This window comes from Aeromonas sp. NJAU223 (assembly GCF_051125555.1).
GTDB lineage: Bacteria > Pseudomonadota > Gammaproteobacteria > Enterobacterales > Aeromonadaceae > Aeromonas > Aeromonas veronii_G.
Window position 1 is genome coordinate 3,135,164 of sequence record NZ_CP144204.1, and the last position, 114,765, is coordinate 3,249,928.

The window sequence follows — 114,765 nt, forward strand, 5'->3', positions numbered from 1 at the left end:
ATCCGGCCCCCTATATTAACAACAATTCTTTTCACATATAGAAAAGAGTACGCAATGTCTTGCAACCGTCGCTGTCGCACGGTCCAGCCAATGGAGAGTAGAAAATGGCATTCGAACTTCCCGCTCTGCCCTATGCAATCAATGCTCTGGAACCGCACATCTCCCAGGAAACCCTGGAATATCACCACGGCAAGCACCACAACACCTACGTGGTCAACCTGAACAACCTGGTACCGGGTACCGAGTTTGAAGGCAAGTCTCTGGAAGAGATCATCAAGACCTCCACCGGTGGTGTCTTCAACAACGCCGCCCAGATCTGGAACCACACCTTCTACTGGCACTGCCTCTCCCCGAACGGCGGTGGCGAGCCCACCGGCGCCCTGGCCGATGCCATCACCAAGGCCTTCGGCTCTTTCGCCGAGTTCAAGGATGCCTTCACCAAGTCTGCCATCGGCAACTTCGGTTCCAGCTGGACTTGGCTGGTGAAAAAAGCCGACGGCTCCCTGGCCATCGTCAACACCTCCAACGCCGGCTGCCCGCTGACCGAAGCCGGGACCACCCCGCTGCTGACCGTCGACCTGTGGGAGCACGCCTACTACATCGATTTCCGCAACCTGCGTCCGAAGTACATGGAAACCTTCTGGACCCTGATCAACTGGGAATTCGTGGCCAAGAACCTGGCGGCCTGATAAGCCCAGCTCTTGCCAAAACGCCCCGCCATCGCGGGGCGTTTTTTTATGGATTCGACTGACAGAAAAGGCGCCCGCAGGCGCCTTTCTCACACAGGATGCACAAGCTTACTGGTCTATCTCGTCGAGATAGTCATCCAGGTTGCTGTCGTCCTCCTGGGGCTTCTGATCCTTGAGCTCAGCCTGGCGACCGCTCACCTTGCCGTCGTTGTACTGCAGATAGAAGTCCTTGGTCAGGGCATAAGGATCCAGGGCATTGTCGATGATCCGCTCCTGATCGATGAGCTTGGATCGGGTACCCAGTCCATCCAGTGCCCAGTGCACCACCTTCAGCGGGAAGGTCAGCAGCGCGTAGGGGAAGTAGATGGTATCGATGGTATCCCCCACCAGCTCGCGCGTGGTGGTCGGGCCGTAGACGGGCACCATGACGTAGGCGCCGTCACCGATGTCGGCCTTGCCGAGCACGGTATCCATCTCCAGGGTATTGCGCGGGAGGCCCGCATGCTTGGCCACGTCGAAGAAGCCGAACAGACCCAGGGTGGTATTGATGGTGAAACGGCCCAGGTTGGTTCCCGCTCCCGGCAGATCCCCCACCAGCAGGTGGTTCACCATGCTGCTCGGCTCGTCGAAGTTGTCCACGAAGTTTTCGATGCTGTCTCTCACCCCCTGCGGCACATAACGGGCATAACCGTGAACCACGGGACGAGCCACATAGGGCTCAAGCATATCGTAGTTGACCGCCCACATGGCCCGGTTGGCCCCCTGGAAGGGGTCACGAGGATCGCTGGCCGTGCTGGTGGCTTCGGGACGATTTGGAGTCTCTTCGAGATCCAGGCTCTCTGGGCCTGACTTGGGAGGGCCACCCGCACAGCCCCCCAACAGCAGTGCCACCACCAATGCTCCTGAACGCAGATACATATGATAATCCTAAACTTTTATGAGCGAACCGTATGAATTATAGGCGGCCCGCCCCATCCAGGGGTCGGGCCAAGAGGGTATTAGAGGGCGTGATCGATGCGGATGTCAATCGGCGCTGACGGAATGGTGGTGGTCGGTACCGTCACGGAGATCCCTTCGAAGGCTCCCTCCTTGTTCATGACGTTGCCGCCACGGGAGAGCCGGGCCTTGAATTGCAGTGCCGGATAGGTGGCCAGCTTGCTGCCTTCCATCATGGCATCATCGTCGCCAAGGGAGAGGGTCAGCGGGAACTGAGGTCCCGGGATGCGTTTGACGGCGATGGGCATGGGCGGGCCATCGGGGATCACCGCGAATACGAACAGGTGGGCATCCTCCGGCATCTGGATGCCGGGGGCCAGGGTGACGTGCAGCGGGTATTCTCCCTCCTTCACCACGGGGACCTGCACCTGGGCACTGCCTTGCTCATGCTGGGCAACCGGCGCCCGAGTGACGGCGATGCCGCGCTGGCGCAGCTGCTGCTCGGCATACTCGATGGAGCGCTCCACCATCACATAGCGGGTCGATCCCTTCTCCAGCAGCGGCAGCATGGCCTGCCAGCGAACGAGGGCGGTCTGGAAGTCCTCTTTTTGCAGCGCCATGAAGGCATAGACGGAGCGCGCCTCGATATTGCCGGGATCCTGGGCGATGGCCGCCTGCAACAGACGATCCGCCTGCGCCTCATCACCCGTCATCATCAGGGCCTGGGCATAGGGCACCGCCACCATGGCCTTCTGTGGCGCAAGCGAATAGGCACGCTCCAGCGCCTCGCGGGCCATCTCGGGATCGTTGCCATCCAGGGTGAGTCGGCCGAGCAGCAACCAGCCTCGATAGTCGTTCGGTTCTTCTTTGAGGCGGGTACGCAGGGCCAGCGTGAAGTCCAGCAGATCCTGCTCGGTCACCTCGGCATCCCGTTCCACCAGAATGCGATTGCTGAGCTCCCCGAGGCGGCTGCTGGCATCCTGCCAGCGCTGCACCTCCTGCCAGGCGCCGAGCTTGAAGTAGAGGCCGACACTCACCACCACCAGTACCAGCACACCGGGGATCCAGATCAGGCTCTTGCCACCACGGGCGGTCTGCTCCACGTCGGGGATGTCGTCCAAGAGGCTGCGCTGCAGCTCCACCAGGGACTCCGACTCCTCCGCCAGCACCCCCTGCTCGCGCTCTTCGCCTATCTCCAGCAGGCGCTGGCGATAGAGTTGCTTGTTGAGGGCCGAGCGGCTGATGCTCTGACGTCCTTCACCGCGCCACAGCGGCAGGATCAGCGCCAGACTGACCAATACCAGCAGGGCCGCGCCCAGTATCCAAAATGCGGTCATTGTTTCTCTTCCTCTTTGAGCAGGGCGGCCAGCCGGGCCTGCTCCTCCGGGCTCAGGGTCTGCTCGGGTCGTTCGGTGGCAGGGGCTCGGCGGCGGCTTCGCACCACCACGGTGGCGGCGCCGATGACGATCACCAGCAAGGGGCCGAGCCAGAGGATCAGGGTCGAGGCCATCAGGGGGGGATCATAGAGGATGAAATTGCCGTAGCGGGCCACCATGTAATCCACCACCTCCTGCTTGTCCTTGCCTTCGCGCACCATCTGATAGGTCTTGTCACGCAAGTCCTTGGCGAGGCCGGCGTTGGAATCGGCGATATCCTGGTTCTGGCACTTGGGACAGCGCAGCTCCTTGGTCAGCTCGCGAAAGGTCTGCTCCTGGGCGTCGTTGTCGAAGGTATAGACGTCGATGGCGGCGCGGGCCTGACCGGCGCCAAACAGTCCCGCCATCAACAGCAGGGATGCAATAAGCGTTTTCATCGGTTGCTCCCTTATTTCATGGCGTCATAGATGGGTTTGAGGGTCGAGGCCCAGACTTCGGGATTGACGTCCCCCACGTGGCGGTAGCGGATGATGCCCTGACTGTCGATGAAGAAGGTCTCGGGGGCGCCATAGACGCCGAGATCCAGCCCCAGCATGCCATCCGGATCATAGAGGTTGATCTGATAGGGGTTGCCGAGCTCCGCCAGCCACTTGATGGCCTTGTCCCGCTCGTCCTTGTAGTTCATGCCGACGATATAGATCCCCTGCCCCGCCAGCTGCTTGAGGTAGGTATGCTCCCCGTAGCAGGTGGGGCACCAGGTGGCCCAGACATTGAGCAGCATGGGGCGCCCCTTGAAGATGCTCCTGTCGTGCTGCTTGTCGAGATCATAGATGTCCTGCAGGGTGAAGACGGGCACCTCCTTATCCACCATCACGGATTCCAACTTGGTGGGATCGGAGTAGAGCCCCTTGAACAGGAAAACGGCGCCGGCCAAAAAGATGATGAAGGGCAGCAGAAACAACCAGGTTTTACGACTCATGCCTTGGATCCCTCTGCACAGCGGCCATGGAAGCGGTGATTGTCATTAAAAAAGGTCGGAAACAAGCCGGTTTTACGGTGCCTCATGACTTGGACTCCTCTTCACGACGACCGAAACGATAGCGCTTGTCCAGCATGGCCAGCACGCCGCCGATGGCCATGAAGACGCCACCGAACCAGATCCAGCGCACGAATGGCTTGTAGTAGATCCGCACCGCCCAGGCGCCGTTGTCGAGCTGCTCGCCGAGCGCTGCATAGAGATCCCGGGTGATGCCCGCATCGATGGCGGCTTCCGTCATCGGCATGCGGCTCACGGTGTACATCCGCTTCTCGGGTTTCAAGGTGGCCACCTGCTTGCCATCCCGGTGCACTTCCAGCCCCCCCTTGAAACCGTCGTAGTTGGGGCCGTTCTTCTCGGCGATGCCGGTGAAGACGAACTCGTAATCGGCAAAGTGCACCCGATCGCCGGCCTGCATGCGCAGGTCCTTCTCGATGCTGTAGTTCTGGGTACAGGCGATGCCGATGATGCTGACCGCGAGCCCCACGTGGCCCAGGATCATGGCCCAGTGGCTGTTGCCCAGCTTGCGCACCCCGGTGGCGAAGCCGTGCTTGTGGGTGGCGCGCACCCAGGTCTCCTGCAGGCTGGTGACGATGATCCAGACCCCGAGACCGATGCCGAGCGCCGCCCAGGGCTTGAACGACTCCGCATACAGATAAGGCAATCCGAAGGCGGCCACCACGCTCAGCACCAGGGCCAGCACCACCTTGCCCTTGAGCTCACCAATCTCCTGACGGCGCCAGCGGAACAGGGGACCGAGGCCGAGCAGCAGGGCGAAGGGGATGATGAGCCAGCTGTAGATATGGTTGAAGAAGGGGGTGCCGATGGAGATGCTGCCAAGCCCCAGCTCCTTGTGCACCAGCGGCAGCAGGGTGCCGAGCAGCACGGTCAAGAGGCCCGCCACCAGCAGGATGTTATTGCCAAGCAGCAGGGTCTCCCGGCTCCACAGCTCATGCTTGCCGTGGCTCTTCACCTGGGAGCCCTTGAAGGCAAACAACAGCAGGGAGCTGCCGATCACCGCCAGCAGGAAGCCCAGAATAAACAGACCGCGGGTCGGATCCGAAGCGAACGCATGCACCGATACCAGCACGCCGGAGCGCACCAGGAAGGTGCCGAGCAGGCTCAAGGAGAAGGCCGAGAGCGCCAGCAATACTGTCCAGGCCTTGAAGGTGGCGCGCTTCTCGCTCACCGCCAGAGAATGCAGCAGGGCCGTGCCCGCCAGCCAGGGCATGAAGGATGCGTTTTCAACCGGATCCCAGAACCACCAGCCGCCCCAGCCGAGTTCGTAATAGGCCCACCAGGAGCCGAGCACGATGCCGAGGGTCAGGAAGACCCAGGCCGCCATGGTCCAGGGACGGGACCAGCGCGCCCAGGTGGCGTCGAGGCGACCCGTCATCAGGGAGGCGATGGCAAAGGCAAACGCCACCGAGAAGCCCACATAACCCATGTAGAGCATGGGCGGGTGGAAGATGAGGCCGGGATCCTGCAGCAGCGGGTTGAGATCGCGCCCGTCCACCGGGAAGTACGGCAAGGTACGGGTGAAGGGGTCGGAGGTGAACAGCACGAAGGCGGTGAAGCCCACCGAGATGAGGCCGAGCACCCCCAGCACCCGCGCCACCGCATCGAGCGGCAGGCGGCGGCTGAACAGGGCCACGGCGGCGGTCCAGCCCCCCAGCGTCAGCACCCAGAGCAGCAGGGAACCTTCATGGGCGCCCCACACCGCCGAGATGCGATAGGCAAGGGGCAGCAGGCTGTTGGAGTTGGTAGCCACGTACTGCACGGTGAAGTCGTTGTCCACGAAGGCCCAGGTCAGGCAGAGGAACGACAGCAGCAGCAGCAGGAACTGGGTATAGGCAAGCGGGCGAGCCGCCGACATCATGCCAAGGCGCCCCCACTGGGCGCCGATCAGCGGATAACTGCCCAGCAGCAAGGCGGTGGCGAAGGCCAGGATCAGCGCGAATTGACCGAGTTCAGGGATCATTGTTTGGCTCCCTTCAACTGCGCGTCGGTGTACTCGGGTTTGAAATGCATGCCATTGGTGGCATCGGCTACCTCTGGCGGCATGTAGTTCTCATCGTGCTTGGCCAGTACCTCGAAGGCGGCGACCGTGGTGGCATCCTTGAGGGTGCCCTGGGCGACGATGCCCTGCCCTTCCCGGAACAGATCCGGCAGTATGCCGTCAAATTCCACCGTCACCAGATGGCCGCCATTGTCGATCAGCTTGAATTCGACCTTGAGGCTCTGGGGATCCCGCACCACGGACCCCGGAACCACCAGACCGCCGATGCGCAGCCGCTGCCCCTCTTCGGGCTTGATCTTGTCCGGCCCCTTGCCTTCCACCAATTCGCTCGGGGTATAGAAGAGATCGATGTTCTGGCTGAGGGCATAGAGTACCAGCCCGGTCACGCTGGCAAGGCCGAGGCTGATCGCCAGTATGATGGTGAGGCGTTTCTTGCGTCTCGGGTTCATAGGGTGTTCTCCATCTGCTGGGCCGCCTTGCGGCGGGCCTCCCGGGCCTGTTTGTTGCGCAGCTCGCCGAGCAGGGCACGGGTTTTCATTCGGGTGGAAATGACGATGCCGACCAGGCAGAGCAGGGTCAGGCCGAAAGAGAGCCAGACGTAGAAGGCGTAGCCCCCCATGGCCAGGAAGTCACTGAACGAGGCAAAGTGCATGCTTACTTCTCCTGCTCGGCAATCTCTTTGACCCAGGGGCGATGCCACTCCCGCATCAAGAGTTCATTGCGAAAACGCATCAGGGTCAGGGCACCGAGGAAGGTGGTGAACGCCAGTATCATGATGAGCAGCGGCCACAGCATCTCGGCGGAGATGGACGGTTTGTCGAACTTGGTGATGGTGGCTCCCTGGTGCAAGGTGTTCCACCACTCCACCGAGTAGTGGATGATGGGCAGGTTGATCACCCCCACCAGCGCCAGGATGCCGGCGGCGCGGCCCGCCACCACCTTGTCGCTGAAGGCGTTGTAGAGCGCGATGACGCCCAGATAGAGAAACAGCAGGATGAGCTCCGAGGTGAGGCGGGCATCCCAGACCCACCAGGTACCCCACATGGGCTTGCCCCAGGCGGCACCGGTAAAGAGCGCGATGAAGGTGAACACGGCCCCCACGGGCGCAATGGCGGCCACCGTCATGTCCGCCATGCGCAGTTGCCACACCAGGCCGATGAAGGCGGCCACCGCCATGGTGGAGTAAGCCCCCATGGAGAGGATGGCGGAGGGCACATGGATGTAGATGATCCGAAAGGAGTCACCCTGCTGGTAATCCGCGGGGGCAAAGGCCAGTCCCCAGGCGGTGCCTATGATGAAGGCGAGCAGACTCGTCACCGCAAACCAGGGCAGCAGGGTCCCGGCCAGCCGGTAGGCCCGCTCGGGTTTGGCATAAGGGTGCAACCATTTCCACATAGCTCACAAAACCTTTCAGTTATTAATTTTATAGTGGCGAGGCCTACCATACCCACTGCCGGGAAACATCATATCCCCCGAAAGCAATAAGCAGCCATCCCCTTGATCTATCTCAATTATACGTTCTCAAAACGGGCCTAAAAGAAGCCTTTTCCAGTAATTAATCAGTTGACGCTGACCCTGAGCGCGGCGGAGATCGCCAGCGGCGTCAGGGTGATGGCCCCCACCAGCATGGCCCCCAGGATCGCGAGCTGGCCCCCATAGGGCAGCCCCATACTGGCCGCATCGATGGCGGAGGTGGCAAAGATCAGCACAGGGATATAGAGCGGCAGCAGCAGCAGGCTGAGCAGCACCCCCCCCTTGCGCAGCCCCGCCGTCAGCGCCACCCCGACAGCCCCCAACAGACTCAGCACCGGAGTACCGAGCGCCAGGGTGAGCACCACGGCCAGATAGGTCTTCATGTCCAGGGAGAGCAGGATGGCGAGCAGCGGAGAGACCAGCAGCAGGGGCAGCCCGGTCAGCAACCAGTGAGCGATTACTTTCGCCAGGGCCAGCAGCCCCAGCGGATGAGGCATCAGCATCATCTGCTCGAGGGCGCCGTCGCTGAAGTCATCCCGAAACAGCCGCTCGAGGGAGAGCATGGCGGCGAGCAGGGCCGCCACCCAGATGATGCCGGGAGCTATGCGGGCCAGCAGCTGGGGCTCGGGCCCGATGCCGAGGGGAAACAGGGTGATGACGATGAGAAAGAACCAGAGCGGATTGAAGATGTCGGCGCGCTGGCGCAGCGCCATCAGCAGTTCCCGCTGGATAAGGGTGAATACGGCGCTGAGCATCCTTCAGTCCTGCAGCAAGGGGGTGAGGGAGAGGGTCTTCAGGCGTCCTTGCATCAGGGTCAGATCCTGATGGGTGGTGAGCACCACCATGCCGCCCCGATCCGCGTGGGTCAGGAACAGGCGTTCAAGCACCTTGACCCCCTGCTTGTCGATGGCGGTGAAGGGCTCATCCAGGATCCAGAGCGCGGGTGCCTCGGACAGCCAGAGCCGGGCCAGGGCCACCCGCCGCTGCTGACCGGCGGAGAGCTGACCGGCGGGATAATCCTCGAACCCGGCGAGACCGACCTGGGCCAGTACCTGCCACAGATCCACGGAACTGGCCTGGGTGCTGTGCAGTTTCTGGTAGAAGGCGAGGTTCTCGAGGGGGGTCAGGGTCGCCTTGACACCGGGCTGATGGCCCAGGTAGAGCAAGCTGGCGTGATATTCATCCCGGCAGCGGCGAATGTTCTCGCCGTTCCAGCACACCTCCCCCGCGAAGGGTTGGGAGAGTCCGGTCAACAGCCGCAACAGGCTGGTCTTGCCGACCCCGTTGGGGCCCTCAATCTGCATCAGATCGCCCGCCGAAACCGCAAAGGAGAGGTGTTCAAACAAGGTGCGATCTTCACGCACGCAGCTCAGATTGTTGGCTTGAAGCAGCATGAGGATTTAATCATCGAGAATGAAGCGGCCTGCATATTAACACAGGTTTGCAGAGCGTCTTTTCAAAGATGCCGATTATCAACAGGATTTGTGGGGAAGATCGCGCCCCGGTGCGGGATTTTATGGCAGGGACAAGGGGGAAGCGGGCGCCTCCCCCTCCGGATTCAGGGGCGACCCTTGCGCAAGGAGATCAGCAGCTCGGCTTCCGCCTGCGGCAACTCGCATTCGCTCATCACCTCGTCGAGATCGGCGCCGAGCTCCACCATCTTGGCGGCGCGGCTGTAGAGGCGGCGCTCCGGATCCTGCAGGGTCAGTTCCTGCTGGCTGTCCTGGATCTTCTGCATGGCCCCTTCCGCCGACTGCAGGCGCTGACCCATGCCGATGGCACCGGTGTGCAGCTCCATCATCTGCTTGCGCAGACTCTCGAGCTGCCCCTTGAGCGCGTCGACCTTGGCCTCGGACTCTTGCCGGGCGCGGCGCAGACCCAATACCCCGTAAAGGGCCAGCACCAGCGCCAGCAAGGACAACCCCAAGGCGGCATATTCAATCATCAAACCATCACCTTTGTAGTGGAGAGCCGCGCCAGGGCGTTGCTCTCGTGGTCTTCATGCCAAGCTCAGAGGGAACCGATATCTTCCCACTCTTCGTCGGAAAGCAGCTTGTTGAGATCCACCAGGATCAGCAACTGGCCGTCACGGTTGCTCACCCCCTGGATGAACTTGGCGCTCTCCTCGGTGCCCACCGCCGGTGCAGCGTCAATTTCGGAGGAACGCAGATAGACGACCTCGGCCACGCTGTCCACCATGATGCCGATCACCTGCTTCTCCGCCTCGATGATGACGATGCGGGAGTTCTCGCTCACGTCCCCGGCCGGCAGGCCGAAGCGGGAACGGGTATCGATGACGGTCACCACGTTGCCACGCAGGTTGATGATGCCGAGCACATAGTCGGGGGCGCCGGGCACGGGGGCGATCTCGGTGTAGCGCAACACTTCCTGCACCTGCATCACGTTGATGCCATAGGTTTCGTTTTCCAGCTGGAAGGTCACCCACTGCAGCACTTCGTCTTCCGCCAGATTCTGGGCAATATTGCGCTTGTCTGTCATGTTCCTGATCCTTTTATGAACCCGTCAACGGGTAAAATTAGCAATAAAATCACGCAAGTGCCGATGTTATCAGCGACCTTCAATGTTCACACCACGACCGAGCAGCACCAGCAGCTCCCTGACGTGGAGCAAGGCACACATCTTCTCCTTGACCATGCCCGCCAGCCAGGGGCGCTTGCCCTCCTGATGGCGCCATTTTACCTGATCCCGGCGCAGCAGCTCCGTGCCCTTGAGCTGATGGCAGGCCAGACCCCAGGGAGACTCTCCCAGCATGATCAGATACTTGTATTCGGGAACCTCCAGCGTCTGCTCCGGCATCACCCAGAGCGCCGTGTCCACCACGTTCATCTTCTGCTCCCGGGACGCCATGATGCCGCGATACCAAGCCGGTTGGCCGAACAGGGAGGTCACCTCCCCCAGCTGATGGATGCCGCCGAGCTCGGTCAGGGGCACCGCGAAGGTGACCCCGGCCACGTCGAAGAAGAGGGCCTGAAACTCGCTGCCGGTATCCAGATTTTCCCATTGAGCGGGGGCCGGCGCCACCTCGGTTGCCAGGGCCACCTCAGGCTCGGTCACCAGTTCGGTGACGGGCTCCACGATGACAGCTGTGATAACGTCTGGCGTGAACGCTGGCTGAACCTCCTCGACGAGCGCCTGTTCGCTGGCTTCCAACTGGAAGGCCTCGACATGAGTCTCCTCATGGCTCAGCACCTCCATCTCGTCCTGCACCTGGCTCACCTGGGCCAGCAGCTCGCTCAGCTGCTCCAACCGGGCATCGGCCTCCCGATAGGGCGCCGCCGCCACCTCATTGTGCACGACGGACTGACGCTGCAGGGCTGGCGCCGGAGCCTCATCGTCCAGATTCTCCCGTAGCAGGGCATCGTCCAGCAGCAGGGAGTGGAAGTAATCATCCATGGCCCGAACCTGGGTGGTCTCTCTCATGCTGTCACCTCATGGTTCCGTTGACGCTCCAGGGCGTCGAGATAGTTGAGCAGGGTCTCATAGGCATAGGTGCCTCGGCTGCCCGGCGCATAGATGGACGGGGGGATGTGCAGCAAACTGGCATCCCGGAATTTGGTGTCGATGGGGATGACGGCATTCCACACCGCCTCGCCATACTGCTCCTTGATGGACTGTAACGTCATCAGGGAGGCGCGGGTGCGCTTGTCGAACATGGTCGGGATCACGGTATAGCGGAACTTGTCCCGCTTGGATCGCTGCATGATCTCGAAGGTCTTCATCATCCGCTCGAGGCCTTTCAGGGCCAAAAACTCGGTCTGTACCGGCACCAGGATGCGATCGCAGGCAGCCAGGGCGTTGACCATCATCACCCCCAGCACCGGCGGGCAGTCGATGAGCACGTAGTCATATTGATCCTGCACCCGCAGCAGCGCCCGCTTGAGCACCAACCCCATCCCCTCCCGGTTGCCCATGACCCTGTCCAGGGTCGCCAGGGTGATGGAGGCCGGCAGCAGGCTGATGTTCTCGAACTTGGTCTTGAGGGTCATGCGATTGACCAGATCACTGCTCGGCTTGGCTGCCTGGAACAGCTCGTACAGAGTCCCCTCCAGCCGGTCCGAATCAAAATCGAGATAGGAGGTCAGGGAGGCGTGAGGATCGGTGTCGATCAGCAGCACGCGCAGGCCCTTCTGAGCCAGAATGCCCGCGAGAGAGACCACTGTGGTGGTTTTACCGACACCACCTTTCTGATTGGCTACCGTCCAAACGATCAATGTATCAATCCTGTCTTGTTGTTATGCGTATGCCGCCACCGGGCAGCGTCACGACTCTGACGTCTTCGCTGTCCACCGCAGCAGGCACCGTCGCGGCCGGAGCTTGTGCCTGGGGCTGGGCGGGAGCAGGTGCGACCCAGGCGAACCTGGATATGGCGACCACCACCTTGCGATTCTGTAGCCGCCCCTGTTCAGTACTGTTATCGGCCACGGGGGAGAATTCCCCATAGGCTTCATAGGCGAGGCGCTGGGGCACTATCCCTTTTGTGATCAGGGCCCCGAGTACGGCCTCGGCCCTCGCCGCAGAGAGCGCCCAATTGGAGCTGAACATCTCGTTGTGAATCGGTTCGTTGTCCGTATAGCCCCGCACCCTGACATAGTTATCGACCGGCTTCAAAATACCTGAAAGCGTATCGAGCACGGGCGCCGCATTGGGACCGAGGAAGGCACTGCCACTGTTGAACAGCAGGCCGGCGCTGAGCTCCACCGTCAGCCAGTTGTCATCCTGGGTGATCTTGACCACCCCCGCCTCCACCAAGGAGCCCATGGTCTGCTGCAACTGCACGTCGATGGCGGCAAGGGAGGCCCCATCCTGCTGGACAGGGGTACCGGTGATGGGGGCAAGGGAGGGGGCCGGAGAGGCCTGGCTCTCCAGCAGGCTGGGGGCTGCCGATACCGCATGATCCAGCAGGGACTTGCCCTGCCCCTCCAGCAGACCGTCGCTGCGCGGGATCTGGTTGAAGGCCTGGGTCATCCCCTCGATGACGGCACGGTATTGCTCCTTGTTGACGATGGCAACGGAGTAGAGCACCACGAAGAGGGCGAAAATGAGGGTCATGTAATCGGCGTAGGAGACCAGCCAGCGGTCGAGATGTTCTCGTCCCTGCAGGTGCAAACGGTAGCGCTTGCGCATGGCTATTCCCCCTTCAATCAGATAACCCGTAACCGCCCTTGCGCTGCCAATCGGTCTCCCTCTGGCCAAGTGCCAAGGATCGACTACTCCCCTTTCAGATAAGCCCGTAACCGCCGTTCAACCTGCAGACCATTCTCCCCGTGGGCGATGGCCAGCAGCCCCTCCAGCGTCATCTCCTGGTAGAGACCGTAATGGTAGTGGAATGCCCTGAGGCGATTGGCAATGGGCAGATAAATGAGGTTTGCAAACCCCACCCCGTAGATGGTTGCGACGAAGGCGATGGCAATTCCAGCCCCGAGCGTACCCGGCTCCTCCAGGTGGAACATGGCCTGGATGAGGCCGATCACCGCCCCGATGATGCCGATGGTCGGGCTGTACCCCCCCATGGCCTCGAACACCCGGGCCGCGTGCTCATTGCGCTCCTGCTCGATGTCGATGTCCGCTTCCAGCAGCCGGCGCAGATCCTCGATGGCTACCCCGTCCACTATCATGGTGAGCCCCTGGCGGGTGAAGGGTTCAAGCTCCTCCTCCGCCTGGTTCTCCAGCGCCAGCAAGCCTTGCTGGCGGGCAAACTGGGCCCAGGTCTGCAGCCGTTCGGCCTGCGCAGGGAGATCCCACTGGGGCGGGAACAGCATCCAGCGGGCCTGCTTCAAGGCCGCCAGCATGTATTTGCGGGGGGTTTGCAGGATCACCGCCCCCCAGGTGCCGCCGACCACGATGACGAAGGCCGGGCCGTCAAGCAGGGTCAGCAGGCTGCCCCCGTGCCACCACTGGGCAATCGCCAGGGCAGCCAGCGCCAGCACCAGGCCGAGCATGCCCATCTAGCGGCCCAACTCGACCAGGATACGCTGGGCGACCCTGTCCAGCGGCAGGGATTCACTGGCGATACCCGCCTTGGCGACCGCCTGGGGCATGCCATAAACGACGCAGGAGGCTTCGTCCTGCGCCCAGATGGTGGCCCCTTGCTCTTTCAGCAGGCGAGCCCCATCCCGACCATCGGCCCCCATGCCGGTCAGCACGATGGCCAGCACCTTGTCCCCGTAGATCTTGGCGGCGGAGGCGAAGGTGATGTCGACACAGGGCTTGTAGTTGACCTTGTCGTTGCCATCCAGGATGCGGATGCGCGAACCTGGGCCACGCCCCTCCAGCAGCATCTGCTTGCCACCGGGAGCCAGATAGGCATGACCGGGTTTAAGCACGTCGCCATCTTCGGCCTCCTTGACGCCGATCTGGCACAGCCCGTTGAGGCGGGCGGCAAAGGCGGCGGTAAAGGTCGCCGGCATATGCTGGATTAACAAAATCGGATGGGGGAAATCCCCCGGCAACTTGGTCAGCACATTTTGCAGCGCCACCGGCCCACCGGTGGAGGTCCCGATGGCCACCAGCTGGTAGCTCTTGCCACTGCGCTTGAAACTGGCGGGGGCACTTGGCGTTCGCACCGGCTCGGCGGGGCGCACGGCCGCACCAGCGGCGGTGGCACTGGCTGCGCCGCCCAGCACGGGGCGTGCCACGGGTTCGGGGGCTCTGGGCCTGGCCGCCATCAGGAAGCGCTTGCGGGCTATCTCCCTGACCCGCTGCTGCAGCAGGCTGACCGCCTCGTCCTTGTCGCGGGCGATGTCTTCAAACTTCTTGGGCAGAAAGTCGAGGGCACCGGCATCCAGCGCATCCAGGGTCGCCTTGGCGCCGTCGTGGGTCAGGGAGGAGAACATCAGGATGGGCGTCGGGCATTTGGCCATGATCTCGCGCACGGCGCTGATGCCATCGAGCACCGGCATCTCGATGTCCATGGTGATGACATCGGGCCGCAACTGCTGCGCCTTGTCTACCGCCTCCCGCCCGTTCTGGGCCGTGTCGATCACCGTCATCAGGGGATCCTGATTGATGATCTCGCTCACCCTGCGGCGGAAGAAACTCGAATCGTCGACCACTAATACCTTGACTGCCATTGTGCTTTTTCTAACTCCTTGGGCCAGACCGATCAGTGACGACGTGCATAGGCCTTGAGCAGGCTGGGCACATCCAGAATGAGGGCAATGCCGCCATCGCTGGTGATGGTGGCCCCCGCCATGCCCGGGGTGCCTTGCAGCAGGTTGTCCAGGGGCTTGATGACCACCTCTTCCTGGCCGATGAGGTTGTCCACCACGAAGCCCACCTGCTGGGTGCCAATCTGGACGATGACCACGTGGCCGGTGTCCTGGCGGGCAGACTTGGCGCCGCGTACCAGCCACTTGTGCAGGTAGAACAGCGGGATGGCCTTGTCGCGCACTATGATGGTGAGCTGACCGTCCACCATGTTGGCCTTCTTCAGATCCAGATGGAAAATCTCGTTCACGCAGCCAAGGGGCAGGGCGAAGGTCTGCTGACCCACTTCCACCATCAGGGTCGGCAAGATGGCCAGGGTGAGGGGCACCTTGATCTCGAGGCGGGTGCCCTTGCCCCAGGTGGAGTCGATATGCACGGAACCGTTCAGGCTGACGATGCTGGTTTTCACCACGTCCATGCCGACACCACGGCCGGAAATATCGGAAATCTCCGATTTTGTAGAGAAACCGGGTGCAAAAATCAGGTTGTAGGCGTCATTATCACTCATGCGCGCCGCACTGTCGGCGTCCAGCACGCCACGACTGATGGCGATGGATTTCAGCTTCTCCGGATCCATGCCGGCGCCATCGTCCTCGATGCAGAGCAGGATGTGATCTCCCTGCTGGGAAGCGCTCAGGGTGATGGTCCCCTGACGGGGCTTGCCCGCCTTCTCCCGCACATCCGGCATCTCGACACCGTGATCGCAGGAGTTGCGCACCAGGTGAACCAGGGGATCGGCCAGGGCCTCCACCAAGTTCTTGTCGAGATCCGTGTCCTCACCGACCATGATGAGTTCAATATCTTTCTTGAGGGTCCGGGCCAGGTCGCGCACCACCCGCGGGAAGCGACCGAACACCTTCTTGATGGGCTGCATGCGGGTCTTCATGACCGCCCCTTGCAGGTCAGCCGTCACCACATCCAGGTTCGCTACCGCCTTGGACATCTCTTCGTCATTGCTGGCGATGCCGAGGCTCACCAGGCGGTTACGCACCAGCACCAGCTCACCCACCATGTTCATGATGACGTCCAGGGTCTTGGTATCCACCCGCACCGTGGTATCGCTCTGTACCGCACTGTTCTCGGCAGGTGCGGCGGGCTTGGCTGCAGCAGAGGCTTGGGGAGCTTTGGCCACCGGCGCTGGCGCAGGCTTGGCGGCGGGAGCCGGTTTGGCTGCCTGGGCGGGAGCCGCGGCGGGCTGTGGGGTTGTCGCTGCAGGAGCAGCCGGAGCAGCCGGAGCAGCCGGAGCAGCCGGAGCAGCCGGAGCAGCCGGAGCAGCCGGAGCAGCCATGCTATGTTGCGGACTCTGGCCACGGCCGTGCAACTCATCGAGCAGGCGCTCGAACTCGTCGTCACCGATGAGGTCGTCCACCTCCTGCTGAACCGATTGCAGCGGGGCGAGATCCGGCTTGCCGCCGTGCTGACCCTGGCCGTGCAGCTGGTCGAGCAGGGCTTCGAATTCGTCGTCGGTGATATCACCAGTGTCACTCAACACCGGAGACGCGGAGATGGTCGGCGCCTTGCCGACACCGTGCAGTTCGTCCAGCAGGCGCTCGAACTCATCGGCGGAGATCTCGTCGATGGAGCCGCCGCCATTGACGGCGGTCGGGGCCTCAGGGGCTGCCATGACGGGTTCCGGTTCGGGCTCGGGCTCAGGTTCGGGTTGTGGCACGGCGGCAGCGCGGGCGGTCAGCAATTGCTCCTGGCCTTCGGGTTTGCACAACTCGTGCAAGTCGTGCAGCAGTTCGGCGGAGGCCGGGCTGGTGGGCTCCCGGTTTTGTACCTGGGCGAACATGACGTTGATGGCATCCAGCGCCTGCAGGATCACATCCATCAGCTCGGCGGTGACGCTTCGCTTGCCATTGCGCAGGATATCGAAGATGTTCTCGGCGCCGTGGCAGACGTCCACCAGTTCGGTCAGGGAGAGGAAACCGGCCCCGCCTTTGACGGTATGGAAGCCGCGGAAAATGGCATTCAACAGATTCTTGTCATCGGGTCGCTTTTCCAGGTCGACCAGTTGTTCAGACAACTGTTCCAATATTTCTGATGCTTCGACCAAAAAGTCTTGCAGTATGTCTTCATCAACTTCGAAGGCCATGCGTCACTCCATTAAAATCCCAGGCTAGACAGCAGATCGTCCACATCATCTTGACCGTTGACCACATCGGACCGCGTCTGGGGGTTCATGATGGGGCCTTCTGCCTCGATGCCACTCACGGGCTGGCTGCGGGTGACCTGTTCACCGGCGGCCTCACCAAACATGGTCAGCATCTCTATCAATTTTGTTTCCACTTCCTGCACCAGCTTGATGACCTTGCGGATCATCTGGCCGGTCAAGTCCTGGAAATCCTGTGCCATCAGAATTTCCGTCAGCAGTTGACGTAACTTATCGGCATCGGACTCCGAAGCCTTAATGAAATCATTCAGTTGATGGCAGAGCGCCTTGAATTGACCCAGTTCCAATTCCCGGCTCATCAAGGCATTCCAATTGGGCATCACCAACTGGATGTTGTCGTTGAGACGATCGGCGATCGGCAGACTGGCCTCCACCGCATCCATGGTGCGGTTGGCCGCCTTGTCCGTCATGTCGATGACATAGCTCAGGCGCTCCCGGGCATCGGGGATCTCGTGGGTGGCGAGATCCGGGATCCGGGGATCCAAGCGAAAGTCCTGCAAAGAGTTGTGCAACTGGCGGGTCAGCTGCCCTACCTTGTCAAACAGGGTCGCCGCATTGGGGGCACACACATCGGCGAGAATGGTATCGGCCTGTTCAAACTCCTCACGCTCCAGATGGGCAACCAGCATCCTTGCCTGCTCGAGCGAGATCATGGCACTCGTTTTGGCCTTCATCCCTGCCACTCCTTAGCCGATTCGTTCGAAGATTTTGTCGAGCTTCTCTTTGAGGGTGGCGGCAGTGAACGGCTTGACGATGTAGCCATTGACCCCGGCCTGAGCGGCTTCGATGATCTGCTCGCGCTTCGCTTCGGCAGTGACCATCAGGACCGGCAGGTGCTTGAGTTTGTCATCCAGGCGAATGGCCTTGAGCAGGTCGATGCCCTGCATGCCCGGCATGTTCCAATCGGTGACTACAAACTGGTAGTCGCCATTCTTGAGCATCGGCAGCGCCGTGTTGCCGTCGTCTGCTTCGTGGGTATTGTTGTATCCCAGGTCACGCAGCAAGTTCTTGATAATCCGGCGCATCGTTGAAAAATCATCGACGATGAGGATTTTCATGTTCTTGTCCAAAATTCCCTCCTAAATAGCCGTCAGGACGGCTCACTTACATGATGCTGAACGTAGCGTTAATGGTGCGGATTATGCCTTAGAGTTGGGTCTCAGTGTAGCCAGTACAACCACTTATAAATTCCAATCTCGCAGGCGCGCCCGCAATCTGTGCATGGCCTGACTGTGGATCTGGCTCACGCGAGACTCGCTCACGCTCAATACTTCACCGATCTCACGCAAGTTCAATTCTTCGTCGTAATACAGCGAAAGCACCAGGGCTTCCCGCTCGGGCAAGCGGGCGATGTGTTCTGCCAGGGCACCCTGGAAGCGCTCGGCCGCCAGATCGTCGTAACCACCGTGGCTGATGTCATCGGGATGGCCTATCACATCCTCGCTGACCCCCAGATCCTCGATGCCGATGATCTTGCCACAGGAGACATCCTGCAGCATGGCGTGGTAATCACCGAGGGAGACCCCCATCTGGGAGGCCACTTCTGTATCCCTGGCATCACGGCCGTGTGCCTGTTCCACGTTTTCGATGGCCTCGGCGATGGCGCGGCTGTTTCGATGCACCGAACGGGGCACCCAGTCGCCACGGCGGATCTCGTCGAGCATGGCACCGCGGATGCGGATGCCGGCGTAGGTCTCAAAGCTGGCGCCCTTGCTGCCGTCAAAGTTTCGGGAAGCTTCGAGCAGCCCAATCATACCTGCCTGGATCAGGTCATCCAGCAAGACACTGCTTGGCAGGCGAGCCAATAGATGCTGGGCAATCCGTTTCACCAGTGGAGCGTGACGCTCCACCAGCACGTAGGAATCCTGATGACGCAAGTATGCTTGGGCTTTATTCACGGGACTCTTCCTGTGCTATGACCGGCTTTTGCAACAAATTCTCGAGGAAAAACTCGAGGTGACCACCCGGCTGGTTCGGAATGGGCCAGCTCGCCGCCTTGTTGGCCAGGGCGCGAAACGCCAGGGCTGCCGGCGACTTGGGGAAGGCCTCGACGATCAGCTTCTGCTTGCGCACGGCGGCGCGCAGGTTGGTGTCGTAAGGCACGCAGGCCACCAGCTCCAGAGAGGTATCGAGGAAGCGATCGGTGACCCGGGTCAGCTTGGCGTAGAGTTCCTGCCCTTCGCGCAAGGAACGCACCATGTTCGCCACCACCTTGAAGCGGAACACCCCGTGATCCTTGGAGAGGATCTTGATGAGCGCATAGGCATCGGTGATGGAAGTGGGCTCGTCGCACACCACCACCATGATGTCCTGGGCGGCGCGGGTGAAGCTCAGCACCATGTCGGAGATCCCCGCCGCCGTGTCCACCAGCAGCACATCCACCTGGGTCTTCATCTCCCCGAAGGCGCGGATGAGTTCGGCGTGCTGTACCGGGGAGAGCTCCACCATGGACTGGGTACCCGAGGTCGCCGGCACTATCATCATGCCGTAGGGCCCCTCGACGATGATGTCGTCGATGGTGCACTCGCCGGCCAGCACGTGGGAGAGGTTGCGATGCACCCGCAGCCCCAACATGACGTCGACGTTGGCCAGACCCAGGTCGGCATCCAGCACCATCACCCGCTTGCCCTGGGCGGCCATGGCTCCCGCCACGTTCAGGGTGACGTTGGTCTTGCCCACGCCCCCCTTGCCTCCGGACACGGCGATCACTTTCACTCTATTGTTTTGACGCATTTTGCGCAGACCACTCGCCTGATCCATATACATGTTACTCATAAAACTCCGAATCCTCGGTCTCGCCAAAGCCCGCCCCCCAGAAATAGGGGTCTTCCGCTTCTCGCTCCAGCGAACCCATGGCGGCGCCGACCAGCAGCGCCGCATTGGCAACTTGAATGTCTTCCGGCACCCGTTGTCCATCGGTGATGTAGCTGATGGGCAGGGCATTTTGAATGCAGACGTTGATCACTTCCCCCAGATTCAGGCTCTCGTCGAGCTTGGTCAGGATGCAGCCGGACAGGGGAATGCGCCGGAAGTGATCCACCGCCTCCTGCATCACCCGGCGCTGGGAGGTGGCCGACATGACCAGATAGCTGCGAATGCGCATCTTGGCATTCTTGACCAGGGTATCGAGCTGCTCGGTCAGACGGACATCCCGCTGCCCCACCCCGGCGGTATCGATAAGCACCAGCCGGCGGTTGCGGAACTGGTAGAGCGCATTGGCCAGCTCTTCGGCATCCCGCACCTGGCGCACCGGGCAGCCCATGATGCGACCATAGGTCTGCAACTGCTCGTGGGCCCCGATCCGATAATTGTCCGTGGTGATGAGCGCCACCTGCTCGGCACCGTACTTCATGGCGAAGCGGGCCGCCAGCTTGGCGATGGTGGTGGTCTTGCCGACCCCGGTCGGGCCGAGCAGAGCCACCGCGCCGCCCTGGCGCAAGATGTCATCTTCGCTGATCTTGAGCTGGGCCGTCAGTACCTCGGCCAGCTGGGCCATGGCCTGATGGATGGGCATGTCTTCCGGAATCAGACCCGCCAGCTGATCGGAGAAGGCGTCATCGAAGCCCATCTTCTTGAGCTCCTTGATGAGCAGGGCCCGCATCGGCTCGCGGCGCTCCACCTCCTGCCACATCAGACCGGAGATCTGGTGCTCCAGCAGCTTGCGGATGCTGGCCATCTCCTTGCGCATCCCTTCCATCTCCTGATCCCGCTGGGGAGCCTGAGCCGGGCGGGACGGGGAAGTGGGACGGGGCCTGGGCTTGGCAGGCTCGGGGGCTGCCCCCCACTGGCCCTGTTCCGCCAGGGTCTTGGGGGCGGCAGTGGCCGACACCAGACCGGCAGACTGATTACTGTTGCCCCTCTCCCCTGCCGGATTGGCGGGGTTGAGCTTCTGCTGGCGCGCCAGCAGGGCGGCCAGGGTATCGGCATAATATTCGTTCTGCTCCTTGGGAGCCTGGCGCGTCATCTGCTTGCCCGCAGACGAGATATTGACGCTCTCATCGTTCAACTGACGGCGAACCGGCGCATCCTTGGGTCCGGGCACCTGGGACTGGTAGTCGACGGCTGCGACTATCTCCACCCCACCGGTGACCTTCTTGTTGGACATGATGACAGCATCCGGCCCGAGAGTCTCCTTGACCTCGGCCAGCGCAGTACGCATGTCTTTGGCAAAAAACCGCTTAATCTTCACCCGTCATCTCCGCTAACTAGCCTTGTCCTACCGCACTGACGATGCGGATCTGCTTGTCGTCAGGCACTTCCTGATAGGACAGCACGCGTAATCCAGGAATGGCATTCTTGACAAACTTCGCCAGGGTATTGCGCAGTATCCCCGATGTCAGAAGCACGGCCGGTTGGCCTTCCAGTTCTTGTCGTTGAGTGGCTTCCACCAGGGAGCGCTGCATCCGCTCCGCCAGTCCCGGCTCTATGCCGGCGCCATCTCCCCCACCTGCTTGCAGGGATTGATGCAATATACGTTCCAATTCTGGCGACAGGGTGATCACCGGCAGCTCCGGTTCGGGGCCTGCGATCTCCTGCACGATGAGTCTGCGCAGGGCGATACGACAGGCGGCTGTCAGCACTTCCGGATCCGGGCTGCGGGGCGCATATTCCACGAGGGTCTGCAGGATAGTGCGCATATCGCGAATTGGCACGCCTTCATTGAGGAGATTTTGCAGCACCTTGACCAAGTTGCCCATGCTGATCACCTCGGGAACCAGACCTTCCACCAGCTTGCTCTGGTGCTTCCCTATCATATCCAGCAGTTGTTGCACTTCGTCATGACCCAGCAGCAGCGCCGCATGGTTGGAGAGGATCTGGCTCATGTGGGTGGCGACCACGGTGGCGGCATCCACCACCGTATAGCCCAGGGTCTGGGCCTGGGAGACCTGCTCCTTGGCGACCCATACCGCCTCCAGCCCGAAGGCGGGATCCTGGGTGGCGATACCCTGGATCTGGCCAAACACCTGACCCGGATTGATGGCCATCTCCTTATCGTGATAGACGGTGGCCTCCCCCGTGCTCACCCCCATCAGGGTGATACGATACTGGTTTGGCGCGAGATCCAGGTTGTCCCGGATATGCACGGCAGGCACCAGGAAGCCGAACTCCTGGGAGAGCTTCTTGCGCACCCCCTTGATCCGATTGAGCAGTTCTCCGCCCTGGCTCTTGTCCACCAGCGGAATAAGCTGGTAACCCACCTCGAGACCGATGACATCCACCGGCATGACGTCATCCCAGCTCAGATCCTTCTGCTCATGAGGCTGATCGGCCGCCTGCGGCAACAACTCGCCACTGGCCGCCTTGGCGGCCCGCAGCTTGTCACGGCGCAGCAGCCACCAGGCACCGACCGCGGCGATGGCACCGAGGCTCAGGAACGCCAGGTGCGGCATGCCGGGCACTATGCCCATCAACAGCAGGATACCGGCGGAGATCACCAGCGCCTTGGGGTTGTCGAACAGCTGACCGAGCACTGCCGTGCCCATGTCCTGATCCGTGTTCTGGCGGGTCACGATGATGGCGGCAGCGATGGAGAGCAGCAGCGAGGGGATCTGCGCCACCAGACCATCACCGATGGCGAGCAGGGTATAGACCTGAGCCGCCTCGCCGAAGGTGAGCTGGTGCTGCATCATGCCGATGATGAAACCACCGATGATGTTGATGAAGAGGATCATGATGCCGGCGATGGCATCCCCCTTCACGAATTTGGAGGCACCGTCCATGGAACCGTAGAAGTCGGCCTCCTGGGTCACATCCTGACGGCGCTTCTTGGCCTCTTCCTGATTGATGAGGCCGGCGTTGAGATCCGCATCGATGGCCATCTGCTTGCCGGGCATGGCATCCAGGGTGAAGCGGGCGCTCACCTCGGAGATCCGGCCCGCACCCTTGGTGACTACCACAAAGTTGATGATCACCAGGATCATGAAGACGATGATACCGACCGCGTAGTTGCCACCGATCACCACGTTGCCGAAGGCCTCGATCACGTGGCCGGCGGCTGCGGTGCCGTTATGACCTTCCAGCAGCACCACCCGGGTGGAGGCCACGTTGAGGGCAAGTCGCAAGAGGGTCGCTATCAGCAAGACGGTGGGGAAAGCGGCAAATTCCAGCGGACGGCGGGTGTAGACGGCCACCAGCAGTACCACGATGGAGAGGGCGATGTTGAAGGAGAACAGGATATCCAGCATCAGGGGCGGAATGGGCAACACCACCATGCCGAGAGAGGCGAGCACCAGCAGCGGGGTCCCTACCCCCTTGCCAAGCATCCACCTGTACTCTTTTAAACGGCCCAATCCTGCCTTGAATCCCATCGCTGTTCTCAGTTATCGACTGCCAGTTTCCGGATTAAAGCAAACATCAAGCCAACAATTCAAACTGTTGATATGAAAGGATTTTATTTTGACGCTGTCAGAAGTTCGACGTTGGTGAATCTTTCATCACCGACATAACGCAAACGGGATCGGCAGCTCCATGGTGATGGGGTCGGTCGGCGACCACGGCGGAACGTCTTGAGCGGAGAGACGTAGGCTAGCACTTAGCCCATGGTGGCAAGGCTACTTGCGAAACTCCGGCGGGATCGGCAACTCAGTGGCGATGGGGGTCGGTCGGCGACCACGGCCACGGCGGAACTTCTTGAGCTGATAGACATAGGCCAGCACCTGGGCCACGGCGGCAAACAGCCCCTCCGGGATCTCCTGCCCTATCTCGGTGGCATGGAAGATGGCACGGGTGAGCGGCGGCGAGGCCATGATGGGGATGTCGTACTCGCGGGCGATCTCCCGTATCTTCATCGCCACCTCGTCCGCCCCCTTGGCCAGCACCTTGGGGGCCGCCCCGGGCTTGCTGGCGTCGTATTTGAGCGCCACCGAGTAGTGGGTCGGGTTGGTGATCACCACGTCGGCCTTGGGCACATCCCCCATCATGCGGCGCATCGCCATCTGCATCTGCAACTGGCGGATCTTGCCCTTGACCTCGGGCTTGCCCTCGCTGTCTTTGAACTCGTCTTTTATCTCCTGCTTGGTCATCTTCAACTGGCGGGTGTGGTTCCAGGTCTGGAAGGGCACATCGATGGCGACGATGGGGATGAGGGCGCAACAGAGGATGATGAGCATCCAGAGCAGCAGATCCAGGGCATCGATGATGCCGCCGGGGAAGCCCTCGAGGGAGAGATTCAACAGATGATTGAACTGACTGGAGAGCATCCACCAGGCGAACAGACTAATGAACAGCACTTTTGCGATGGATTTGAGCAGTTCCACCAGGGATTGCACCCCGAACATCCGTTTCAGGCCATTCAAGGGACTGAGCTTGCTCCATTTGGGTAACATCGCCTCGGAGGAGAAGTTCATCCCGCCGAGCAGGGTATTGCCGACAAAGGCAGCGATGGCCACCAGCAGGAACAGCATGCCCAGCGGCTGCACCAGCTCCCATAGCAGGGTCGGCAGCATGACCCCCATGGCATTGGGATCGAAGGCCTGCTCCCGCTCCAGGGTGAAGCCCATGGTGAGCACCTTGATCATGGCCCCCGCCAGGCTCTCCTTGATCATCAGCAGACCGAAGACGGTGGCCAGCAGGACGCTGGCGGTACCCAGCTCCTTGGAACGTGCAATCTGCCCTTTTTCCCGGGCCTGTTGCAGTCGTTTGCCCGTGGGTTGTTCTGTGCGTTCCTGATCGGTATCAGCCATGCTGACCTCCGAGGCAGGTCGTTCCTGGCGGCATGCCGCCCAGACCAACCATCAGGGCGAAGGATATCACCTCGGTACGCTCAGCCATTCTGGCCCCCGAAGCAGCGCACATCGATCAATTCGCAGCTGGTCTCCTGCACCCGCTCCCAGATGGCCTCGAAGTGCCCCATGAAGCCGCCGATGGTGAGCCAGAGGATGAAGAGACCGGACATCATGCTGACCGCAAAGCCGATGCTGAAGATGTTGAGCTGGGGGGCGGCCCGGGTCATGACCCCGAATGCGAAGTTGATGAGCAGCAGCGCGACAATGGCCGACAACGCCATCACCAGGGAGGCCTGATACATGACCCCGAGGAAGCTCACCAGGCTGCGGATAGCGGGCAGGGAGAGCCCCTGATCCGATACCGGCAGGGTCTCGAAGCTCAGCACCACCATCTTGATCATCAAAAGATGCCCGTCCACCGCCAGAAACACCAGGGTCGCCAGCATCAGGTAGAACTGGCCCACCACTGGGGCGGACTGGCCGTTCATGGGGTCCACCAGGGTGGCGAAGCCCAGACTGGTCTGCATGGCGATCACCTGGCCCGCCATCACGAAGGTCTCCAGCAGGAACTGGGTCATCAGACCGAGCGCCACACCGATGAGCAGTTGCTGTCCCAGCACCAGGAAACTGCCGACGGAGAAAAGCTCCACCTTGGGCATGGGGGGCAACAGGGGGGCGATGATGAAGGTGATGGCAAGCGCCAGCCCCATGCGCACCCGGGCGGGGGCCAGGCGGCTGCCGAACACGGCCATCACCATCAGCAGGCTGCTGATGCGGGCAAGGGGCCAGACGATGGAGGCCAGCCACTCCATGATCACCGCCGTGGTGTAGGTCATGACCGCGTCCCTGCAACGGGCGGGCACGGTGGCCAGTCGCCTGCGCCCACAGGCATTACCCCACCACCTCGGGGATCTGGCTGACCATCAGCTGGAAGAAGTCGATCAGGCTCTGCAAGCCCCAGTGGGCGCCGAGCCCCAGGGCCAGCAGGGTCACTACCAGACGGGGCAGGAAGCTCAGGGTCTGTTCGTTGATGGAGGTCGCCGCCTGGAAGATGGCAACGATGAGGCCCACCATCAGGCTCGGCAGGATCACGGCGCACACCATGATGGTCACCAGCCAGAGCGCCTCGCGAAACACGTCGACAAAGGTTTCAGGACTCATGTGTCGGATCCTTTCGATTGACCGGCTAACCCGCGCCCAGCCCGAAGCTGTTGGCAAGGGACCCCAGGATCAGGTTCCAGCCATCCACCATGACGAACAACATCAGCTTGAAGGGCAGCGACACCAGCATGGGTGACAGCATCATCATCCCCATGGCCATCAGGATGCTCGCCACCACCAGATCGATGACCAGGAAGGGCAGGAACAGCATGAAGCCTATCTGGAATGCGGTCTTGAGCTCGCTGGTGACGAAGGCCGGGATCAGCACCCGCAGGGGCACGTCCGCCGGCTTGTCCACCTGCACGTTGGCTATCTCCATGAAGGTGTTGAGATCCTTGACCCGGGTCTGGGCCAGCATGAACTGGTGAATGGGCAGTTCAGCCTTCTCCAGCGCCTCCTTGGGCCCTATGGTCTCCGCCAGATAGGGCTGCAGCGCCTCCTCGTTGATGCGATCCAGCACCGGGGACATGATGAAGAACGACATGAAGAGGGCGATGCCGATCAGCACCTGGTTGGAGGGGCTCTGCTGCAGACCGATGGCTTGGCGCAAGATGCCGAGCACCACGATGATGCGGGTGAAGGAGGTCATCATGATGACCATGGCCGGCAGGAAGGAGAGCGCGGTCATCAGCGCCAGCACCTGCAGGGTCAGACTGTACTCCTGGGAGCCATCCGCCATGGTCTTGACGGTGAGGGCCGACATGCCGTCCTGGGCCAGGGCCAGGGGGGCAAACAGGCTGAGGAACAGCCAGATCCAGTTAGCTTTTTTCATGCTTGCCCATCAGTTTGCCGAGCTGCTGGGAGAAAGCCTGGGGCTGGCTCTCGTCCAGCGGCTCCTCCAGCCGGTAGAGGAAGTTGACCTGCTGCGGGGTCACCCCGATCAGCAGTTGCTGCTCCCCCACCTTGACCACCATCAGCTTCTCCTTGTAACCGAGCGGCAGGGTGGCGATCACCTTCATCTGGCCTCCCCCCATGACGCTGGTGAGCTTGCTCTTCTTGAGCAAAAAGCCCAGCACCAGGATGAGGCCGATGACCATCAGGCTGGAGAGCAGCCAGGAGGTGATGCTGGGAGGGTTGACCCCCTCCGCCAGCGCCGGAGAGGCGAACAGTATCAGGGCGAGAGCGCGGATCATTTGAGTTTCTTGATCCGTTCAATCTGGCTGATGACATCGGTCAGGCGGATGCCGAACTTGTCGTTCACCACCACCACCTCGCCGTGGGCGATCAGGGTGCCGTTGACCAGCACGTCCAGGGGCTCGCCGGCCACCCGATCCAGTTCCACCACCGAGCCCTGGTTCAGTTGCAGCAAGTTGCGGATGCTGATCTGGCTGCGACCCACCTCCATGGCGATGGTCACCGGGATGTCCAGAATGGTGTCCAGCTTGCGACGCTCCTCGGCACTGATGGGGGCGTCATCCTTGAGCTCTTCCAGAGGGGCCGGCTTGGCCTCGGCCGTCACCTGCTCTTCCAGCGCGGCAGCCCAGGCGTCAGCCATCAGATCCTGCTCGTCATCGGTTCCGCTCATCTCGAATTCCTTATGCTGCTAAATGCTTCTGTTCATGCCCGTGATGACGGGCCGTCAATCAGGGGTGTTTGTCGGCGATGCTGCGCTCGAGCTCTTCCAGCTCGGCTTCGCCATCGATACGCACGCCCCCCCGGGTCACCAGATGCATCTCTGTCTTGACCCCGTCAGGGCGCTTGATTTTGTCGGTGATCTTGAGCGCAACGTTCTCCTTGGTGCGCCCCATCTTGGCATGGAAGGTCGGCAAGTCCTCCACATAGACCAGCAGGTTCTCCGGCATCTCCACCGGGATGATGTCGCCGGGTTTGAGCTCCATCAGATCCCGCAGGGTCAGTTCGGTCTCCAGCAGCTTGGCCTTGAGCTCCACCTTGACGTCCATGATCTCGTCGCGCAGGGCTTTGCTCCAGCGCACGTCCGTGTCCCCCTTGTCACTCTGCACCCCCGCATCCAGCAGCTCACGAATGGGTTCGAGCATGGAGTAGGGCATGGCCACGTGGAAGTCACCGCCACCGCCGTCCAGTTCGATGTGGAAGGAGCTCACCACGATCACCTCGGTGGGGCTGACGATGTTCGCCATGGCCGGGTTCACCTCGGAGTCGAGGTACTCGAAGCCCACATCCATCACCGGGGCCCAGGCATCCTTGTAATCCTCGAACACCAGCTTGAGCAGCATCTGGATGATGCGCCGCTCCGTGGGGGTAAATTCGCGCCCCTCGATCTTGGCGTGGTAGCGACCGTCACCGCCGAAGAAGTTCTCCACCAGGATGAAGACGAGGCGCGCCTCCATGGTGATGAGAGCCGTTCCCTTGAGGGGACGGAAGCGCACCATGTTCAGGCTGGTAGGCACGAACAGGGTGTGCACGTACTCCCCGAATTTCAGCATCTGCACGCCGTTGATGGAGACCTCGGCGGTGCGTCTCATCATGTTGAACAGGCTGATGCGCATGTGACGGGCGAAACGCTCGTTCACCAGCTCCAGGGTCGGCATGCGGCCACGGACGATGCGGTCCTGGGAGGAGAAGTCAAACTGGGCGATCCCGGGATCCCCGGCCGCCCCTAACTCTTCCTCTTCGACATCATCGACACCGTGCAACAGGGCATCAATTTCGTCCTGACTTAACAGATCGCTCACGCTTCACCTTTATCCATGACTGGTCGGCTCGTTACTGCATCACGAAGCCGGTAAACAACACTTGTTCTATGACGGGGGTAGCGACCAGATCGTTGAGCACCCGGCGACACTCCTCCAGTGAATCCTTGCGCAGCTTCTCCTTGCCCTCGAAGGTCATCAGCTGCTCGGCAGTGGCGGCGCTGAAGACCCGCAGCAGGGTCCCCTCGATCAGGGGGATGTTCTGCTTGGCCAGGGTCTCGTCGGCAGCGCCCCGCACCATCAACTGGATCTTGATCTGCACCAGTCGATCCCGCTGGCCACCCGCCACGTTGAACACGAAGGGACGTGGCATGCCCACATAAAGCGAAGGCTGGGGCGCATTGTCGGCGGGCTTGGCCTCGGCGGCATCGGCCGCCGGCTTGTCACCGCCGGAGAGCATGAACCAGGCACCGGCCCCCCCGCCCCCGAGCAGGACAACGGCCAGGGCGATAATCATGATCAGCTTCTTTTTCTTGGCTGCCGCCGGATCCTTCAGCGTCAGTTCGTTATCGTCTGCCATCCCTCGTCCACCCTAGTCTCAAACTTGTTCGGTATCATAAACTTACTTAAGAATGCATCAAGCATAGAAATCAATTCCGGCATCGTTTGCCGATTCCACCAGCAGGCTGAGAGTATGGGCCGTACCCTCGCTCTCTCCCTGACCGCGGCCACCGGCGCCACCGTTCCCCTGCCGGCCCTCGCCCCCGGAGCTCGCCTGCCCCTGGGATTGCTGCTGCGCCAGCTGGGAGTGCTGCTGTGCTTGTTGTTGCGACTGAGGCTGTTGTTGCACCTGGGTCTGCCCAAGCTGGATCCCCTGCCCCGCCAGCATGTCCCGCAGGCGCGGCATGGCCTGCTCCAGCATCTCCCGGGTCTGGCCATGCTGGACCACGAAGTTGACGCTGGCCTGACTGTCCGCCCCCATCTGGATCTGGATCTTCATCTTGCCAAGCCCCAGGGGATCGAGCTGGATCTCCGCCTGCTGCAGCTTGTCCGTCAACATCAGATTCACTTTCTGGTGCAACTGAGTCGGGGTTTCTGGCGTCGCCAGCTTGAGGTGCGGCAGGTTCTGGGCATCCCGTCTGGCGCCGGTTTCGGCAACGGATTTTTGCTCGCCATTCCCCTGGGCGGCCAGCTGCTGGGTGGTGGCACCCGCCTCGGCCTGCTGGGCGGGCTTGGCCTCCAGCCCCGCACTCTTGCCGACCTCGTCCAGGGACCCCTTCAATTCGGTTTTTCTGAGCTCGCTATTGGCCTTGACCACCACGGTCGGGGCACTCTCCATCTGCTGGATGCCGGCGGACAGGGCCGCCAGTGAGGCTTGTGGCCCCTGGGATTCGTGACGAGCCAACACCTGCTGCGGCGCCGCCAGCGCCGGAGTCTGGGGATCGCTCACCTGAGCCGTCCCGGCAGGAGTCACCACTGGAGTCTGACTGCTCACGGCCCCCTCGGCCTTGGCGACGGAAGCCTGGGCAGTGCCGCTCTCTTGCGCCCTGCCCCCTGCGCGGGCCTGACCTGATGCATCATCGGTGTTGACCGTCACGCCACCTGCGCCCTGTGCGCTGGCATCCGCCCCCCTTGGTGAGCGCCCGTCAGCCTTGCCCTCGGCACTGGCTGCGGGCTGATCGGCAGAGACCATAGTGGCACTGGCCACCCCTTCTCCAAAGACCCTGGCCACACCGGCCTGCTTGTCATTGGCGGTCTGCGCGGCGGACAGGTTTTCCCTGTTCGCGCCATCGGTCTCTCCCGTCACCACCTTGGCCAGCTGGGCTGCTCGCTCGGGGCCAGAGAGGGGTTGGGATTCCGGCTTGGATCCACCCTCTTTGGCAGCTATACCCTTGTCGGCCACAGGCCTCTCTGATGCGTTCAGGTCTGCGCCAGTCTCGCGGCTGTCAACCCCGTCCTCCACCGGGGATGCAGCCTGTTTGCCCGGCAGGGCGGCATCGGCGCCGGCCACGCGGCCCAGGGCATCCGGGGACGCCGCGCCATGTGCCGCACTTTTTTCCGCCGCACTGTTCGCGGCATCACCCGTCCCCTTGCCGGATGGCGCCAAGGCCGCTGCTAGCTCCGTGCGCTGGGCCAGGTCGTTTTGGGGCAAAGTCCCTTGCTGCCCGGCACCGGCCACGGCGTCCTTGCCAGGGACTCCGGCGATGGAGGGCGACTCGGGCGGCAAGTCATTGCCGTCCGGATGGGCGGCAGGGAGCGGAGCCTGGGGAGGGGTCGCCACCTGCGCCACCAGGGTGGTGTCCTGGCGCAGCGAGGCTTGCAGCTGCTGCAGGAAATCGTCGGGGGGAAGCTCGGCCTCGTCGGCCTTCTCTACTTGATGAGGTGCATTCTGGCTCGTCTCGCTCGCCGCCAAAGATTTGGCATCCAGCGGAGACTTGAGTGCGCCATCCCCCTGACGGGCGGGATCCTGTTGCCCGAGCTGGCGGGCCATGGCATCGGCGAAGAGGGCCTTGCCCTCTCCCGGCAGTGGCAGATCCCCCTCGCCACCCAGCGCAGGCAACGCCGGGGTGGCGGCACCATCGACCGACTTGGCCTGGGCAGAGGCTGTAATCAACTGGGTCTGTATCATGCTGGGATCCCTGACGACAATCCGGTGATGACCGCGCGGCCTGGGGCTGGGGCGGTCGATGAATCGAGTGATTGACCGAAGAGAAGCAAATTACAGGCCAGAGTGGTGATAGCGTCGCTGGATGGCGTAATCATCCAGCATCTTCTGCTCCTGGCGCTGGGCCTTCAGGCGCAATTTGTCTGCCTGCTTCTCCAGCAACAGCTCGACGGCCTTGCGCCGCTGCTGCGCTTCCAGCCACTGGGTGCGGCACTGGGCCAACGCCTCGCGCACCTGCAGCACCCCCTCGTATTGCTGGGTCGCCGCATTCTCCAGCTTGTTGATGAAGGCGTGATACTGGCTGTTCTGTTGGGGGCTGATCCCCTGCAGGCCGCGATCCGTCCACTGCTGGTGATAGATCTGGCGGTACTGGTTCAACGCATTCTGCTGATCCATGAACAGCTTCAGGTCCTGCTGGGCCTTGGCCAGCGCCATGGCCGCCTGATTTTCGGCCTCCACCAATCGGGTCGCCAACAGCTCCAATCCTTTACTCATCACGGCACTCCAGCGGGGTTATCGGCTCAACGCATCAATGGCATGGCGACCATGTGCAGGGATTGCAGGCCTTCGTCATAGGGAATGACCTCGCGCATCTTCTGTTGCAAGAACTGATCCAGATAGGGTTTCTGGATGATGGCCCGGTCGATGCGGGGATCCGAGCCCTGGCTGTAGGCGCCGATGGTGATGAGATCCCGGTTCTGCTGATAGAGGGAGTAAAACTGCTTGAAGGTGCGCGCCAGCTCCATGTGCTCCGGCGAGGTGACCATGGGCATGACCCGGCTGATGGACTTCTCGATGTCGATGGCCGGGTAGTGGCCCGCATCCGCCAGCTCCCGCGCCAGCACGATGTGACCGTCGAGAATGGCCCGCGCCGCGTCGGCGATGGGATCCTGCAGATCGTCCCCCTCCGTCAGCACGGTGAAGAAGGCCGTGATGGAGCCCTGGCCGTCGCTGCCGTTGCCGGCCCGCTCCACCAGCGCCGGCAATTTGGCAAACACCGAAGGCGGGTAGCCCTTGGTGGCGGGCGGTTCCCCCACCGCCAGGGCGATTTCCCGCTGGGCCTGGGCGTAGCGGGTGAGGGAGTCCATCAAGAGCAGCACGTTGAGCCCCTGATCCCGGAAATACTCGGCGATGGCCAGCGCCGTCTCGCACCCCTTGAGACGCATCAGCGGCGAGGCGTCGGCAGGCGCCGCCACCACCACGGCCCGCTCGCGCCCCTCGGCCCCGAGGATCTCCTCGATGAACTCTTTGACCTCCCGGCCCCGCTCACCGATGAGCCCCACCACCACCACGTCCGCCACCGAGCCGCGGGTCATCATGCCGAGCAGCACGGATTTACCGACGCCGGAGCCGGCGAACAGCCCCATCCGCTGGCCCTGGCCCACGGTGAGCACGGCGTTGATGGCACGCACCCCCACGTCCATCGGCTGATGGATGGGGCGACGGGCGAGCGGATTGATGCGGTGCTGGGCAAACTGCACCGTCTGGGAGGCGAGGATGGGACCGAGCCCGTCCAGGGGCTGACCGATGCCGTCGATGACCCGGCCGAGCAGGTTCATCCCCACCGGAATGCCGTGCTCCTCGGTGATGGGCACTACCCGGGCTCCGGGGATGACCCCCTTGAGCTGCTCGCTCGGCATCAGGAACAGGCGATCCCCGGAGAAGCCCACCACCTCGGCCTCCAGCGCCCCCTCCTGGGTATCGATGCGGCACAGGGCGCCGATGGCGGCGCGACAACCGATGGCCTCCAGGGTCAGCCCCACCACCCGGGTCAGCTTGCCTGCCACCGGCGGCGTGGGGCCGCTCTCGCGCACGCGGTAAGCGTGCAGCCGATTGAGCAAGGACGCGGTCATGAGGCCTCCGAAGGGGTGAAAAGTGCGGGCCGGGGCGAACAGGGCGCCATCCCGGCCCTGATGTTGAATACGGCGGCGCCAGAGGGTGCAGGGCGATGCAGCACCATCAGTCCGCGTTGTCCCGCAGGAAGCTGCGCAGCAGTTGTTCGATGCGCCCCGCCAGGGTCAGATCGATGCTGGAGAGCTCGGTGGCGAGCTGCAGATCCCCCGGGGAGAAGGTGGGTTCGGCCTGCAACCGCCAGTGGCGTCTGGCGCACTCCTCGGCGCCGAAGGCCTCCTCGACCCGGGCTAGATCATCAGGATGCAGCATCAGGGTGACCCCGTGCTCGGCGGCCGGCAGCAGGGAGAGCCCCTGTTTGAGCGCCTCCAGCAGCAGCCGAGGCGAGGTTTGCGCCTCATGGCGGATGAGGGCGCGGGCGAGCTGCTGCACCAGGCTGATGAGCTGCTGCTCCACCGCGGCGTCCAGTTCGCTCAGGGGGTTGGCGAGGCGATCGGCAAGCCCCTGCCAGTGGGCAATCTGTTGCTCCACCTGTTCGCGGCCCATGGCGAGCCCCTCTTCCCTGCCCTGCTCCAGACCCGCCTGATGGCCCTGTTGCAAGCCTTCCAGCTTGCCCTCCTCCAATCCCTTGGCAAAGCCCGCTTCACGCCCCTCGCTCATCCCCTCTTCCCAGGCGGCCTGGCGAATGGCTTCCAGCTCCTCGGCGGTGATGCTGGGAGCGGGCTCCTCCTCCGGCTCGGGATCAGGGGTTTCGACCTCCTGCTCCTGCCGGTACCAGTCCGGGCTGAGCCCCAGAGCATTGCTCTGGATCTCGGACTCGACTTCCATCTCGGGCCAGCCCCAGGCCTGCGCCGGCAACTCGTCCGGCTCGGGCCGGACGTAACCGCGCAGCTTGTTATTCTTGCTGTTCATGCTCTAGTAGCACTCCTCACCAGAAACGGGTGGCATGACAATACAACACCATGGTGAAAGGCCAACATGTTAGAGGAACTCTTCGCCACCACCGGCCCCCAGCATGATCTCGCCCGCATCCGCCAGACGGCGTGCGATGGAGAGGATCTCCTTCTGGGCGGCCTCCACTTCGGAGACCCGGATCGGCCCCATGGCCTCCAGATCGTCCGCCAGCATCTCGGCGGCCCGCTTGGACATGTTCTTGAACACCTTCTCCCGCATCTGATCGTCCGAGCCCTTGAGGGCCCGTTGCAGCAGATCCCCCGGAACTTCCCGCAGCAGGGTCTGGATGCCGCGATCGTCCACGTCGATGAGGTTCTCGAACACGAACATCAGATCCTGGATCTGCTGGCTCATCTCCTCGTCCGAGTCGCGAATGGAGTCCATCAGCTGGCCTTCGATGTTGGTGTCGAGGTAGTTCATGATGTTGGCGGCAGCCTTGAGGCCACCCATCTTGGCGGCCTGAGCCCCGGCCGCACCCGCGAACTGCTTCTCCATGATGTCGTTGAGCTCTTGCAGCGCCGCCGGTTGCACCTCTTCCAGGTTGGCGATACGCATTACCAGATCCAGGCGTACCTGCTCCGGGAACTGGCTCAGGATCTCCGCCGACTGCTCCGGCTCCAGATAAGAAAGCACTATGGTCTGGATCTGCGGGTGTTCGTTCTGGATGATGCTGGCCACCTGGCGCGCGTCCATCCACTTGAGAGAGTCGAGGCCGCGGGCCCCTGATCCCAGGATGATCTGATCCACCAGGTTGCTGGCCTTGTCCTCCCCGAGCGCCGCCACCAGGGCTTTGCGCACGAAGTCTTCGCTGCCGATACCGATATTGGTGTATTTCTGGATGTCGTCGATAAATTGACGATGCACCGCCGCCACCCGATCGTGACTGAAGTCCGACATGGAGGCCATGGACATGCCGAGGCGCTGTACCTGCTTGGGTTCGAGGTGACGGAAGATCTGGGCGGCGTCCTCTTCGTTGAGGCTCAGCATCAGCACGGCCGCCATCTCCATCCCGCTCATCTGATCCAGAAGCAGGCGCTGGCTGTCGGTAATCTCGTTACCGGTGATTTGGTTCTTGTTCTCTTCAGGCATCTCGGTTCGTTACCCATTCTTTAATGACCTGAGCGGCCAGATCCGGTTCATTCGCCACCAGCGCACGCACCGCCTTGAGCAAGTCTTCATCCTTGTGCAGATCCGGCAGTTTCAGGTGACCATCGCGCACCCCGAAGATGGGCTCGGCTTCCGCCTGGGCCGCCAGCAGGCTGAGCTCGTCATCCCCGCCCAGCACTATGCTGTTGTCCAGATCCAGCTCCCCTTCCGGTCTCGCATCCGGGTAGAGCAGGCGTTTGAGCATGGGCCGCACCACGGTGACGATGAGCACTATGATGACCAGCACGGAGGCGGCAATGCGCACCGCGCGCCAGAACCAGGGCTGCTCGTAGAGCGGGATGTCCGCCACGGCCTCGAGTTCGGGACGGTTGAACGGGATGGCGACCACTTCCAGGGTATCCCCCCGGGTCACGTCAAAGCCGAGGCCGCCGCTCAGCAACCGACGCAGGGTGTCGAGCTCGGCCTGGGTGCGGGGCTCGCGGGTGATGGCGCCCTCGGCGCCAGGCGTCGCCTTGTAATCCACCGCCACCGACACCGTCATGCGGCGAATGCCGCCCTGCTGGCGCCGGATATGGCTGATGGTGCTGTCCAGTTCGAAGTTGCGGGTCGCCTCCTTGCGGGAGCGGCCGCTGGCCGCATTGCCACCCTCGGCGGCCGTGGCTTCCTGGGGAATACTGGAGGCGGCAGGGGGTTGGTTGGAGAGCGCGCCGGGCACGCCGCCGTTGCTGCCACCCGAGCTGTTCTCTTCCACCGTCATTTCGGAGCGCACGGCGGGCAAATCCGGATTGAAGGTCTTGCGGGTCTGCTCCTGCTGGGAGAAGTCGAGGGAGAGATCCACCTCGGCGGTGTAGTTGTCCGCCCCGAGCACCGGGATCAGGATGGCGTCAATTTTTTGTTTGTACTCCAGCTCCTGTTTCTGCTGCATCGCAAACTCTTTGCGAGTCTGGGCGGAGAGAGGATCCTGGGAGCCGGAGTTGAGCAGGCGGCCGTTCTGGTCGGTGACCGTGACCCGGGTCGGCTCCAGGCCGTGGACGGCGGAGGCCACCATGTCGACGATGGAGTCCACTTCCCCCTGGCCGAGGGCGCTGCCCCGCAGGCTCAGCACCACGGTGGCACTCGGCTTGCGTTCGTTACGGGCGAACACGTTGTCCTTGGGGATGGCCAGCAGCACCTGGGCCTTGGCCACGTTCTGGAACTGCTCGATGGCGCTCGCCAGCTGGCGCTCGCGGCTGAGCTTGAGACGCTCTCCCTCCATGCGCTGGCTGACGCCGAAGCTGGAGTCCTTGAGCAGGATGGACTCGCCGTCATTGCTCACGTCGCTGCTGCTGGCAAGGCCGGCGCGGGTAAGGCGCAGACGGATATCGGCATAGTTTTCGGCGCTGACCAGCACGCTCTTGCCGTCCACCTGATAGGGGATCTTCTGCTGATCGAGGTAGTCGAGGGTGGAGACCAGCTCCTGGGTATTGAAGGTGCCGAGGGGACGCATCTCCGGCTCCTTGCCCCACAGCAGGATGAAGACGGCGATGGCCAGACAGATGGTCAGCCCCAGGATCAGGGTGATCTGGCGCAGCACATCCGTGTTGGAGAGAAAGCCCAGCGCCGAGCTCTTCTGCTCCTGCTCGTCCAGGGTCGCCGCCCCTTCGTTGTTCATCAGCAGATCGCCGTTTTGATCGTTAGCCACGGTTTATGTCCTTGTTGCTGACATGTTCATGATGCTCAGTCGCCATGGATGTGCTTATACCGGCATGTTCATGATGGTCTTGTAGGCATCGACCATCTTGTTGCGCACCTGGACGGTCGCCTCGAAGGCGATGGAGGATTTCTGGCCGGCGATCATCACCTCGGAGAGATCCACCGACTTGTCGCCCAGATCGAAGCGGGTGCGCAGATCGTTGGCACTGCCCTGCAGCTCGTTGACATTGTCGAGAGCCAGCTTGAGCATCTGACCGAAATCCGAGCTGACCGGGCGACCAGGCTGGGCCAGCGGGGTGGCTCCCGCTTCGACCTTGAGTGCCTGCATCTCTTGCATCAGGCTGCTTGCACTTATTTCCATCTTTCATCCCCAGACAAATCATTGACGCTGACAGGCATAAAGCAATAAGGGTGCCAACCAGAGCGAATAGAGAAGATCAGAAGTGAAAGAGGGGCGTGATCAGGCCGGTGCCACCGGCCGTCACGGATTCAGATCGCGGGCCAGGGCTGTTTGCCCAGCAGCAACCGCAGGTAACTCAGGTGCAGATCGTAGTGTTCGTCGGCGGGCAGCTTGGCCAGCACCTCATCACGCAGGTAGTGCGCCTTGACGCTTGCCTGCTCAGGGGTCACCAAGCCCACGGCCACCAGCTTGGCGATGATGGAGTGGGAGAGGGCCAGGCAGGCCTCATCGGCCTCTCCCCAACCAAACTGGCCCGCATAGGCTTCTGTCGGCAAGACTGGTTCCAGCGGTGCCACCAGATCCCCCCAGACCCAGAACGCCGTGGGGATCCCTTCCTGCAACCGCAGATAGATGCTCTGTTTTTCCCACTCCCGGCTCTGGGCCGCCATCACATCTTGCCCGGGCTCATGCGCCATATCCCTCTCCTTGTCCCACGACTCTCAATCCGCGCCCATGAAAAAGAGGGCCGAAGGCCCTCTTTTTACTGCAAGTCTCGTCAATTAAACAGACTGTATTTCAATCTGATAGAAGAAAAAGAACTTGTCGGACCGAGAGGGATGTGTCACTTGTTCAAATCATCGTCAAGCCAGTACTTGGAGCCGGAAATATTGGCATCCAGCAGCAGCCCTTTCTCGCCAATCTGGTAGATGGCCATGCCACCGTTGTACTTGGCGGTCAGCTCGGCACTCTCCTTGCCCGCCACGGCCCCCACCTCGGAGGTGGCTTCCCAGCCCTTGTTGACGAAGGCATCGAAGTGGGTCTGGTCTTCAAACAGGATCACCTGCTGATAGAACTTGCCGCCGAGCCCGGCCGCGAGGCCCGCCCCGAACATCTTCATATAGGTGTGCTTGCCGTTTTTGCGATTGACCGCAACCCCCGACCCCTGGTTGGTATGGATCATCAGGGAGAACTTGCGCGAATCGAACACCGCGTAGCCATAGGCCTGGTCAAACAGCAGCTTGGCGGAGGGCTGATCGTTGAACAGCCGCACCAGGGCGGTGTCGGCCATGGTATCAAGGGCCGTGCGCGCCTCTTCCGGGGTCTTGGGCTCCAACATGGTGTCGAGCTTCTTGTCCGCCGCATCCAGCCACTCCTTGCCGGTGGCCGCACTCTCTTCGGTCCAGGCACCGGCCTTGTTATAGGCATCGGCTCCCCAGGTAGAGACGGACTCCCAGGTCTCCTTGGAGAAATCGGTGATCCCCTTCCATGCTTCTTTGCTGGTGTCGCTCACCGCGGTGCCGAGATCGGAGGCGGCCTCTTTCAGCTTGGCCCAGTCGGCATGGCTGGGAGTGGATGCCAGCAACAGGGCGGCGGCAATCAGCCAGGGTTTGCTCTTCATGGTCTGCTCCTTCTTCTGCTCGTCAGCGGATCACTACCCTATCAGATTTAATCGTACGCCAATAACAGTCCCGTTCACGACTATGCCTTGCGACTCAACCACCTGCGTCACTCTTTCGCCCATATCGCCGGGTGAGCAAGGCGTTTCCTGCCGCACTCTGCTTGAGGAAGCGAGGCTGCCGTGGTCGGACGATAACTGTCACCCGCAGAGGCGCCCATCCCCCTCGCCCTTGCCGATGCAAAGGGGATGAACCCGTAAATATTGTTCGGCCAGCCCCCCCCGGTTGTATAGTTTTTGGTTAGCCATTCCGGTAAAATCCGCGCCCTTATAATAGAGCCACCTAAGAGTGATTGAGCGATGTCCAACACAAAACAGGCCCCCAAAGTAGGATTCGTCTCCTTGGGTTGCCCCAAAAACCTGGTCGATTCCGAACGCATCCTGACCCAGCTGCGTACCGAAGGGTACGATGTGGTGCCCAGCTATGACGATGCGGAGCTGGTGGTGGTCAACACCTGCGGCTTCATCGACAGCGCAGTACAAGAGTCGCTGGAAGCCATCGGTGAGGCCCTGTCCGAAAACGGCAAGGTGATCGTCACCGGCTGTCTTGGCGCCAAAGAGAACCAGATCCGCGAGATCCACCCCAAGGTGCTCGAAATCACCGGCCCCCACGCCTATGAAGAGGTGCTGGGCCACGTCCACAAGTACGTGGAAAAGCCCACCCACAACCCCTTTACCAGCCTGGTACCGGCCCATGGGGTCAAGCTGACCCCCCGTCACTACGCCTACCTGAAGATTTCCGAAGGCTGCAACCACCGCTGCACCTTCTGCATCATCCCCTCCATGCGCGGGGATCTGGTGAGCCGCCCCATCGGCGAGGTGCTGGCCGAGGCCAAGCGCCTGAAAGAGGCGGGCGTGAAGGAGATCCTGGTGATCTCCCAGGACACCTCCGCCTATGGCGTGGACGTCAAGCACCGTACCGGCTTCTACGACGGCATGCCGGTCAAGACCAGCATGGTGGCCCTGTGCGAAGAACTCGCCAAACTCGGCATGTGGGTACGCCTGCATTATGTCTACCCGTATCCGCACGTGGATGACGTCATCCCGCTGATGCGCGACGGCAAGGTGCTGCCCTATCTCGATATCCCGCTGCAACACGCCAGCCCGCGCATCCTCAAGCTGATGAAGCGTCCCGGCACCGTCGAGCGCACCCTGGAGCGCATCCAGAAGTGGCGCGAGATCTGCCCCGAGATCACCCTGCGCTCCACCTTCATCGTCGGCTTCCCCGGCGAGACCGAAGAAGAGTTCCAGATGCTGCTGGACTTCATCGACAAGGCGGAACTGGATCGGGTCGGTTGCTTCAAATACAGCCCGGTCGAGGGTGCCAAGGCCAACGAGCTGCCGGATCCGGTGCCGGCCGAGGTGCAGGAAGAGCGCTTCCAGCGCTTCATGGAGCTGCAACAGCAGGTCTCCATCCGCAAGCTGGCCCGCAAGGTGGGTCAGGAGATGACCATTCTCATCGACGAAGTGGACGAAGAGGGCGCCACCGGCCGCTCCGCCGCCGATGCCCCCGAGATCGACGGCCTGGTCTACCTGAACGGCGAGACCGGCCTCAAGCCCGGCGACATGGTCAAAGTACGCATCGACGAGGCGGACGAATACGACCTCTGGGCCAGTCTGGTGAACTAAACCCGCCGCTTAGCCCGAAAGCCAGTCAGCCCTGCTGACTGGCTTTTTTATTGCCCGCCGTCAGCCAGCCACCATACGCCCATCGAAATCGTACCGGCCCTCCTTCATCCATTTCGGCACACCACGCTGTTGCGGCTCTCCAGATCTCTGCCTGCGGAAAAGAAAACGCTTTCATTTCTCTTCGTGACCCAGCGCACAAACCCGGGCCGCTTTCCCGACCGCTTGCTTCATGCTCAAAAAAAGACAGATGGCGAACGTAAAAACCAGCACGATCCAGTTCACATAATCACTTTTCACCGACGTCAAAGGGTGACTTGATGCTCTGTGATAATTAACATAAAAGTCTAATAATAAAGGATTTAAAATAGACTTTGACGAGATTGACGAGCGTCATTGGGTTTTTACGATATCGACGAAATGAAGAGTTGTTGTTTTCCTGTTAACTCTGCTTTTCTAAGGGCGTTGGACGACACAACTACAAGGGTGCAAAACCTGACCAACAGAGAGGGCCGGTGTCCAAGCATGCGATGTCGGTGCTCCATTCCAAAACCATGGAAGACCAATAAGAAAGGAAAAAATATGCTTGCCAAAGTATCCAAAATCGCTACCTCAGTCATGCTGGGGACCCTGCTCGCCGGTATGACCGGCACTGCCATGGCCGCCGAGAACAAGACGGTGCTGACCCTGGTTGCCCAGCAGGAAACCGCATGGGTGAAAAACTTCAACCCCTTCCTGCAGGCAGGTCTGCTGCACACCACCCGTCACTTCATCTATGAGCCGCTGGTGATCTTCAACGATATGCAGGGTGGCAAACCCGTCTATCGTCTGGCGACCCACTACGCCTTCAGCGATGACCTGAAGTCCGTCACCTTCGATCTGCGCGAAGGGGTCAAGTGGTCCGATGGTGAAGCCTTCACCGCCGACGACATCCTCTTCTCCTTCAACCTGGTCAAGGCCAACAAGGCGCTGGACGAGCGCTCCATCTGGACTCAGATCAAGGGTGTCGAGAAGCTGGGGGATCACAAGGTCAAGTTCGACCTGGCCGAGGTGAACACCAACGTGGTGAACGACCTGGTGCTGGTGCCCATCGTGCCCGAGCACCAGTGGAAGTCCGTCAAGGATCCGGTTGCCTTCACCAACGACAAGCCGGTCGGTACCGGTCCCTTCACCGAAGTGGACAACTTCTCCGCCCAGCTCTATACCCAGTGCCGCAACCCACACTACTGGGATAACGCCAGCCTCTCCATCGACTGCCTGCGCATGCCGCAGATGGCCACCAACGACCAGGTACTGGCCGCCGTGATGAAGGGTGACGTGGACTGGTTCGGCTCCTTCGTGCCGGATATCGAGCGTCTCTACGTCGGCAACGATCCGAAGAACAACAAGTACTGGTTCCCCGCCTCCGGCACAGTGGCGTTCAACGTCAACTTCCAGAGCAAGAACCCGGGCAACCACGAAGCCTTCAACGACATCAACTTCCGCCGCGCCTTCTCCATGGCCATGGACCGCCAGTCCATGGTGGACATCGCGGGCTACGGCTACCCGACCGTCAACGAGTATCCGTCCGGTCTTGGCAAGGCATTCGCCTCATGGGACAACCCGGAAGTCGAGAAGAAATACGGCAAATACAACAAGTTCGACCTGGAAGGCGCCAAGGCGCTGCTGAAACAGGCGGGCTACAAGGATTGTGACGGCGACAAGTTCTTGGACACCCCGAGCTGCAAGAAGATCGAGTTCAAGGTACTGGTACCGAACGGCTGGACCGACTGGGTCAACACCGTCCAGATCGGGGTCGAAGGCCTGCAGGCCCTGGGTCTGAACGCCAAGACCTCCACCCCGGAAGCCACCGTCTGGACCGAGAACCTGATCACCGGTGACTTCGACGTCGCCCTGCAGGGTTACTTCGCCGGTGCCAACCCGCACAAGTACTTCGAGACCGCCTTCCACTCCCGCAACATGGGTGAACGTGGCAACCGCTTCGCGGCGCCCCGTTACAAGGATCCGGCGCTCGACAAACTGATCGATGACTTCACTCAGACCGCCGACGCGGCCAAGCAGAAAGAGATCATGTTTGCCATCCAGGAGCGTGTCGGGGCCAACCAGACCATCATCCCGGTGTTCAACAACCCGACCTGGTACGAGTACAGCACCAAGCGCTTCAATGGCTGGTTCAGTGCCGACAACCCGGTCGCCAAGCCGCAGGTTCACCCGGATACCCCGGAGCGTCTGCTGCACGTGTTGTCACTCAAGCCAAACAGCTAATCACCTCGGCCCCCTGCGGGGGGCCTTCTTCCCCGCCCTCACTTCATCCCCCGGATCTCACGGGGTTGGGGTAGCTTTGCCCGGCGCGGGGCAGGCTTGCAGTAAAAGGTATCACCATGGGATTTATACTCAGACGTTTCTCCTTCTATCTGGTCGCTTTTCTGGTGGCCGCCACCATCAACTTCCTGTTACCCAGAGCCATGCCAGGGGATCCCGTCTCCGTCATGTTCGCCCGGGCCGGCGCCATGATGGAGCCCGCCGCCCTGGAAGCCCTCAAAGCCACCTTCGGCTTCGTTGACGGTCCTATCGGCACCCAATTCCTCACCTATGTGAAGAGCGTCTTCACCTGGGATCTCGGCACTTCGGTGCGTTACTACCCGCAGCCGGTCGCCGACGTGCTCGGCCGCGCCATCGGCTGGACCCTGTTCCTGGTGGGCACCTCCACCATCCTGAGCTTCTCCATCGGCTCCATCGTCGGCATCTTCGCCGCCTGGTACCGGGGGGGGCGCATGGACAGCATCCTCTCCCCGCTCACCCTGGTGATGCAGGCCATCCCGCCGGTGGTGGTCTCCCTGCTCGCCCTCTTCCTGTTCGGGGTAAGCCTCAACTGGCTTCCGATTGGCTACGCCTACAGCCCGGAGATCAAGGCCGATTTCGGCTGGGAACACATCAAGAGCATCATGCTGCACGCCATCATGCCGGTGGGCACCCTGGCCATGGTGCAGGTGGGGGGCTTCCTCATCACCATGCGCAACAACATGATCAACCTGCTGGGTGAGGACTACATCACCATGGCCAAGGCCAAGGGGCTCTCCAGCAACCGGGTGATCTTCAACTACGGCGCCCGCAATGCCGTGCTGCCGAGCGTCACCGCCCTCTCCATGGCGCTGGGTTTCGTCATCGGCGGCTCCCTCATCACCGAAGTCATCTTCAACTACCCGGGCCTGGGCCTGACCCTGTATCAGGGCATCCTCGCCCGTGACTACCCGCTCATTCAGGGCCAACTGCTCATCATGACCATCACCATGCTCAGCTTCAACTTCCTGGCGGACGTGCTCTATGTCTTCCTGGATCCCCGTCTGCGTACAGGAGGCAAATAAGATGCGTATGCCGACCATTCTCAAGATCCTGCTGGGCAACAAGAAGGCGGCCTTCGGCCTCGCCATCGTCGTCACCTTCGTGCTGATGGCGCTGTTTGCCCCGCTCCTGACCAGCAACGAGCCCACCAAGCGGGTCGCCCGCCCGCACCAGCCTCCCAGCGTGGAGCTGGTGATGGGCTCCAACCGCATGGGGCATGATCTCTGGTCCCAGTTCACCCATGGCGCCCGTATCTCCCTGCTGGTGGGCTTCGGGGCGGGTCTCCTGGTCTGCGCCCTCGCCATCACGGTGGGCATCACCGCCGGCTACTTCGGCGGTATCGTGGACGAGTGCCTCACCTTCCTGATGAACGTGGTGCTGGTGATCCCGAACCTTCCTCTCTTGCTAGTGCTCGCTAGCTTCATCGGAGAGGCGTCACCGACGGTGATTGCCCTCATCATAGGCTTTACCTCCTGGGCCTATGGCGCCCGGGTCATCCGCGCCCAGACCCTGGCCCTGCGGGAGAAGGAGTTCGTCATCGCCGCCGAGGTGCTGGGTGAACCGGCCTGGCGCATCATCCTGGTGGAGATACTGCCGAACCTTATCTCCATCATCGGGGTGAGCTTCATCGGCTCCATCATCTACGCCATCGTCACCGAGGCAACTCTGGAGTTCCTGGGTCTTGGCGACCCGACCGTGGTGAGCTGGGGCATCATGCTCTACAACGCCCAGACCTCGAGCGCCATCCTGGTGGGCGCCTGGTGGGAGATCCTGGCCCCCTGCTTCGCCATCGCGACCCTGGGCGCCGGCCTTGCCATGCTCAACTTCGCCATCGACGAGATAGCCAACCCCCAGCTGCGTTCCCACAAGGGTCTGAATCGCTGGAAGAAACTCGCCGCCCCCGCCCCAGTCACCGCTATGGCCGCACAGGAGAAGACAGCATGACCTCGCAACAACCCCTGCTGTCGGTGCGCCAGCTCTGCGTCGACTACATCACCGAGAACGGCGACGTGCGCGCCGTCAACTCGGTCAGCTTTGACATCATGCCGGGAGAGGTATTCGGCCTCGCCGGTGAATCCGGTTGCGGCAAGTCCACGGTCGCCTTCTCGGTGGCCAGGCTGCACAAGCCACCCGCCTACATCAGCGGCGGCGAGATCCTGTTCAAGGGAGAGAACATCCTCCACTTCGACGACGAGCGGCTGCGCAGCTACCGCTGGCGCCAGGCCAGCGTGGTGTTCCAGTCCGCCATGAACGCGCTCAACCCCGTGCTGCGCATGGAAGAGCAGTTCTGTGACGTGCTGCTGGCCCACAATCCCGGCCTGACCCGCTATGAGGCGATCAAGCGCGCCAAGGAGCTGCTGGAGATCGTCGACATCCACCCGAGTCGGCTCAAGGACTACCCGCACCAGTTCTCCGGCGGCATGCGCCAGCGGCTGGTGATCGCCATCGCCATGGCGCTGAACCCCGAGCTGCTGATCATGGATGAACCCACCACGGCGCTGGACGTGGTGGTGCAGCGGGAGATCCTGCAGAAGGTCTATGCGCTCAAGGAGAAATTCAACTTCTCCATCCTGTTCATCACCCATGACCTCTCCCTCATGGTCGAGTTCTGCGATCGCATCGGCATCATGTACGCCGGCGAGCTCATCGAGATTGCCCCCTCCAAGGCGATCCTGACCGCGCCGCTGCACCCCTATACCAAGGGGCTCGGCAACTCCTTCCCGCCCCTGCACGGCCCGAAAACCGTGCTGGAGGGGATCCCAGGCACCCCGCTCAATCTGCTGGAGGTGCCGGTCGGCTGCCGCTTCCAGGCCCGCTGCAGCCGGGTACATGATCGCTGCCGTCAGGAATACACCAAGCTGGCCGAGATCCGGCCGGGACAACAGACCGCCTGCCACCTCTACGGCGTGGCGGAGCAACAACCGGATCTTCCGATCTACCTGGACAAGGCCGCTGGCTGTTAAGGATGTCTGTCATGCAAATCGCCAAAACCGACGCCCCCATCATCGAAGTCCAGCACCTCTACAAGGACTTCCCCGTCAACTCCAACGCCATCAAGAGTGGCAAGATGCGGGCCCTGTCCGACATCACCTTCAACCTGCACCGGGGCCGCGCCCTGGCGGTGGTGGGTGAATCCGGCTCCGGCAAGAGCACCATCGCCAAGATCATCGCCAAGATGTACAAGCTCTCCAGCGGCCGCATCCTCTACCGCGGCCGGGATCTGGAGGAGTTCGACAAGGGCACCGCCCTGCTCGACTACCGCCAGAGCGTGCAGATGGTATGGCAAGACCCGTTCGGTTCGCTGAACCCGACCCACACCATCTACCACCACATCGCCCGCCCCCTGCTGCTGCACAGCAAGGTGCTCGACAAGAAAGATCTGCCGGACATGGTCTACGCCCTGCTGGAGAAGGTGGGACTGACCCCGGCCAAGGCCACCGCCGCCAAGTATCCGCACCAGCTCTCCGGCGGCCAGCGCCAGCGGGTCAACATCGCCCGCAACCTGGCGGTGGAGGCGGAAGTGGTGCTGGCGGACGAGCCCACCTCCATGCTCGACGTCTCCATTCGCATCGGCATCCTCAACCTGATGGAGCAGATGAAGAACGAACTCGGCGTCTCCATGCTCTACATCACCCACGACATCGCCACCGCCCGCTATGTGGCCGAAGATCTCGCGGTGATGTACGTGGGTCACATGGTGGAGTGGGGCGAGGTGGACGAGATCCTGCACCACCCCCAGCACCCCTATACCCAGCTGCTCATCTCGGCGGTGCCGGATCCGGAGAAGAGCATCCACACCGAGCTGGAGGGGGGCCGCAAGGGAGAGATCCCGCTCTGGACCCCGCACTCTCGTGGTTGCCCCTTCGCCGGTCGCTGCCACCAGGCCATGGCCCGCTGCAAGGAGAGCCTGCCGCCGGTGACCAAGCTCGCCGACAACCACTTCGTGCGCTGCTACCTGTACGACTGAGCCAGCCTCTCGCTTCACTGCGGGCCTGCGGGCCCGCCAACCGCCTCGCCTGCTGCGGCAGGCCAGGGGAGTCACTCTTCGATGGAACTCTTGATCAATCAGGTGGGTTACGACTGCGATGGCCACAAGGTGGCCCTGCTGCAAGGCACCTTTGAACAGCCCCTCAGTGGCCGGGTGCGGCTGCTGCGTCTGGACGATGGCCAGATCCTGTTCGACACCGAGCTGCAGGCCGCCGGTCAGGTTCCCGGCTGGCAGGGTCGCCACTTCTGGCGCGCCGACTTCAGCGCCTTTAAAGAGCCCGGCCACTATCGGCTGGAAGCCGTCACCCAGCGTGAGGGAGAGGCGACCCCCTCCGTCACCCGCTCCCCCCGCTTTGCCATCGGCCCTGGCTTGCTGAGTCGCACCTGCCTGTCCGATGTCATTCACTATTTCAAGGGGCAACGCGCGAGCGGAGCCTTCGATCGGGCCGATCGCCAGGCCCGCCAGTTTGGCACCGATCAGCGCCGGGATGTGCGCGGCGGCTGGTTCGATGCCAGCGGCGACATGAGCAAGTACTTGAGCCACCTCTCGTACGCCAACTACCTCAATCCCCAGCAGACCCCCCTGGTGGTCTGGGCCCTGCTCAAGTGCCGGGATCTGCTCGGCACACGCACCGACATCGACGGCCTGAACCTGTGCAAACGGCTCGCCGACGAGGCCCTGCACGGGGCGGACTTCCTCTGCCGGATGCAGGACGAGAGCGGTTTCTTCTACATGACCCTGTTCGACAAGTGGAGCAAGGATCCCGAGCAGCGGGAGCTGTGCACCTACGCCACCCAGCAGGGGCTCAAGTCCGCCGACTGGCAGGCGGGATTCCGGCAAGGGGGGGGCATGGCCATCGCCGCCCTGGCCCGTGCCGCGCGGGAGTCCGCGGTCGGTGATTTCGATGCCAGCCACTACGCCGAAGCCGCCCGCCGCGGCTATCTGCACCTGCGTGAGCACAACCTCGCCTATCTGGACGACGGTCGCGAAAACATCATCGACGACTACTGCGCCTTGCTCGCCGCCGTGGAGCTGACCCGCACCCTGGGCCAGGAGTGGCTCGGCGAGGCCAGAGACAGGGCTGCCCGGCTCTGTGCCCGTCAGCATCCCCATCCGGAGCTCGGCCATTACTGGGCCGCCGATGACGACGGGACACGCCCCTACTATCACGCCGCCGAGGCGGGCCTGCCGGTGCTGGCCCTGCTGGAATACCTGGCCCTGGAGCCGGATCCAGCACGCAAACTCAAGGTGCAGGCCGTGGTGCAACAGGCGCTGGCGGCCGAGCTGGCGCTGGTTGCCCAGGCGGGCAACCCCTTCGCCCTCGCCCGCCAGTATGTGAAGGGAGTGGGCGAGGAGCCCCGCATTAGCTTCTTCATGCCCCACCACAACGAATCCGGTTACTGGTGGCAGGGAGAGAACGCCAGACTGGCCTCCCTCGCCGCCATGACATTTTCCGCTGCATCTGTGCTGCCACAGCAGCGCAAACCACTACAGGCCTTCGGCCAGCGCCAGCTCGACTGGATCCTGGGGCAAAACCCCTTCAACGCCTGCATGCTGGCGGGGCACGGCATCAACAACCCGAGCTACACCGCCGGCTACCCCAATGCGCCGGGCGGGATCTGCAACGGCATCACCGCCGGTTTCGATGACGAGGCGGACATCGCCTTCATCCCGGATGCCTACAAGGAGCGGCTGGATCAGAACTGGCGCTGGGGGGAGCAGTGGATCCCCCACGCAGCCTGGTTTGCCCTGGCCATCAGCTGGCAGGATGCCCTGGGAGGTACCCATGACTGAATACTGGGTCGGCGTGGATGGCGGCGGCACCCATACCCGGGCCCGCATCCGCGACAGAGCGGGGAAGCTGCTGGGTGAAGGGCGAGCCGCGGGCTCCAATCTGGAGCTCGGCATTCCCTTGGCCCACCGCCATGTATTGACCGCCATCGATCTGGCCCGCACCGAGGCGGGTCTTGGCAAGGGGGCGGAACCGCAGATGAGCGTCGGGCTGGCGCTCGCCTCCGCCGAGCTGGCGGATTGCTACCACGCCCTCCTGGCCATGCCCTTCCCCTATGCCAGCGTGCGGCTCACCTCCGATGCCTTCGGGGCCTGCCTCGGCGCCTTCGGTGGCCGGGAAGGGGCCATCCTCATCGCCGGCACCGGCTCTGCCGGGCTCATCTACCGGGAGGGGCGACTGCGCACCTGTTCGGGGCGGGGCTTCCCCATCTCGGATCTCGGCAGCGGTGCCTGGCTCGGGCTGCGCGCCCTGCAACAGGCCCTGCTCTGCCATGACGGCATCCAGCCCCCCAGCCTGCTCGCCGAGCGTCTGCTGGCTCACTTCAAGCAGGATCAGGCCGAGGTGGTGCGCTGGGCGAGTCGCGCCATCCCGGCGGACTATGGCCGCTTCACCCCCTGGGTGTTCGATGCCGCCAGCGACGGCGATGCCCTCGCCTGTCAGCTGCTGGATGAAACCTGCGCCCAGTTGCAGAGCCTGCTGGAGGGCATGCAGCAGCTCGGGGCCCACCGGATTGCCCTGCTCGGTGGCGTCGGCACGCGTCTGGCTCCCCGTCTTGCCCATCTCAACCTGGTTCCCCCCATGGCCGATGCCCTTGAGGGTGCCATCTTGTTCGCTCAATCAGAGGAATACCCATGTCTGCACCCCTGATCCATACCCAAGTTGACCGACGTGACGGTGATGATGTCTGGTTCCATTTCACCCTGAGCCAGTTGCCGGACAGCCCCTGGAAGCTGCACTTCTGCCTGCCGCGGCAGATCGACGCCAGCTCCGTCGAAGGAGGCACCCTGGAGCGCCAGAGCGGCAGCTACAAGGTGCTCGTCCCCCAGGATGGCGGCAGCGAACTGCGTTTTTGCTGTCGCAGCACCCCCATCAAGCGTAATTCCGATCTGCCTCAGGGCTTCTTCCTGAGCCTCGGCGACACGGGATCCGGCCCCCAGCTGCTGCCGGTGACCCTGGCAAGCCAGGCCCTCGGCCTGCCGCCCCTGCCTGCCACCGCCCCCGAGCTGCCCGAGGTGGAAGCCGCCAACGGCATCGTGCCCCAACCCGCCCACCTGCGGCTGCCCGAGGGCAACTTCCGGCTGGCGGAGCGGGCCCATGTCAGCGGCCCCCTGCCCCTTGGCCCCCTGCTTGCCCATTTCAACGAGCTGACCGGGCTGGCCCTCAGCCAGGATCACGATGCCGAGATCCACCTCGTCGAGGCCCCCCTCGCCCCGGAGGCCTACCAGCTCTCCATCAGCCCCCGTGAGGTGGTGATCCAGGCGGCGGGAGAAGCGGGCTGGCGCCACGGGCTGGTCAGTCTTGCCCAGTGGGCGCTGCAGCACGGGGAGAGCCTGCCCTGCCTCGAGCTTCGCGATGAGCCCCGCTTCGGTTTTCGCGGCATCTTCCTCGACTGCTCCCGCCACTTCCACTCCATTGCCACCATCAAGCGGCTGCTCAAGCAGATGAGCCTCTTCAAGTTCAACCGCTTCCACTGGCACCTGACCGATGACGAGGGCTGGCGCCTCGAGATCAAGGCCTTCCCGCAACTGACCGAAGTGGCGGCCTGGCGTGGTCACGGCCTGGCGGTGGCTCCCCAGCTGAGCGGCGGGCCGGATCCTTACGGCGGCTACTACACCCAGAGCGAGGTGCGCGAACTGGTGGCCTATGCCACCGGGCTTGGCATCACCATCATCCCGGAGATAGACATTCCCGGTCACTGCCACGCCGCCATCAAGGCCCTGCCCGCGCTGCTGCGGGAAGAGGCGGACAGCTCCCGCTACCTGTCGGTGCAGTTCTTCGATGACAACGTGCTCAACCCCGCCCTGCCCGGTACCTACGAGTTCCTCGACAAGGTGATGGAAGAGGTCTGTGCCCTCTTCCCCGGAGAGCAGATCCACATGGGGGGAGACGAGGTGCCCCACGGCGTCTGGACCGACAGCCCGGCCTGTCGGCAGCTGATGCAGCAAGAGGGGTATCAGGATTGTCGTGAACTGCAGGGCCATGTGCTGCGCCACTGCCAGCAATACCTGGCCGCCAGGGGCAAGAAGATGCTGGGGTGGGAGGAGATATTGCACGGGGACAAAGTAAGCCGGGATGCCACCGTCTTCGCCTGGACCAGCTTCCAGGCGGGGCTGGATGCCGCCAGCCAGGGCTACCCCGTGGTGATGGCCCCCGCCCAGCAGCTCTATCTGGATCAGGCCTATAACCATGATTATCAGGAGCCAGGCCTCTACTGGGCCGGCCCCGTCAGCCTGGAGCAGGTCTACGCCTGCGACCCGGCCCCCATCGATTTCCATGCCAACGATAACATCCTCGGGGTGCTGAGCCCCTTATGGTCCGAGCAGATCATCTCGCGGGATCGGCTCGACTATATGTTGTTCCCACGCCTGCTGGCCACGGCCGAGGTGGCCTGGAGTGCCCCTGCCCACAAGTCATGGGAGCACTTCGTCGCCCGTCTGCCCGGCCAGTTGCAAATCCTTAGTCAGTTGCAGGTGCGTTACCGGGTGCCACAGAGGTAGTGTTATCTTTCTCTTTTCGGCGACCTTTTGGTCGCCGTTTTTTTACCTGGCTAACAAAATTACAACTAAGCCCTACTTTTTATCCTCCTTTATAGGCAGAATATGCCCCCGATGAAGCCTGGCGACGACGCCTGTTTCGCAGCCAAACGTCCGGCCTACTGATAATAACTAAGCACAAAAATCGGAGTTTATTGCATGGCTCGCACTGAGGTTCCAATAGTAGACAGCGAAGTGGAGTTTCCTGCCGACGTACAACTCGTCTCCACCACTGACTTGCGCGGCGTCATCACCTACGCCAATCCCGCCTTCTGCCGTATCGCCGGCTATCAGGTCGATGAACTCGTCGGCCAGAACCACAACCTGGTGCGCCACCCCGACATGCCCAAGGTGGCCTTCGCCGATCTCTGGGATCGCCTCAAGGAGGGCAACCCCTGGCGCGGGGTGGTCAAGAACCGCTGCAAGGATGGCCGCTACTACTGGGTCGACGCCTATGTCACCCCCATCTACGAACAGGGCCAGATCAGCGGCTACCAATCCGTGCGCTGCAAACCCGAGCCTCAGCTCAAGCAGGTGGCAAGCCAGGCCTATCAGGCTCTGCTCAAGGCCGAGCGGGGAGAGAGCCTCCCCCTGCCCTCCCTGCGCCGTTTCAGGCCCATGCTGCTCGCCGGGCTGCTGCTGGGGTTGCTGGGCTGGGCTGGTTCGACCCAGGGCATGATGACGGCGCTGTTGATGCTGCTGCCCCTGCTCCTCGTCACCGCCACTTACTGGCGCGAGATCATCGCGCTGCCGCGCTACCTCAAACAGCTCGGCCAGCAATATGACAGCCTGACCCGGCTGGTCTACTCCGGCGATGCCCCGGGGGCCATCGCCGACTTCCACCTGAAGATGCTGCAGGCCCGCATCCGTACCGTGCTGGGACGGGTCAACGACGCCACTCACCCGCTGCAGACCCTGGCCACCGACCTCAAGGATTCCTCCCATCAGGCCTTCCTCGACATCAACGAGCAGGATGCCCAGACCCAGCAGATGGCGGCGGCCATGACCCAGATGGCCAGCACCGCCAACGAAATTGCCCGCAACATCCAGGACACCAACAGCCAGGTGACCGATGCCCGCAGCAGTTGCGAGCACACGGTGAGGCAGTTGGATCAGACCGAGCGGCAGATGGAACAACTGGCCCATCAGGCGGAGCAGGCCTTCCACTCGGCGGTGGAACTCGCCAGCGAATCCGAGCGAATTGGCAGCGTCATGGGGGAAATTCAGGGCATCGCCGAGCAGACCAACCTGCTGGCCCTCAACGCCGCCATCGAGGCCGCTCGCGCCGGCGAACAGGGCCGCGGCTTCGCCGTGGTAGCGGACGAGGTACGCACCCTCTCCACCCGCACCCACAAGGCCACCGAGCAGATCCAAGGTAGCATCCATCAGATCCAGCAGACCCTGGGACGCTGGCAGGGCATGATGCAGGACAACCTGGCCCATACCCGGGAGTGCGCCGAGATGACCCGCCAGGGCTCAGGCAACCTGCACCTGGTGCTGGGAGAGATTGAACAGGTCACCGAGTTCTCCACCCAGATTGCGGCGGCGGCAGAACAGCAGCAGGCGGTGGTGGAGGAGATCAGCCGCAACATTCACCAGATCTCCCAGTATTCCCGCGCCAACAGCCAGAAGATGCAGGCGGTGGATGACTCCAGCCAGGCGCTGCTCCAGCGCGCCCGCGAACTGCGGGGATTGAGCCAAACCTTCGGCTAGCCCTTGCCCTGCAAACAAAGGAGGCGCCACAATGGCGCCTCCCCTCTTTCAAGCGATGACAACTCCATGATGGATCCCCCCAGCCCCTCCCTTGGCAAGGTCGCCCGTATCGAGGCGATCCTGGCCCTGATCCCTGCCGGTCGCGTGGTGAGCTATGGACAGGTAGCCGATCTCGCCGGGCTGCCGGGACGCGCCCGCCTGGTGGGCAAGGTGCTGAGAGAGACCGACAAGACCTTGCCCTGGCACCGGGTGCTGGGGGCAGGAGGAACCATCTCGCTGCCGAAGGGGTCGGCGGGATTCGATGAACAGACGGGGCGATTGCAGGAGGAGGGGGTAGTGGTCGTCGGGGGGCGGGTCAGGATGCGGGAGTGGCAGTGGCAGCCCGACCTGGCCGAGCTGCTCTTTCTCATCCCCTTCTAGGGATCCCGTTCATTCACTGGTGAGGGGGCCCAGGATCTCGTCGCTGCGCACCTGCACCGGGATGGTTTCATCTTCCCGCTGCAGCAGCACCAGCAGACTCTGTCTGTCCACTTCCAGCACGTAGGCCGTTCCTTCACGGGTCAGGCAGGTCATGCCCGGCCGGATTTCATGTATCTCCATGACAACCTCCGTGTCTTGCGCTGCCATCCATGCAGCCAATTCAGTATATCCCCTTCTCCCAATAAAAAGGCCCCTGCAAGGGGCCTCTTTCATCAATGTGTGAACCTCGGCGGTCAGGATTTCTTCGCCTTTGCCAGGCTCTCCTGCCATTTACCGTTGTCGTAATGGGCCGTCCAGCCCGTCGCCTTGCCGTTGACCTCGGTCATCACGTACTGCTCCTTGCTCTTGCGGCTGAAGCGCACCACGGAGGCGTTACCGTCAGGATCTGACGCCGGCGCATCCGCCAGGTACTGGTGCTTGGGCGAGAGGCGGTCACGGAAGCGCTTGAGCTCCTCAACCAGAGGCGCACGAGTCTCACGGGATTTCGGGAAGTTGCTGGCGGCGAGGAACAGGCCGGCGGCGCCGTCCCGCAGCACGAAGTGTGCGTCGGACTGGGTGCATTTCAGCTCGGGCAGCGGCACCGGATCTTCCTTCGGCGGCGCGATGTCACCGTTTTTCAGGATCTTGCGGGTGTTCTTGCAGCTCTCGTTGGTGCAGCCCATGTACTTGCCGAAACGGCCGTTCTTGAGCTGCATCTCGGCTCCGCAGCGGTCACACTCGATGCTCGGCCCTTCGTAGCCCTTGAGCTTGAACTGACCCTGCTCAATCTCGTAGCCGTCGCAATCCGGGTTGCGGCCGCAGACGTGCAGCTTGCGGCTGTCATCGATGATGTAGGCATCCATGGCGGTACCACAGAGGTTGCAGCGATGCTTGGCCCGCAGCGCTTCGGTCTCTGCCTCGTCACCGTCGTCGGTGGCGGAGACGAACTCGTCGGCACTGACCAGGTTGATGGTCTTCTTGCAGCGCTCCTTGGGGGGCAGCGCATAGCCGGAACAGCCGAGGAAGACGCCGGTGGTGGCGGTGCGGATCCCCATCTTGCGGCCGCAGTCCGGGCAGTCGATGTCGGTCAGCACCATCTGGTTGGCGCGCATGCCGCCTTCCTCGTGGGGCTTGTCGGCCTGCTCCAGCTCCTGGGTGAACTCGGCGTAGAAGGCGTCGAGCACCTTCTTCCACTCCAGACTCCCCTCGGCGATGCCATCGAGCTTGTCTTCCATCTTGGCGGTGAACTCGTAGTTCATCAGCTCGACGAAGTTCTCCACCAGACGGTCGGTGACGATCTCCCCCATCTTCTCGGCAAAGAAGCGGCGGCTCTCGACCCGCACATAGCCGCGATCGACGATGGTGGAGATGATGGAGGCATAGGTGGAAGGACGACCGATGCCGCGCTTCTCCAGCTCGCGCACCAGGGCCGCTTCGGTGAAGCGGGCGGGCGGCTTGGTGAAGTGCTGACGAGGATCCAGCTTGACCAGTTTGAGGATCTCGCCGACGGTGACCGCCGGCAGCTGGCTGTCTTCTCCCTTGCGCCCCATGGGCGGCAGGGCCTTGGTCCAACCGGCGAAACGCAGGGTACGGCCACGGGCCTTGAGCTCGAATTCACCGGCCTTGACGGTCAGGGTGGAGGAGTCGTACTGCGCCGGGGTCATCTGGCAGGCGACAAACTGACGCCAGATGAGGTCATAGAGCCGCATCGCATCCGGCTCCATGCCTTCGAGCATCTCGGCGGTCACCTGCACACTGGAGGGACGAATGGCTTCGTGCGCTTCCTGGGCGTTGGCCTTGGCGCCGTAGAGGTTCGGCTCGCTCGGCAGATAGGCCGTGCCATACTGCTCGCCGATGTATTCCCGCACCGCCTCCACCGCCTCTTTGCTGAGGTTGGTGGAGTCGGTACGCATATAGGTGATGTAACCCGCTTCATAGAGGCGCTGGGCCATCATCATAGTCTTCTTCACCCCGAAGCTCAGACGGGTGGAGGCCGCCTGCTGCAGGGTGGAGGTGATGAAGGGGGCGGAAGGCTTGGAGCCGGTCGGTTTGTCTTCCCGGTTCACCACCTTGTAGTCGACCCCTTCCAGGGCGGCGACAGCGGCGAAGGTCTCGGCCTGGGTGACCGGCTTGAAGTCGGTACCGTTGCGGCTGACCACTTCCATGCGAAGGGCGCTCTTGTCGCCGGTCAGCAGATCCGCGTTGAGATCCCAGAACTCCACCGGCACGAAGGCCTTGATCTCGCGCTCTTTATCCACGATGAGGCGCACCGCGACGGACTGTACCCGGCCGGCGGAGAGACCGCGAGCCAGCTTCTTCCAGAGCAGCGGGGAAACCATATAACCCACCACCCGGTCGAGGAAACGACGGGCCTGCTGGGCGTTGACGCGATGGATGTTCAGCTCGGACGGCTGGGCGAACGCTTCCTGGATGGCGGTCTTGGTGATCTCGTTGAACACCACCCGCTTGTAGCGGTTGTCGTCACCGCCGATGATCTCCCGCAGGTGCCAGGCGATCGCTTCCCCTTCTCTATCCAAGTCGGTTGCGAGGTAGATGGTGTCAGCCTTGGCGGCCAGACTTTGCAACTCGCTGACCACTTTTTCCTTGCCGGGCAAAATCTGGTAGTTGGCCTGCCAGCCTGCGGTCGGATTGATCCCCATCCGTGCGAACAGGGCGTTGCGATCCTTGGCCGCCTTCTCGGATTCGCTGAGCTTGATGCCGCGAATGACAGGTTTTTTGGGTTCGGTGCTGGCGCTGCCGCTGGTCGGCAGATCGCGCACATGGCCTACGCTGGATTTGACCACGTAGTCCTTGCCCAAATATTTGTTGATGGTCTTGGCCTTGGCCGGAGACTCCACGATGACCAGTGATTTGCCCATGCTGTAACTATTATCCTCATTGCACCCGACGGGGTTGGCGTGCGGTTTTGTGGGGCTGTATAAGAGATTTGACGGGAAAAAGCAATCTTGGCGACAAATTTGCTTGACCCATACGCCCCCTACCGACTCTTTATTTATTAATGCGAAGCCGACGCGAGGGAATCAACCGCTTTTTTGTTTTTATGCCATATACCCCCCTTTTTTAGATTGGAAATGACATATCCAGCCGTCCTTGTTACATAAAAAACCACTAGAGTTATCAGCTTGTTACAAAGGATGAAATCTCTTTATAATGGCCACTCGCCGCAGCTTTGTGCGCGGAAGGACTCGCAACCCATATAAAAATCGAAAGGATGTCATCATGAAGCACTTCGAGGTCAACTTCGACGGCCTGGTCGGCCCCACCCACAACTATGCCGGCCTCTCCTATGGCAACGTGGCCTCCCAGAGCAATGCATCGGCGGCATCCAATCCGAAGGAGGCCGCCAAGCAGGGATTGCACAAGATGAAGGCGCTGACCGAGCTCGGCATGGTGCAGGGGGTATTGGCTCCCCAGGAGCGACCCGATCTCGCCACCCTGCGTCGCCTCGGCTTCACCGGATCAGATGCCAGCGTCTTGGCCCAGGCGGCGAAACAGGCCCCCGCCGTGCTGGCCGCCTGCTATTCCGCCTCCAGCATGTGGACCGCCAACGCTGCCACCGTCTCGCCGAGTGCCGATACCCAGGACGGCCGCATCCACTTCACCCCTGCCAACCTGACCAACAAGTTCCACCGCTCCCTCGAACCCGAGGTGACGGGGCGCATCCTGCGCGCCGTGTTCAACAACGATCGCCACTTCTATCACCACGCCCATCTGCCGGAGAACGATCACTTCGGTGACGAAGGGGCCGCCAACCACACCCGACTGTGCCGCGCCTATGGCGAGGCCGGGGTCGAGCTGTTCGTCTATGGCCGCAGCGCCTTCGACGTCTCCCAGCCCGCCCCCAAACGCTACCCGGCCCGCCAGACCCTGGAGGCGAGCCAGGCCATCGCCCGCCTGCACGGCCTTGGCGAGGAAAGCGCCGTCTTCATCCAGCAGAACCCGGACGTCATCGATCAGGGGGTGTTTCACAACGACGTGATCGCGGTGGGCAACCAGAACGTGCTGTTCTACCACCAGCAGGCCTTCCTCAATACCGCCTCGGCCCTGGCCGAGGTACGCGCCAAGTTCGGTGACGGCGATCTGCACTTCATCGAGGTGCCCACCAACGAGGTGTCGGTGCAGGATGCGGTGAAATCCTACCTGTTCAATACCCAGATCCTGACCCTGCCGTCCGGCGAGATGGCGATCATCGCCCCGACTGAATGCCAGGGCAACCCGGCCGTGTCCGCCTATCTGGCCAAGCTGGTGACGCTGGGTACCCCGATCAAGGGGGTGCACTTCATGGATGTGAAGCAGAGCATGCGAAACGGCGGTGGCCCCGCCTGCCTGCGGCTGCGAGTCGCCATGAACGACACCGAGCTCGCGGCGGTGAACCCGGCCTGTCTCATCGACGACAACCAGTTCACCCGTCTGGATAACTGGGTGGAGCGCCACTACCGCGACAGCCTGGCCCTGGACGACTTGCGGGATCCGGCCCTGGTGCTGGAGAGCCGCACCGCCCTGGACGAGCTGACCCAGATCCTGAAACTGGGATCCGTCTACCCCTTCCAGCGCTGAGGCGAAGACAACAAAAAGCCGGGCAAATGCCCGGCTTTTTCATTTGGTGCTACGTTGCCACGACTCAGCGCCAGGGGCTCTGTTGCCACAGGCGACCGATCGCCCCCTCCAGCGCCTGGGCGCCCTGCTGGCCCAGCTTCTGGGTCAGGCTCTTGGGCTTGCGATAACTGATGCCGATCACCTTGTGATGGCTGGCCTGGGCCAGCAGGTAGTCATCACTGGTACTGAGCGCATCCACCAGCCCGAGCTGCTTGGCCTCGCTCGCCAGCCAGTGTTCTCCCGTGGTCACCGCATCGATATCGAGGGCCGGTCTGTGCTCGGCCACGAACGCCTTGAAACGCTCATGGATGGCGCCCAGCTCCTCGCGAAACTTCTCCCTCCCCAGATCGTCATTCTCGCCAAACATGGTGATGGTGCGCTTGTACTGACCTGCGGTGTGCATCTCGAACTCGATGTCGTGCTTTTTGAGCAGCTTGTTGAAGTTCGGCATCTGGGCAATCACCCCGATGGAGCCGACGATGGCAAACGGCGCCGCCAGGATCTTGTCCGCCACGCAGGCCATCATGTAGCCTCCGCTCGCCGCCACCTTGTCGATGGCCACCGTGAGCTTGATGTCTCTGTCCCGCAGGCGTTGCAACTGGGAGGCCGCGAGGCCATAGCCGTGCACCACGCCACCACCGGACTCGAGGCGCAGCAGCACCTCGTCACCGGGCTTGGCGACGCCTATCACGGCGCTCACCTCTTCCCGCAGGGAGGCGACCTCCTTGGCATCCATGCTGCCGTGAAAATCGATGACGAACAGCCGGCTGCGCTCATCGTCGGCCTTGGCGCGCGCCTTCTGTTCGGCCTTGCGCGCCTTCTCCAGCTGCTTGCGCTGCCCCTTGTCGGCCAGGGCCGACTGCAACTGGTAGCGACCCTGTTCCAGTTCACTGGAGAGATCGGTCACCACCAGCTCCCCCTTGCGCGCCTTGGGCTGGCGGCTGCTCACCACCATCAGGATGACGGCAGCAATGGCCAGCAGCAAGGTGAGAGTCTTGGCCAGAAACAGGCCGTATTCGGTCAAAAATGTCACTCGATACTCCGCTCTATGTTCGGTTTTTTCACATAGTAAGGAGTTTGGCTACGGGGTGCAAAAACTCTGCGTGCACTCGCCAATTTGCTGATAAATCGACACAATCCCGCGGCTCGTTTCACATTTTTTCCCCTCTCGCACTGGTCAAGGGCGGGGCCGGATCAGTACACTGCCCTCCATTGCCGCCATGAGGCCGCCCACATTGTTAACAGGAGTCCACATGCTCGACTATCAGGCCCCCCGGGCACTGCTCAAGGACAAGGTCATTCTGGTGACGGGTGCCGGTGACGGCATCGGCCGGGAAGCGGCCCTCACCTACGCGGCCCACGGCGCCACCGTGATCCTGCTCGGGCGCACCAGCGCCAAGCTGGAGGCCGTCTACGACCAGATTGAAGCGGCCGGCCACCCCCTGCCCGCCATCGTGCCGGTGGATCTCAAAGGCGCCACCAAGAGCCACTACCTCGGTATGGCCGAGACCTTCGCCCAGCAATTCGGCCGTCTCGACGGCGTGCTGTTCAACGCCGGCTTGCTCGGCACCTTGTCGCCCTTCGAGCAGATCCCCGAGCAGGAGTGGGACGAGGTGATGCAGGTCAACGTCAAGTCCGAGTTCCTGCTGACCCAGGCCCTGCTGCCCCTCATTCGCCAGACCGCGAAGACGCACGGCGATGCCTCCATCGTCTACACCTCGTCCAGCGTGGGTCGCAAGGGTCGTGCCTACTGGGGCACCTATGCCATCTCCAAGTTTGCCATCGAGGGGATGATGGAGGTGCTGGCGGACGAGCTGGAAAATACTGCGGTACGGGTCAACACCCTGAACCCGGGCGGTACCCGCACCAAGATGCGGGCCAGCGCCTTCCCGGCAGAAGATCCCCAGGTGCTGAAGACGCCGGCCGATCTGATGCCGCTCTATCTCTATCTGATGGGCAGCGACAGCCGGGGCAAGACCGGGCAGACCTTTGTGGCCCAACCCAAATAAATCAACAAACTAGGCAAATGGGGTTACAGTCAATGAGGGCAACAACGGACTCTGTTGCCCCCATCTTCCCCTGACAGGTTGAACTATGTTTCGTCCCAAGAGCACGTTTGAGCAATGGCGGATTTTTCAGGCCGTGGTGGACTGCGGCGGTTATGCTCAGGCCGCCGAGGCACTGAACAAGAGCCAATCATCCCTCAATCATGCGGTGGCCAAGCTGCAGCAGAGTCTGGGGGTGGCCCTGCTGGAAGTGCGGGGGCGCAAGGCCGTCCTGACGCCGTCCGGGGAGATCTTCCTCAAGCGGGCCCGTCAGCTCAGCCAGCAGGTGGAAGAGCTGGAAAATCTGGCCAACAACCTGGAGCGGCAATGGGAGCCGCAGATCAACCTCTATGTCTCGGCCCTGCAGCCCAGAGAGCGCCTCTACCGCGCTCTGGCCAGCTTCTCACCCCGCAGCCGCGGTTGCCGCATCAACCTTCACGAGCGCATCCACTGCCATTTCAACGCCTTGCAGGTCGGGGATCTGATGCTCTCCGAGCATCTGCCTCAGGATCGCACCGGCTTGCCCCTGGACGAGGTTTGCCTGCTGCCCCTGTGCGCGGCCGGCCATCCCCTCGCCAGCCATGAGGTGCCCGTCACCGCCGAACAGCTCGGCAACCACCACCAGATCAGCCTGCACCCGCCGATCCACCGCTCGGTGGACTGGAACGATGCGGACGACACCGGCTGGAAGGCGACCCACTACCACGAGGTGCTCAGCATGCTGCGCCTCGGTCTTGGTTACGCCTGGGTGCCGCGCCACCTGGTGCGCGGTGAACTCGCCGACGGCAGCCTGGTCCAGCTCAATCTGGAAGATGGCAGCGAGCGCTACCTTTATACCTACCTGCTCACCCCCTCGGTGGACGCGCTGGGGCCGGCGGCCGAATTGCTGCTGCGCTGCCTGCGCAACGAATATCAGCAAGGCGAGCGCGGCAAGTAAGCCTTAGACGTTCGGCACCCGCCAGCAGGCGGCCAGCGCCGCCAGTGCCAGGGCCGTGGCCACCATGAAGACCCCGTGGAAACTCCAGATCTCCGCCACAGTCCCGGCGATGGCTCCCGCCATGATGGATCCGGTGCGGATGCTGTTGGCAAACAGGGTGGTCGCCACCCCGGCCCGGCCCGGCATCAGATCCTGGAAATAGGACATGCCGATCCCGGCCACGATGCCGATGAAGATGGCGTTGAGCAGTTGCAGGGCGATCAGCGCCGTCTGGCTCGACAACGTCACCAGCCCCACGTAGAAGCCCACCCCCGCCAACACCGCCACCAGCATCATGGGGCGCTTGCCAAAACGGCGGGTGTAGTAGCCCGCCAGCAGCATGAAGGGGATCTCCAGCGCCGCTGCCGTCCCCATCAGGATGCCCGCCAGTTTCTCCTCCAGCCCCAGTTCGCGGGTGATGTAGAGGGGCATGTTGATGAGATACATGCTGTTGCAGGTCCACATCAGGGTGGAGGCGATGAAGAGCGCCCTCACCGAAGGCATTCGCCAGCTGCTGACTCGCTCCTGCTCTCCTCCCGGCTTGGGGAGCGGCAGGGAGGGCAGCCAGCGCCAGACCACGAAGGCGCAGAGCAGGTAGGCAAAGGCAGAGGCCAGGTACATCACCTCGAAGCCATAACCGATGGCCAGCGCGAAGGCCGCCGGCGGGCCGATGACCCAGGCCAGGGAGAACTGGGCTCGCAGCACGGAGCTGAACATGTCGGCCCGCTTGTTGCGGCTGTCCGCATACTCCCGCGCCAGGGCGAACAGCTGCGGGCTGGCGGTGGCCGTCAGGCTCGCCAGCACTACCCCCAGGCTCACCAGCAGCCAGTATTGCCGGTTCCAGGCGAACAACAGGGAGAGCACGATGCCAGCGAAGCAGCAACGCAGGATCAGCTGCTTGCGATCTCCCTTGTTGTCGGATCGATGACCGAGCCACTGGCTGATGAGAATGCCGATGACGGCGTTGATCGTATAGAAGAGCCCCACCAGGAAGGGGCGTACCTGCACCTCCTCGGCGAGAAACAGACTCAAAGTGGGCACCTGCAGGGCCACCGCGACCCCGGTTATGAAGGTTACCGCCAGGAAAGAGAGGGAGACGGGATCCGGCCTCTGGCGGACAGCTGTCAGCAAACGCATGAGAGATACCATTGATATGGAAGAGAAAACGTCGCCAGAGAACGGCGGGAGCATAGAATAACGGCAGCTATCTTATGCCATTATCAACAGGCATCTCAAGGCTTGCGAGGCCGGGCCCGAGCCCGTACATTGAAAGCCCATTGGCCAGCACAAGGATTTCACATGTTTGATTTTGATCGGGAGATAGATCGCCGCCACACCATGAGCGCGAAATGGGACAAATACAAAACCCAGGATGTCTTGCCCATGTGGGTGGCCGATACCGACTTCGCCTCTCCCCCCGCCGTCATCGAGGCACTCACCCAGCGGGTTGCGCACGGTATCTTCGGCTACTCTCGGCCCTCTCCCCGTCTGATTGAACTCATCCAGGATCGACTGCAGACTCGCTATGATTGGACCATCGAGTCCGAATGGATCGTCTTCCTGCCGGGCGTGGTGCCGGGCCTGAACCTGGCCTGCAAGGCCTGGAGCCAGCACGGCCGTGGCATCATCACCCCCAAGCCCGTCTATTACCCCTTCCTGCAGGCCCCCGGCTTCAACGATCGCCCCCTGCTCACCGTCCCCATGGTGGAAGAGGCCGGCCGCTGGGTGCTGGATCTGGAGGAACTGGAGCGCCAGGCCCCGAGCGCAGACCTGCTGCTGCTCTGCAACCCCCACAATCCGGGGGGAACCGTCTTCACCCGTGAGGAGCTGCTGGCCATCGATGTCATCGCCGAACGCCACAGCCTGGTGATCTGTTCGGACGAGATCCACTGCGATCTGCTGCTGGACAAGAGTGCTCGCCACATTCCCTATGGCGCCCTCAGCCCGCAGGCTGCCGAACGCAGTGCCGTCATGATGGCGCCGAGCAAGACCTTCAATATCGCCGGGCTCTGCTGCTCCTTCGCGGTGATCCCGAATGCCAGGCTGCGGCTCAAGCTGCAACAGGCCATGCGCGGCATCAGTGCCGACGTCAACTTGCTGGGATTCGTGGCGGCGGAGGCGGCCTACGAGGGGGGAGAGCCCTGGCTCGTGGAACAACTCGACTATCTGAGGGCCAATCTGGCGTTGATAGAAGAGGCTGTGGCCCGCTGGCCCGGCGTCACCTTGGCTCGCCATCAGGCGACCTACCTCGCCTGGCTCGACGTGAGCGGCCTCGGTCTGGATGATCCCATCGCCTTCTTCGAGCAGGCAGGTGTCGGCCTCTCACCGGGTACCCAGTTCGGGGACAGTCATTTCGTGCGCCTCAACTTTGGTTGCACCCGGGCGACCCTCGTCGAGGCGCTGGCCCGCATGGAAAAAGCCATACTCCGACACAACCGCTGATGGGACAGGCGCCGATACCGGCGCCCGACCTCCATGGCGAAAGCCATTTTTCCCCATATCTGGTATAGATAAGGTGTGACTCATGACGGGATGGGCTGGGCTCATCCCTTGTTATCCGCCATTGATCCGGTTTCCTATGCACCCACGACTCCCGCGCCGACTCCTGACACTGCCCCGACTCGCCCTGCCCTGGCTGGCGGCCATGCTGGCATTGCCGCTCGCCGCCTCCCCCGCCTATCTCACCATAGGCACAGGGACGCTCAATGGGGTCTACTACCCCACGGGAGGTGCCATCTGTCGCCTGCTCAATGCCGACAGCGCCACCCACGGGGTCCATTGCAGCGTGCAGAGCACCTCGGGCTCCCTGGCCAATCTGGCCGCCCTGGCCAAGGGAGAGGTCCAGCTCGCGCTGGTGCAGTCGGATGTGCTCTATCACGCGGTGCACAGCACAGGCCCCTTCGCGGGCAAGGCACCTGACGAGACCCTGCGCAGCCTGTTCCGGCTGCATCAGGAGCCCCTGACCCTGCTGGCCAGTGCCACCAGCAACATCAACACCCTGGCCGATATCGAGGGCAAACGGGTCGATCTGGGGGCCCCCGACTCCGGGGACAGGGTCACCAGCCAGGCACTGCTGGAAGCCATGGGCTGGCAGGAGAGCAGCTTCGCGCCGCCCCCCGCCGCCGCGCCGGGCAACAGGCTGGAAGGGCTGTGCAACGGCACCCTGGATGCCGCCCTGCTGGTCGCCGGCCACCCCAATCAGGGGATAGGGGATCTGACCGGGCGCTGCAAGGCTCGCCTCATTCCCATCGAAGGGGAACAGATAGACAACCTGCTCAAGCAGCATCCCTATTACCAGCGTGGCCGCATCGGTGCCAACCTCTATCCGGGGCAGATGGGCAGCGTCAGCACCTTCACCGTGACCGCCGAACTGGTGGCCGAGGCCAGCCTCCCCGACGAGACGGTGCGCACGGTACGAGACGTGCTCAGCAATCAATTGCAGCAGTTCACCCGCTTGCACCCGGCCCTGACCACCCTGACGCCGGAATCCATGCAGGCGGGGGCCATCATCCCGCTCCACCCGGGCATGCAGGATGCCCCGTCGACCCCGACCCTGGCTCCCGAGTCCCTGGCCCCATCGGACACGGCGACCACTGGTGAAGCCCAGACTCCCTCACCGGAAGGGTCGCCCGCCATCGCCCATGAGCAAGCCGGTGGTGCCACCCTGCCCACGGTATCGGGGGCGACAGGCACAGATCCGGATGCCGCCAAGGTGCTGGAAGGGGCCGCCGTGAGCCAGGGTGCCCCCCTGGCCGATGGTGGCCTGACTGCTCCCCCTGCGACCGAGGGGACAGAGCAAGCAACCGCGCCGGCTCCCTCATCTGCCGAGCCCGCCTCCCCGGCTCAGCCCCCCGCACTTGACGCCCCTGCCAGTGGCGCCGTCACCACCAGCCCGGCGCCGGCAACCCCCGCCCAGTGAGCAGACAAATAAGACGCGAAGGCCACCCTCAGGTGGCCTTTTTCATGACGACGCCCTGCCCTCCCGGTCTCACTCCCGGGGAGACGGCCCCAGCGCTGGTCCCTGAATTGCCTCTTCGACCCAGTGCAACAGTTGCTTGATGGCCCGGGAGAGCACCTGATTCTGGCGCACCACATACCCCAGGCTGGTGCCGGGGAAGTCGGTCAGCCGGGTGACGGGGGCGCTCAGCTTGAGGCGCGGGTGGAGGGAGAAGTCCGGCACTATGGCCACCCCGAAGCCCGCCTCCGCCCAGTCGAGCTGGGCATCCACGCTGCCCACCTCCATGATGCGGCAACTCGGCAGCCCCAGCAGGGGCAGGGAAGGGTCGATCAGCGCCCGGGTACGGGTGTCGTGGCCCAGCAAGATGAGGGTGGGTTCGTCCTGCGGATCGCTCTCACCGGCCTGGCTACGGGCCTGCCAGCGTGCCAACCCGTCCCCCAGGGCGCACCAGGTCACCTGTTGCAGCTCGGTATAGGACAGCGGCTCGCTGCGCTTTTGCGCCATCACGAAGCCAAGATCCGCCCGCCCCGTCTTGACCAGCTCGGCAGCCTGATCCGAGGTGGTGTTGAACAGGGTGAGATCGATGCCCGGGAAGGTCTGCTTGAAGCGCTGGAACGGCTGGATCAGCAAGAGCCGTGACAGAATGTCGCTGGCGGCGATGGCCAGGGTGCCCTGGCTGTGCTGGTTCAGGGCATTGAGATCGGACTGGCAGAGCTGCAACTCGTTGATGGCGCGCTCGGCGCTTTGCAGCAATCGCTCCCCCGCCTGGGTGAGGCGAAAGGGGCTGCGCTCGATGAGCTTGACCCGGGTCGCCTGCTCCAGGTTCTTGAGGTGCAGGCTGACATTGGGCTGGGTCATGTGCAATTCGGTGGCGGTCTGGCCGAAGTGCTGCAGACGGGCCAGGGTGACGAAGGTATTCAACCAGTGGATATCCAGCATGGGTCGCTCTCGTTTGCCGTTGACGCACGAGGTGCGTCCTGACGGGCATTGCCGATAAAGTGACCTGGATTATATGCCTTCCTTATTGGAACTATAAAGATAATTAATTTTTCTAATCCACCCCGGCCTCCTAGGATGAACGCCTAACGTCTTAGGAGAATGAGTCATGTCGTCTATCGTAGTCGTAGGTGCTAACTGGGGTGATGAAGGCAAGGGCCGCATCGTCGATTATCTGGCCGGTGAATCCGCCGCCAGCATCCGCTTCCAGGGCGGCAACAACGCCGGCCACACCGTGGTCAACGATCTCGGCACCTTCAAGCTGCACCAGCTGCCGAGCGGCGTCTTCAACCCGGATTGCCTGGTTGTCCTCGGCCCTGGCATGGTCATCAGCCCCGAGCCCCTCACCAAGGAACTGGCCGAAGTGAAGGCCGCCGGCGTGACTCCCAAGCTCGCCATCTCCGACAGAGCCACCTTCTGCCTGCCGATCCACGCCCTGGAAGACACTTTGGAAGAAGTACGTCTGGGTGACGGTGCCTATGGCTCCACCCGTCAGGGCATTGCCCCGGCTTACGGTGATCGGGTCATGAAAAAGGCGATTCTGGTCGGCTGGCTGAAACAGCCGGACGTACTGGTCGAGCGCATCCAGTTCTTCCTCGACTGGAAACTGCCGCAGCTCAAAGCCCTCTACCCGAGCTTCGAGTTCAAGCAGACCGCCCAGGAGATGGCCGACTGGCTGCTGGAAGTGTCCGCCTCCTGGCGCGATGCCATCTGCAACGTCAGCGAGCCGCTCAAGGCGATCCAGGCCCAGAACGGCACCCTGCTGTTCGAAGCCCAGCTGGGCGCCGGCCGTGACCTCATCTACGGCGAATACCCCTGGGTGACCTCCTCCCACGTTTCCGGCGCCTACGCCGGTATCGGTGGCGGTCTGCCGGCCCTGCGCCCCGAGCGCGTCATCGCCGTGGCCAAGGCGTTCAGCACCTCGGTCGGTACCGGCACCCTGATCACCGCCATGGAGAATCAGGAAGAGTTCCGCAAGTTTGCCAACGAGTTCGGCGCCACCACCGGCCGTCCCCGTGACATCGGCTACTTCGATGCGGTCGCCACCAAGCAGGGTCTGGAGATCCAGGCGGCCAACGAGATCGCCCTGACCAAGCTGGACTGCCTCTCCGGCATGCCGGATCTGAAGATCTGCGTCGCCTACGAAGGTGCCCACACCGAGAACCCGATCTGGCCACAGACTGCCGGTCTCAAGCCGGTGTACGAGTCCATGGAAGCCTGGAGCGAAGACATCTCCCACATCCGCAAGTTCGAAGACCTGCCCAAGGCAGCCCAGCACTATGTGCTGCGTATCGAAGCTCTGCTGGGTGTTCCTGTGCCCATGGTCTCCGTAGGCCCGGGTCGCGATCAGATGATCCTGCGCTAAGCAGCACGATCGTCTCGCAGCAAGATATCAAAGCCGGCCTCCTCGAGGCCGGTTTTTTTTATGGCTTCAGTCCCTCTCCGGGACGTTTTCCGCTTTCCCCTCACCCCCGCTTCACCCTGCCGTTTTGCCCCTCTCCCTACCCATGTCGGCCTGCTCATCCTCTCTTGGCTACACGCCGAGAGTAAAACAGTTACTAAAATAACTATTCTGTAACAGCATGTAACCAGGTGATCCACCTCACACAGTCCCGCTTGAGAAGTGTGACGCAGCGCCAAAACTTCCCGACTCTTTGCCCTAAAATGACCAACGCAAACGATTTCACTAAAAATAAGATAAAAAAACACCTTCTTTAACCTACAAAAACGTAATTGGAGTGCTTCGATGTTTCGTAAAAGTTTACTTTCCATCGCCCTCGGCGTCGCCCTGTTTGGCCTCACCGCCTGCAACGGCAATGATTCCAGTGCCCCGACCACAGCCACCCCGACCCTGGCCAGCCAGTATCAGGATGTGATCGACCGCAGCGGCACCCCGCTCCAGTTCCGCGACTTCGACAGCTACGCCAATCTCAAGTACAACCCGCTGCTGGATCTGGGGGCCTGGCACGGCTTCCTGCTGCCCGCTAGCGAAAACGAATGGGGCGGCTTCACCGGCCCCATGGTGATCGCCGAGGAGTACAGCCTGTTCTTCGCAAGCGAATTGGACAAGCTGACCTTGAGCGATGAGGACGGCCGCCAATATCCGCTCACCGCCGCCAGCAAGCACGACATCCACGCCATCCCGGGAGCACTCATCCAGCGCTTCGAGTTCGAACCCTTCACCCTGGAGCTGGAGCTGCGCTACGGCGATGCCCGCACGGCGCTGGTTCGCACCCGCCTCATCAACAACCAGGACGCGCCGCTGACCCTCAACCTCAGCTGGCAGGGTGAACTGCTCCAGCAGTGGGATGCCAAGAAAACGGTGGCCGAGCAGTACCCGGACTGGACTCGCACCATCAGCCAGAACGAACAGGGGGTCGAGTTCCAGTTCGGCGAGCTGCGCAGCACCTGGAACATGATGCAAAGCGGCAGCGCCCGTTATCGCATCGATCGCACCCTGCCGACCCGCACCACCCTGGATGAGAAGGCACTTGGCTATGTGAGCGAGGCCAGCCTCACCCTGGCCGCCAAGGGCCAGCAGGATCTCTTCACCCTGCAGAGCTATGTGCACTCGAGCGATGAGGCAAGCCGCTTCGAGCAGAGCCGCCAGGCCCTGCTAGCCAACCCCACCCGCTATTTCGACGACTCCATCCACCGCTGGGAAGGGTATCTGGCGCGCGGCCTCTCCAATCAGGGGATCAGTGAGTCCGAGCGTCGCATCGCGGTCAAGGCGATGGAGACCCTCAACGGCAACTGGCGCTCCTCGGCCGGGGCCATCCTGCACGACGGGGTGACGCCGTCCAACACCGCCCGCTGGTTTGACGGCATCTGGGCCTGGGACAGCTGGAAACAGGTCTACGCCATGGCCCACTTCAACCCTGAGGTGGCCAAGAACAACGTGCGGGCTATGTATGACTACCAAATTCAGCCCGATGATCCGGTACGTCCCCAGGACGCCGGCATGGTGATCGACGCCGTCTTCTACAACAAGCTCGCCGATCGGGGCGGTGACGGCGGCAACTGGAACGAGCGGGACACCAAGCCGCCCCTCTCCGCCTGGGCCATCTGGGAGGTTTACAGCGCGACCCAGGACAAGGCCTTCATCGCCGAGATGTACCCGAAGATCCAGGCCTACCACGACTGGTGGTATCGGGCGCGGGACAACAACCACAACGGCATCATCGAATACGGCGCCACCCGCCACGTCGAGCACAACGACGAGTTCGGCAATATCACCTTCAAGGTGCAGTACACCAGCGTGCCAGCCGGGATTGACCTGTCGAGCTGCACTGCCGAGGGAGATGGCTGGTACGCCTGCGCCGGCATGCCGCTCTACCAGCAGGTATTGAGCGTCGGCGGTTACAGCGACATGGACATCGGCGCCCAGCACGGGGCCGGCTGGGAATCCGGCATGGACAACGCTGCCCGCTTCGGCTTCATCGAGCAAGATCAGTTGCAGCGCTACGCCGACAAGACCTATGGCGGGGATCTGGCCAAGGCTCGCCAGGACTGGAACGTCGCCTTTTTCGAGAACCACGAGGATGACGGCAGCCTCATCGGCTTCTCCATCGATCAGGAGTCGGTGGAGCTCAACGCCTTCCTCGCCAAGGAGAAGCGCATCCTGGCGGACATGGCGGACCTGCTCGGCAAGCCGGACGAGGCGAGCCGCTACCGCGAAGGCGCCACCCAGCTCGCCGGTTACATCAATACCTGCCTGTTCGATGAGGCCTCCGGCTTCTATTACGATCGCCAGATCCATCAAGGGGACGTGGCGGACGCCAACGGCTGCGTCGGCAAGCTGCTGACTGCCCGCGGCCGTGGCCCGGAAGGCTGGAGCCCGCTCTGGGCCGAGGTGGCGGATAAAGAAAAAGCGACGCGGGTGCGCGAAGTGATGCTGAGCAGCGGCGAGTTCAACACCAAGGTGCCGCTCGGCACGGCGGCGCTGACCAACCCGGCCTATGACCCCAACATCTACTGGCGTGGCCGGGTCTGGCTGGATCAGTTCTACTTCGGGGTGAAGGGGCTGGAGAACTACGGCTATCGCAGCGATGCCCAGGCGCTGGTCAACAAGCTGTTTGCCAATGCCGAGGGGCTGGCGGGCAGCGGCCCCATCCGCGAGAACTACAACCCGGAAACCGGCGCCATGCAGGGTGCCAGCAACTTCAGCTGGAGCTCGGCCCACCTCTACATGCTCTATCGCAACTTCCTGAAAAAAGAGGGCTGATCCCAAGCGATCATCAGCCAACAAAAAGGCCTCCGGATGGAGGCCTTTTTTATCAGCAGGGTCGCTCTTACTTGACGGTGACTCGGGCAAACTTGCGCTTGCCGACCTGATAGACGGCGGTGCCAGCACCGATCAGCGCCTTGCCATCGTCCAGCTTGTCGCCGTCAACTTTAACCGCGCCCTGCTTGATCATGCGCAGCGCCTCCGAGGTGGTCTCCACCAGACCGGCCTCTTTGAGCAGGTTGGCGATGGGCAGGCCTTCCCCTTCCAGGGCCAGCTCGACCTCCGGCATCTCGTCCGGGATAGCGTTCTTGGAGAAGCGCTGGGTGAAGTCTTCGTGGGCCGCTTCGGCCGCCGCGGCGTCGTGATAGCGGGTGATGATCTCCTTGGCCAGCCAGATCTTCACGTCGCGCGGGTTCAGGGTACCGGCGGCAATGCCGGCTTTGAAACCGTCGATCTCGGTGAGGGGGCGGAAGGAGAGCAGCTCGTAGTAGTTCCACATCAGATCGTCGGTGATGGACATGATCTTGCCGAACATCTCACCCGGGGCATCGTGCACGCCGATGTAGTTGGCGGCGGACTTGGACATCTTCTTGACGCCGTCCAGGCCCACCAGCAGCGGCATCATCAGCACGCACTGGGTGGCCATGCCGGCGTCTTTTTGCAGCTCGCGGCCCATCAGCAGGTTGAACTTCTGATCGGTACCGCCGAGCTCCACGTCCGCTTTCAGCGCGACCGAGTCATAGCCTTGCAGCAGCGGGTAGAGGAATTCGTGAATGGCGATGGACTGGCCGCCGGAATAGCGCTTCTTGAAGTCGTCGCGCTCCATCATGCGGGCCACGGTCTGCTTGGCCGCCAGCTTGATCATGCCGGTCGCGCCGAGCTCGCTCAGCCAGGTGGAGTTGTACTCGATGCGGGTCTTGGCGGGATCCAGGATCTTGAACGCCTGCTCCGCATAGGTGAGGGCGTTATGCTTGATGGCCTCTTCGGAGAGCGGCGGACGGGTGGCGTTCTTGCCAGAAGGGTCCCCCACCATGGCGGTGAAGTCGCCGATCAGCAGGATGATCTCGTGCCCCAGATCCTGGAAGGTCTTCAACTTGTTGAGGATCACGGTGTGGCCGAGGTGAATGTCGGGAGCCGTCGGATCCATCCCCAGCTTGATGCGCAGCGGACGCCCTTCCTTCAACTTGGCGACCAGTTCTTCTTCCACCAGAATTTCTTCCGCTCCGCGCTTGATCTCGGCTAGCGCCACCTCGAGCTGGGACATTTTTTGACTCTCCAATCACGATTCCACAGGGCCAGACATATTACTGGAATGGCGGGCCAATTGGAAAGGCTGTAAAATCTGCCACTCTTTCTCCTCTCGACCTGCTGCCTCGATGATTATTTGGAACGCCTTCAACTCTCTTCCTACCTGGCACCGCAAGATGGTGCTGATCCTGAGCATCATGGTGATGATGCTGGCAGCCTGGCCAAGCGAACAGGCGGTGGCGACCCGGGTCGATGAGGCGCCCGCCCTCGACACCGCAGCCCTCAGCGAGGGGGAAGCCCAGCCCCAGGCATTGGCACTGCAGCCCCCCAAGCCGAGCTATGTCACCCGCCAGGTCAAGGTGCGCCGGGGTGACAACATGGGGGTGATCTTCCAGCGCCTCGGCCTGAGCACCACGGATCTGCATCTCATCGATCAGCTCGATGAGGCCAACACCCTGCGCATGCTGCAACCGGGTCAGGAACTCACCTTCAAGCTCACCCGCAGCGGCGAGCTGCACAGCCTCTATTACCCCCACAGCCTGGAGCAAGCCCTCAAGGTGAGCCGCAAGGCCGAAGGTTTCGTGGCAAGGCCGGTCAAACTCGAACTCGACACCCGCGAGCAGATAGCCAGCGGCGAAATCCGCTCCAGCTTCTGGGGCGCCGCCGCCGAAGCCGGCATGACCGAGGATCAGATCATGGATCTCGCCGCCATCTTCGGCTGGGACATCGACTTCGCCCAGGACTTGCAGCCGGGGGACAGCTTTCGGGTGGTCTATCAGGACAAGTATCAAGATGACGAGCGGGTCGCCTCCGGTGATATCCTGGCCGCCGAGTTCATCAACCAGGGGGCCATCTACCGCGCCATCTTGAACGAGGATGGCAACTACTACACCCCGGAAGGCAAGGCGATGCGCAAGAGCTTCCTGCGCGCGCCGGTCAACTTCAAATACATCAGCTCCAACTTCAATCCGCGTCGCCTGCATCCGGTCACCGGCAAGGTACGCCCCCACAATGGCATCGACTATGTGGCGCCGGTGGGCACCCCCATCATGGCGGCGGGCAGCGGCAGCGTGGTGGCGGCCGGTTACAACCAGTTCAACGGCAACTATGTCTTCATCAAGCACGCCGGCAACTATGTGACCAAGTACCTGCACCTCTCCAAGCGCACGGTGAACAAGGGCCAGCGGGTCAAGCAGGGACAGACCATCGGTCTTCTGGGCGGCACCGGTCGGGTCACGGGCCCGCACCTGCACTATGAATTCGTGGTGGGGGGCGTGCACAAGAATCCCCGTACCCTGACCCTGCCTCAGGCAGAGACCCTCAGCGGCCGGGCACTGGCCAACTTCAAGGCCGAGAGTCGGCCCCAGCTCGCCAAACTCGACGGTGGCGAGCTGCAGCTGGCGCAGCACAAGCAGGACAATGACGACATCTAGCCCTGATGGCGGGCCAAGGAGCGTGGAATGAGTGAGCGTTATATCGGATTGATGTCGGGCACCAGCCTGGATGGCATCGATGCGGTGCTGATCGAAGCGAATGGCGACAGGCTGCGAGTCGAGTCGGCCCTCTGCCACCCCTGGCCCGCCGACACCGCCCGCGAGCTGCATGCCCTCTGTACTCCGGGTGAGCAGGAGATCGATCGCATGGGAGTGGCGGACAACCTGGTGGCGCGGGAGTTTGCCGCTGCCACCCAGGCGCTGCTCACCAAGGCCGGGCTCAGCCCCGCCGACATTCGCGCCATCGGCTCCCACGGCCAGACCATCCGCCATCGCCCCCAGCTCGGCTTTACCCTGCAAATCGGCAACGCGGCCCTGTTGGCGGCCCTCACCGACATCGACGTCATCAGTGATTTTCGCACCGCCGACATGGCCCTCGGCGGCCAGGGCGCGCCCCTGGTGCCCGCCTTCCATCAGGCGCTCTTCGCCAGTCCGGGGGCCCAGCGGGTGGTGCTGAACCTCGGCGGCATCGCCAATATCTCGGTACTGCCGGGCGCAGCTGACGGCGCTGGGGTCTACGGCTTCGATACCGGCCCCGCCAACACCCTGCTCGATGGTTGGTATCGCCGCCATCACCCCCAAGGTGGCGACTACGACGCAGGCGGCCAATGGGGCGCCAGCGGTACCCTGCTCCCGACCTTGCTCGCGCAGTTGCTGAGCCACCCCTACTTCGCCGCCCCCTGGCCCAAGAGCACGGGGCGGGAGATGTTCACCCTCGAGTGGCTGGACGGCACGCTGGCGGGTCAGAACCATGCCCCTGCCGATGTGCAGCGCACCCTGCAGGCATTGACCAGCCACAGCGTCGCTCACCAGTTGCCTGCGCTGGACAAGGCACATGGTCAGGCCGAGCTCTTCGTCTGCGGCGGCGGCGCCCACAACGACCCGCTGCTGGCCGAACTCGCCGCGCTCCTGCCCCAGTGGCGCATTGCCAGCACGACAACGCTCGGGCTCGCCCCCGACTGGGTGGAAGGAGCCGCCTTCGCCTGGCTGGCAAAGCGCTTCATTCACCGCGAGCCGGGCAATCTGCCCGCGGTCACCGGCGCCAGCCGTCCCACTGTATTGGGCGCCCTCTATCCCGCCTGAGACGAGTCACCGAATCCCATCTCTTCGAATAGAGCAAGCCCGATCAGGTGCACCTGATCGGGCTTGTTTGTATGCCTGGCGCCAGATGGAGCAGACCCATTCATGCCAGTGACACTGCGGGTGGGGGCCTCCATAGAGGCCGCATCGCGGCCTGAGCTCAGCAAACTGGACCAGAGCACTACAGGGAGGCGTCCGGGCCACGCTCCACAAAGGTGGACAAGACGATGTAGCTTCGGGTGCCATCAACACCCTCGATGTCCTGGATCTTGCCCAGCAGTTCTTCCAGCCCCTCGGTTTCACGCACCCGCACCTTGAGCATCACTCCACTATCGCCAGCGACCGTGTGCATCTCTTCAATTTCGGGCAGGCTCCCCAGGCTCAGCAGCCGCTTGGTACTGACCACGTTCTTGGTGTTGACCAGCACAAAGGCCAGGAGGGTTCGCCCAACCTTGCATCCGTCGATCTTCGCTACTGTTGCTTTGATGACGCCATCCCGTTTCAGACGCTTGACCCTGTCATGGACGGCCGGCGCAGACAAATGCAGCTCTTCACCCAGATCGACATAACTGCGAGCGCTGTCCACCGACAGCAGGCCTAATAACTTTCGGTCCACCTCATCCAATTTCGCAGGCAAGTGCCTTATCTGCTTAATGGCGTTCGTTTCTTCATTTTTGTTAGGCATTTCAGATTTATTTCCTAATTAAATTAACCATAACATGCGCCACTCAGACATTTTTAGCCATAGGAAAGTTTATGCCTCTCGCACTTTGGGCCCTCGTCGTCGGAGCCTTCGGTATTGGTACCACTGAATTCGTCATTGCCGGTTTGCTGCCCGCCATCGCGGTCGACTTTGACGTCACCATTCCTGTTGCCGCCAATCTGGCGACCAGCTACGCCCTGGGGGTCTTTGTTGGGGCCCCCTTGCTCATTATCGCCGGGAGAAGAACGTCAAAGAAGAACATGCTGGCCTTCCTGGCCCTGCTCTTCGTCATTGGCAACCTGGTCACGGCCATAGCCCCCACCTTTCAGGTCGCCATCATCGGGCGCCTCATTACCTCCTTGACCCATGGGGCATTCTTCGGGATAGGTTCGGTGCTTGCCTCAGAAATGGTGCCGAAAGAAAAACGCGTAAGGGCAATAGCCTTCATGTTCTCGGGCTTGACGGTCGCGAATCTGGTAGGGGTTCCTGCAGGCACCTGGCTTAGTCAACTGTTCTCATGGCAGGTAACCTTCTACACCATCACCGCAATCGGGGTGATAACCTTCATCGCCGTTCTGGCACTGATCCCTGGTACACCCAAGCCAGAAGCCCGGAGCATCACTCATGAATTCGCCGCCTTTGGCAACGCCAAGGTCTTGCTGGCCATGGGTATCACCATTCTCGGACCTGCCGCCTTCTTCACCTCGATCACCTATATAGCGCCGATGATGACCGAGACTGCCGGTTTCTCGGAAGAGGCCCTGACCTGGCTGCTGATGGTATTTGGCTTTGGTCTCTTCGTGGGCAACTGGTTGGGTGGACGATATGCCGATCGTGCGCTGATGCCGATGCTCTATGCCACCTTGCTGGCCCAGGCCATCGTGCTCTTCGTTTTCCATTTTGTTGCAACCAGTCAGATCGCATCCATCATCTGTATCTTCCTGATGGCGGCCTTTGGCTTTGCCACCGTCTCTCCTATCCAAAAGCTGGTGATGGACAAGGCCAAGGCCGCAGGCGCCCCGACCCTGGCTTCTGCCGTCAATATCGGATTGTTCAACCTGGGCAATGCACTGGGAGCCTGGCTGGGTGGCATGGTGATCGCATTCGGTCTTGGCTTCACTGCGCCCAACTGGGCGGGGGGGGCCCTGTCGATGGGAGCCTTGGTGCTCGCCATCATCTCCAGCCTGCTGGACAAGCGAGCGGCCCCGGCGTTGCAACCGCAGGGAGCAAGCACCTCATAGAGTCCCCCCTATATGGCCCAGAACAGCCACTCTCCGTATGAGGGCCTCCCCTAGAAGGCCCACCTCAGGAAGCGGCTCACCTGGCGCTTGACCGGCGCGCAGAGCGGGGGCTTCGGGGGCACCAGGTTGATCTCGGTGCGGCCGACCCTGGCCTCACCCCGCTGCAGGATCTGCAGATAATGGGGATGATGGCGCTGGATAAACAGGGACACCTGATAGGCCCAGGGCTTGGGCACCCCCCAGAGGGTGCTGGCCAGGGCGCCGACGATGCAGAAGAAGGCGGGCTCGCGCAGCCCCATCTTGATGCCGTTCTCCAGCGCGTCTTTGAGGGAGCCCGAGTGGGCGATGCAGGTCATGATGTTGACCATGAAATCCACGTAGTCCTCTTCCCCCCCGTTGCCGACCCGGGCCACCAGCTCGGGCTCGGGTCCAAAGCCAAACTGGTGGCCGATGTTCTCCAGCACGGCGTTGCGCTGGCGAATGACCTTGGCATAGAACATCAGCATGGCGGTGCAGTCGAGCACCTGGCACAGCACATCGTGGTGAGGGTGGGTTTTGGTGGGACGCGGGGTCGTCAGCAGGGCAATCTCCTCCGAGATGGCGAGCAGGCCGATGGGCACCGCCGTGCTGATGAAGGAGAGATCGATGGCGACCTCCAGATCCTGGCTGCCCTCCATCTGGGCGATGACCACATGTTCGGCAAACAGACGGCGCTGACGCTCGATAAAGGCGCCATAGACCAGGGATCTGTACTTCTTCTGGGGATAGGGGGTATCGAGCAGGGTCTCCATGGTCATGATGGCGGCACCGGCACGGCCACGCAGCTGGTAATCCGGCGCCAGGGGGAAATGTTTGCCAAGACGGGGGGGCGGCCTGAGGGTACAGGTTCGACAGTACATATCACCCAATATATAACCCAGCATAAATCCTCCACAGTCAGCTCATGATGATCACGGGCGCCGCTGCTGGAGAGTCTCTACCTGTGCGTCCAGTCGCCTCGTCGGGGGTGCTAGCGGCACAGCTAATATTATGATTAATAACAAGTTCAAAAAGCGACCCCCCTCCCATTTGAGTCACTTATTAACTTTTTAGTCAAAAAGTGTGAGCTGGATGGCCTGTCGAGCGCGTCCCGGCAGCGGATCCGTTGACACCCCACGGGCTAGGGATCTTCGTCCGGATGCCACCCTGGATGAGCGTCAGCGCCTCAGCAGGCGAGCGAGGAAATAGGCCACCACGAGCAGGGGCCAGAGGGAGAGCCACTGCCCCGGCAGCAGCCACAGCAGGGATAGCGAGGCTATCGTGCCGGCCAACAGCCCTGCCAGCGCCCCGCGGAGATGGCCGAGGGGGGCTCCCAGCCGAAAGTGACGGTCAAGACGGGAGAGCGTCAACAAACCAAGGCAACCGAGCAGCAAGGCGGCGCCCAGCAGCAGGGAAATGGTACCCCCCTCGCGGCCCATGCCAAGCAGGGCCGCCAAACCCATCAGCAGAAAAATGGGGCTCATCAGGGCGGTGGGCAACAACACCGACCACCAGACGAGGCCATAGAGGAGGGAGCGATTCATATCAATTTTTTGAACCCCATCCGCGATAAACACTGCCTTTTATCACCATGGCAGACGACATGGCGTGCATCACCGTCACTGTTCGATGGTTAATGCCATAAACAGGCTGTTGGGATCTGGCTGGTAATCCCCGAAGGGCTCGCAGTCCACAAAGCCGTGCTTGCGATAGAGGCCATGGGCCGGGGTGAAGAAGGCCATGGAGCCGGTTTCCAGCTTCAGCGTGCGATAGCCCCTGCCCCGCGCGATGGCAATCAGGTGCTGCAAGATGGCCGAACCCACTCCCCTGCCCCTGGCTGCGCCGTGCACCCGCATGGATTTGATCTCCCCGCCGTCGGCGTCAAGCTCCTTGATGGCGCCGCAGCCTACCAGGGTCTGCTCGTCATAGGCGGACCAGAAGGTGATGGCCGGCGCCCTGAGCCCGTCGAGATCCAGCGCATGCTTGCTCTCTGGCGGCGAGACGGCGCGCATGTCATCCAGATGGGCCTGCAAAAAAGCGGCTATCTCGGGACCGTCGAGCCTGTCGATGACGATTTCCATGAAATGAACTCCTTGATAAGGGGATGGCAAACACTCGGGTGGCCGATGTCAGCCTCACCGGAGCAGCCTCTATTGATACGCCATGGCAGACGCCAGATCCAGTTGCCCTCTTGCCAAAAAGTGACAACCCCGGACATGTATCGTCGGCATTCGTATCTCGTGGTCATATCCGGCCAGCGGGCCGGAAAATATATTCCATATTGGGCGATGAATATCGGGCATTGGCGCACCATCCATCAATATCTCATGCAGAAGCGGTGAATCCTATTTCAGGGCATGGCGTGATAACGGCGGCGCCGTGACTGGCTAGCATATTTCGCCTCGCCGAGATAGCCCCCATCAGATGTGTAAAATGCATAGTCATGCACCATATATTCTATTATCTGCAAGGACATGAATATTTTTAACCTGTTATTCACAGAAACCGGCCGCCAAGACAGCATGAAACCCCAGTCCATACTGGCCCGCATCGTCGAACATGCTAATTGAAGCGAGTTTCACCCTCTTTTATCGTGCATCAATGCGCAATCTGGCGATATTTCAGAGCGTTGAGCCATCTCATAGAATTGAGATCCCGGTTTGCATCGCGGCCAGACGCACTCCTAGAATCCCCCCGTCTGAAATAATCCAAACCAACCCTCTCTTATCCAATCCCTCTGCCTGGTGGATTGCCGCAATAACCGAGGAAAGGTTGTCGTTGATGGTTGTTCATCGAAACGGGCTCGCCGATATATTGGGCGACCCAGGATGGCCGCCGCCCGGCAATCCCTGGTCAGGATCCTACCTATCTCAATAATGAATATTTAGAAGAGGAACATCCTATGAGTGGCATCATTATCAAGGCGGCAAGAAATACCGAACACGCTCCCCAGCAACTGGGCCCCTACACCCAGACCGTGGCCTTCTCCCACTACAACAATATTTCGGCGCAACTGCCCGTCGATCCCCAAACCGGCAAGATGATCGGTGGCGATATCAAGGATCAGGCCAGACAGTGCCTCACCAATATCAAGGCCATCGTCGAGAGCATCGGCCATGTGATGGACGACACGGTGAAAGTCACCCTCTTCCTCAAAGACATGACGGCTCTGGACGCGGTGAACGGCGTCTATCGCGAATTCTTCCCAGGCTATGTACCGACCCGCACCGTGCTCGCCGTGGCCGCCCTGCCGATGAATGCCCTGGTGCAGATGGACGCCATCATCTCCAACGGCGAAGGCACCTTCCCGCAAGATCCCTGCCCCCTGGTCAAACTCGCCCGCAACAGCGACAAGGCACCGCAGTGTGCCCTCTCCACCCAGACCGTGGCCTTCTCCCACTACAACAACATCGGCGCCCAGCTGCCCATCGACATGGCATCGGGCAAGCTGGTCGAGGGTGGCATCATGGCGCAGGCGGCCCAGTGCCTGGCCCATATCAAGGCCGTGCTTGAAGGCATCGATGTGCCGTTCGACGACATCGTCAAGGTCACCGTCTACCTGCAGAGCCTCGCGGATCTCGACGCCGTCGACGAGGTCTACCGCACCTTCTTCCCGGACTCCGCCATCGCCCGCGCCGTCGCCTACCTGCCGGCCCGCAGCGTGATCGCCGCCTCCGCCCTGCCCATGGGCGCCCTGGTGCAGATGGATGCGGTCATCTCCCACGGTGACGGCACCCCGCCACAGCTGGTGGAAGACAGACACAACCTGGTGATCCGCGCCCGCAACAGCGACAAGGCGCCGCGCAGCCCGCTGCACACTCAGACCGTCGCCTTCTCCCACTACAACCATATCGCGGGCCAGCTGCCACTCGACATGACCACCGGCAAGGTGCTGACCGGCTGCGTCCGTGAGCAGACCGCCCAGTGTCTCGGCCATATCAAGGCGATTGTGGAGAGCATCGGCCACGTGATGGACGATATCGTCAAGGTCAATATCCAGCTGAAGCACATCGAGGATCTGGAGGCGGTCAACGCCATCTATAGCCAGTACTTCCCGAGCTACCATCCCGCCCGTACCGTGATCGGCGTAAGCGAGCTGCCCGCTGGCGCCCTGGTGCAGATGGATGCCGTGATGTCCAATGCGGAAAGCACCCCGCCGCAGGTGTAAGACTTTGCTTTAACGATAAAAATACACCGGCTTAGGCCGGTGTATTTTTACTGAAACATAAAATATGTCTAAAATAGGCGAATACTTTATCTTCGTAAAAACTCAACATTAAAGATGTAATAACTATACCACCAAGTCACACTTTATATCATTTACCATGCGCGTATAAAAATGATCGTGCGCTGATTTTGAAATATCACACCCCATTGCTCTTCTACCAAGATTTTTAGCTGCAACCAAAGTTGAACCAGAACCAAAAAATGGATCTACGATCAAGTCGCCATGGCTAGAACTCTGTGATATAAGAACCTCTAATAATGGAACGGGTTTTTCAGTGGGATAGCCACGATGAACACGCTTACACTCCAAAACATCAGGTATACCTAGATCATTTAATTTTTTCTTTCCTTTCTCAAAGAAAAGGATGAATTCATACTTAGCTCTATAATGATAGCCCATCCCAATTGCCATTTTATTCCAGACAATAGGCTTCCAAAACTTAAAACCCACTTTCTCTGCAATAGGCTTCACATAAAACATTGTTTCTTGATCACAAAACAAATAGAAATGTGAATTTTTTTTTAATACTCGATAAAGCTCTAGGAATAAGCTTTCGAAACGTTCATTGGGGAAAATATCAAACCATTGATTATTTGAACCATCACTTACTTTAAGTCGTGTTGTCGTCCCAATTTTACGGTGTTTTTCAAGGGATTCATATGGAGGATCAGTTATAACAAGGTCAACGCTTGCATCTGCAAGCGTTGACAACCAACTTACGGCATCATTACAAAATAGATTCATTTTCCCTACTTAAAAATAACTACAAAGTTTACCATTCAAGTGTACCGTTGATGGTTCACCAGGTTCTAATGTTCGACAATCAACACAGTAACTCTGGTCTCCCTGAGGATTTCCAGGTGTTACACGAGCGGGTGTTTGGCCGAAAGCTTCCGGATGACGATGAAATACATGCTCATGACCATTCGTAGCAGAGCAACGAGGGCATGATTTGTACTCACGGCCCGCTTCATCATATTTATGCAAAACTCCAACATTTAAGCGCTGACCACAACATTGGCAAGGCATCTAAATACTCCTTATCTCTGGTTTTGAAAAGTCAGAGGCTATTAACACTCTGATGGCTGTGACAAAAATATCGCCTTCAAACCAAATACCACCAAAGGAGTACTTCATGAAGCCTTTTTAGCTAATTTTGAGATCTTTATCATCATACAAACGCAGAAATACTATGAATTTATACAGTATGAGCTGCATAAAGAAAGCGCCTCCCGAGGGAGGCGCTTTTCAGCTCAATACAAAGCAATCAGCGATTACAGGGATTCAGCTGTCGCAACCACGTTTTCCACGGTAAAGCCGAATTCCTTGAACAGCAGCTCGGCCGGTGCGGACTCACCGAAGGTGTGCATGCCGATGATCTTGCCGTTCAGGCCCACGTACTTGTACCAGTAGTCGGCGATGCCCGCTTCGATGGCGACGCGCTTGGTCACGGAGGACGGTAGCACGGATTCCTTGTACTCGGCGGATTGGGCGTCGAACACGTCGGTGGCCGGCAGGGAGACCACGCGCACGGCACGGCCCTTGGCGGTCAGCTCAACGTAGGCGGCCACGGCCAGCTCCACTTCGGAACCGGTGGCGATCAGGATGATCTCCGGGGTACCGGCACAATCCTTCAGCACATAACCACCCTTGGCGACGTCGGCCAGCTGCTGGGCAGTACGGTCCATCTGGGCCAGGTTCTGACGGGAGAAGATCAGGGAAGTCGGGCCGTCGGTGCGCTCGATGGCGTGCTTCCAGGCGATGGCGGATTCCACCTGATCGCACGGACGCCAGGTGCTCATGTTCGGGGTCAGACGCAGGGAGGCGATCTGCTCGACCGGCTGGTGAGTCGGGCCATCTTCACCCAGACCGATGGAGTCGTGGGTGTAAACGAAGATGGCGCGCTGCTTCATCAGGGCGGCCATGCGCAGGGCGTTGCGGGCGTATTCCATGAACATCAGGAAGGTCGCGCCGTAAGGAATGAAGCCACCGTGCAGGGCGATGCCGTTCATGATGGCGGACATGCCGAACTCGCGCACACCGTAGTGGATGTAGTTGCCGGAGGCGTCGTCATTGGTCAGGGACTTGGAACCGGACCACATGGTCAGGTTGGACGGCGCCAGATCCGCGGAACCACCCATGAACTCGGGCAGCAGCTTGCCGAAGGCTTCCAGGGCATTCTGGGAGGCCTTACGGGTGGCGATCTTGGCCGGGTTGGCTTGCAGGGCTTCGATGATCTTGGCGGATTCTGCAGCCCAGTTGGCCGGCAGCTCGCCAGTGGTGCGACGCTTGAACTCGGCAGCCAGGGTCGGGTGCGCGGCTTCATAGGCGGCAAACTTGGCAGCCCAGTCGGCTTCCAGCTTGGTGCCCTTCTCCTGAGCGTTCCACTCGGCGGCGATGTCAGACGGGATGACGAACGGCGCGTGATCCCACTTCAGGAAGGCACGGGCGGCGGCGATCTCGTCGTTGCCGAGCGGTGAACCGTGGCAATCGTGGGAGCCGGACTTGTTCGGGGAACCGTAACCGATGATGGTGCGGCAGCAGATCAGGGTCGGCTTGCCGGTCTCGGCCTTGGCGGCTTCGATGGCAGCATTGATGGCTTCCGGGCTGTGACCGTCAACGGCCGGGATGACATGCCAGCCGTAGGCTTCGAAGCGCTTGGGGGTGTCATCGGTGAACCAGCCTTCGACGTGACCGTCGATGGAGATGCCGTTGTCATCCCAGAAGGCGATGAGCTTGCCGAGCTGCAGGGTGCCGGCCAGGGAGCATGCCTCGTGGGAGATGCCTTCCATCAGGCAGCCGTCGCCCATGAAGGCGTAGGTGTAGTGGTCGACGATGTCGTGACCCGGCTGGTTGAACTGCTCGGCCATGGCCTTCTCGGCGATCGCCATGCCCACGGCATTGGTGATGCCCTGACCCAGCGGGCCAGTGGTGGTTTCAATGCCAGGCGCATAACCGTACTCCGGGTGACCCGGGGTGCGAGAGTGCAGTTGACGGAAGTTCTTCAGGTCATCGATGGAGAGATCGTAACCGGAGAGGTGCAGCAGGGAGTACAGCAGCATGGAACCGTGGCCGTTGGAGAGAATGAAACGGTCGCGATCGGCCCACTTGGGGTTGTTCGGGTTGTGCTTGAGGTGGCCGCGCCACAGCACTTCGGCGATGTCTGCCATTCCCATGGGGGCGCCCGGGTGACCGGAGTTGGCTTTTTGAACGGCATCCATACTCAATGCACGAATGGCATTGGCAAGCTCTTTACGAGAAGGCATCTGTATCTCCTGCGATTGCTTCATTTGATGGCCAAGAATAAGGCGCGTTATTGTCCCAGCAGGGCGCGCGGCGTGCAAATGTTATCTGGGCGAATAAAGCCGCTTTGGGAGCACAATCGCTTTTCTTGGCCAGGCAAACGATTCAATCCGACACTCCCCTCCCCCCGAATGGGGTAGATGCCGACTCGGGCGGCGCCAAACCAAAATAGTGCTGGCAATCACCCATGGGGCTAATTAAAATAGACGTCCAGATGTAGATACCTCTACAGATTACCTGTCATTTTCCGGTTATGGCCGCGGCGATAACCCCATACGATTGAGAACCAAACATGGCAAAGCTGTTTACTTCCGAGTCGGTCTCCGAAGGCCATCCCGATAAAATCGCCGACCAGATCTCCGATGCGGTCCTGGACGCCATCCTGGTACAGGACACCAAGGCGCGCGTCGCCTGTGAGACCCTGGTCAAGACCGGCATGGTGATGGTGGCCGGTGAAGTGACCACCTCTGCCTGGGTCGACATCGAGCAGATCGTGCGCGACACCGTGCGCGAGATTGGTTACACCCACTCCGACATGGGCTTCGACGCCGACTCCTGCGCCGTGCTGAACGCCATCGGCAAGCAGTCTCCGGACATCAACCAGGGGGTTGACCGTACCGATCCGTACGAGCAGGGCGCCGGTGACCAGGGCCTGATGTTCGGTTACGCCACCAACGAAACCGACGTGCTGATGCCCGCCCCCATCACCTACTCCCACCTGCTGGTCAAGCGCCAGGCCGAAGTACGCAAGAACGGCACCCTGCCGTGGCTGCGTCCGGATGCCAAGAGCCAGCTGACCTTCGCCTACGACGACGCAGGCAAGATCCTGGGTGTGGATGCGGTGGTACTCTCCACCCAGCATTGCGACTCCATCAGCCACACCGATCTGGTGGAAGCGGTGCGCGAAGAGATCATCAAGCCGGTGCTGCCGACCGAGTGGATCACCAAGGACACCAAGTTCTTCATCAACCCGACCGGCCGCTTCGTCATCGGCGGCCCCATGGGTGACTGCGGTCTGACCGGTCGCAAGATCATCGTCGACACCTACGGCGGCATGGCCCGTCACGGTGGTGGCGCCTTCTCCGGCAAAGACCCCTCCAAGGTTGACCGCTCTGCCGCCTACGCTGCCCGCTACGTGGCCAAGAACATCGTCGCCGCCGGCCTCGCGGATCGCTGCGAAGTGCAGGTCTCCTACGCCATCGGCGTGGCCGAGCCGACCTCCATCAGCGTCGAAACCTTCGGCACCGGCAAGGTCGCCGAGGAGCTGCTGGTGAAGCTGGTACGCGAGCACTTCGAGCTGCGCCCCTACGGCCTCATCGAGATGCTGGATCTCAAGCGTCCCATCTACCAGGCAACCGCCGCCTATGGTCACTTCGGCCGCGACGAGTTCCCCTGGGAGAAGACCGACAAGGCCGCCCTGCTGCGCGACGTCGCCGGTCTGTAATGTCCCAAGGCATGAGCCTGTGATAAAAGGGGAGCCTGGCTCCCCTTTTGCTTATCCGCCGACCGACAGGATTGCCCATGACGGCCCTCCCCTCCCCCACAGCCCTGCTCGCCGAGCGGGTCGACGCCTGCTTCACGCAGGCCGAGGCACGCCTCGGCCGTGCCTTCCCACGCCCGCGCATCCACTGCAATATGCGGGGCCGGGCGGCGGGGTCGGCACGGCTGCAGACCTGGGAGTTGCGCTTCAACCCTGCCCTCTATCAGGCCAACCAGCAGGCCTTCATGGACGAGGTGGTGCCCCACGAGGTGGCGCACCTGCTGGTCTATGCCCTCTGGGGAGAAGGGCGCGGCAAGAGCCGGGTGCTGCCCCACGGCCGCCAGTGGCAGTCGGTGATGCGGGAGGTGTTTAACCTCGAACCCAGAACCACCCACAGCTTCGATCTCACGGTGCTGAACCAGAATACCCAGCCCTATGCCTGCGCCTGCCAGCAGCATCAGCTCTCCATTCGCCGTCACAACAAGGTGATGCGCGGGGAGGCCCGTTACCACTGCCGCCGCTGTCGCCAGCCGCTGATGCATCAACCGGGTACGGATTGAGTCAACCCGTGGCGCATCTCTGTGATAGGGTGCCCGGCGTCGCTTCATCGTTTCATTTTCAAGGATCCCCATGTCTCGCCCCCAGTTTGCTTTTCATCTGCCCCTGCTCTCCCTCGGCCTCACCCTGCTGATCAGCGCTCCGCTCCAGGCCCAGGAAGCCCAGACCTTCCGCGCCGCCAAGCAGGATCTCGTCAAGCTCTACCAGAGCCATCCCAGCACCTTCTATTGCGGTTGCAACATCAAGTTCAACGGCAAGAAGATGGCGCCGGACTGGGAGAGCTGTGGCTACCTGCCCCGCAAGCAGGCCAATCGCGCCGCCCGCATCGAGTGGGAGCACGTGGTGCCCGCCTGGGAGTTCGGTCATCAGTTGCAGTGCTGGCAGGACGGCGGGCGCAAGAACTGCGGCAAGAGCGATGAGTTCAACAGGATGGAGGGCGACATGCACAACCTCTTCCCCGCCATCGGCGAGGTGAACGGCGACAGAGCCAACTACGGCTTCTCCGACTGGAACGGCAAGCCGAACCAGTACGGCAAGTGCCAGATGCTGGTGGACTTCAAGACCCGCCAGGTGCAGCCGCCCAAGGGGCCGGTGCGCGGCCAGATCGCTCGCGCCTACCTCTACATGGGGGAGCAGTACGGGCTGCGTCTGGCGGCGCAGCAGCGTAAACTGTTCGAAGCCTGGGACAGACAATATCCGGCGGATCGCTGGGAGTGCGAGCGCAACCGCCGCATCGGCAAGCTGCAGGGCAATACCAATCCCTTTATTGAAAAGCAGTGCCAATGACCCCATCTAGCGGGGAGGGCCGGGCCCTCCCTCGTCAGCCGTGGTGCCCTCCGGGCGCGACCGGCTGCCAGCGGGCTCACGGCGCCATCTACAACCCTGTTTCATGCTGCCGGATGATGATTTTTCGATTCACCTGAACCATGAAATGGCTGTTTGACAGCAGACTGAACCATTCAAGCGTCAGCCAAGAGACAAATAGACAGCATGCGCATTCCACGTATCTATGAGCCGGCCTCCCTGCAGGTCGGTCAGACCCTGGCCCTGTCGGAAGACGGCGCCAACCACATCGGCCGGGTGCTGCGCATGCAGCCGGGCCAGCCCCTCGAGCTGTTCAATGGTGACGGCCACCAATACCCCGCCACCATCGCCAGCGTCGGCAAGAAATCGGTGGAAGTCCACATCGACAGTTGCGAGGCCCAGTCGGTGGAGTCGCCCCTCGCCATTCATCTGGGCCAGGTCATCAGCCGTGGCGACAAGATGGACTTCACCATCCAGAAATCCGTGGAGCTCGGCGTCACCTGCATCACCCCGCTCTTCTCCGAGCGCTGCGGCGTCAAGCTGCCGGCGGATCGGCTGGAGAAGAAGCGCGAGCAGTGGCAGAAGGTGGTGATCAGCGCCTGCGAGCAGTGCGGCCGCAATACCGTGCCCGAGGTGCGCATGCCCATGGAGCTGGACGCCTGGCTGGCGGAAGAGACGAAAGAGCTCAAGCTCAACCTGCACCCGCGCGCCGAATACAGCATCAACACCTTGCCGGTACCCGAACATGGCGTGCGCCTGCTGATCGGCCCGGAAGGGGGCTTGTCTAGCGATGAGATCGCCCGTACCGTGCAGGAAGAGTTCAAGGAGATGTTGCTGGGGCCACGGGTGCTGCGCACCGAAACAGCCGCCCTGACCGCCATCACGGCGCTGCAGTGCCGCTTTGGCGATCTCGCCTAATGCCATCGGGCAGCGTCGATAAGCCGCGTGGCGGCATCATCGAACGCTTGCAGCCTCAAACGGCCGATTACGCTTCGCTAATCGCCCCTACAACCCAATCGAGCCACAGAAGGAATTTCGGATGAGCATCAAACTCGGCATCGTGATGGACCCCATCTCGGCCATCAACATCAAGAAAGACTCCAGCTTCGCCATGCTCGAAGAGGCACAAAAACGCGGCTACGAGCTCTTCTATCTGGAGATGTCGGATCTCTACATGGAGGCGGGCCGCGCCTTCGGCACCATGCGTCCCCTCAAGGTGCAGTACGACTACGCCAACTGGTTCGAACTGGGCGAGGTGGTGGATCAGCCCCTCTCCACCCTGGATGTGATCCTGATGCGCAAGGATCCGCCGTTCGACACCGAGTTCATCTACGCCACCTATATGCTGGAGCGGGCCGAGGACGAGGGTACCCTCATCGTCAACAAGCCCCAGAGCCTGCGTGACGCCAACGAGAAGCTCTACACCGCCTGGTTTGCCGAGCACACCCCCACCACCCTCGTGACCCGTCGCGCCGACAAGCTGCGTGCCTTCCACGCGAAGCACAAGGACGTGATCTTGAAGCCCCTTGACGGCATGGGCGGCGCCTCCATCTTCCGCATGAAGGAAGATGATGCCAACGTCGGCGTCATCATCGAAACGCTCACCGAGCACGGCAGCCAGTACTGCATGGCCCAGACCTATCTGCCCGCCATCAAGGACGGCGACAAGCGGGTGCTGGTGGTGGACGGGGAACCCGTGCCCTATTGCCTGGCCCGTATCCCGGCGCAAGGGGAGACCCGTGGCAACCTGGCGGCCGGTGGTCGCGGCGAGGCGCGCCCCTTGAGCGAAGCGGACTGGGCCATCGCCCGCGCCGTCGGGCCCACCCTGAAAGAGAAGGGCCTCATCTTCGTCGGTCTGGATATCATCGGCGATCGGCTGACCGAGATTAACGTCACCAGCCCGACCTGCATCCGCGAAATTGAGGCGGCCTTCGACGTCTCCATCACCGGCATGCTGATGGACGCCATCGAGCGTCGCCTCGGCAAGTAAGGGATCTCCCGCCTAACAGGGGCCCGCGCGGCCCCTGTGTTCATTGCGCCAGGACACAGGCTTTCGGCCACGCTGGCCCTTGCCGTGAAAAAGCGGTTTTGCCCACCGCCCCTAACTGCCATAATCACCCCAAATACCTTTGCACTATTTGATATCTATGCAAACACTGCAAAATCACTACCTGCTCGCCATGCCGAGCCTGACGGATGCCTACTTCGAACGTTCTCTCGTCTACCTGTGCGAGCACAGCAGCGAGGGGGCCATGGGGCTGGTGGTCAATATTCCGGTCGACATGTCCCTGGATACCATGCTGACCAAGCTCAAGCTCAATCCCCCCGACACCACCCAGATGAAGCAGCCGGTGCTGCAGGGGGGGCCGGTTCACGCGGATCGAGGCTTCGTGCTGCACAGCTTCCGCCCCGGTTTCAGCTCCACCCTGCAGGTGAGCGACGAGATGATGGTCACCACCTCCAAGGACATCCTGGAGACGCTCGGTACCGACGAGGCCCCCAGCCACTGGCTGGTAGCCCTGGGTTACGCCGGCTGGAGCGCAGGTCAGCTCGAACAGGAGCTGGTGGATGGCGCCTGGCTGGTGATCCCCCCCAACGCGGATCTGGTGTTCAACACCCCCATCCACCAGCGCTGGCAACAAGCCGCCGCCAGCATCGGCATCAATCCGTTGCACCTCTCCAGCCAGGTGGGACACAGCTAAGCCCCCGGGCCGTCCTGACTTCCCTCTGCTTTCAGGGAAGTCAGAACGCCTATTCATGTACCCCAGTTTCGAGGACTCTCATGTCATCACGCAGCATCATGGGCTTTGACTACGGCACCAAGAGTATCGGTGTCGCCATCGGTCAGGAGCTGACCGGCACCGCGCAGCCCCTTCGTTCCCTCAAGGCCAACGACGGCATCCCCAACTGGGATGACATCGAGAAGCTGCTCAAGGAGTGGCAGCCAGACCTGCTGGTGGTGGGTCTGCCGCTCAACATGGATGGAACCGAGCAGGAGATCACGGTGCGCGCCCGCAAATTCGGCAATCGCCTGCACGGCCGCTTCGGCAAGCCGGTGGAGTTCAAGGACGAGCGCCTCACCACCACCGACGCCCGTGCTCGCCTGTTCGAGCGCGGCGGCTACAAGGCGCTGGACAAGGGCAGCGTGGACGGGGTCTCCGCCCAGCTCATCCTGGAAGCCTGGATGGAAGAACAATACTGACCACACCGGGAGCCAAGGCTCCCGGTGTTACATCCTGTCGCACTCCTCCCGCCATGTACGATTCTGTCGCCCGTATCCCGGTTTGGCATTTCCCCTTCCTTTATCATGGATAAACTATAAAACAGCGTTTCTAATTTATAGGCCTATCCAGATATGAACCAATTTGTCCTGGCCGATGCCAGCCGCTGCATCGGCTGCCACGCCTGTGAAGTGGCCTGCGTGATGGCGCACAATGGGGAGCAGCACGTCGCCGCTGCCGCCGACTTTCACCCTCGCCTTCAGGTGATCCGCCATCAGGCGCTGCGCACCGCCGCCCTCTGCCGTCACTGTGACGAGGCTCCCTGCGCCGCCTCTTGCCCCAGCGGGGCCATCATTCAACGCAACGGGGGCGTCCAAGTGCTCCTCGAGCGCTGCATCGGCTGCAAGAGCTGTGTGCTCGCCTGCCCGTTTGGCGCCATGCGAATGGCCCCCCAGGCTGGCAGCCAACGCCATGTGGCCCACAAATGCGACCTGTGCGAGGGGCGTGAACAGGGTCCGGCCTGCGTGGCGGCCTGCCCGAGCGAGGCCCTGCAACTGATGGACGACGCGGCGCTCGCACGGCTGCGTCGGCAACGTCAGCAATGCAGCGCCACTGGGGAAAGACCCCCCCCCTTTAACCACAAGCGCGACCAGCTGGCGCGTACCGCCCCTCGCTGCGATCCCGCCAAGATCCCCCTCAATCTACGTAAAACCACCTTCACCGAGCTCTATCCCACCTACACGGCCGAGCAGGCCAGCCAGCAGGGGCAGCGCTGCCTCGGCTGCGGCGACCACAGCATCTGCGAATGGCGTTGTCCCCTGCACAACCGGATCCCCCACTGGATTGAGCTGGCTCGCGAGGGGCGCATCCTGGAGGCAGTGGAGCTCTCCCACCAGACCAACAGCCTGCCCGAGATCACCGGCCGCATCTGCCCCCAGGATCGCCTGTGCGAAGGGGCCTGCACCCTCAAGGAGGAGTCGGGATCCATGACGGTCGGGGCGCTCGAGCGCTACATCACCGAACAGGCGCTGGCGCTCGGCTGGCGACCGGATCTCTCCTATCTGCAACCGACCGGCAAGCGGGTGGCCATCATAGGGGCTGGGCCTGCCGGGCTGGGGTGCGCCGACATCCTGGTGCGCAACGGCATCTCGCCCGTGGTGTTTGATCGCCATCCGGAGATAGGCGGCCTGCTCACCTTCGGCATCCCGGCGTTCAAACTCGACAAGGAGGTGCTGAGCCGCCGCCGCAAGCTACTGACGGAGATGGGAGTCGAGTTTCGGCTGGGCGTCGAGGTGGGTCACGATCACCTCGCCCGGTTGCTGCGCGAATTCGATGCGGTCTTCGTCGGCGTGGGCACCTACAGCGCCATGAAAGGCAACCTTCCCAACGAAGAGGCGCCGGGCGTCCATGCCGCCCTGCCCTACCTGATGGCCAGCACCCGTCATCTGATGCAGTTGCCCCAGCCCCAAGACGAACCCTATCTCGATCTCGCAGGCCAACAGGTGGTGGTACTGGGAGGCGGCGACACCGCCATGGATTGCGTGCGCACGGCGCTGCGTCAGGGGGCGACCCGCGTCACCTGCGCCTATCGCCGGGATGAAGCCAACATGCCGGGTTCGCGCAAGGAGGTGAAAAACGCCAGGGAAGAGGGGGCCGAATTCGAGTTCAATGTGCAGCCTGTTGCCATTGAAACCGATGAACAGGGTGCCGTCTGTGGTATCCGCATGCAGCGCACCCGCATGGGAGACCCCGATGCTGCCGGCCGCCGCCGTCCCGTGGTGATCGAGGGCTCAGAGTTCCTGATGCCAGCCGATGCGGTGCTGATCGCCTTTGGCTTCAACCCTCATCCATTGCCCTGGCTCGAAGCCCAGAGGGTGCGTCTCGATCGCTGGGGCAGGATCGCCACCTCCCAGGCAGCCCCCTTCGCCTTCCAGACCAGCAACCCGCAGATCTTCGCCGGGGGCGACGCCGTCCGGGGTGCCGACCTGGTGGTGACCGCCATGGCCGAGGGGCGCCAGGCCGCCGCCGGCATCATGCAATACCTGGGGGCCAGGCCACAACGCCCCGAGGTCACGGCAACCGGCCTCAGCCGTCAGGCCTCTCACATAGGCACAACGTCGGCCAGTCCGACCTGAACCACAACGCAGCAACGCAATTGAAGCTGAAAAACAAAGGGGGAGCCGGTGGCTCCCCCTTTGCGATGCCGGCGCCACGACCCGCACGGCGGTCACGGGCTCGAGGTGCCCCGTTGACACGCGGGACCTTGCCGTGGGCGCCAGCGTGTTCACTTCGCTCGCCCAAGGGGACCTGTCTGCGCGTTCTACTTGTCCAGCTGTTGCAGTATCCGGTAAGCGGTCTGGATGCGCACCTCGTTGGGGTAGTTACGATTGGCCAGCATGACGATGCCTATCCCCCTGGCAGGCACGAAGGCCACGTAGGCACCGAAGCCGTTGGTGGAACCCGTCTTGTTGAAGAGGGTACTCGCCTTCGCCGGAGCGGGCTTGAGCACAGGGGTCACCGGCTGGGGCTTTAACACCATGTCGTTGCTGTTGCCAGCCAGCAGGGTCTCCAGGCTCAGCGGGTAGTCATACATCTCCCAGCCCAGCCCCTGGGTCATGGGCCCCACCGAATAGAGGCCGGTGTGAGTCAGGGAAATGGCGGCCTGCAACCGCTCGCCCGGCTGCCCGGCCTCGTTCGTCCCGGCCCTGCTTTCCTCGGCCATATTCGCCTCGACGAAGCGGAGCAGATCCCGCGCCGAGGTCTTGATGCCGTAAGCCTCGGCGGCCAGCATGCCGGGATTGACCCGGATGGCCTTGTCAGCCTTGTCATAGCCGAAGGCATAGTGCGCCATGGCCGCCTCGGGTACCCTGAGATAGGTGTGGCTGAGACCAAGCTGGGGCAACAGGGTCTGCTCCATCAGTTGCTCGAAGGCGCTCCCCTGGCTGCGAGCCGCCAGATGGCCGAACAGGCCGATGCTGGGATTGGAATATTGGCGATGGGTACCGGCCGGATAGGCGGGCGACCACTGTCGATAGTAAGCCTGCATGCTGGCATCTGAGTTCACCTCATCCGGGAATTGCAAGGGCAGACCGCCGGCGCTGTAGGTGGCAAGCTGCCCCATGGTCACCCGATCAAAGGCGCTGCCCTTGAGGGCAGGATCGAGCGTGCTCACCGGGTCATTCAGTCCAAAATGGCCACCGACGACCCCATAGGCCCCCAGCGTCGCGGTGAGCGTCTTGCTGACCGATCCTATCTCGAACAGGGTCTGCTCATCGACCGGAATACCCGCCTCCTTGTTGGCGAGGCCATAGTGGAAGAGATGGGTTTGACCGTCCTTGAGCAGGGCTACCGCCATCCCCGGGATCCGATACTGTGAAAGCACCGGCGCTATGGCCTCGTCCACCGAGGCCTTGAGTGCCTCCTGCCCGGTACCAGCCTGAGCCAGACCGGCCCACAGCAAGCTGGTCAGGGCCAGCCAGTTCATCCCCAGTCGTTGTTCCATGCGCTTCTCCTCTCTATCGGTTTGGATTGCCGCCTCGACGGCAGGCAGTGACACCATCCTAAACCGGTTGCGTGTGCTCACTGTGAAGTCTGGGGAACCTGATGATCGGGGCCGCCATCGGCCAGCCAGCGTAAAAAAAGGGGAGCCAATGCTCCCCTTGTTCATTCTGCCTTTGAACGGCGCGGCACTCAGGCCTGCTTGTTCTTGGGAGGATTGTCCCAGATCCCCTCTTCCAGCTGGCTGCGCAGCTCGGGGTACTTGTTGGCATCGAAGGTCGGCAACCGGCCCAGCTTGAGCTGATCGTTGTAATCCTTGGCCAGCTTGATGGCGACCCCGGAGAGCAGCAGTATGGCCACCAGGTTGACGATGGCCATCATCCCCATGGAAACGTCCGCCAGCGCCCACACGGTCGGCAGCTCGCCCACGGAACCGAACATCACCATGCCCAGCACGAACATGCGGAACAGCATCAGGCCGCCCTTGTGGTTGTGCTCGAGGAACACCAGATTGGTCTCGGCGTAGGAGTAGTTCGCGACGATGGAGGTGAAGGCGAAGAAGAAGATGGCCGCGGCGATGAAGATGTTGCCACCGCCCCCGATCTGGGAGGAGAGCGCACGCTGGGTCAGCTCGACCCCGGTCACCCCGGAGCCCGGTTCAAACTGGCCGGACATCAGGATGATGGCTGCGGTACAGGTACAGATGACGATGGTATCGAGGAAGACCCCCAGCATCTGCACATAGCCCTGGGAGGCCGGGTGCGGCGGATAGGGAGTGGCGGTAGCGGCAGCGTTCGGCGCCGAGCCCATGCCCGCCTCGTTAGAGAAGAGACCGCGCTTGATGCCGTTGATCATCGCCTGGGAGATCGCATACCCCATGGCGCCAGACCCCGCCTGCTCGATGCCAAATGCCGACTTGATGATGAGGGCGAACACATGGGGCAGCTCGGTGATGTTCATCACCACCACGAACAGCGCCATCAGGATGTAGGCCATCGCCATGAAGGGCACCACCAGCTCGGCGAAGCGGGCGATGCCGCGAATGCCGCCGAAGATGATGAGACCGGAGAGGACCACCAGGGTCAGACCGCTCACCCAGTCGGGAATGCCGAAGGCCACGTTCATGGCCAGGCTGATGGAATTGGCCTGCACTGCGTTGAACACCAGACCGAACGCCAGCAACAGACAGAGGGAGAAGACCACCCCCATCCAGCGCATGCCAAGGCCGCGCTCCATGTAGTAAGCCGGGCCGCCACGGTAGTTGCCGTCCTCATCCTTGACCTTGTAGAGCTGGGCCAGGGTGCTCTCGACAAAGGCCGTTGCCATGCCGATGAAGGCGATCAGCCACATCCAGAAGATGGCGCCAGGGCCACCCAGATAGATGGCGACGGCCACACCGGCCAGGTTGCCGGTGCCGACCCGTGCCGCCAGGCTGGTGCACAGGGCTTGGAAGGAGGAGATGCCGGCCTTGTCGGATTTACGGCTGTTGCGCAGTACCGAGAACATGTGGCCGAAGTGGCGAACCTGGATAAACCCCAGGCGGAAAGTGAAAAAGATCCCGACCCCGATGAGCAGGTAGATGAGCACGGCTCCCCACATCAGGTCGTTAATCATTGCGATCAAGGTGTCCATAATTCTCTCGTTGTTGTTATCACATCCATGGTCAGTCTGCGCTGACCGCTCTCTGTCTATGTTGGAATTAGCTTTTCGCTAAAGGGGCGGAATCTAGCATAGGGAGACGGTTCGGAATAGTGATTCAGTTCACTACAAAGACAAAAAACGAACGATTTGACCCAATAAAGCTTCATTTAGCACGCAAATTTTCAACAAATTTTGGTGTGCAATTCATCCATCGACAAGTTAGCGCCAAAAGGATACCTGTCGCAATTCCCCCTTGGGGAGAGACGCACTGAGCTGAGCTGCGGTGGGCGGGAGACAAGCGTTTACCTGCAGGGAGGCGGGCCAAACCGGCTGTAACGCAAAACGTTTTACACGTAATAAAATTTCAAGTGGTTGATGAAAGTATTTATGTGACCGACTTAACAGATTTGATAATCAACCAAAAAATTTGTATTTATTCAGCCTGCAACCCGCCAGGATGAAATTCGTTAAAACCACCATTAATCAGATGGTTAGCACTCATCTTCGACCTCGCTTGCCACAACTGCGCGAGAAGCATACACCCCCCCCTATTGCAGGATGCGCCACATCCGTATTAATTAGGCAGGCAATGGCGATGGGCCCTGTCCATCGTGCTTTTCTGAGCCTGAGCCGTCGATATCCTGTAATTTAATTTCAGAGCTGCCGTCTCACGCCCGCCACCCCGGGATCGCTCCCGCATAAAGAGATGATATTTGCTATGGCCGATAAATTGACCCAGCTGAAAGCCCTGACCACGGTAGTTGCCGACACCGGCGACATCGAAGCCATCAAGCGCTACCAGCCCATCGATGCCACCACCAACCCCTCCCTGGTGTTGAAGGCATCCGAGATCCCCGAGTATGCGGCACTGATCGACGACGCCATCAGCTGGGCCAAATCCCAGAGCCAGGACAAGGCACAGCAAATCATCGACGCGGGCGACAAGCTGGCGGTCAACATCGGTCTGGAAGTGCTAAAAATCGTACCGGGTCGCATCTCCACCGAAGTGGATGCCCGTCTCTCCTTCGATACCCAGGCCAGCATCGCCAAGGCCCGCAAGCTGATCCGCCTCTACAACGAAGCCGGCATCAGCAATGATCGCATCCTGATCAAGCTGGCCTCCACCTGGGAAGGGATCCGCGCCGCCGAGGTGCTGGAGAAGGAAGGCATCCAATGCAACCTGACCCTGCTGTTCTCCTTCGCCCAGGCCCGTGCCTGTGCCGAAGCCGGCGCCTTCCTGATCTCCCCCTTCGTCGGTCGCATCCTCGACTGGTACAAGGCCAAGCACAACCGTGACTACACCGCGAGCGAAGATCCGGGCGTGGTTTCCGTCACCGCCATCTACGACTACTACAAACAGCACGACTACCCGACCGTGGTGATGGGTGCGAGCTTCCGCAACACCGGCGAGATCCTAGAGCTGGCTGGTTGCGATCGCCTGACCATTGGCCCGGCCCTGCTGGAAGAGCTGAGCAAGGCCGAAGGCACCGTGGTTCGCAAGCTGAACTACACCGGTGAGCGCAAGGCCAAACCGACCCCCATGACCGAAGCCGAATTCCGCTGGGAGCTGAACCAGGACGCCATGGCGGTCGAGAAGCTGGGTGAAGGCATCCGCATGTTCGCCGTCGATCAGGGCAAGCTGGAAACCATGCTGGCCGGTCGTCTGTAAGGAGGAGCGCGTCCCCCGCTCGTCGCCAGGTCGCTGTTTTCACACCGAAAAACAGGAGCGATCCCCTCGACGACTGACGCCGCATCCCCCCGAAAAAAACCGGGCTCCCGCAAGGGCTGCCCGGTTTTTTTATGGGCCTTATTCAGTTGTCACAAGGTCGTCACAAAAACGTTTTATTTTCAATGTCACCGTGTTATACGGATGGTGACAACCATAAAACCAAGGAGGGAGCCATGGACATGTTCAACTTCGATTTTGACGAGGTCGTTGAGCTGGGTTCACGTAGCCGCGGGACATCGGGAAAAAAACGCAAATGGCGCGAGATCGAGGCGCTCAAAGACAAGCACCGCCTGCAAAAGGAGTTGCAGTCCATCGATATCGCCTATGAAGGTTCGGACGATCTGGAGCTCTGAGCCACGCGCAGCCAGCGAGACCCCATAACAAAACGCCCCGCAACAGTCGGGGCGTTGTCGTTTCTGTCGGGGCTCAGGATGAGAGCGGCTGGGAGAGCTGCTTGGCCAGGGCCTGGAAGTGCTGGCTCACTTCGGCCCCGAACAGGGGGTCATGGTCCGCTTTGTTGTGCCAAAGCTGCTCCAGGTGGCGCCAGTCATCCTCGGTCAGGGAGCTGCGCAGGTGAGGGAAGATAACCCCCTCCTCATAGTTCATGTGCGCCTCCTGCTGATCGATGAACTGCTCCAGGCGGGTAGTAAACTGATCCAGCGGGATGACCGCATCCATCAGGATCATCTCCACCATCTCTTTTAGCTCGGTGCCCGCCTCCATCAGCCTGGCGTGCTCCTCATGCAGGCGGTTCGCCACCTCCCCCTCCACCACCCTGTACTTCAGGTAGTAGTCGTAAATCATGTCCTCCTTGGGGTGATGGACCTTGTCAGACACCTCTCGCAGATAGTCCACCACATCCCGGATCAGGAAGTAGCTGACGGGCTGCTCGCCGCGAATGGCGACAAGCTTGTACTTGAGCAGCTGCAGCAGCTTGGCGATGTTGAGGTGATCCTTGTGCAAACTGGATAACATGGGCACTCCTTGCGCTCGGTAGATGAAGGTTCTTGCTCGAGTATACGGTCATTTATTGCGCCAACTTTGCACTCAATCAAATCTGGCGCAGACAATTCCCCTCGTTGACCCGACCTCACACCAGGCATCTAGCCACCCAGTCAGCCAAGCCGCCGGCCATCGTCACAGACCCGTGGCCATCCTCAACCGGCGCTGGGCGCCGAGCAGACCGAGAGCCAGTCGATGGGCGCCTTGCCCTGCGCATCCAGCAGGCGGTTGGTCTCGGAGAAGTGGCCGCAGCCGATGAAACCGCGATGGGCGGAGAGCGGGCTCGGGTGCGGCGCACTCAGCACGTGGTGGCGCTGCCTGTCGATGAAACGCCCCTTCTTCTGGGCATGGGCTCCCCACAGCAGGAAGACCACCCCCTGGCAGCTGGCGTTGACCTGCTCGATGACTCTGTCGGTGAAGGTCTCCCAGCCCAGATGTGCATGGGAGTGGGCCATGCCGGCCTGCACCGTCAGCACGGTGTTGAGCAGCAGGACGCCCTGTGTGGCCCAGGACTCCAGGAAGCCGTGGTTGGGCGTGACAAATCCTGGCAGATCCCGCTGCATCTCCTTGTAGATGTTGACCAGAGAGGGGGGCGTGCGCACCCCGGGCAGCACGGAGAAGCAGAGGCCGTGGGCCTGGTTCGGACCGTGATAGGGATCCTGACCCAAAATCACCACCTTGACCTGGTCCAGCTCGGTCAGCTTGAAGGCGTTGAATACCTCGGTGGCGGGGGGATAGATCACCTTGCCCGCCTCCCGCTCACTCCTGACGCTCGCCAGGGTCGCCTTGAAATAGTCCTGCTCCTTCTCGGATCCAATCACATCAGTCCAGGTCTGCACGCCATTCTCCTCTTCAATACCCCAAATACCCGGTCCAGGGCGCCCCGTGCACACACGCAGGCCCCGGACGCAAACGAGGGGCCCAGAATAGGGGGCAAGGAGTGCGGACGCAACCGTGGCCGGACAACACAGGCCCCGCCCAGACAGGGATCCGCCTCTCTATTCCTCCCAGAATCCATCCAATTAAACGATAGACAAGAAGAGATACCATCTTTTATATCGATAGATTTTGGCCCGAATAGGCCCTGTCATCCCTGCGCCCTGACCACCTTGGCCACGTGTTTGCCCGATGGGGCGCCATCCCGGCAACAAAAAACCCGAAAAGATGTAGTTAAATTACTATATTTGAGAAATATAAAATGCATAATCCATATATCTTACGAAATCATAAAAATGATAGATTTTTGATTAAACTCAATTATTTAATATCATTCACACGGCGCTATTCACGTATTTTTTGATTTAGATCAATTTTCGTATTATTACCTCCGTGGTATACATGACCCCAACGAAGTAAAGGTGTAAGGCAAGCCCCCTTTAAATCATCCCGCTGCCGAGGTGGTTTAAAAACATCAGGGGTATCTCCTTACCATTGAAACCCCTTCCTATGAGGAGTCATACCATGATCAAGGGCATCCAAATCACCCAGTCCGCCAACGCCGCTCTGCTGAACTCTTTCTGGCTGCTGGACGAAGAGAAGCAACAAGCCCGTTGCATCTGCGCCAAGGGCGACAGCTTCACCGCCGACCAGGAAGTGTCCCTGTCTGACCTGGGTCAATTCGAATACCGTGAACTGCCGGTGCAGACCGAACCCGTGGTGGAAGGTGGCCAGCACCTGAACGTCAACGTGCTGCGCCGCGAGACCCTGGAAGATGCCATCGCCAACCCGGAAAAATACCCGCAGCTGACCATCCGCGTCTCCGGCTATGCAGTGCGCTTCAACGCCCTGACCCCGGAACAGCAGCGTGACGTGGTCACCCGTACCTTCACCCAGAGCCTGTGATAGCCTCTGCGGTCAAGTGACCATGAAAAACGGCCCATCAGGGCCGTTTTTTTTATGGGCGATCCACACCCGTTTCGATGACGCCCCTCGTCGCCCCTAGGCTTGCCGATCGAGCGTTGGGGCAGCGGCCGATACGGCAGCAGGGTTGGCCAGCGCCGCCTGCATCTGCCCCTCGTCCAGCTGATCGCAATAGCGAGCCACCACCAGGGTCGCCACCCCGTTGCCGATGAGGTTGGTCAGGGCCCGCGCCTCCGACATGAAGCGATCTATCCCGAGGATCAGCGCCAGCCCGGCCAGCGGCAGATGCCCCACCGCCGAGATGGTCGCCGCCAGCACGATGAAGCCGCTGCCGGTGACCCCGGCCGCCCCCTTGGAGGAGATGAGCAGCACCACCAGCAGGGTGATCTGGTGGAACAGATCCAGCGGGGTATTGGTCGCCTGGGCGATGAACACCGCCGCCATGGTCAGGTAGATGGAGGTGCCGTCCAGGTTGAAGGAGTAACCGGTCGGGATCACCAGGCCCACCACCGACTTCTTGCAGCCAAGCGCCTCCATCTTCACCAGCATGCGTGGCAGCACGGATTCCGACGAGGAGGTGCCGAGCACGATCAGCAACTCTTCCCGGATATAGGTGATAAAACGCAAGATGCTGAAACCATTGGCTTTGGCAATACTGCCGAGCACCAGGAAAATAAACAGCAAACAGGTTAGATAGAAACTCGCTATCAATTGTCCCAATTGAACCAGAGAGCCGATGCCATATTTCCCTATGGTAAATGCCATGGCGCCAAATGCTCCCACCGGTGCCAATTTCATGATCATGTTGATGATCCCGAAAATAACCTGGGAGAAACTATCCACCATATTGAAAATCAGTTTTCCCTTCTCGCCGATATGGTGCAAAGAGAAGCCAAACAGCACCGCAAATAACAGCACCTGCAGGATATTGCCGCTGGCGAAGGCACCGATCACGCTGGCGGGGATCACATCCAGCAGGAAGGGAATGATGCCCTGCGACTTCGCCTGCTCCGCATAGGCCGAGATGGCGCTGGCATCCAAGGACGTCGGATCCACGTTCATGCCGGCCCCGGGCTGCAGCAGATTCACCACGCACAGGCCGATGACCAGCGCCAGGGTGCTCACCACCTCGAAGTAGACCAGGGCGATGGCCCCGGTCTTGCCTACCGCCTTCATGCTCTCCATGCCGGCGATCCCGGTCACCACGGTGCAGAAAATCACCGGGGCGATGATCATCTTGATTAATTTTACGAAGCCATCGCCAAGGGGTTTCATATCGGCGCCCAGGCTCGGGTAGAAGTGTCCCAGCAATACTCCGACGGTGATGGCCAATATCACCTGAAAGTAGAGGCTGCTTAATATTTTCTTGTGCATGCTCAACGTCCTGTTAATTAATTGACACGGGCGATGGCAAAAAACGCGTGCAAGGATCCGGGGCGAGGTAATAATACCTCTCGCCCGTTTCATGCCATTTCGCCATTCCAACGGCGGCACTTTCACACGTTATAAGAAGCAGTTTCGGGACATCAATCACACAATATATTTAACATCATTAACACCACAGAAACACCCAAGTGTCTGGTCAATGATTTATTTAAGACCTTAATGAGGATGTTTTGATGTGACGCGGATATAAAAATGCCCCGCATGGCGGGGCATTGGTCGGCAAGGTATGAGCGTCAGGCTGAGGTATCCAGCGACTCGAAACCCTTGACCAGATCGTCGATGGCCTTCATCTGCTTGAGGAAGCCTTCCAGCTTGTCCAGCGGCAGGGCGCTCGGGCCATCGCAGCGGGCGGTTTTCGGATCCGGGTGGGATTCGATGAACAGGCCAGCCAGGCCGACTGCCATGCCGGCACGGGCCAGCTCGGTCACCTGATCACGACGGCCACCGGAAGCGGCACCCAGCGGATCCCGGCACTGCAGGGAGTGGGTCACATCGAAGATGACGGGGTAGCCACCCGTGGTCTTCTTCATCACCCCGAGGCCCAGCATGTCCACCACAAGGTTGTCGTAGCCGAAGTTGGCGCCGCGCTCGCACAGGATCAGGCGATCGTTGCCGCACTCCTCGAACTTGTCGGTGATGTTCTTCATCTGGCTCGGGCTCAGGAACTGCGGCTTCTTGATGTTGATGACGTTGCCGGTGCGGGCCATGGCCTCCACCAGATCGGTCTGGCGCGCCAGGAAGGCGGGCAGCTGGATAACGTCCACCACCTCGGCGACCGGCTTGGCCTGATGCACTTCGTGCAGATCCGAGATGACCGGCATGCCGAAGGTGGCTTTCAGCTCCTGGAAGATCTTCATCCCCTCCTCCAGACCCGGGCCGCGGTAGGAGTGGATGGAGGAGCGGTTCGCCTTGTCCCAGCTCGCCTTGAACACGAAGGGAATGCCCAGCTTGGTGGTCACCTCGACATACTTCTCGCACACGGCCATCGCCATGTCGCGGGACTCCAGCACATTCATGCCGCCAAACAGCACGAACGGCTTGTCATTGGCCACGTCGATGTCGTTGACCTTGATATTTTTCTGTTCCATCTCAGGCTTCCTTAGGTGAAGAGGCATGGTGTATGAGTGCTTCTGTTTCAGTTGCCAAGCGCGCTCAATGGAGGGGCTTGGGGCTCAGATCCAGGGCGGCCAGCTGTGTCTTCAACACGTCGGCCACGGGATCGTCCGGGCATTGTTCAATAAAGTATTCGAAATCGTCGGCGGCGAAACGGGGGCAGTCGAGCTGCTCGTAGATGAAGCCCCGATCCCGCGTCTCCAGCGGATCACCCGGCTTCATGCGCAGCAACAGCTCGCTGCAGCGCAGCGCCTCCGTCATCCGCTCCTCCCGCAGCAAGGCCCCCTTGCTGACGTTGAGCAACCGCTCGATGATCTCCCACTGGCCGGAGGGTTGCAGCAGATCGTCGCTCAGGGTCGCGAGGTTGCCGAGGGCGCCGCGCAGCAGCAGCTCGATGCGATGCAGGCTCAGCTCATCGCCATTGAAGGGGTCCACATAGACCTCCCCCTCGCTGCCGGCGAAACTCACCAGGAAGTGGCCGGGGAAGCAGATCCCCTCCACATCCAGACCAATCTTGCGGCCCAGCTGGATGATGAGGATGCCCAGGCTCACCGGGATGCCCTTGCGCCGCGCCAGCACCTTGGCGAGATCGCAGTTTTCGCTCGAGAAATAGTCCTGCCAATCCCCCTGAAAGCCCAGGGTCTGGTAAAAACCGGCCAGCAGCTGGCGGCGCACCTCGTCGCAGTCCCCCGGGGCTATCGCCTCGTCGAGCCAGGCGTCGAGCCAGGCCAGCTGTGCCTCACCGTCCCGACGGCCGCCCTGGATCTCGTCGCTGACGCACAGCGCCAGCTCGGCCAGATCATGAGCCTCGAAGTCGGTCCATTCATCCACACGCATCATCTTCGTCATTCCTAGCCGAACAGGCTGGCCTGTTTCAGGACAGCGAGCTTGGCGATAAAGAAGATCCACCCCAGGGCCCCCAGAAAGGCGAACCAGCGGATGGCGTTGCTGCGTGCCAGACGCAGCGCCATCATGGCCAGGAACGCCACCACCAGGACTGAGGTCAGCTTCTCGCTGAGCCAGGGGGTACCATTGTTGAGGGGATTGAGATCCAGCACCATGCACAACAGCACGCCAGAGAGCACCACCAGGCCGTTCAACCAGCCCGCAAGCTTCATGACCTGACCGCTGTAGGCACGGCCAGAGCCGGTCTGCACCCAGTAAAACCGCAGTATAAACATCAGCACCGCCGCCGCGATCAGCACCAGATGCAGATGTTTGAGCGCAAAATACATCACTTTTCCTTACCAATGTGTGAGTCGGGTGCCCCTTCACCGGGCCACTGCCCCAGGCTCACCCTGTCGTTATCCCCGTAATCCCGCACCGTGGCTACCTGCTGGTAGCCCTGTTGCAGCAGGAGTTGACGCACCGCGTTCCCCTGCTCCCAGCCGTGCTCCAGCAAGAGCCAGCCAGCGGGCAGCAGATGGGCCCTTGCCTGCGCCACGATGAGGCGAATATCCGCCAACCCCTGCTCGTCCGCCACCAGGGCGGAGCGGGGTTCGAAGCGTACGTCCCCTTCATCGAGATGGGGATCTGCCCCATCGATATAGGGGGGGTTGGAGACGATCATGGCAAAGTGCGGCGCCTCTTGCAGCGGCTCGAACCAGCTGCCGTCCCGCACCTGGATAGGCAGCCCCAGGGCCGCGCTGTTGTGGCGGGCCAGGGCCGCCGCCTCCGGCATCCTGTCCACCGCCCAGACATCGGCATCGGGCCGCTCTGACTTGAGCGCCAGGGCGATGGCGCCGGTGCCGGTGCCGAGATCCAGCACGGCGCAGGGGCCTGCCGGCAGGCGGGCCAGCGCCTGCTCCACCAGCACCTCGGTGTCCGGGCGCGGGATCAGGGTCGCCGGGCTCACTTTCAGCGGCAGGGACCAGAACTCCCGCTCGCCGACGAGATGGGCGATGGGTTCCCCGGCCAGGCGCCGTTCCAGCCAGCCTTGCAGGGTTGCCTGCTGATCGGCATCAAGCTCACGCTCCGGCCAGGTCATCAGGTAGCTGCGCCGGCACCCCAGCAGGTGGCAGAGCAGCGCATCGGCATCGGCGCGGGGGGATTCGCCCCCGGCCAATACCGTCATGATGTGGGTTCTCGCCTGCTGAATTTGCATCAGCTGTTGTCTGCCAGAGAGGCAAGCTGATCCGCTTGGTATTCCTGCACCAGTGGGGTGATGACACAATCCAGATCCCCCTCCAGGATCTCCCCAAGCCGGTACAAGGTCAGATTGATGCGGTGTTCGGAGAGACGTCCCTGGGGGTAGTTGTAGGTACGGATGCGCTCGGAGCGATCGCCGGAGCCCACCAGGTTGCGACGGGTGCTCTGCTCGGCGGCGCGGTGGCGCTCATCCTCGGCCGCCTGCAGACGGGCAGAGAGCACCGACATCGCCTTGGCGCGGTTCTTGTGCTGGGAGCGCTCGTCCTGGCACTCCACCACCAGCCCGGTGGGCAGGTGGGTGATGCGGATGGCGGAGTCGGTCTTGTTGACGTGCTGGCCACCGGCCCCGGAGGCGCGGAAGGTGTCGATCTTCAGCTCGGACGGATTGATTTCGATCTGCTCGGCTTCCGGCACTTCCGGCAGCACGGCGACAGTACAGGCGGAGGTGTGCACCCGGCCCTGGGATTCGGTTTCCGGCACCCGCTGCACCCGGTGACCGCCGGACTCGAACTTGAGGCGACCGTAGACGCGCTCGCCATCCACCTTGGCGATCACCTCCTTGTAGCCGCCGTGCTCGCCGTCGTTGCAGCTGACGATGGAGACGCGCCAGCCCTGGCGTTCGGCGTAGCGGGAATACATGCGGAACAAGTCCCCCGCGAAGATGGCCGCCTCGTCGCCACCGGCGCCGGCCCGGATCTCCAGATAACAGTTGTTGTCATCCTTGGGATCCTTGGGCAACAGCATCACCTGCAGTGCCTGCTCCTGCTCCTCGAAGGCGGCCTTGGCGAGCGGCAGCTCCTCCTGGGCCATCTCCCGCAGATCGGCGTCATCCTCCTCCAGCATCAGCTTGGTGGTCTCCAGATCCTCTTCGGCCTGGCGGAAGCGCTGGAAGGCGTGAACGATGTCTTCGAGCTGGGCATATTCCCGGGTCAGGGCACGGTATCTGTCCTGATCCGAGGCCACGCCGGGTTCGCCGAGCAGGGCCTGTACTTCTTCGTGGCGCTCGATGAGGCCTTCCAGCTTTCTGATCAATGACGGATTCATAAATCTCGGTTTCTCGATGGAGGACGGGACGGCCGGCTGGCCAGCCCGCAACTATGACTCTTGTGACAATCCCAGCACCTGACGCAGCTGGGACAGCTTGTGGACATCCCCCTGGGCGGCTGCCTGGCGCAGGGCCTGGGTCGGGGCGTGGATCAACTTGTTGGTGAGGCGGTGCGCCATGGCCTTGAGGGCCTGCTCGGCATTTTCACCTTGCTGCAGCGCCAGCAGGGCCCGTTGCAGCTCCTCGTCGGCCACCTGTTGGGACTGGTGGCGATAATCGCGGATGAGATCCACCGAGTGCAGGCTGCGATACCAGCCCATGAAGTCGTCACGCTCTTCCTGCACGATGAGCTCGGCCTCGGCGGCGGCCCGTTTGCGGGTCTCGAGGTTCTGCTCGATGATCCCCTGCAGGTCGTCCACCGTGTAGAGATAGGCATCCGGCAGCTCGTCCACTTCCGCCTCGATATCCCGCGGCACGGCGATATCCACCAGGAACATGGGCTTGAAGCGGCGCGCCTTGAGGGCCCGCTCCACCATGCCCTTGCCGATGATGGGCAAGGGGCTGGCAGTGGAGCTGATGACGATGTCCGCCTCGTGCAGGTAGTCCGGGATCTCCTCCAGGGTCATCACCTGGGCACCGAACTCCTCAGCCAGCAGCTGGGCCCGCTGCAGGGTGCGGTTCGCCACCATCATCTGGGTGACGTTCTGCTCGCGCAGATGGCGGGCCACCAGTTCAATGGTCTCCCCCGCCCCCACCAGCAGCACCTTGGTCTGGGAAAGATCGGAGAAGATGCGCCGTCCCAGACTCACGGCGGCGAAGGCCACCGACACGGCGCTGGCGCCGATCTCGGTATCGGTGCGTACCCGTTTGGCCACGGAGAAGGATTTCTGGAACAGTCGCTCCAGCGAACCTTTAACCGCCTCGGCTTGCTGGGCATGGGCGTAGGACTGCTTGATCTGCCCCAGGATCTGGGGTTCCCCCAGCACCAGGGAGTCGAGGCCGCAGGCGACCCGCATCAGGTGACGTACCGCCTCCTCATCCTGGTGGCGGTAGATGGCGGAGACTACCTCGGCCGCATCCAGCTGGTGGAAGCGCTGCAACCAGTGCAGCACCTGCTCCCCCTCTCCCTGCTCCAGGCTGCAATAGAGCTCGGTGCGATTGCAGGTGGAGACGATCACCGCCTCGCTGACGCCGGGTTGATCCACCAGCTCACGCAGGGCGCGATCGATGCAGTCCGGGCCAAAGGCGACCCGCTCCCGCAAGGCGACACTGGCGGTGTTGTGGTTGATTCCGAGGGCAAGCAGACTCATGAGTGGGTGGCGATCATTTCGTGCACAGGGTGTAAAGGCCGTCAATTGTACGAGAAAGGGTAAGTCTTTAAAAGCGATACGGCCGCCCCTTATACTGTGGCAAATTCCTTGTCCGGAGCCTGACCTTGTTCTTGCGCATCTTCTCTCTCGCCTGCCTGCTGGTGCTGGCTGGCTGTACCACCACCTCCCCCCAGCGGGATCAGGTCAACTGGCAGCAGGAGCGGGCCCGCCTCGAGCGCCTCGATCACTGGCAGCTGTCTGGCAAGATGGCCATCATCACCCCCCAGCAGAAAGGCAGCGCCCGCCTCAACTGGCAGCAGAATGGGGACGACTATCGCCTCAATCTCAGCAGCATTATCGGCACCCATATCCTGGAGCTCTCCCGCACCCGGGGCGAGGTGACCCTCATCGACAACGACGGCAAGACTCATCGCAGCGAGGATGCCGAGGCGCTTGTCTACCAGCTCACCGGCTGGAACATCCCGGTGAAAGGGCTGCCCGAATGGATCAAGGGGCTGCCCGGTCAGGCCGAGTTTGAACTCAACCCCGACGCCAGCCTGGCCTCGGTGCGGGACGGCCAGTGGCAGATCGTCTACGGCGACTATCGGGATCAGGCCGGCTATCGCCTGCCCCACCTGCTGACCATGACCGGTCAGGGCAGCCGCCTCAAGCTGCAGATCAACCAATGGAATCTGGTGCCATGATGGAGCAACCATCCCGACACCAGGCCATCCGCTGGCCCGCTCCCGCCAAGCTGAATCTCTTCCTGCACGTCAATGGTCGCCGCGCTGACGGTTATCACGAGCTGCAGACCCTGTTTATCTTCCTCAGTCACGGCGACTGGCTTACGTTCGAGCCCCTCGAGGGCACCAGTCTGCTCACCCTGAGCCCCGCCATCCCGGGGGTGCCCGATGAGCAGAACCTCATCATCCGTGCCGCCCGCCTGCTGCAGGCGCGGTTGCAAAGTCCGCAAGGGGCCCATATCCGGCTGGAGAAGGTGCTGCCCATGGGGGGCGGCATCGGCGGCGGCTCGTCGGATGCGGCCACCACCCTGGCGGCCCTGAATCATCTCTGGCAGGCTGGTTTGAGCGAAGATGAACTGGCGGAGCTTGGCGTGCAGCTCGGTGCCGACGTACCGGTGTTCGTGCGTGGACGAGCGGCCTTCGCGGAGGGGGTGGGTGAGCGACTGCAACCGGTCGAGGTGCCGAGCGCCTGGTATCTGGTGCTCAAACCCGATTGCCATGTGGCGACGGCCGCCGTGTTCCAGGATCCGGACCTGCCGAGAAATACCCCCAAGATGGCATTGCACAACCTGCTGGACGGGGAGTGGAAAAACGATTGCGAGTCACTGGTGAAAAAGCGCCACCCCGAGGTTGCCAATGCGCTCGGCTGGTTGCTAGAATACGCGCCGTCAAGAATGACGGGCACTGGAGCCTGCGTCTTTGCTCAATTTGAAGACGAAAAGGCTGCTCGGAAGGTGTTGGCAAAGGTGCCGGAAGGCTGGGATGGGTTTGTCGCCAAGGGCGAGAACATATCACCACTCTTCGCCACTTTGCAACAAGTCAGTGATTGGGGTATCGCCAAGCGGTAAGGCAGCGGGTTTTGATCTCGCCATCCCTAGGTTCGAATCCTAGTACCCCAGCCATTCTCTTGGTGAATGAGACAGGCAATCGATGACGGTCCGGGAAGTGTGAAGAGTGCATTCTCGTCAAACGCCCCGTTTTCGCCTCGATGACCTCCCATCACCGATAGCTGACTGCAATCCCGACCGCTGACAACCTGTGGTGACCTCGCCCGTCATCGCTATGAATCGTTTGCCAAAGAACGATATGGGTCCAAACAGACCCTCCACAAACTGGATGCAACCCCGAGGTTTCAAACCGTGCCTGACATGAAGCTGTTTGCTGGTAACGCAACGCCGGAACTAGCCCAGAAGATCGCAGATCGCCTGTTTATCAAACTCGGCAACGCTGCCGTAGGTCGCTTTAGCGACGGTGAGATCAGCGTACAGATCAACGAGAATGTACGTGGTGGCGATATCTTCATCATTCAATCCACCTGTGCCCCGACCAATGACAATCTGATGGAATTGATCGTCATGGTGGATGCACTGCGTCGTGCTTCAGCTGGCCGTATCACTGCCGTTATCCCCTACTTTGGTTATGCCCGTCAGGACCGCCGCGTCCGTTCCGCCCGTGTACCCATCACCGCCAAGGTTGTCGCCGACTTCCTCTCCAGCGTGGGTGTGGACCGTGTGCTGACCGTTGACCTGCATGCCGAGCAGATCCAGGGCTTCTTCGATGTCCCGGTAGACAACGTGTTCGGCAGCCCCGTGCTGCTCGAAGACATGATGTCCAAGAATCTCGAATCCCCCGTGGTTGTATCGCCGGACATCGGCGGCGTGGTGCGTGCCCGTGCCATCGCCAAGCTGCTGGATGACACCGACATCGCCATCATCGACAAGCGTCGTCCCCGCCCGAACGTCTCCCAGGTCATGCACCTGATCGGTGACGTGGCCGGTCGCGACTGCATCATCGTCGATGACATGATCGATACCGGTGGCACCCTGTGCAAGGCGGCCGAAGCGCTGAAAGAGCGTGGCGCCAAGCGTGTGTTCGCCTATGCGACCCACCCGGTCTTCTCCGGCTCCGCCGTGGAAAACATCAAGAATTCGGTCATCGATGAGCTGATCATCACCGACTCCATCCCGCTCACCGCCGAGATGAAAGCCGTCGGCAAGGTCAAGCAACTGACCCTGTCCACCGTGCTGGCCGAAGCCATTCGCCGTATCAGCAACGAGGAGTCCATCTCTGCCATGTTTGAGCATTGATAGACCCCGTTGTGACAAAAACCGCCAACTGGCGGTTTTTGTCTTTTTAGCTCCCCGGTATTGCCCTGCCCCGCAGGTTAAGGATTGTCCATGAAGTGCCCCCGTCTCCTGTTCGTTTTCCCGCTCTGCGCCCTGCTCTCCGCCTGCCTGTCCGACAAGGAGAGCACGCTCTTCTCTCTCACCCTGGCGCACATGAACGACACCCACTCCCAGTTCGATCCGGTCAATGCCGAGTTCAAGGGGGCCATCTTCGGCAAGTCAGCCGAGGAGGCCACCCTCTATACCCGCATCGGCGGCTACCCGCGCCTGCTCACCATGGCCAAGGCCTACCAGGCCGAGGCACTGGCCAAGAATGAACCCCTGTTGCTGCTGCACGGCGGCGACGCCTGGCAGGGCAGCGGCTACTTCAAACTCAACGAGGGGATGGCGAACGCCGAGCTGCTGAGCCAGTTCGGCCTCGATGCCATGGCCCTTGGCAACCACGAGTTCGATCTCGACAACCAGAAGCTGGCCCGCTTCATTCAGGGGGTCAACTTCCCGGTGCTGGCCGCCAACCTGGATGCCAGCGATGACGAGGATCTCGCCCGGGCCGACAACCTCAAGCCCTTCGTGGTCTATGCCTTTGAAGGCCATCAGAAGAGCCCGGTCCCGGATCTCGACCACCTGCCCCAGGGCAAGCAGCTGGTCGCCGTCATGGGGCTGGTACTGGAAGACATGGCCAACATCTCCCCCAACGTCGGCAATCTCCATTTTCGCAAGGAGGTCGAGGCGGCTCAGGCCACGGTGGATCTGCTGCAAGCCAGGGGGATCCACCAGATCGTCGCCCTGACCCACATCGGCAATGCCCGGGATCTGGCGCTCGCCGCCGAGGTGAACGGGTTGGACGCCATCGTCGGCGGCCACTCCCACAGTCTGCTCGGCGACTTCACCAACATCGGCTGGGGCAACACCGGGGAATACGCGGCCCTGGTCACCAACCCGGACGGGGTCGGCCTCACCTGCGTGGTGCAGGCAGGCTCCTACGCCCAGGCCATCGGTCTGGCCCGCATCAGCTTCGACGGTCAGGGCCGGGTGATCGGCTGCCAGGGTCAGAACCAGCTGCTGGCGAGTCGCGACTTCTTCGCAGATCCCGCTCGCCAACAGCCACTCGACAAGAAGCGCGGCCAGCAGGCGAGCAAGTTTATCGACGCCCAGCCCAACCTGGTGGCGGTGGACGAGGATCCGCGCCTGCGCGGCCTCATCGACAGCCACTTCAAACCGGCCCTGGACAAGGCGTTTGGCCCCGTCATCGCCACCCTGCCGGCGGCGCTGCAAAATGCCCGTCGCCCCGGTGACAACGGCAGCGATCGCCACGGCTCGGACGTCGCCTCCCTGGTGGCCGAGGGGCAATACTATTGGGCCAACACCCCGGCGGTGCAGGCCCTGACCGGCGGCCCGGTGGATTTCGCCCTGCTGGCGGTGGGGGGCGTGCGCGCCGACCTGCCCGCCGGTGAGCTGCGGCAAGGGGATCCCGCCCTCACCCTGCTGCCGTTCAAGAACCCCCTCAGTGTGCTGACCCTCTCTGGCGCCGACGTGCGGGCCCTCTTGACCGAGACCATCACCGCCACCCTGGCCCCCAGCGCCCACGCCGGCAAGTTCCCCTATGGCGGGCACCTGCGCTACACCTTCACCGAAACGGTGGCGGGCAAACAAGGCAATCTGACCCAGCTGCAATGGCAGGGCGTCGATGGCCAGTGGCAGGATGTCGTGGATAGCCAGCGCTACAAGGTGGTGACCAATGCCTACAGCGCCAATGGCAACGACGGCTGGCAGGCCCTGGCTCGCGCCCAGGCGCAGCAGGCCGAGCGGGTGGACATTGCCTGGGTCGATGGCAAGCTCACCGCCTTCCCCGTGCAGCGCGTGGAGCAAACGGGCTCCCAGCTCAGTGCCCGCTACGGCGAGGGGCAGGATTTGGATTGCAAGGCCAGCAACGTGGATTGCGGCACGGATGCGGCCTCCTTCGTGCAATACGTGAAGGCGCAGCGGCCGACCCTGACGGCGCTCGGCGAGGAGACGGTCACCCTGCTGCGAGCCCGGTGATGTCTCAAAGGCGCCAAGCGACACGGGCCCGGCAGGGCCCGTTTGCCAGCAGCTTCGTCCTAAATCCCCCGCAAGTCCGCACTTTGGTTGAGTGATCGCCACTCGGCGGCTAGAATATTGCGTCCCATTGCCCTGGGCCATCGGTTGATGGTGACCAGCAGTGCAACCAGCGAGTGAAGACATCAAGCGTGACGCATCAAATCAAACTGATTGTCGGGCTGGGTAACCCCGGCCCCGAATACGCCAAGACCCGCCACAATGCGGGGGCCTGGTATGTGGAGCAGCTGGCCCGCTGGCACAACGTCAGCCTGCGTGAAGAGCCCAAGTTCTTCGGCCACACCGCCCGCATCCTGGTGGAAGGGCAGGATGTGCGCCTGCTCATCCCGAACACCTACATGAACCTCTCCGGCAAGGCCGTGGCGGCGCTGGCGCGCTTCTACCAGATAGCCCCGGAGGAGATCCTGGTGGCCCACGATGAACTGGACCTGCCCCCGGGCATCGCCAAGTTCAAGCAAGGGGGCGGTCATGGCGGCCACAATGGCCTCAAGGACATCATCGCCAGGATGGGCAACAACAATAATTTCTTCCGCCTGCGTCTGGGGATAGGTCATCCCGGCGCCAAGGAGCTGGTGGCCGGCTTCGTGCTGACCAAGGCCCCCAGCAGTGAACAGAACCTGATCGAGGCCGCACTGGACGAGTCCCTGCGTGCCACCGACATCCTGTTCAAACAAGACATGACCAAGGCCATGAACCGCTTGCACAGCTTCAAGGCCGAGAAAGTCTGAATACGGACACCAGGCAAGTGCCAGGGTCACACAATATGACAGGGCTGCCTAAGAATCTGTTCACTCTCTGTAACGAGAGGTTGTCAGCAAGGTGAAGCGCAGCACAGGAACCGGAGCGTATAGATATACGTGAGGATTCCGAGCAGCACATGAGCCTTGATCACGGCCTCGCAGTAAGAGCGTGAGCAGGTTCTGCGGCCCTCACACAGCATCCATCACGTAAGGTAACAATCCATGGGTTTTAAATGCGGTATCGTGGGCCTGCCCAATGTAGGCAAATCCACCCTGTTCAATGCGCTGACCAAGGCCGGCATCGAAGCCGCCAACTTCCCGTTCTGCACCATTGAACCGAACACGGGTGTGGTCCCCATGCCGGATCCCCGTCTCGACGCCCTGGCGGCCATCATCAACCCCCAGCGCGTGGTGCCGACCACCATGGAATTCGTGGACATCGCCGGCCTGGTGGCGGGCGCCTCCAAGGGTGAGGGTCTGGGCAACCAGTTCCTGGCCAACATCCGCGAAACCGAGGCCATCGGCCACGTGGTGCGCTGCTTCGAAGACGAGAACATCATCCACGTCGCGGGCAAGGTCTCCCCGGCCGATGACATCGAGGTGATCAATACCGAGCTGGCCCTGTCCGACCTGGACGCCTGCGAGCGCGCCATCCACCGTCAGTCCAAGCGTGCCAAGGGCGGCGACAAGGATGCCAAGCTGGAAGTGGAAACCCTTGAAAAGATCAAGATGGCCCTGGAAAACGGCCAGATGATCCGCGGCATGAAGCTGGACAAGGAAGAGCTGGCCGCCGTTGCCCACCTCAACTTCCTGACCTTGAAGCCCACCATGTACATCGCCAACGTGGCGGAAGACGGCTTCGAGAACAACCCCTTCCTGGACAAGGTGCGTGAAATCGCCGCCGCCGAGAACGCCGTGGTGGTCGTGGTCTGCTGCGCCATCGAGGCGGATATCGCCGAGCTGGACGATGCCGACCGCGCCGAATTCATGGCGGATCTGGGCATCGAAGAGCCGGGTCTGAACCGGGTGATCCGCTCCGGTTACGAGCTGCTGAACCTGCAGACCTACTTCACCGCCGGGGTGAAGGAAGTGCGCGCCTGGACCATTCCGGTCGGTGCCACCGCCCCCCAGGCCGCCGGCAAGATCCACACCGACTTCGAGAAGGGCTTCATCCGTGCCCAGACCATCGCCTTCGACGACTTCATCACCTACAAGGGTGAGCAAGGCGCCAAGGAAGCGGGCAAGATGCGCGCCGAAGGGAAGGACTACATCGTCAAGGATGGCGACATCATGAACTTCCTGTTCAACGTCTGACGACAGCGCCATCCCAAGGGGCATCGCCAGGCTGGCCTGCCCCTTCGAGCGGCAAAAAGCCCGTCCATCTCTGGACGGGCTTTTTTTATGGCAGGATAAAACGCTGCCACATTGGCCATTCATACGCTTTGAAATGATGTAATCTGAATTTTTTCAACATGATTGAAAATAAAAATAGCACAATAGCAGTTCAATATGCTGAAAAAATGACAGGGCGTTCATCCTCCCGCCCTCAAGGTCGCATCCAGGCGCTGCCAAATTGCACGTAGACGGCGCCCCCCTCCCGGCTCCAGGCCAGATCCAGCCCCATGTGCAGACCATATTTTCGCGCAATCTCGTAGCGCACGCCGACGCCCCCCGCCGCCACGCTGCGCTCGTCGAACAGGGCGCTGCCTGAGTCGCCAAACCCCTTCCCCACCCCGCCAAAGCCCACCAGGCTGTAGCGATCCCAGATGGGCCACAGCAGCTCGGCTTCCACCTGTGCCACCCGCTGCCCCTGATAGCGCATGGCCGGCACCCCGCGCAGGGAGACATAAGGGGACATATAGAAGGGGGTATCACCGGCATTGCCACTCAGGGAGCCATTGATCCCGAGACTGGCGTTGTGCGCCAGAGGGAGGTATTGAATGGCGGTCAGGCCATAGCGGGTAAAGTCGATGTCACTGCCAAGGCCGGGGGCGAAGCGGGTGGCGCTGGCCTCCAGATAGCTGCCCGCTCTCGGGGTGAACATGTTGTCCCGGCTGTCGTGGGTGAAACTGGCCCCGAGGCCGCTGATGCGCTGCTCACGATCGTTTTGCAACCACGCCATGGGTGAGTCGAAGGTGGCCCGGGTATTGGCGAACAGGTAATTCATCCCCAGCCAGTTGTCGCTCTCCCCCAGTCGATAGCGCCCCCGCACCATGCCGCCGGTGAGATCCAGGGTATAGGCGTAGGATCTGGGCGTCCTGTCTCCTCGCCCACCCCCGTAGTAGTCGAGGTTCAGGCTGGTCTTGATGGCGCCCACGTGGGTATTCAGGCGATTGTCCAGCCAGTAGCGCAGGTCGCCGCCGAAATAGCCGCGGGTTCCCTGATCGGTGCCCAGCCCCCCGACCAGGGTGATATTCGGGCGATTGAAGCCGCTGCCCGGGGCGGGTTTGTCGATGAAGGCCAGGGCCCCCACCGCCCCCAGCCCCAGGGCCGGTTCGGTGATGGGGATCACCACCGGCATGAAGCCATAGGCCTGATCGATGAAGCGGCTCACATCCAGCTTGCCATCGTCGCCACGGATCAGCGACGGCGCATCGGCACTGGCCGTCTCCGCTCCCGCCTCCTTCTGTTCCGCTGTCGGCTCCTTGCCCGCGTCGTCCACGGCCCGGGGCTCGGGCACACGCCCGGCGGCCAGAGATGACCCTGGCGCCAGCAGCATCAGCAGGCTGGCGCACAGGAGGCTCACGCACAGAAGAGTGACGCCATATCCCGGCCGCAAAGCACGACCCTTCGCAGGCAGCAGAGAGTCAGACCTCTTCAATCCAGGGGCGCAGTCGTACAAGC

The 114,765-nt window shown here is 61.8% G+C and carries 105 protein-coding genes and 1 tRNA gene; 41 read left to right on the forward strand and 65 right to left on the reverse strand.

From position 1 onward, the window contains the following. Positions 1-104: 104 nt before the first annotated feature. The gene (gene sodB, locus VZC39_RS14160; RefSeq protein ID WP_349918814.1) at positions 105-689 is read left to right on the forward strand and encodes a superoxide dismutase [Fe]; all 585 of its coding nucleotides are present in this window, start codon (positions 105-107) and stop codon (positions 687-689) included. A 108-nt stretch (positions 690-797) separates the two neighbouring features. Here the strand turns inward: sodB and VZC39_RS14165 are convergent, their stop codons facing one another. The 41 genes from VZC39_RS14165 to befA form a co-directional block, all read right to left on the reverse strand. Further along, positions 798-1,607 carry an MlaA family lipoprotein gene (locus tag VZC39_RS14165; RefSeq protein WP_349918816.1) on the reverse strand — a complete coding sequence of 270 codons (810 nt, stop codon included), beginning with the start codon at positions 1,605-1,607 and terminating at the stop codon, positions 798-800. A gap of 80 nt (positions 1,608-1,687) precedes the next feature. Then, positions 1,688-2,962 (reverse strand): c-type cytochrome biogenesis protein CcmI, encoded by a 1,275-nt coding sequence (ccmI, locus tag VZC39_RS14170; RefSeq protein WP_349918818.1) that lies wholly within the window; start codon positions 2,960-2,962, stop codon positions 1,688-1,690. After that, entirely contained in the window at positions 2,959-3,438 is a 480-nt protein-coding gene (locus VZC39_RS14175) for a cytochrome c-type biogenesis protein (RefSeq protein WP_349918820.1), read from the reverse strand. Before VZC39_RS14175 ends, ccmI begins: the two co-directional genes overlap by 4 nt. 11 nt (positions 3,439-3,449) lie before the next feature. Then, positions 3,450-3,980, reverse strand: coding sequence for a DsbE family thiol:disulfide interchange protein (locus VZC39_RS14180; protein WP_349918821.1), 531 nt, complete (start codon positions 3,978-3,980; stop codon positions 3,450-3,452). 82 nt (positions 3,981-4,062) lie between these two features. Next, positions 4,063-6,018, reverse strand: coding sequence for a heme lyase CcmF/NrfE family subunit (locus tag VZC39_RS14185; protein WP_434663393.1), 1,956 nt, complete (start codon positions 6,016-6,018; stop codon positions 4,063-4,065). Next, on the reverse strand, positions 6,015-6,506 hold the full coding sequence (ccmE, locus tag VZC39_RS14190) for a cytochrome c maturation protein CcmE (protein ID WP_434663396.1): 492 nt from the start codon (positions 6,504-6,506) through the stop codon (positions 6,015-6,017). The genes VZC39_RS14185 and ccmE overlap by 4 nt, the downstream gene beginning before the upstream one ends. Further along, positions 6,503-6,709 (reverse strand): heme exporter protein CcmD, encoded by a 207-nt coding sequence (gene ccmD / locus VZC39_RS14195; RefSeq protein WP_011705300.1) that lies wholly within the window; start codon positions 6,707-6,709, stop codon positions 6,503-6,505. Before ccmD ends, ccmE begins: the two co-directional genes overlap by 4 nt. Positions 6,710-6,711: 2 nt before the next feature. Further along, a complete protein-coding gene (locus tag VZC39_RS14200; RefSeq protein ID WP_349918825.1) occupies positions 6,712-7,452 on the reverse strand; it encodes a heme ABC transporter permease in 741 nt (246 codons plus the stop codon). A gap of 164 nt (positions 7,453-7,616) precedes the next feature. Next, positions 7,617-8,285 (reverse strand): heme exporter protein CcmB, encoded by a 669-nt coding sequence (gene ccmB, locus VZC39_RS14205; protein ID WP_349918826.1) that lies wholly within the window; start codon positions 8,283-8,285, stop codon positions 7,617-7,619. A gap of 3 nt (positions 8,286-8,288) precedes the next feature. Further along, complete coding sequence (gene ccmA, locus VZC39_RS14210; protein WP_434663401.1) at positions 8,289-8,924, reverse strand: cytochrome c biogenesis heme-transporting ATPase CcmA; 636 nt, start codon at positions 8,922-8,924, stop codon at positions 8,289-8,291. 164 nt (positions 8,925-9,088) lie between these two features. Then, positions 9,089-9,475: a DUF2802 domain-containing protein gene (locus tag VZC39_RS14215; RefSeq protein WP_434663404.1), complete on the reverse strand. Its 387-nt coding sequence runs from the start codon at positions 9,473-9,475 to the stop codon at positions 9,089-9,091. Positions 9,476-9,540: 65 nt separating this feature from the next. Further along, positions 9,541-10,029, reverse strand: coding sequence for a chemotaxis protein CheW (locus tag VZC39_RS14220; protein ID WP_349918831.1), 489 nt, complete (start codon positions 10,027-10,029; stop codon positions 9,541-9,543). Between the two features lie 69 nt (positions 10,030-10,098). Beyond that, positions 10,099-10,971: a chemotaxis protein CheW gene (locus VZC39_RS14225; RefSeq protein WP_434663408.1), complete on the reverse strand. Its 873-nt coding sequence runs from the start codon at positions 10,969-10,971 to the stop codon at positions 10,099-10,101. After that, positions 10,968-11,762, reverse strand: coding sequence for a ParA family protein (locus VZC39_RS14230; RefSeq protein ID WP_349918835.1), 795 nt, complete (start codon positions 11,760-11,762; stop codon positions 10,968-10,970). The genes VZC39_RS14225 and VZC39_RS14230 overlap by 4 nt, the downstream gene beginning before the upstream one ends. Before the next feature lie 4 nt (positions 11,763-11,766). Then, positions 11,767-12,675, reverse strand: a complete 909-nt coding sequence (locus VZC39_RS14235) for an OmpA family protein (RefSeq protein WP_434663413.1) — start codon at positions 12,673-12,675, stop codon at positions 11,767-11,769. Between the two features lie 83 nt (positions 12,676-12,758). After that, entirely contained in the window at positions 12,759-13,496 is a 738-nt protein-coding gene (locus tag VZC39_RS14240) for a flagellar motor protein (protein WP_349918837.1), read from the reverse strand. Continuing rightward, on the reverse strand, positions 13,497-14,621 hold the full coding sequence (locus tag VZC39_RS14245) for a protein-glutamate methylesterase/protein-glutamine glutaminase (protein ID WP_349918838.1): 1,125 nt from the start codon (positions 14,619-14,621) through the stop codon (positions 13,497-13,499). Positions 14,622-14,653: 32 nt separating this feature from the next. After that, a complete protein-coding gene (locus VZC39_RS14250; protein ID WP_434663418.1) occupies positions 14,654-16,852 on the reverse strand; it encodes a chemotaxis protein CheA in 2,199 nt (732 codons plus the stop codon). A gap of 11 nt (positions 16,853-16,863) precedes the next feature. Beyond that, positions 16,864-17,604, reverse strand: a complete 741-nt coding sequence (locus tag VZC39_RS14255; protein ID WP_349918841.1) for a protein phosphatase CheZ — start codon at positions 17,602-17,604, stop codon at positions 16,864-16,866. 12 nt (positions 17,605-17,616) lie between these two features. Next, positions 17,617-17,988 carry a chemotaxis response regulator CheY gene (gene cheY / locus VZC39_RS14260; protein ID WP_425266319.1) on the reverse strand — a complete coding sequence of 124 codons (372 nt, stop codon included), beginning with the start codon at positions 17,986-17,988 and terminating at the stop codon, positions 17,617-17,619. A 123-nt stretch (positions 17,989-18,111) separates the two neighbouring features. After that, positions 18,112-18,828, reverse strand: coding sequence for an RNA polymerase sigma factor FliA (locus VZC39_RS14265; protein ID WP_349918843.1), 717 nt, complete (start codon positions 18,826-18,828; stop codon positions 18,112-18,114). Further along, on the reverse strand, positions 18,821-19,696 hold the full coding sequence (locus VZC39_RS14270) for a MinD/ParA family protein (RefSeq protein ID WP_349922509.1): 876 nt from the start codon (positions 19,694-19,696) through the stop codon (positions 18,821-18,823). The genes VZC39_RS14265 and VZC39_RS14270 overlap by 8 nt, the downstream gene beginning before the upstream one ends. 1 nt (position 19,697) lies before the next feature. Beyond that, positions 19,698-21,119 carry a flagellar biosynthesis protein FlhF gene (gene flhF, locus VZC39_RS14275; RefSeq protein ID WP_349918844.1) on the reverse strand — a complete coding sequence of 474 codons (1,422 nt, stop codon included), beginning with the start codon at positions 21,117-21,119 and terminating at the stop codon, positions 19,698-19,700. Between the two features lie 16 nt (positions 21,120-21,135). Next, the gene (gene flhA / locus VZC39_RS14280) at positions 21,136-23,238 is read right to left on the reverse strand and encodes a flagellar biosynthesis protein FlhA (protein WP_434663423.1); all 2,103 of its coding nucleotides are present in this window, start codon (positions 23,236-23,238) and stop codon (positions 21,136-21,138) included. 243 nt (positions 23,239-23,481) lie between these two features. Beyond that, positions 23,482-24,612 carry a flagellar biosynthesis protein FlhB gene (gene flhB, locus VZC39_RS14285; protein ID WP_434663426.1) on the reverse strand — a complete coding sequence of 377 codons (1,131 nt, stop codon included), beginning with the start codon at positions 24,610-24,612 and terminating at the stop codon, positions 23,482-23,484. Between the two features lie 80 nt (positions 24,613-24,692). Then, positions 24,693-25,490, reverse strand: a complete 798-nt coding sequence (fliR, locus tag VZC39_RS14290; protein ID WP_349918848.1) for a flagellar biosynthetic protein FliR — start codon at positions 25,488-25,490, stop codon at positions 24,693-24,695. Positions 25,491-25,545: 55 nt separating this feature from the next. Continuing rightward, entirely contained in the window at positions 25,546-25,815 is a 270-nt protein-coding gene (fliQ, locus tag VZC39_RS14295; protein WP_349918849.1) for a flagellar biosynthesis protein FliQ, read from the reverse strand. A 25-nt stretch (positions 25,816-25,840) separates the two neighbouring features. Then, positions 25,841-26,587 carry a flagellar type III secretion system pore protein FliP gene (fliP, locus tag VZC39_RS14300; RefSeq protein WP_434663430.1) on the reverse strand — a complete coding sequence of 249 codons (747 nt, stop codon included), beginning with the start codon at positions 26,585-26,587 and terminating at the stop codon, positions 25,841-25,843. Beyond that, positions 26,574-26,948 carry a flagellar biosynthetic protein FliO gene (fliO, locus tag VZC39_RS14305; protein ID WP_434663432.1) on the reverse strand — a complete coding sequence of 125 codons (375 nt, stop codon included), beginning with the start codon at positions 26,946-26,948 and terminating at the stop codon, positions 26,574-26,576. Before fliO ends, fliP begins: the two co-directional genes overlap by 14 nt. Beyond that, positions 26,945-27,340, reverse strand: a complete 396-nt coding sequence (gene fliN / locus VZC39_RS14310) for a flagellar motor switch protein FliN (RefSeq protein ID WP_025326247.1) — start codon at positions 27,338-27,340, stop codon at positions 26,945-26,947. Before fliN ends, fliO begins: the two co-directional genes overlap by 4 nt. A 58-nt stretch (positions 27,341-27,398) precedes the next feature. Further along, on the reverse strand, positions 27,399-28,469 hold the full coding sequence (fliM, locus tag VZC39_RS14315; RefSeq protein WP_349918854.1) for a flagellar motor switch protein FliM: 1,071 nt from the start codon (positions 28,467-28,469) through the stop codon (positions 27,399-27,401). Positions 28,470-28,500: 31 nt separating this feature from the next. After that, complete coding sequence (gene fliL / locus VZC39_RS14320; protein ID WP_434663436.1) at positions 28,501-29,007, reverse strand: flagellar basal body-associated protein FliL; 507 nt, start codon at positions 29,005-29,007, stop codon at positions 28,501-28,503. Between the two features lie 57 nt (positions 29,008-29,064). After that, positions 29,065-31,056 carry a flagellar hook-length control protein FliK gene (locus VZC39_RS14325; protein ID WP_434663439.1) on the reverse strand — a complete coding sequence of 664 codons (1,992 nt, stop codon included), beginning with the start codon at positions 31,054-31,056 and terminating at the stop codon, positions 29,065-29,067. Positions 31,057-31,146: 90 nt separating this feature from the next. Further along, the gene (gene fliJ, locus VZC39_RS14330) at positions 31,147-31,587 is read right to left on the reverse strand and encodes a flagellar export protein FliJ (protein WP_434663442.1); all 441 of its coding nucleotides are present in this window, start codon (positions 31,585-31,587) and stop codon (positions 31,147-31,149) included. A 26-nt stretch (positions 31,588-31,613) separates the two neighbouring features. Continuing rightward, on the reverse strand, positions 31,614-32,945 hold the full coding sequence (fliI, locus tag VZC39_RS14335) for a flagellar protein export ATPase FliI (RefSeq protein ID WP_434663445.1): 1,332 nt from the start codon (positions 32,943-32,945) through the stop codon (positions 31,614-31,616). 106 nt (positions 32,946-33,051) lie between these two features. Continuing rightward, positions 33,052-33,855, reverse strand: a complete 804-nt coding sequence (gene fliH / locus VZC39_RS14340; RefSeq protein WP_349918864.1) for a flagellar assembly protein FliH — start codon at positions 33,853-33,855, stop codon at positions 33,052-33,054. 69 nt (positions 33,856-33,924) lie between these two features. After that, positions 33,925-34,986 (reverse strand): flagellar motor switch protein FliG, encoded by a 1,062-nt coding sequence (fliG, locus tag VZC39_RS14345; RefSeq protein ID WP_349918865.1) that lies wholly within the window; start codon positions 34,984-34,986, stop codon positions 33,925-33,927. Next, on the reverse strand, positions 34,979-36,685 hold the full coding sequence (fliF, locus tag VZC39_RS14350; RefSeq protein ID WP_349918867.1) for a flagellar basal-body MS-ring/collar protein FliF: 1,707 nt from the start codon (positions 36,683-36,685) through the stop codon (positions 34,979-34,981). The genes fliG and fliF overlap by 8 nt, the downstream gene beginning before the upstream one ends. Positions 36,686-36,739: 54 nt before the next feature. Continuing rightward, on the reverse strand, positions 36,740-37,057 hold the full coding sequence (gene fliE / locus VZC39_RS14355) for a flagellar hook-basal body complex protein FliE (protein ID WP_349918868.1): 318 nt from the start codon (positions 37,055-37,057) through the stop codon (positions 36,740-36,742). A gap of 128 nt (positions 37,058-37,185) precedes the next feature. After that, positions 37,186-37,572, reverse strand: coding sequence for a hypothetical protein (locus VZC39_RS14360; protein ID WP_434663451.1), 387 nt, complete (start codon positions 37,570-37,572; stop codon positions 37,186-37,188). 146 nt (positions 37,573-37,718) lie between these two features. Then, positions 37,719-38,495 (reverse strand): beta cell expansion factor BefA, encoded by a 777-nt coding sequence (befA, locus tag VZC39_RS14365; RefSeq protein ID WP_349918871.1) that lies wholly within the window; start codon positions 38,493-38,495, stop codon positions 37,719-37,721. 357 nt (positions 38,496-38,852) lie between these two features. Between befA and rimO the strand changes: the two genes are divergently transcribed. From rimO to VZC39_RS14420, 11 genes are all read left to right on the forward strand, one after another. Then, the gene (rimO, locus tag VZC39_RS14370) at positions 38,853-40,181 is read left to right on the forward strand and encodes a 30S ribosomal protein S12 methylthiotransferase RimO (RefSeq protein WP_349918873.1); all 1,329 of its coding nucleotides are present in this window, start codon (positions 38,853-38,855) and stop codon (positions 40,179-40,181) included. 579 nt (positions 40,182-40,760) lie between these two features. After that, the gene (locus tag VZC39_RS14375) at positions 40,761-42,443 is read left to right on the forward strand and encodes an ABC transporter substrate-binding protein (protein ID WP_349918876.1); all 1,683 of its coding nucleotides are present in this window, start codon (positions 40,761-40,763) and stop codon (positions 42,441-42,443) included. Positions 42,444-42,559: 116 nt separating this feature from the next. After that, positions 42,560-43,543 (forward strand): ABC transporter permease, encoded by a 984-nt coding sequence (locus VZC39_RS14380; RefSeq protein ID WP_349918878.1) that lies wholly within the window; start codon positions 42,560-42,562, stop codon positions 43,541-43,543. A gap of 1 nt (position 43,544) precedes the next feature. Continuing rightward, entirely contained in the window at positions 43,545-44,465 is a 921-nt protein-coding gene (locus tag VZC39_RS14385) for an ABC transporter permease (protein ID WP_349918879.1), read from the forward strand. Further along, positions 44,462-45,484, forward strand: coding sequence for an ABC transporter ATP-binding protein (locus VZC39_RS14390; RefSeq protein ID WP_349918881.1), 1,023 nt, complete (start codon positions 44,462-44,464; stop codon positions 45,482-45,484). Before VZC39_RS14385 ends, VZC39_RS14390 begins: the two co-directional genes overlap by 4 nt. 11 nt (positions 45,485-45,495) lie before the next feature. Further along, the gene (locus VZC39_RS14395; protein ID WP_349918883.1) at positions 45,496-46,488 is read left to right on the forward strand and encodes an ABC transporter ATP-binding protein; all 993 of its coding nucleotides are present in this window, start codon (positions 45,496-45,498) and stop codon (positions 46,486-46,488) included. 81 nt (positions 46,489-46,569) lie between these two features. Continuing rightward, the gene (locus tag VZC39_RS14400; RefSeq protein WP_434663460.1) at positions 46,570-48,303 is read left to right on the forward strand and encodes a glycoside hydrolase family 9 protein; all 1,734 of its coding nucleotides are present in this window, start codon (positions 46,570-46,572) and stop codon (positions 48,301-48,303) included. Further along, positions 48,296-49,168, forward strand: coding sequence for a BadF/BadG/BcrA/BcrD ATPase family protein (locus tag VZC39_RS14405; protein ID WP_434663463.1), 873 nt, complete (start codon positions 48,296-48,298; stop codon positions 49,166-49,168). Before VZC39_RS14400 ends, VZC39_RS14405 begins: the two co-directional genes overlap by 8 nt. Continuing rightward, positions 49,153-51,018 carry a beta-N-acetylhexosaminidase gene (locus tag VZC39_RS14410; protein ID WP_434663465.1) on the forward strand — a complete coding sequence of 622 codons (1,866 nt, stop codon included), beginning with the start codon at positions 49,153-49,155 and terminating at the stop codon, positions 51,016-51,018. The genes VZC39_RS14405 and VZC39_RS14410 overlap by 16 nt, the downstream gene beginning before the upstream one ends. Before the next feature lie 195 nt (positions 51,019-51,213). After that, positions 51,214-52,767, forward strand: a complete 1,554-nt coding sequence (locus tag VZC39_RS14415) for a methyl-accepting chemotaxis protein (protein WP_434663468.1) — start codon at positions 51,214-51,216, stop codon at positions 52,765-52,767. A gap of 66 nt (positions 52,768-52,833) precedes the next feature. Continuing rightward, positions 52,834-53,187, forward strand: a complete 354-nt coding sequence (locus tag VZC39_RS14420; protein ID WP_349918893.1) for an MGMT family protein — start codon at positions 52,834-52,836, stop codon at positions 53,185-53,187. Positions 53,188-53,196: 9 nt separating this feature from the next. Here the strand turns inward: VZC39_RS14420 and VZC39_RS14425 are convergent, their stop codons facing one another. Next, positions 53,197-53,367, reverse strand: a complete 171-nt coding sequence (locus tag VZC39_RS14425; RefSeq protein WP_349918895.1) for a hypothetical protein — start codon at positions 53,365-53,367, stop codon at positions 53,197-53,199. A gap of 113 nt (positions 53,368-53,480) precedes the next feature. Then, complete coding sequence (gene topA / locus VZC39_RS14430; RefSeq protein WP_434663473.1) at positions 53,481-56,105, reverse strand: type I DNA topoisomerase; 2,625 nt, start codon at positions 56,103-56,105, stop codon at positions 53,481-53,483. Positions 56,106-56,466: 361 nt separating this feature from the next. Here topA and astB point away from each other — a divergent pair, with 361 nt between their 5' ends. Continuing rightward, positions 56,467-57,804 (forward strand): N-succinylarginine dihydrolase, encoded by a 1,338-nt coding sequence (astB, locus tag VZC39_RS14435; RefSeq protein WP_349918898.1) that lies wholly within the window; start codon positions 56,467-56,469, stop codon positions 57,802-57,804. 64 nt (positions 57,805-57,868) lie between these two features. Here astB and sohB read toward each other — a convergent pair whose 3' ends face one another. Next, positions 57,869-58,876, reverse strand: a complete 1,008-nt coding sequence (gene sohB, locus VZC39_RS14440; RefSeq protein WP_434663476.1) for a protease SohB — start codon at positions 58,874-58,876, stop codon at positions 57,869-57,871. A gap of 220 nt (positions 58,877-59,096) precedes the next feature. On the opposite strand from sohB, the gene VZC39_RS14445 reads away from it, so the two are divergent. Together VZC39_RS14445 and VZC39_RS14450 are read left to right on the forward strand one after the other, a co-directional pair. Beyond that, a complete protein-coding gene (locus tag VZC39_RS14445; RefSeq protein WP_434663478.1) occupies positions 59,097-59,852 on the forward strand; it encodes a YciK family oxidoreductase in 756 nt (251 codons plus the stop codon). A gap of 85 nt (positions 59,853-59,937) precedes the next feature. Further along, on the forward strand, positions 59,938-60,825 hold the full coding sequence (locus tag VZC39_RS14450; RefSeq protein ID WP_434663481.1) for a LysR family transcriptional regulator: 888 nt from the start codon (positions 59,938-59,940) through the stop codon (positions 60,823-60,825). A gap of 3 nt (positions 60,826-60,828) precedes the next feature. On the opposite strand, the gene VZC39_RS14455 is transcribed toward VZC39_RS14450, so the two are convergent. Continuing rightward, positions 60,829-62,001 carry an MFS transporter gene (locus tag VZC39_RS14455; protein ID WP_349918904.1) on the reverse strand — a complete coding sequence of 391 codons (1,173 nt, stop codon included), beginning with the start codon at positions 61,999-62,001 and terminating at the stop codon, positions 60,829-60,831. Between the two features lie 162 nt (positions 62,002-62,163). Between VZC39_RS14455 and VZC39_RS14460 the strand changes: the two genes are divergently transcribed. Together VZC39_RS14460 and VZC39_RS14465 are read left to right on the forward strand one after the other, a co-directional pair. Next, positions 62,164-63,306, forward strand: a complete 1,143-nt coding sequence (locus tag VZC39_RS14460; protein WP_349918905.1) for a MalY/PatB family protein — start codon at positions 62,164-62,166, stop codon at positions 63,304-63,306. Positions 63,307-63,442: 136 nt separating this feature from the next. Beyond that, complete coding sequence (locus VZC39_RS14465; RefSeq protein ID WP_349918907.1) at positions 63,443-64,783, forward strand: TAXI family TRAP transporter solute-binding subunit; 1,341 nt, start codon at positions 63,443-63,445, stop codon at positions 64,781-64,783. A gap of 69 nt (positions 64,784-64,852) precedes the next feature. Here VZC39_RS14465 and VZC39_RS14470 read toward each other — a convergent pair whose 3' ends face one another. After that, a complete protein-coding gene (locus VZC39_RS14470; RefSeq protein ID WP_349918909.1) occupies positions 64,853-65,761 on the reverse strand; it encodes a LysR family transcriptional regulator in 909 nt (302 codons plus the stop codon). Between the two features lie 166 nt (positions 65,762-65,927). Between VZC39_RS14470 and VZC39_RS14475 the strand changes: the two genes are divergently transcribed. Both VZC39_RS14475 and ygjK read left to right on the forward strand, forming a co-directional pair. Next, positions 65,928-67,184: an adenylosuccinate synthetase gene (locus tag VZC39_RS14475; protein ID WP_349918911.1), complete on the forward strand. Its 1,257-nt coding sequence runs from the start codon at positions 65,928-65,930 to the stop codon at positions 67,182-67,184. Between the two features lie 381 nt (positions 67,185-67,565). Continuing rightward, on the forward strand, positions 67,566-70,043 hold the full coding sequence (gene ygjK / locus VZC39_RS14480; protein WP_349918913.1) for an alpha-glucosidase: 2,478 nt from the start codon (positions 67,566-67,568) through the stop codon (positions 70,041-70,043). A gap of 67 nt (positions 70,044-70,110) precedes the next feature. Here ygjK and tyrS read toward each other — a convergent pair whose 3' ends face one another. Next, a complete protein-coding gene (gene tyrS / locus VZC39_RS14485; protein WP_349918915.1) occupies positions 70,111-71,310 on the reverse strand; it encodes a tyrosine--tRNA ligase in 1,200 nt (399 codons plus the stop codon). Positions 71,311-71,422: 112 nt separating this feature from the next. On the opposite strand from tyrS, the gene VZC39_RS14490 reads away from it, so the two are divergent. After that, positions 71,423-72,727, forward strand: coding sequence for a peptidoglycan DD-metalloendopeptidase family protein (locus tag VZC39_RS14490; RefSeq protein WP_349918917.1), 1,305 nt, complete (start codon positions 71,423-71,425; stop codon positions 72,725-72,727). 27 nt (positions 72,728-72,754) lie between these two features. Beyond that, on the forward strand, positions 72,755-73,870 hold the full coding sequence (locus VZC39_RS14495; protein ID WP_349918918.1) for an anhydro-N-acetylmuramic acid kinase: 1,116 nt from the start codon (positions 72,755-72,757) through the stop codon (positions 73,868-73,870). Positions 73,871-74,048: 178 nt separating this feature from the next. Here the strand turns inward: VZC39_RS14495 and VZC39_RS14500 are convergent, their stop codons facing one another. Beyond that, the gene (locus VZC39_RS14500; protein WP_349918919.1) at positions 74,049-74,552 is read right to left on the reverse strand and encodes an Lrp/AsnC family transcriptional regulator; all 504 of its coding nucleotides are present in this window, start codon (positions 74,550-74,552) and stop codon (positions 74,049-74,051) included. Between the two features lie 71 nt (positions 74,553-74,623). Between VZC39_RS14500 and VZC39_RS14505 the strand changes: the two genes are divergently transcribed. Beyond that, on the forward strand, positions 74,624-75,811 hold the full coding sequence (locus VZC39_RS14505; RefSeq protein WP_434663489.1) for an MFS transporter: 1,188 nt from the start codon (positions 74,624-74,626) through the stop codon (positions 75,809-75,811). A gap of 50 nt (positions 75,812-75,861) precedes the next feature. Here VZC39_RS14505 and VZC39_RS14510 read toward each other — a convergent pair whose 3' ends face one another. The 3 genes from VZC39_RS14510 to VZC39_RS14520 all read right to left on the reverse strand — a co-directional run bounded on the left by VZC39_RS14510 (position 75,862) and on the right by VZC39_RS14520 (position 77,910). Further along, positions 75,862-76,734: a hypothetical protein gene (locus VZC39_RS14510; RefSeq protein ID WP_349918923.1), complete on the reverse strand. Its 873-nt coding sequence runs from the start codon at positions 76,732-76,734 to the stop codon at positions 75,862-75,864. Between the two features lie 273 nt (positions 76,735-77,007). Next, positions 77,008-77,373 carry a hypothetical protein gene (locus tag VZC39_RS14515; RefSeq protein ID WP_434663492.1) on the reverse strand — a complete coding sequence of 122 codons (366 nt, stop codon included), beginning with the start codon at positions 77,371-77,373 and terminating at the stop codon, positions 77,008-77,010. Positions 77,374-77,448: 75 nt separating this feature from the next. Beyond that, positions 77,449-77,910 (reverse strand): GNAT family N-acetyltransferase, encoded by a 462-nt coding sequence (locus VZC39_RS14520; RefSeq protein WP_434663495.1) that lies wholly within the window; start codon positions 77,908-77,910, stop codon positions 77,449-77,451. A gap of 821 nt (positions 77,911-78,731) precedes the next feature. Between VZC39_RS14520 and VZC39_RS14525 the strand changes: the two genes are divergently transcribed. Then, a complete protein-coding gene (locus VZC39_RS14525) occupies positions 78,732-79,997 on the forward strand; it encodes a Rid family detoxifying hydrolase (protein WP_434663497.1) in 1,266 nt (421 codons plus the stop codon). A gap of 123 nt (positions 79,998-80,120) precedes the next feature. On the opposite strand, the gene VZC39_RS14530 is transcribed toward VZC39_RS14525, so the two are convergent. Together VZC39_RS14530 and tkt are read right to left on the reverse strand one after the other, a co-directional pair. After that, positions 80,121-80,801 (reverse strand): DNA-methyltransferase, encoded by a 681-nt coding sequence (locus tag VZC39_RS14530; protein WP_434663500.1) that lies wholly within the window; start codon positions 80,799-80,801, stop codon positions 80,121-80,123. Between the two features lie 530 nt (positions 80,802-81,331). Continuing rightward, positions 81,332-83,323, reverse strand: coding sequence for a transketolase (gene tkt / locus VZC39_RS14535; RefSeq protein ID WP_434663503.1), 1,992 nt, complete (start codon positions 83,321-83,323; stop codon positions 81,332-81,334). A 329-nt stretch (positions 83,324-83,652) separates the two neighbouring features. On the opposite strand from tkt, the gene metK reads away from it, so the two are divergent. From metK to aegA, 8 genes are all read left to right on the forward strand, one after another. Next, complete coding sequence (metK, locus tag VZC39_RS14540) at positions 83,653-84,804, forward strand: methionine adenosyltransferase (RefSeq protein WP_349918934.1); 1,152 nt, start codon at positions 83,653-83,655, stop codon at positions 84,802-84,804. A gap of 77 nt (positions 84,805-84,881) precedes the next feature. Then, the gene (locus VZC39_RS14545; RefSeq protein WP_434663506.1) at positions 84,882-85,400 is read left to right on the forward strand and encodes a SprT family zinc-dependent metalloprotease; all 519 of its coding nucleotides are present in this window, start codon (positions 84,882-84,884) and stop codon (positions 85,398-85,400) included. 70 nt (positions 85,401-85,470) lie between these two features. Next, positions 85,471-86,184, forward strand: a complete 714-nt coding sequence (locus tag VZC39_RS14550) for an endonuclease (RefSeq protein WP_434663509.1) — start codon at positions 85,471-85,473, stop codon at positions 86,182-86,184. 204 nt (positions 86,185-86,388) lie between these two features. Continuing rightward, a complete protein-coding gene (gene rsmE / locus VZC39_RS14555; protein WP_434663512.1) occupies positions 86,389-87,120 on the forward strand; it encodes a 16S rRNA (uracil(1498)-N(3))-methyltransferase in 732 nt (243 codons plus the stop codon). 121 nt (positions 87,121-87,241) lie between these two features. Further along, on the forward strand, positions 87,242-88,192 hold the full coding sequence (gshB, locus tag VZC39_RS14560) for a glutathione synthase (RefSeq protein WP_434663515.1): 951 nt from the start codon (positions 87,242-87,244) through the stop codon (positions 88,190-88,192). Between the two features lie 157 nt (positions 88,193-88,349). Continuing rightward, positions 88,350-88,904, forward strand: coding sequence for a YqgE/AlgH family protein (locus VZC39_RS14565; RefSeq protein WP_349918943.1), 555 nt, complete (start codon positions 88,350-88,352; stop codon positions 88,902-88,904). 80 nt (positions 88,905-88,984) lie between these two features. Beyond that, positions 88,985-89,404, forward strand: coding sequence for a Holliday junction resolvase RuvX (gene ruvX, locus VZC39_RS14570; protein ID WP_349918945.1), 420 nt, complete (start codon positions 88,985-88,987; stop codon positions 89,402-89,404). Between the two features lie 153 nt (positions 89,405-89,557). After that, the gene (gene aegA, locus VZC39_RS14575; protein WP_434476153.1) at positions 89,558-91,558 is read left to right on the forward strand and encodes a formate-dependent uric acid utilization protein AegA; all 2,001 of its coding nucleotides are present in this window, start codon (positions 89,558-89,560) and stop codon (positions 91,556-91,558) included. Positions 91,559-91,743: 185 nt separating this feature from the next. On the opposite strand, the gene ampC is transcribed toward aegA, so the two are convergent. Both ampC and VZC39_RS14585 read right to left on the reverse strand, forming a co-directional pair. Then, positions 91,744-92,925 carry a class C beta-lactamase gene (ampC, locus tag VZC39_RS14580; RefSeq protein WP_349918947.1) on the reverse strand — a complete coding sequence of 394 codons (1,182 nt, stop codon included), beginning with the start codon at positions 92,923-92,925 and terminating at the stop codon, positions 91,744-91,746. Between the two features lie 188 nt (positions 92,926-93,113). After that, positions 93,114-94,553: an alanine/glycine:cation symporter family protein gene (locus VZC39_RS14585; RefSeq protein ID WP_349918948.1), complete on the reverse strand. Its 1,440-nt coding sequence runs from the start codon at positions 94,551-94,553 to the stop codon at positions 93,114-93,116. Between the two features lie 727 nt (positions 94,554-95,280). Between VZC39_RS14585 and tal the strand changes: the two genes are divergently transcribed. Together tal and VZC39_RS14595 are read left to right on the forward strand one after the other, a co-directional pair. Continuing rightward, on the forward strand, positions 95,281-96,231 hold the full coding sequence (gene tal, locus VZC39_RS14590) for a transaldolase (protein ID WP_349918950.1): 951 nt from the start codon (positions 95,281-95,283) through the stop codon (positions 96,229-96,231). A 233-nt stretch (positions 96,232-96,464) separates the two neighbouring features. Further along, positions 96,465-96,644 (forward strand): DUF3545 family protein, encoded by a 180-nt coding sequence (locus VZC39_RS14595; protein ID WP_349918952.1) that lies wholly within the window; start codon positions 96,465-96,467, stop codon positions 96,642-96,644. Between the two features lie 73 nt (positions 96,645-96,717). On the opposite strand, the gene VZC39_RS14600 is transcribed toward VZC39_RS14595, so the two are convergent. Next, positions 96,718-97,266, reverse strand: a complete 549-nt coding sequence (locus VZC39_RS14600) for a hemerythrin domain-containing protein (protein WP_349918954.1) — start codon at positions 97,264-97,266, stop codon at positions 96,718-96,720. 182 nt (positions 97,267-97,448) lie between these two features. Next, on the reverse strand, positions 97,449-98,132 hold the full coding sequence (gene ung, locus VZC39_RS14605) for a uracil-DNA glycosylase (RefSeq protein WP_434663521.1): 684 nt from the start codon (positions 98,130-98,132) through the stop codon (positions 97,449-97,451). A gap of 622 nt (positions 98,133-98,754) precedes the next feature. Between ung and grcA the strand changes: the two genes are divergently transcribed. Continuing rightward, positions 98,755-99,135, forward strand: coding sequence for an autonomous glycyl radical cofactor GrcA (gene grcA, locus VZC39_RS14610; protein WP_349918957.1), 381 nt, complete (start codon positions 98,755-98,757; stop codon positions 99,133-99,135). Between the two features lie 96 nt (positions 99,136-99,231). On the opposite strand, the gene VZC39_RS14615 is transcribed toward grcA, so the two are convergent. The 7 genes from VZC39_RS14615 to hemA form a co-directional block, all read right to left on the reverse strand. Further along, positions 99,232-100,527, reverse strand: coding sequence for a dicarboxylate/amino acid:cation symporter (locus VZC39_RS14615; RefSeq protein WP_434663525.1), 1,296 nt, complete (start codon positions 100,525-100,527; stop codon positions 99,232-99,234). A 305-nt stretch (positions 100,528-100,832) separates the two neighbouring features. Further along, a complete protein-coding gene (kdsA, locus tag VZC39_RS14620) occupies positions 100,833-101,687 on the reverse strand; it encodes a 3-deoxy-8-phosphooctulonate synthase (RefSeq protein WP_434663527.1) in 855 nt (284 codons plus the stop codon). A gap of 64 nt (positions 101,688-101,751) precedes the next feature. Beyond that, on the reverse strand, positions 101,752-102,552 hold the full coding sequence (locus tag VZC39_RS14625; protein WP_349918962.1) for a SirB1 family protein: 801 nt from the start codon (positions 102,550-102,552) through the stop codon (positions 101,752-101,754). Between the two features lie 11 nt (positions 102,553-102,563). Then, complete coding sequence (locus tag VZC39_RS14630) at positions 102,564-102,947, reverse strand: SirB2 family protein (protein ID WP_349918964.1); 384 nt, start codon at positions 102,945-102,947, stop codon at positions 102,564-102,566. Beyond that, positions 102,947-103,816 (reverse strand): peptide chain release factor N(5)-glutamine methyltransferase, encoded by an 870-nt coding sequence (gene prmC, locus VZC39_RS14635; protein ID WP_349918966.1) that lies wholly within the window; start codon positions 103,814-103,816, stop codon positions 102,947-102,949. The genes VZC39_RS14630 and prmC overlap by 1 nt, the downstream gene beginning before the upstream one ends. Then, on the reverse strand, positions 103,816-104,904 hold the full coding sequence (prfA, locus tag VZC39_RS14640) for a peptide chain release factor 1 (RefSeq protein ID WP_349918968.1): 1,089 nt from the start codon (positions 104,902-104,904) through the stop codon (positions 103,816-103,818). The genes prmC and prfA overlap by 1 nt, the downstream gene beginning before the upstream one ends. A 51-nt stretch (positions 104,905-104,955) precedes the next feature. Then, entirely contained in the window at positions 104,956-106,215 is a 1,260-nt protein-coding gene (hemA, locus tag VZC39_RS14645) for a glutamyl-tRNA reductase (protein ID WP_349918969.1), read from the reverse strand. Between the two features lie 119 nt (positions 106,216-106,334). Between hemA and lolB the strand changes: the two genes are divergently transcribed. The 7 genes from lolB to ychF all read left to right on the forward strand — a co-directional run bounded on the left by lolB (position 106,335) and on the right by ychF (position 113,235). Continuing rightward, positions 106,335-106,919 (forward strand): lipoprotein insertase outer membrane protein LolB, encoded by a 585-nt coding sequence (lolB, locus tag VZC39_RS14650; protein ID WP_349922511.1) that lies wholly within the window; start codon positions 106,335-106,337, stop codon positions 106,917-106,919. Further along, positions 106,916-107,806 (forward strand): 4-(cytidine 5'-diphospho)-2-C-methyl-D-erythritol kinase, encoded by an 891-nt coding sequence (ispE, locus tag VZC39_RS14655; RefSeq protein WP_434476154.1) that lies wholly within the window; start codon positions 106,916-106,918, stop codon positions 107,804-107,806. The genes lolB and ispE overlap by 4 nt, the downstream gene beginning before the upstream one ends. Continuing rightward, positions 107,786-107,860 (forward strand) — tRNA-Gln (locus tag VZC39_RS14660). The genes ispE and VZC39_RS14660 overlap by 21 nt, the downstream gene beginning before the upstream one ends. 237 nt (positions 107,861-108,097) lie before the next feature. Then, on the forward strand, positions 108,098-109,045 hold the full coding sequence (locus VZC39_RS14665) for a ribose-phosphate pyrophosphokinase (protein ID WP_349918973.1): 948 nt from the start codon (positions 108,098-108,100) through the stop codon (positions 109,043-109,045). Between the two features lie 90 nt (positions 109,046-109,135). Next, a complete protein-coding gene (locus VZC39_RS14670; RefSeq protein WP_349918975.1) occupies positions 109,136-111,124 on the forward strand; it encodes a bifunctional metallophosphatase/5'-nucleotidase in 1,989 nt (662 codons plus the stop codon). Between the two features lie 188 nt (positions 111,125-111,312). Beyond that, positions 111,313-111,909, forward strand: coding sequence for an aminoacyl-tRNA hydrolase (gene pth, locus VZC39_RS14675; protein WP_349918977.1), 597 nt, complete (start codon positions 111,313-111,315; stop codon positions 111,907-111,909). 234 nt (positions 111,910-112,143) lie between these two features. Next, positions 112,144-113,235, forward strand: a complete 1,092-nt coding sequence (gene ychF, locus VZC39_RS14680) for a redox-regulated ATPase YchF (RefSeq protein WP_349918979.1) — start codon at positions 112,144-112,146, stop codon at positions 113,233-113,235. Positions 113,236-113,467: 232 nt separating this feature from the next. On the opposite strand, the gene VZC39_RS14685 is transcribed toward ychF, so the two are convergent. Next, complete coding sequence (locus VZC39_RS14685; RefSeq protein WP_434663536.1) at positions 113,468-114,667, reverse strand: BamA/TamA family outer membrane protein; 1,200 nt, start codon at positions 114,665-114,667, stop codon at positions 113,468-113,470. Positions 114,668-114,765 lie beyond the last annotated feature (98 nt).

What these genes read in the sequence shown, in the direction of transcription:
- sodB (WP_349918814.1), top strand. Translation starts at nt 105, where the DNA reads ATGGCATTCGAACTTCCCGCTCTGCCCTATGCAATCAATGCTCTGGAA.
- VZC39_RS14165 (WP_349918816.1), bottom strand. Translation starts at nt 1,607, where the DNA reads ATGTATCTGCGTTCAGGAGCATTGGTGGTGGCACTGCTGTTGGGGGGC.
- ccmI (WP_349918818.1), bottom strand. Translation starts at nt 2,962, where the DNA reads ATGACCGCATTTTGGATACTGGGCGCGGCCCTGCTGGTATTGGTCAGT.
- VZC39_RS14175 (WP_349918820.1), bottom strand. Translation starts at nt 3,438, where the DNA reads ATGAAAACGCTTATTGCATCCCTGCTGTTGATGGCGGGACTGTTTGGC.
- VZC39_RS14180 (WP_349918821.1), bottom strand. Translation starts at nt 3,980, where the DNA reads ATGAGTCGTAAAACCTGGTTGTTTCTGCTGCCCTTCATCATCTTTTTG.
- VZC39_RS14185 (WP_434663393.1), bottom strand. Translation starts at nt 6,018, where the DNA reads ATGATCCCTGAACTCGGTCAATTCGCGCTGATCCTGGCCTTCGCCACC.
- ccmE (WP_434663396.1), bottom strand. Translation starts at nt 6,506, where the DNA reads ATGAACCCGAGACGCAAGAAACGCCTCACCATCATACTGGCGATCAGC.
- ccmD (WP_011705300.1), bottom strand. Translation starts at nt 6,709, where the DNA reads ATGCACTTTGCCTCGTTCAGTGACTTCCTGGCCATGGGGGGCTACGCC.
- VZC39_RS14200 (WP_349918825.1), bottom strand. Translation starts at nt 7,452, where the DNA reads ATGTGGAAATGGTTGCACCCTTATGCCAAACCCGAGCGGGCCTACCGG.
- ccmB (WP_349918826.1), bottom strand. Translation starts at nt 8,285, where the DNA reads ATGCTCAGCGCCGTATTCACCCTTATCCAGCGGGAACTGCTGATGGCG.
- ccmA (WP_434663401.1), bottom strand. Translation starts at nt 8,924, where the DNA reads ATGCTGCTTCAAGCCAACAATCTGAGCTGCGTGCGTGAAGATCGCACC.
- VZC39_RS14215 (WP_434663404.1), bottom strand. Translation starts at nt 9,475, where the DNA reads ATGATTGAATATGCCGCCTTGGGGTTGTCCTTGCTGGCGCTGGTGCTG.
- VZC39_RS14220 (WP_349918831.1), bottom strand. Translation starts at nt 10,029, where the DNA reads ATGACAGACAAGCGCAATATTGCCCAGAATCTGGCGGAAGACGAAGTG.
- VZC39_RS14225 (WP_434663408.1), bottom strand. Translation starts at nt 10,971, where the DNA reads ATGAGAGAGACCACCCAGGTTCGGGCCATGGATGATTACTTCCACTCC.
- VZC39_RS14235 (WP_434663413.1), bottom strand. Translation starts at nt 12,675, where the DNA reads ATGCGCAAGCGCTACCGTTTGCACCTGCAGGGACGAGAACATCTCGAC.
- VZC39_RS14240 (WP_349918837.1), bottom strand. Translation starts at nt 13,496, where the DNA reads ATGGGCATGCTCGGCCTGGTGCTGGCGCTGGCTGCCCTGGCGATTGCC.
- VZC39_RS14245 (WP_349918838.1), bottom strand. Translation starts at nt 14,621, where the DNA reads ATGGCAGTCAAGGTATTAGTGGTCGACGATTCGAGTTTCTTCCGCCGC.
- VZC39_RS14250 (WP_434663418.1), bottom strand. Translation starts at nt 16,852, where the DNA reads ATGGCCTTCGAAGTTGATGAAGACATACTGCAAGACTTTTTGGTCGAA.
- VZC39_RS14255 (WP_349918841.1), bottom strand. Translation starts at nt 17,604, where the DNA reads ATGAAGGCCAAAACGAGTGCCATGATCTCGCTCGAGCAGGCAAGGATG.
- cheY (WP_425266319.1), bottom strand. Translation starts at nt 17,988, where the DNA reads ATGAAAATCCTCATCGTCGATGATTTTTCAACGATGCGCCGGATTATC.
- VZC39_RS14270 (WP_349922509.1), bottom strand. Translation starts at nt 19,696, where the DNA reads ATGTATATGGATCAGGCGAGTGGTCTGCGCAAAATGCGTCAAAACAAT.
- flhA (WP_434663423.1), bottom strand. Translation starts at nt 23,238, where the DNA reads ATGGGATTCAAGGCAGGATTGGGCCGTTTAAAAGAGTACAGGTGGATG.
- flhB (WP_434663426.1), bottom strand. Translation starts at nt 24,612, where the DNA reads ATGGCTGATACCGATCAGGAACGCACAGAACAACCCACGGGCAAACGA.
- fliR (WP_349918848.1), bottom strand. Translation starts at nt 25,490, where the DNA reads ATGACCTACACCACGGCGGTGATCATGGAGTGGCTGGCCTCCATCGTC.
- fliQ (WP_349918849.1), bottom strand. Translation starts at nt 25,815, where the DNA reads ATGAGTCCTGAAACCTTTGTCGACGTGTTTCGCGAGGCGCTCTGGCTG.
- fliP (WP_434663430.1), bottom strand. Translation starts at nt 26,587, where the DNA reads ATGAAAAAAGCTAACTGGATCTGGCTGTTCCTCAGCCTGTTTGCCCCC.
- fliO (WP_434663432.1), bottom strand. Translation starts at nt 26,948, where the DNA reads ATGATCCGCGCTCTCGCCCTGATACTGTTCGCCTCTCCGGCGCTGGCG.
- fliN (WP_025326247.1), bottom strand. Translation starts at nt 27,340, where the DNA reads ATGAGCGGAACCGATGACGAGCAGGATCTGATGGCTGACGCCTGGGCT.
- fliL (WP_434663436.1), bottom strand. Translation starts at nt 29,007, where the DNA reads ATGGCAGACGATAACGAACTGACGCTGAAGGATCCGGCGGCAGCCAAG.
- VZC39_RS14325 (WP_434663439.1), bottom strand. Translation starts at nt 31,056, where the DNA reads ATGATACAGACCCAGTTGATTACAGCCTCTGCCCAGGCCAAGTCGGTC.
- fliJ (WP_434663442.1), bottom strand. Translation starts at nt 31,587, where the DNA reads ATGAGTAAAGGATTGGAGCTGTTGGCGACCCGATTGGTGGAGGCCGAA.
- fliI (WP_434663445.1), bottom strand. Translation starts at nt 32,945, where the DNA reads ATGACCGCGTCCTTGCTCAATCGGCTGCACGCTTACCGCGTGCGCGAG.
- fliH (WP_349918864.1), bottom strand. Translation starts at nt 33,855, where the DNA reads ATGAACAGCAAGAATAACAAGCTGCGCGGTTACGTCCGGCCCGAGCCG.
- fliG (WP_349918865.1), bottom strand. Translation starts at nt 34,986, where the DNA reads ATGCCTGAAGAGAACAAGAACCAAATCACCGGTAACGAGATTACCGAC.
- fliE (WP_349918868.1), bottom strand. Translation starts at nt 37,057, where the DNA reads ATGGAAATAAGTGCAAGCAGCCTGATGCAAGAGATGCAGGCACTCAAG.
- VZC39_RS14360 (WP_434663451.1), bottom strand. Translation starts at nt 37,572, where the DNA reads ATGGCGCATGAGCCCGGGCAAGATGTGATGGCGGCCCAGAGCCGGGAG.
- befA (WP_349918871.1), bottom strand. Translation starts at nt 38,495, where the DNA reads ATGAAGAGCAAACCCTGGCTGATTGCCGCCGCCCTGTTGCTGGCATCC.
- rimO (WP_349918873.1), top strand. Translation starts at nt 38,853, where the DNA reads ATGTCCAACACAAAACAGGCCCCCAAAGTAGGATTCGTCTCCTTGGGT.
- VZC39_RS14375 (WP_349918876.1), top strand. Translation starts at nt 40,761, where the DNA reads ATGCTTGCCAAAGTATCCAAAATCGCTACCTCAGTCATGCTGGGGACC.
- VZC39_RS14380 (WP_349918878.1), top strand. Translation starts at nt 42,560, where the DNA reads ATGGGATTTATACTCAGACGTTTCTCCTTCTATCTGGTCGCTTTTCTG.
- VZC39_RS14385 (WP_349918879.1), top strand. Translation starts at nt 43,545, where the DNA reads ATGCGTATGCCGACCATTCTCAAGATCCTGCTGGGCAACAAGAAGGCG.
- VZC39_RS14390 (WP_349918881.1), top strand. Translation starts at nt 44,462, where the DNA reads ATGACCTCGCAACAACCCCTGCTGTCGGTGCGCCAGCTCTGCGTCGAC.
- VZC39_RS14395 (WP_349918883.1), top strand. Translation starts at nt 45,496, where the DNA reads ATGCAAATCGCCAAAACCGACGCCCCCATCATCGAAGTCCAGCACCTC.
- VZC39_RS14400 (WP_434663460.1), top strand. Translation starts at nt 46,570, where the DNA reads ATGGAACTCTTGATCAATCAGGTGGGTTACGACTGCGATGGCCACAAG.
- VZC39_RS14405 (WP_434663463.1), top strand. Translation starts at nt 48,296, where the DNA reads ATGACTGAATACTGGGTCGGCGTGGATGGCGGCGGCACCCATACCCGG.
- VZC39_RS14410 (WP_434663465.1), top strand. Translation starts at nt 49,153, where the DNA reads ATGTCTGCACCCCTGATCCATACCCAAGTTGACCGACGTGACGGTGAT.
- VZC39_RS14415 (WP_434663468.1), top strand. Translation starts at nt 51,214, where the DNA reads ATGGCTCGCACTGAGGTTCCAATAGTAGACAGCGAAGTGGAGTTTCCT.
- VZC39_RS14420 (WP_349918893.1), top strand. Translation starts at nt 52,834, where the DNA reads ATGATGGATCCCCCCAGCCCCTCCCTTGGCAAGGTCGCCCGTATCGAG.
- VZC39_RS14425 (WP_349918895.1), bottom strand. Translation starts at nt 53,367, where the DNA reads ATGGAGATACATGAAATCCGGCCGGGCATGACCTGCCTGACCCGTGAA.
- topA (WP_434663473.1), bottom strand. Translation starts at nt 56,105, where the DNA reads ATGGGCAAATCACTGGTCATCGTGGAGTCTCCGGCCAAGGCCAAGACC.
- astB (WP_349918898.1), top strand. Translation starts at nt 56,467, where the DNA reads ATGAAGCACTTCGAGGTCAACTTCGACGGCCTGGTCGGCCCCACCCAC.
- VZC39_RS14445 (WP_434663478.1), top strand. Translation starts at nt 59,097, where the DNA reads ATGCTCGACTATCAGGCCCCCCGGGCACTGCTCAAGGACAAGGTCATT.
- VZC39_RS14450 (WP_434663481.1), top strand. Translation starts at nt 59,938, where the DNA reads ATGTTTCGTCCCAAGAGCACGTTTGAGCAATGGCGGATTTTTCAGGCC.
- VZC39_RS14455 (WP_349918904.1), bottom strand. Translation starts at nt 62,001, where the DNA reads ATGCGTTTGCTGACAGCTGTCCGCCAGAGGCCGGATCCCGTCTCCCTC.
- VZC39_RS14460 (WP_349918905.1), top strand. Translation starts at nt 62,164, where the DNA reads ATGTTTGATTTTGATCGGGAGATAGATCGCCGCCACACCATGAGCGCG.
- VZC39_RS14465 (WP_349918907.1), top strand. Translation starts at nt 63,443, where the DNA reads ATGCACCCACGACTCCCGCGCCGACTCCTGACACTGCCCCGACTCGCC.
- VZC39_RS14470 (WP_349918909.1), bottom strand. Translation starts at nt 65,761, where the DNA reads ATGCTGGATATCCACTGGTTGAATACCTTCGTCACCCTGGCCCGTCTG.
- VZC39_RS14475 (WP_349918911.1), top strand. Translation starts at nt 65,928, where the DNA reads ATGTCGTCTATCGTAGTCGTAGGTGCTAACTGGGGTGATGAAGGCAAG.
- ygjK (WP_349918913.1), top strand. Translation starts at nt 67,566, where the DNA reads ATGTTTCGTAAAAGTTTACTTTCCATCGCCCTCGGCGTCGCCCTGTTT.
- tyrS (WP_349918915.1), bottom strand. Translation starts at nt 71,310, where the DNA reads ATGTCCCAGCTCGAGGTGGCGCTAGCCGAGATCAAGCGCGGAGCGGAA.
- VZC39_RS14490 (WP_349918917.1), top strand. Translation starts at nt 71,423, where the DNA reads ATGATTATTTGGAACGCCTTCAACTCTCTTCCTACCTGGCACCGCAAG.
- VZC39_RS14495 (WP_349918918.1), top strand. Translation starts at nt 72,755, where the DNA reads ATGAGTGAGCGTTATATCGGATTGATGTCGGGCACCAGCCTGGATGGC.
- VZC39_RS14500 (WP_349918919.1), bottom strand. Translation starts at nt 74,552, where the DNA reads ATGCCTAACAAAAATGAAGAAACGAACGCCATTAAGCAGATAAGGCAC.
- VZC39_RS14505 (WP_434663489.1), top strand. Translation starts at nt 74,624, where the DNA reads ATGCCTCTCGCACTTTGGGCCCTCGTCGTCGGAGCCTTCGGTATTGGT.
- VZC39_RS14510 (WP_349918923.1), bottom strand. Translation starts at nt 76,734, where the DNA reads ATGCTGGGTTATATATTGGGTGATATGTACTGTCGAACCTGTACCCTC.
- VZC39_RS14515 (WP_434663492.1), bottom strand. Translation starts at nt 77,373, where the DNA reads ATGAATCGCTCCCTCCTCTATGGCCTCGTCTGGTGGTCGGTGTTGTTG.
- VZC39_RS14520 (WP_434663495.1), bottom strand. Translation starts at nt 77,910, where the DNA reads ATGGAAATCGTCATCGACAGGCTCGACGGTCCCGAGATAGCCGCTTTT.
- VZC39_RS14525 (WP_434663497.1), top strand. Translation starts at nt 78,732, where the DNA reads ATGAGTGGCATCATTATCAAGGCGGCAAGAAATACCGAACACGCTCCC.
- VZC39_RS14530 (WP_434663500.1), bottom strand. Translation starts at nt 80,801, where the DNA reads ATGAATCTATTTTGTAATGATGCCGTAAGTTGGTTGTCAACGCTTGCA.
- tkt (WP_434663503.1), bottom strand. Translation starts at nt 83,323, where the DNA reads ATGCCTTCTCGTAAAGAGCTTGCCAATGCCATTCGTGCATTGAGTATG.
- metK (WP_349918934.1), top strand. Translation starts at nt 83,653, where the DNA reads ATGGCAAAGCTGTTTACTTCCGAGTCGGTCTCCGAAGGCCATCCCGAT.
- VZC39_RS14545 (WP_434663506.1), top strand. Translation starts at nt 84,882, where the DNA reads ATGACGGCCCTCCCCTCCCCCACAGCCCTGCTCGCCGAGCGGGTCGAC.
- VZC39_RS14550 (WP_434663509.1), top strand. Translation starts at nt 85,471, where the DNA reads ATGTCTCGCCCCCAGTTTGCTTTTCATCTGCCCCTGCTCTCCCTCGGC.
- rsmE (WP_434663512.1), top strand. Translation starts at nt 86,389, where the DNA reads ATGCGCATTCCACGTATCTATGAGCCGGCCTCCCTGCAGGTCGGTCAG.
- gshB (WP_434663515.1), top strand. Translation starts at nt 87,242, where the DNA reads ATGAGCATCAAACTCGGCATCGTGATGGACCCCATCTCGGCCATCAAC.
- VZC39_RS14565 (WP_349918943.1), top strand. Translation starts at nt 88,350, where the DNA reads ATGCAAACACTGCAAAATCACTACCTGCTCGCCATGCCGAGCCTGACG.
- ruvX (WP_349918945.1), top strand. Translation starts at nt 88,985, where the DNA reads ATGTCATCACGCAGCATCATGGGCTTTGACTACGGCACCAAGAGTATC.
- aegA (WP_434476153.1), top strand. Translation starts at nt 89,558, where the DNA reads ATGAACCAATTTGTCCTGGCCGATGCCAGCCGCTGCATCGGCTGCCAC.
- ampC (WP_349918947.1), bottom strand. Translation starts at nt 92,925, where the DNA reads ATGGAACAACGACTGGGGATGAACTGGCTGGCCCTGACCAGCTTGCTG.
- VZC39_RS14585 (WP_349918948.1), bottom strand. Translation starts at nt 94,553, where the DNA reads ATGGACACCTTGATCGCAATGATTAACGACCTGATGTGGGGAGCCGTG.
- tal (WP_349918950.1), top strand. Translation starts at nt 95,281, where the DNA reads ATGGCCGATAAATTGACCCAGCTGAAAGCCCTGACCACGGTAGTTGCC.
- VZC39_RS14595 (WP_349918952.1), top strand. Translation starts at nt 96,465, where the DNA reads ATGGACATGTTCAACTTCGATTTTGACGAGGTCGTTGAGCTGGGTTCA.
- VZC39_RS14600 (WP_349918954.1), bottom strand. Translation starts at nt 97,266, where the DNA reads ATGTTATCCAGTTTGCACAAGGATCACCTCAACATCGCCAAGCTGCTG.
- grcA (WP_349918957.1), top strand. Translation starts at nt 98,755, where the DNA reads ATGATCAAGGGCATCCAAATCACCCAGTCCGCCAACGCCGCTCTGCTG.
- VZC39_RS14615 (WP_434663525.1), bottom strand. Translation starts at nt 100,527, where the DNA reads ATGCACAAGAAAATATTAAGCAGCCTCTACTTTCAGGTGATATTGGCC.
- kdsA (WP_434663527.1), bottom strand. Translation starts at nt 101,687, where the DNA reads ATGGAACAGAAAAATATCAAGGTCAACGACATCGACGTGGCCAATGAC.
- VZC39_RS14625 (WP_349918962.1), bottom strand. Translation starts at nt 102,552, where the DNA reads ATGATGCGTGTGGATGAATGGACCGACTTCGAGGCTCATGATCTGGCC.
- VZC39_RS14630 (WP_349918964.1), bottom strand. Translation starts at nt 102,947, where the DNA reads ATGTATTTTGCGCTCAAACATCTGCATCTGGTGCTGATCGCGGCGGCG.
- prmC (WP_349918966.1), bottom strand. Translation starts at nt 103,816, where the DNA reads ATGCAAATTCAGCAGGCGAGAACCCACATCATGACGGTATTGGCCGGG.
- prfA (WP_349918968.1), bottom strand. Translation starts at nt 104,904, where the DNA reads ATGAATCCGTCATTGATCAGAAAGCTGGAAGGCCTCATCGAGCGCCAC.
- hemA (WP_349918969.1), bottom strand. Translation starts at nt 106,215, where the DNA reads ATGAGTCTGCTTGCCCTCGGAATCAACCACAACACCGCCAGTGTCGCC.
- ispE (WP_434476154.1), top strand. Translation starts at nt 106,916, where the DNA reads ATGATGGAGCAACCATCCCGACACCAGGCCATCCGCTGGCCCGCTCCC.
- VZC39_RS14670 (WP_349918975.1), top strand. Translation starts at nt 109,136, where the DNA reads ATGAAGTGCCCCCGTCTCCTGTTCGTTTTCCCGCTCTGCGCCCTGCTC.
- ychF (WP_349918979.1), top strand. Translation starts at nt 112,144, where the DNA reads ATGGGTTTTAAATGCGGTATCGTGGGCCTGCCCAATGTAGGCAAATCC.